General features: G+C 31.0%; 120 protein-coding genes, 2 tRNA genes, 1 pseudogene, 3 riboswitches and 1 other annotated feature (2 of these 127 only partly in view). Of the genes and pseudogenes, 28 read left to right on the top strand and 95 right to left on the bottom strand.

Annotated elements, in window-relative coordinates; translation table 11 throughout:
• The 3 genes from FDN13_RS04125 to FDN13_RS04135 form a co-directional block, all read right to left on the bottom strand.
• A protein-coding gene (locus tag FDN13_RS04125; RefSeq protein WP_138979040.1) for a MarR family winged helix-turn-helix transcriptional regulator crosses the window boundary here: on the bottom strand, positions 1-404 show its 5' portion. Its footprint begins 22 nt before the window's first position; only the first 404 of its 426 coding nucleotides appear in the window; it begins with the start codon at positions 402-404; its stop codon lies off the left edge, out of view.
• Between the two features lie 167 nt (positions 405-571).
• A complete protein-coding gene (locus FDN13_RS04130; protein WP_138979041.1) occupies positions 572-1,231 on the bottom strand; it encodes a single-stranded DNA-binding protein in 660 nt (219 codons plus the stop codon).
• Between the two features lie 92 nt (positions 1,232-1,323).
• A complete protein-coding gene (locus FDN13_RS04135; RefSeq protein WP_138979042.1) occupies positions 1,324-1,917 on the bottom strand; it encodes a Mur ligase family protein in 594 nt (197 codons plus the stop codon).
• Positions 1,918-2,092: 175 nt separating this feature from the next.
• On the opposite strand from FDN13_RS04135, the gene FDN13_RS04140 reads away from it, so the two are divergent.
• Entirely contained in the window at positions 2,093-2,335 is a 243-nt protein-coding gene (locus FDN13_RS04140; RefSeq protein WP_138979043.1) for an alpha/beta-type small acid-soluble spore protein, read from the top strand.
• Positions 2,336-2,421: 86 nt separating this feature from the next.
• Entirely contained in the window at positions 2,422-2,946 is a 525-nt protein-coding gene (locus FDN13_RS04145; protein ID WP_138979044.1) for a DUF4364 family protein, read from the top strand.
• A 46-nt stretch (positions 2,947-2,992) separates the two neighbouring features.
• On the opposite strand, the gene FDN13_RS04150 is transcribed toward FDN13_RS04145, so the two are convergent.
• The 8 genes from FDN13_RS04150 to FDN13_RS04185 all read right to left on the bottom strand — a co-directional run bounded on the left by FDN13_RS04150 (position 2,993) and on the right by FDN13_RS04185 (position 10,273).
• Complete coding sequence (locus FDN13_RS04150; protein ID WP_138979045.1) at positions 2,993-3,184, bottom strand: hypothetical protein; 192 nt, start codon at positions 3,182-3,184, stop codon at positions 2,993-2,995.
• Between the two features lie 157 nt (positions 3,185-3,341).
• Positions 3,342-4,634: a bifunctional folylpolyglutamate synthase/dihydrofolate synthase gene (locus FDN13_RS04155; RefSeq protein ID WP_138979046.1), complete on the bottom strand. Its 1,293-nt coding sequence runs from the start codon at positions 4,632-4,634 to the stop codon at positions 3,342-3,344.
• A gap of 85 nt (positions 4,635-4,719) precedes the next feature.
• Positions 4,720-7,371, bottom strand: a complete 2,652-nt coding sequence (locus FDN13_RS04160; protein WP_138979047.1) for a valine--tRNA ligase — start codon at positions 7,369-7,371, stop codon at positions 4,720-4,722.
• A gap of 11 nt (positions 7,372-7,382) precedes the next feature.
• Complete coding sequence (locus tag FDN13_RS04165) at positions 7,383-7,568, bottom strand: hypothetical protein (RefSeq protein ID WP_138979048.1); 186 nt, start codon at positions 7,566-7,568, stop codon at positions 7,383-7,385.
• A 47-nt stretch (positions 7,569-7,615) separates the two neighbouring features.
• Positions 7,616-7,819 (bottom strand) — a binding site (T-box leader).
• Positions 7,820-7,869: 50 nt separating this feature from the next.
• Positions 7,870-8,361, bottom strand: a complete 492-nt coding sequence (locus FDN13_RS04170) for a hypothetical protein (RefSeq protein WP_138979049.1) — start codon at positions 8,359-8,361, stop codon at positions 7,870-7,872.
• On the bottom strand, positions 8,362-8,661 hold the full coding sequence (locus FDN13_RS04175) for a hypothetical protein (RefSeq protein WP_138979050.1): 300 nt from the start codon (positions 8,659-8,661) through the stop codon (positions 8,362-8,364). It lies immediately after the preceding gene.
• Positions 8,637-9,188, bottom strand: a complete 552-nt coding sequence (locus tag FDN13_RS04180; protein ID WP_243120264.1) for an RNA polymerase sigma factor — start codon at positions 9,186-9,188, stop codon at positions 8,637-8,639. Before FDN13_RS04180 ends, FDN13_RS04175 begins: the two co-directional genes overlap by 25 nt.
• Positions 9,185-10,273, bottom strand: a complete 1,089-nt coding sequence (locus FDN13_RS04185) for a DUF4097 family beta strand repeat-containing protein (protein ID WP_138979051.1) — start codon at positions 10,271-10,273, stop codon at positions 9,185-9,187. The genes FDN13_RS04180 and FDN13_RS04185 overlap by 4 nt, the downstream gene beginning before the upstream one ends.
• A 190-nt stretch (positions 10,274-10,463) precedes the next feature.
• Here FDN13_RS04185 and FDN13_RS04190 point away from each other — a divergent pair, with 190 nt between their 5' ends.
• Together FDN13_RS04190 and FDN13_RS04195 are read left to right on the top strand one after the other, a co-directional pair.
• Positions 10,464-10,736, top strand: a complete 273-nt coding sequence (locus FDN13_RS04190) for a hypothetical protein (protein ID WP_138979052.1) — start codon at positions 10,464-10,466, stop codon at positions 10,734-10,736.
• A gap of 205 nt (positions 10,737-10,941) precedes the next feature.
• A complete protein-coding gene (locus FDN13_RS04195; RefSeq protein ID WP_138979053.1) occupies positions 10,942-11,265 on the top strand; it encodes a GGDEF domain-containing protein in 324 nt (107 codons plus the stop codon).
• A 35-nt stretch (positions 11,266-11,300) separates the two neighbouring features.
• Here the strand turns inward: FDN13_RS04195 and FDN13_RS04200 are convergent, their stop codons facing one another.
• The 4 genes from FDN13_RS04200 to FDN13_RS04215 form a co-directional block, all read right to left on the bottom strand.
• Entirely contained in the window at positions 11,301-11,681 is a 381-nt protein-coding gene (locus FDN13_RS04200) for a desulfoferrodoxin (RefSeq protein ID WP_138979054.1), read from the bottom strand.
• Positions 11,682-11,721: 40 nt separating this feature from the next.
• Positions 11,722-12,315: a rubrerythrin gene (gene rbr, locus FDN13_RS04205; protein WP_138979055.1), complete on the bottom strand. Its 594-nt coding sequence runs from the start codon at positions 12,313-12,315 to the stop codon at positions 11,722-11,724.
• 200 nt (positions 12,316-12,515) lie between these two features.
• Positions 12,516-13,106, bottom strand: coding sequence for an HD-GYP domain-containing protein (locus FDN13_RS04210; protein WP_138979056.1), 591 nt, complete (start codon positions 13,104-13,106; stop codon positions 12,516-12,518).
• A gap of 60 nt (positions 13,107-13,166) precedes the next feature.
• Positions 13,167-13,343: a Spo0E family sporulation regulatory protein-aspartic acid phosphatase gene (locus FDN13_RS04215; RefSeq protein ID WP_138979057.1), complete on the bottom strand. Its 177-nt coding sequence runs from the start codon at positions 13,341-13,343 to the stop codon at positions 13,167-13,169.
• Between the two features lie 285 nt (positions 13,344-13,628).
• On the opposite strand from FDN13_RS04215, the gene FDN13_RS04220 reads away from it, so the two are divergent.
• On the top strand, positions 13,629-14,228 hold the full coding sequence (locus tag FDN13_RS04220; RefSeq protein WP_138979058.1) for a tyrosine-type recombinase/integrase: 600 nt from the start codon (positions 13,629-13,631) through the stop codon (positions 14,226-14,228).
• Positions 14,229-14,303: 75 nt separating this feature from the next.
• On the opposite strand, the gene FDN13_RS04225 is transcribed toward FDN13_RS04220, so the two are convergent.
• The 8 genes from FDN13_RS04225 to FDN13_RS04260 all read right to left on the bottom strand — a co-directional run bounded on the left by FDN13_RS04225 (position 14,304) and on the right by FDN13_RS04260 (position 22,828).
• Positions 14,304-15,014: a radical SAM protein gene (locus tag FDN13_RS04225; RefSeq protein ID WP_138979059.1), complete on the bottom strand. Its 711-nt coding sequence runs from the start codon at positions 15,012-15,014 to the stop codon at positions 14,304-14,306.
• Positions 15,015-15,032: 18 nt separating this feature from the next.
• Complete coding sequence (locus tag FDN13_RS04230; RefSeq protein WP_138979060.1) at positions 15,033-15,737, bottom strand: B3/B4 domain-containing protein; 705 nt, start codon at positions 15,735-15,737, stop codon at positions 15,033-15,035.
• A 105-nt stretch (positions 15,738-15,842) separates the two neighbouring features.
• A riboswitch (guanidine-I (ykkC/yxkD leader) is annotated at positions 15,843-15,938 on the bottom strand.
• A 183-nt stretch (positions 15,939-16,121) separates the two neighbouring features.
• Positions 16,122-17,126 carry a glycoside hydrolase family 68 protein gene (locus tag FDN13_RS04235; protein WP_138979061.1) on the bottom strand — a complete coding sequence of 335 codons (1,005 nt, stop codon included), beginning with the start codon at positions 17,124-17,126 and terminating at the stop codon, positions 16,122-16,124.
• Positions 17,101-18,075: an aminoimidazole riboside kinase gene (locus tag FDN13_RS04240; RefSeq protein ID WP_138979062.1), complete on the bottom strand. Its 975-nt coding sequence runs from the start codon at positions 18,073-18,075 to the stop codon at positions 17,101-17,103. The genes FDN13_RS04235 and FDN13_RS04240 overlap by 26 nt, the downstream gene beginning before the upstream one ends.
• Positions 18,076-18,093: 18 nt before the next feature.
• Positions 18,094-19,464, bottom strand: coding sequence for a sucrose-specific PTS transporter subunit IIBC (locus tag FDN13_RS04245; protein ID WP_138979063.1), 1,371 nt, complete (start codon positions 19,462-19,464; stop codon positions 18,094-18,096).
• 188 nt (positions 19,465-19,652) lie between these two features.
• Positions 19,653-20,486 (bottom strand): PRD domain-containing protein, encoded by an 834-nt coding sequence (locus tag FDN13_RS04250; RefSeq protein ID WP_138979064.1) that lies wholly within the window; start codon positions 20,484-20,486, stop codon positions 19,653-19,655.
• Positions 20,487-20,962: 476 nt separating this feature from the next.
• Positions 20,963-21,418, bottom strand: coding sequence for an NUDIX domain-containing protein (locus FDN13_RS04255; RefSeq protein WP_138979065.1), 456 nt, complete (start codon positions 21,416-21,418; stop codon positions 20,963-20,965).
• A 225-nt stretch (positions 21,419-21,643) separates the two neighbouring features.
• Positions 21,644-22,828 (bottom strand): MFS transporter, encoded by a 1,185-nt coding sequence (locus FDN13_RS04260; RefSeq protein WP_138979066.1) that lies wholly within the window; start codon positions 22,826-22,828, stop codon positions 21,644-21,646.
• A 42-nt stretch (positions 22,829-22,870) separates the two neighbouring features.
• A riboswitch (Fluoride riboswitch) is annotated at positions 22,871-22,934 on the bottom strand.
• Between the two features lie 410 nt (positions 22,935-23,344).
• Between FDN13_RS04260 and FDN13_RS04265 the strand changes: the two genes are divergently transcribed.
• The 4 genes from FDN13_RS04265 (at position 23,345) to FDN13_RS04280 (ending at position 28,014) form a co-directional block, all read left to right on the top strand.
• Positions 23,345-25,057 carry an IS1634 family transposase gene (locus FDN13_RS04265; RefSeq protein WP_138979067.1) on the top strand — a complete coding sequence of 571 codons (1,713 nt, stop codon included), beginning with the start codon at positions 23,345-23,347 and terminating at the stop codon, positions 25,055-25,057.
• Positions 25,058-25,409: 352 nt separating this feature from the next.
• Positions 25,410-26,432 (top strand): ABC transporter substrate-binding protein, encoded by a 1,023-nt coding sequence (locus FDN13_RS04270; RefSeq protein WP_138979068.1) that lies wholly within the window; start codon positions 25,410-25,412, stop codon positions 26,430-26,432.
• A 48-nt stretch (positions 26,433-26,480) separates the two neighbouring features.
• Positions 26,481-27,218, top strand: a complete 738-nt coding sequence (locus FDN13_RS04275) for an ABC transporter ATP-binding protein (protein WP_371414841.1) — start codon at positions 26,481-26,483, stop codon at positions 27,216-27,218.
• A complete protein-coding gene (locus FDN13_RS04280) occupies positions 27,208-28,014 on the top strand; it encodes an ABC transporter permease (protein ID WP_138979070.1) in 807 nt (268 codons plus the stop codon). The genes FDN13_RS04275 and FDN13_RS04280 overlap by 11 nt, the downstream gene beginning before the upstream one ends.
• A 51-nt stretch (positions 28,015-28,065) precedes the next feature.
• On the opposite strand, the gene FDN13_RS04285 is transcribed toward FDN13_RS04280, so the two are convergent.
• From FDN13_RS04285 to FDN13_RS04340, 12 genes are all read right to left on the bottom strand, one after another.
• Positions 28,066-29,799, bottom strand: coding sequence for an aldehyde ferredoxin oxidoreductase N-terminal domain-containing protein (locus tag FDN13_RS04285; RefSeq protein ID WP_138979071.1), 1,734 nt, complete (start codon positions 29,797-29,799; stop codon positions 28,066-28,068).
• Positions 29,799-30,200, bottom strand: a complete 402-nt coding sequence (locus tag FDN13_RS04290) for a 4Fe-4S binding protein (RefSeq protein ID WP_138979072.1) — start codon at positions 30,198-30,200, stop codon at positions 29,799-29,801. The genes FDN13_RS04285 and FDN13_RS04290 overlap by 1 nt, the downstream gene beginning before the upstream one ends.
• Before the next feature lie 11 nt (positions 30,201-30,211).
• Complete coding sequence (clpB, locus tag FDN13_RS04295; protein ID WP_138979073.1) at positions 30,212-32,797, bottom strand: ATP-dependent chaperone ClpB; 2,586 nt, start codon at positions 32,795-32,797, stop codon at positions 30,212-30,214.
• A gap of 14 nt (positions 32,798-32,811) precedes the next feature.
• Entirely contained in the window at positions 32,812-33,462 is a 651-nt protein-coding gene (locus FDN13_RS04300) for a hypothetical protein (protein ID WP_138979074.1), read from the bottom strand.
• 106 nt (positions 33,463-33,568) lie between these two features.
• Positions 33,569-34,912, bottom strand: coding sequence for a helix-turn-helix domain-containing protein (locus FDN13_RS04305; RefSeq protein ID WP_138979075.1), 1,344 nt, complete (start codon positions 34,910-34,912; stop codon positions 33,569-33,571).
• A gap of 69 nt (positions 34,913-34,981) precedes the next feature.
• Positions 34,982-35,158: a YtxH domain-containing protein gene (locus FDN13_RS04310; protein ID WP_243120265.1), complete on the bottom strand. Its 177-nt coding sequence runs from the start codon at positions 35,156-35,158 to the stop codon at positions 34,982-34,984.
• A 70-nt stretch (positions 35,159-35,228) separates the two neighbouring features.
• The gene (locus FDN13_RS04315) at positions 35,229-35,789 is read right to left on the bottom strand and encodes a flavodoxin family protein (protein ID WP_138979077.1); all 561 of its coding nucleotides are present in this window, start codon (positions 35,787-35,789) and stop codon (positions 35,229-35,231) included.
• A 69-nt stretch (positions 35,790-35,858) separates the two neighbouring features.
• Positions 35,859-36,272: an NAD(P)H-dependent oxidoreductase gene (locus FDN13_RS04320; RefSeq protein WP_138979078.1), complete on the bottom strand. Its 414-nt coding sequence runs from the start codon at positions 36,270-36,272 to the stop codon at positions 35,859-35,861.
• Between the two features lie 69 nt (positions 36,273-36,341).
• Positions 36,342-36,743: a hypothetical protein gene (locus FDN13_RS04325; protein ID WP_138979079.1), complete on the bottom strand. Its 402-nt coding sequence runs from the start codon at positions 36,741-36,743 to the stop codon at positions 36,342-36,344.
• Between the two features lie 110 nt (positions 36,744-36,853).
• Positions 36,854-38,050 (bottom strand): MFS transporter, encoded by a 1,197-nt coding sequence (locus FDN13_RS04330; protein ID WP_138979080.1) that lies wholly within the window; start codon positions 38,048-38,050, stop codon positions 36,854-36,856.
• A 13-nt stretch (positions 38,051-38,063) separates the two neighbouring features.
• The gene (locus tag FDN13_RS04335; protein WP_138979081.1) at positions 38,064-38,588 is read right to left on the bottom strand and encodes a Chromate resistance protein ChrB; all 525 of its coding nucleotides are present in this window, start codon (positions 38,586-38,588) and stop codon (positions 38,064-38,066) included.
• Between the two features lie 141 nt (positions 38,589-38,729).
• Positions 38,730-39,905 (bottom strand): FprA family A-type flavoprotein, encoded by a 1,176-nt coding sequence (locus FDN13_RS04340; RefSeq protein WP_138979082.1) that lies wholly within the window; start codon positions 39,903-39,905, stop codon positions 38,730-38,732.
• 505 nt (positions 39,906-40,410) lie between these two features.
• On the opposite strand from FDN13_RS04340, the gene FDN13_RS04345 reads away from it, so the two are divergent.
• Positions 40,411-41,475 (top strand): hypothetical protein, encoded by a 1,065-nt coding sequence (locus FDN13_RS04345; protein ID WP_138979083.1) that lies wholly within the window; start codon positions 40,411-40,413, stop codon positions 41,473-41,475.
• Between the two features lie 20 nt (positions 41,476-41,495).
• On the opposite strand, the gene FDN13_RS04350 is transcribed toward FDN13_RS04345, so the two are convergent.
• The 14 genes from FDN13_RS04350 to FDN13_RS04415 all read right to left on the bottom strand — a co-directional run bounded on the left by FDN13_RS04350 (position 41,496) and on the right by FDN13_RS04415 (position 54,869).
• Positions 41,496-42,161, bottom strand: coding sequence for a GntR family transcriptional regulator (locus FDN13_RS04350; RefSeq protein WP_138979084.1), 666 nt, complete (start codon positions 42,159-42,161; stop codon positions 41,496-41,498).
• Positions 42,162-42,318: 157 nt separating this feature from the next.
• Positions 42,319-42,810, bottom strand: coding sequence for an ECF transporter S component (locus FDN13_RS04355; RefSeq protein WP_138979085.1), 492 nt, complete (start codon positions 42,808-42,810; stop codon positions 42,319-42,321).
• Positions 42,811-42,897: 87 nt separating this feature from the next.
• Positions 42,898-43,374, bottom strand: a complete 477-nt coding sequence (gene def / locus FDN13_RS04360; RefSeq protein WP_138979086.1) for a peptide deformylase — start codon at positions 43,372-43,374, stop codon at positions 42,898-42,900.
• A gap of 110 nt (positions 43,375-43,484) precedes the next feature.
• Positions 43,485-44,114, bottom strand: a complete 630-nt coding sequence (locus FDN13_RS04365; protein WP_168190072.1) for a V-type ATP synthase subunit D — start codon at positions 44,112-44,114, stop codon at positions 43,485-43,487.
• A gap of 2 nt (positions 44,115-44,116) precedes the next feature.
• A complete protein-coding gene (locus FDN13_RS04370; protein ID WP_138979088.1) occupies positions 44,117-45,499 on the bottom strand; it encodes a V-type ATP synthase subunit B in 1,383 nt (460 codons plus the stop codon).
• Entirely contained in the window at positions 45,492-47,264 is a 1,773-nt protein-coding gene (locus FDN13_RS04375) for a V-type ATP synthase subunit A (protein ID WP_138979089.1), read from the bottom strand. The genes FDN13_RS04370 and FDN13_RS04375 overlap by 8 nt, the downstream gene beginning before the upstream one ends.
• A gap of 4 nt (positions 47,265-47,268) precedes the next feature.
• Positions 47,269-47,598 carry a V-type ATP synthase subunit F gene (locus FDN13_RS04380; RefSeq protein WP_207670906.1) on the bottom strand — a complete coding sequence of 110 codons (330 nt, stop codon included), beginning with the start codon at positions 47,596-47,598 and terminating at the stop codon, positions 47,269-47,271.
• Complete coding sequence (locus FDN13_RS04385) at positions 47,585-48,574, bottom strand: V-type ATP synthase subunit C (RefSeq protein WP_138979090.1); 990 nt, start codon at positions 48,572-48,574, stop codon at positions 47,585-47,587. The genes FDN13_RS04380 and FDN13_RS04385 overlap by 14 nt, the downstream gene beginning before the upstream one ends.
• A gap of 86 nt (positions 48,575-48,660) precedes the next feature.
• Positions 48,661-49,263: a V-type ATP synthase subunit E gene (locus FDN13_RS04390; protein WP_138979091.1), complete on the bottom strand. Its 603-nt coding sequence runs from the start codon at positions 49,261-49,263 to the stop codon at positions 48,661-48,663.
• Positions 49,264-49,276: 13 nt separating this feature from the next.
• Positions 49,277-49,783 (bottom strand): V-type ATP synthase subunit K, encoded by a 507-nt coding sequence (locus tag FDN13_RS04395; protein ID WP_078696638.1) that lies wholly within the window; start codon positions 49,781-49,783, stop codon positions 49,277-49,279.
• 12 nt (positions 49,784-49,795) lie between these two features.
• Positions 49,796-51,730: a V-type ATP synthase subunit I gene (locus tag FDN13_RS04400; protein ID WP_138979092.1), complete on the bottom strand. Its 1,935-nt coding sequence runs from the start codon at positions 51,728-51,730 to the stop codon at positions 49,796-49,798.
• Complete coding sequence (locus FDN13_RS04405) at positions 51,717-52,043, bottom strand: ATPase (RefSeq protein ID WP_138979093.1); 327 nt, start codon at positions 52,041-52,043, stop codon at positions 51,717-51,719. Before FDN13_RS04405 ends, FDN13_RS04400 begins: the two co-directional genes overlap by 14 nt.
• A 213-nt stretch (positions 52,044-52,256) precedes the next feature.
• Positions 52,257-53,921, bottom strand: a complete 1,665-nt coding sequence (locus FDN13_RS04410; RefSeq protein ID WP_138979094.1) for a B12-binding domain-containing radical SAM protein — start codon at positions 53,919-53,921, stop codon at positions 52,257-52,259.
• A 195-nt stretch (positions 53,922-54,116) separates the two neighbouring features.
• The gene (locus tag FDN13_RS04415; protein ID WP_138979095.1) at positions 54,117-54,869 is read right to left on the bottom strand and encodes a zinc dependent phospholipase C family protein; all 753 of its coding nucleotides are present in this window, start codon (positions 54,867-54,869) and stop codon (positions 54,117-54,119) included.
• A gap of 343 nt (positions 54,870-55,212) precedes the next feature.
• On the opposite strand from FDN13_RS04415, the gene FDN13_RS04420 reads away from it, so the two are divergent.
• From FDN13_RS04420 to spoVB, 3 genes are all read left to right on the top strand, one after another.
• Positions 55,213-56,328 carry an aminopeptidase gene (locus tag FDN13_RS04420; RefSeq protein WP_138979096.1) on the top strand — a complete coding sequence of 372 codons (1,116 nt, stop codon included), beginning with the start codon at positions 55,213-55,215 and terminating at the stop codon, positions 56,326-56,328.
• A gap of 137 nt (positions 56,329-56,465) precedes the next feature.
• The gene (locus FDN13_RS04425; protein WP_243120266.1) at positions 56,466-57,950 is read left to right on the top strand and encodes an IS1182 family transposase; all 1,485 of its coding nucleotides are present in this window, start codon (positions 56,466-56,468) and stop codon (positions 57,948-57,950) included.
• Between the two features lie 62 nt (positions 57,951-58,012).
• Entirely contained in the window at positions 58,013-59,500 is a 1,488-nt protein-coding gene (gene spoVB / locus FDN13_RS04430) for a stage V sporulation protein B (RefSeq protein ID WP_138979097.1), read from the top strand.
• Positions 59,501-59,510: 10 nt separating this feature from the next.
• Here the strand turns inward: spoVB and FDN13_RS04435 are convergent, their stop codons facing one another.
• The 6 genes from FDN13_RS04435 to FDN13_RS04455 all read right to left on the bottom strand — a co-directional run bounded on the left by FDN13_RS04435 (position 59,511) and on the right by FDN13_RS04455 (position 65,871).
• The gene (locus tag FDN13_RS04435; RefSeq protein WP_138979098.1) at positions 59,511-60,419 is read right to left on the bottom strand and encodes an RluA family pseudouridine synthase; all 909 of its coding nucleotides are present in this window, start codon (positions 60,417-60,419) and stop codon (positions 59,511-59,513) included.
• Positions 60,420-60,434: 15 nt separating this feature from the next.
• Positions 60,435-61,490: a hypothetical protein gene (locus FDN13_RS04440; protein WP_138979099.1), complete on the bottom strand. Its 1,056-nt coding sequence runs from the start codon at positions 61,488-61,490 to the stop codon at positions 60,435-60,437.
• A gap of 152 nt (positions 61,491-61,642) precedes the next feature.
• Positions 61,643-63,433, bottom strand: a complete 1,791-nt coding sequence (locus tag FDN13_RS04445; RefSeq protein ID WP_138979100.1) for a 5'-nucleotidase C-terminal domain-containing protein — start codon at positions 63,431-63,433, stop codon at positions 61,643-61,645.
• Between the two features lie 138 nt (positions 63,434-63,571).
• A complete protein-coding gene (locus FDN13_RS04450) occupies positions 63,572-64,537 on the bottom strand; it encodes a pseudouridine synthase (protein ID WP_138979101.1) in 966 nt (321 codons plus the stop codon).
• A 92-nt stretch (positions 64,538-64,629) separates the two neighbouring features.
• On the bottom strand, positions 64,630-64,929 hold the full coding sequence (locus tag FDN13_RS14575) for a HesB-like protein (RefSeq protein ID WP_371414836.1): 300 nt from the start codon (positions 64,927-64,929) through the stop codon (positions 64,630-64,632).
• 114 nt (positions 64,930-65,043) lie between these two features.
• Entirely contained in the window at positions 65,044-65,871 is an 828-nt protein-coding gene (locus FDN13_RS04455; protein WP_138979102.1) for an Mrp/NBP35 family ATP-binding protein, read from the bottom strand.
• 239 nt (positions 65,872-66,110) lie between these two features.
• Between FDN13_RS04455 and FDN13_RS04460 the strand changes: the two genes are divergently transcribed.
• Positions 66,111-68,411, top strand: a complete 2,301-nt coding sequence (locus tag FDN13_RS04460) for a family 65 glycosyl hydrolase domain-containing protein (protein ID WP_138979103.1) — start codon at positions 66,111-66,113, stop codon at positions 68,409-68,411.
• 21 nt (positions 68,412-68,432) lie between these two features.
• A complete protein-coding gene (glgP, locus tag FDN13_RS04465; RefSeq protein WP_435369330.1) occupies positions 68,433-70,049 on the top strand; it encodes an alpha-glucan family phosphorylase in 1,617 nt (538 codons plus the stop codon).
• A gap of 125 nt (positions 70,050-70,174) precedes the next feature.
• On the opposite strand, the gene FDN13_RS04470 is transcribed toward glgP, so the two are convergent.
• The 6 genes from FDN13_RS04470 to FDN13_RS04495 form a co-directional block, all read right to left on the bottom strand.
• Positions 70,175-71,176 carry a LacI family DNA-binding transcriptional regulator gene (locus tag FDN13_RS04470; protein ID WP_138979105.1) on the bottom strand — a complete coding sequence of 334 codons (1,002 nt, stop codon included), beginning with the start codon at positions 71,174-71,176 and terminating at the stop codon, positions 70,175-70,177.
• A gap of 49 nt (positions 71,177-71,225) precedes the next feature.
• A complete protein-coding gene (locus FDN13_RS04475) occupies positions 71,226-72,077 on the bottom strand; it encodes a sugar ABC transporter permease (protein WP_138979106.1) in 852 nt (283 codons plus the stop codon).
• A 13-nt stretch (positions 72,078-72,090) separates the two neighbouring features.
• Positions 72,091-73,020 (bottom strand): carbohydrate ABC transporter permease, encoded by a 930-nt coding sequence (locus tag FDN13_RS04480; RefSeq protein WP_207670907.1) that lies wholly within the window; start codon positions 73,018-73,020, stop codon positions 72,091-72,093.
• A gap of 47 nt (positions 73,021-73,067) precedes the next feature.
• Positions 73,068-74,366, bottom strand: coding sequence for a sugar ABC transporter substrate-binding protein (locus FDN13_RS04485; RefSeq protein ID WP_138979107.1), 1,299 nt, complete (start codon positions 74,364-74,366; stop codon positions 73,068-73,070).
• 207 nt (positions 74,367-74,573) lie between these two features.
• Positions 74,574-75,314, bottom strand: coding sequence for an N-acetylmuramoyl-L-alanine amidase (locus FDN13_RS04490; RefSeq protein ID WP_138979108.1), 741 nt, complete (start codon positions 75,312-75,314; stop codon positions 74,574-74,576).
• 86 nt (positions 75,315-75,400) lie between these two features.
• Positions 75,401-75,670 carry a hypothetical protein gene (locus tag FDN13_RS04495; protein ID WP_138979109.1) on the bottom strand — a complete coding sequence of 90 codons (270 nt, stop codon included), beginning with the start codon at positions 75,668-75,670 and terminating at the stop codon, positions 75,401-75,403.
• Positions 75,671-76,202: 532 nt separating this feature from the next.
• Here FDN13_RS04495 and FDN13_RS04500 point away from each other — a divergent pair.
• Positions 76,203-77,111: a transposase gene (locus FDN13_RS04500; RefSeq protein WP_138979110.1), complete on the top strand. Its 909-nt coding sequence runs from the start codon at positions 76,203-76,205 to the stop codon at positions 77,109-77,111.
• A gap of 521 nt (positions 77,112-77,632) precedes the next feature.
• Here FDN13_RS04500 and FDN13_RS04505 read toward each other — a convergent pair.
• Positions 77,633-77,708, bottom strand: a tRNA-Pro gene (locus tag FDN13_RS04505).
• A 131-nt stretch (positions 77,709-77,839) separates the two neighbouring features.
• Between FDN13_RS04505 and FDN13_RS04510 the strand changes: the two genes are divergently transcribed.
• Positions 77,840-78,769 (top strand): 3'-5' exoribonuclease YhaM family protein, encoded by a 930-nt coding sequence (locus FDN13_RS04510; protein WP_168190073.1) that lies wholly within the window; start codon positions 77,840-77,842, stop codon positions 78,767-78,769.
• Between the two features lie 6 nt (positions 78,770-78,775).
• Here FDN13_RS04510 and FDN13_RS04515 read toward each other — a convergent pair whose 3' ends face one another.
• The 12 genes from FDN13_RS04515 to FDN13_RS04570 all read right to left on the bottom strand — a co-directional run bounded on the left by FDN13_RS04515 (position 78,776) and on the right by FDN13_RS04570 (position 89,467).
• Positions 78,776-79,411 carry a V-type ATP synthase subunit D gene (locus FDN13_RS04515; protein ID WP_138979112.1) on the bottom strand — a complete coding sequence of 212 codons (636 nt, stop codon included), beginning with the start codon at positions 79,409-79,411 and terminating at the stop codon, positions 78,776-78,778.
• Positions 79,412-79,415: 4 nt separating this feature from the next.
• Positions 79,416-80,786 (bottom strand): V-type ATP synthase subunit B, encoded by a 1,371-nt coding sequence (locus tag FDN13_RS04520; protein ID WP_138981020.1) that lies wholly within the window; start codon positions 80,784-80,786, stop codon positions 79,416-79,418.
• 10 nt (positions 80,787-80,796) lie between these two features.
• Positions 80,797-82,566, bottom strand: a complete 1,770-nt coding sequence (locus tag FDN13_RS04525) for a V-type ATP synthase subunit A (RefSeq protein WP_138979113.1) — start codon at positions 82,564-82,566, stop codon at positions 80,797-80,799.
• 11 nt (positions 82,567-82,577) lie between these two features.
• Positions 82,578-83,180 (bottom strand): V-type ATP synthase subunit E, encoded by a 603-nt coding sequence (locus FDN13_RS04530; protein ID WP_138979114.1) that lies wholly within the window; start codon positions 83,178-83,180, stop codon positions 82,578-82,580.
• A 9-nt stretch (positions 83,181-83,189) separates the two neighbouring features.
• Positions 83,190-83,498 carry a V-type ATP synthase subunit F gene (locus FDN13_RS04535; RefSeq protein ID WP_138979115.1) on the bottom strand — a complete coding sequence of 103 codons (309 nt, stop codon included), beginning with the start codon at positions 83,496-83,498 and terminating at the stop codon, positions 83,190-83,192.
• Positions 83,499-83,509: 11 nt separating this feature from the next.
• A complete protein-coding gene (locus FDN13_RS04540; protein WP_138979116.1) occupies positions 83,510-83,929 on the bottom strand; it encodes an ATP synthase subunit C in 420 nt (139 codons plus the stop codon).
• A gap of 12 nt (positions 83,930-83,941) precedes the next feature.
• Positions 83,942-85,972, bottom strand: coding sequence for a V-type ATP synthase subunit I (locus FDN13_RS04545; protein ID WP_138979117.1), 2,031 nt, complete (start codon positions 85,970-85,972; stop codon positions 83,942-83,944).
• Positions 85,973-86,001: 29 nt separating this feature from the next.
• Positions 86,002-86,961 carry a hypothetical protein gene (locus FDN13_RS04550; protein ID WP_138979118.1) on the bottom strand — a complete coding sequence of 320 codons (960 nt, stop codon included), beginning with the start codon at positions 86,959-86,961 and terminating at the stop codon, positions 86,002-86,004.
• A gap of 13 nt (positions 86,962-86,974) precedes the next feature.
• Positions 86,975-88,021 carry a V-type ATPase subunit gene (locus tag FDN13_RS04555; RefSeq protein ID WP_138979119.1) on the bottom strand — a complete coding sequence of 349 codons (1,047 nt, stop codon included), beginning with the start codon at positions 88,019-88,021 and terminating at the stop codon, positions 86,975-86,977.
• A 26-nt stretch (positions 88,022-88,047) separates the two neighbouring features.
• The gene (locus FDN13_RS04560; RefSeq protein ID WP_138979120.1) at positions 88,048-88,377 is read right to left on the bottom strand and encodes a hypothetical protein; all 330 of its coding nucleotides are present in this window, start codon (positions 88,375-88,377) and stop codon (positions 88,048-88,050) included.
• A 436-nt stretch (positions 88,378-88,813) separates the two neighbouring features.
• A complete protein-coding gene (locus FDN13_RS04565) occupies positions 88,814-89,116 on the bottom strand; it encodes a Dabb family protein (protein ID WP_138979121.1) in 303 nt (100 codons plus the stop codon).
• A gap of 54 nt (positions 89,117-89,170) precedes the next feature.
• Positions 89,171-89,467: a hypothetical protein gene (locus FDN13_RS04570; RefSeq protein ID WP_138979122.1), complete on the bottom strand. Its 297-nt coding sequence runs from the start codon at positions 89,465-89,467 to the stop codon at positions 89,171-89,173.
• A gap of 161 nt (positions 89,468-89,628) precedes the next feature.
• On the opposite strand from FDN13_RS04570, the gene FDN13_RS04575 reads away from it, so the two are divergent.
• Positions 89,629-90,048 carry a DUF3842 family protein gene (locus FDN13_RS04575; RefSeq protein WP_138979123.1) on the top strand — a complete coding sequence of 140 codons (420 nt, stop codon included), beginning with the start codon at positions 89,629-89,631 and terminating at the stop codon, positions 90,046-90,048.
• A gap of 16 nt (positions 90,049-90,064) precedes the next feature.
• Here FDN13_RS04575 and FDN13_RS04580 read toward each other — a convergent pair whose 3' ends face one another.
• From FDN13_RS04580 to FDN13_RS04665, 18 genes and pseudogenes are all read right to left on the bottom strand, one after another.
• Positions 90,065-91,525, bottom strand: coding sequence for an IS1182 family transposase (locus tag FDN13_RS04580; RefSeq protein WP_138979124.1), 1,461 nt, complete (start codon positions 91,523-91,525; stop codon positions 90,065-90,067).
• Positions 91,526-91,689: 164 nt separating this feature from the next.
• Positions 91,690-92,751, bottom strand: a complete 1,062-nt coding sequence (locus tag FDN13_RS04585) for an HD-GYP domain-containing protein (protein WP_138979125.1) — start codon at positions 92,749-92,751, stop codon at positions 91,690-91,692.
• 204 nt (positions 92,752-92,955) lie between these two features.
• Positions 92,956-93,029, bottom strand: a tRNA-Gly gene (locus FDN13_RS04590).
• A 74-nt stretch (positions 93,030-93,103) separates the two neighbouring features.
• Positions 93,104-95,797: an Ig-like domain-containing protein gene (locus FDN13_RS04595; protein WP_138979126.1), complete on the bottom strand. Its 2,694-nt coding sequence runs from the start codon at positions 95,795-95,797 to the stop codon at positions 93,104-93,106.
• 234 nt (positions 95,798-96,031) lie between these two features.
• A complete protein-coding gene (citG, locus tag FDN13_RS04600; protein ID WP_138979127.1) occupies positions 96,032-96,925 on the bottom strand; it encodes a triphosphoribosyl-dephospho-CoA synthase CitG in 894 nt (297 codons plus the stop codon).
• A gap of 4 nt (positions 96,926-96,929) precedes the next feature.
• Positions 96,930-97,436: a citrate lyase holo-[acyl-carrier protein] synthase gene (gene citX, locus FDN13_RS04605; protein ID WP_138979128.1), complete on the bottom strand. Its 507-nt coding sequence runs from the start codon at positions 97,434-97,436 to the stop codon at positions 96,930-96,932.
• The gene (citC, locus tag FDN13_RS04610) at positions 97,426-98,445 is read right to left on the bottom strand and encodes a [citrate (pro-3S)-lyase] ligase (protein WP_138979129.1); all 1,020 of its coding nucleotides are present in this window, start codon (positions 98,443-98,445) and stop codon (positions 97,426-97,428) included. The genes citX and citC overlap by 11 nt, the downstream gene beginning before the upstream one ends.
• A gap of 12 nt (positions 98,446-98,457) precedes the next feature.
• Positions 98,458-99,995: pseudogene (citF, locus tag FDN13_RS04615) on the bottom strand (citrate lyase subunit alpha).
• 4 nt (positions 99,996-99,999) lie between these two features.
• Positions 100,000-100,875: an HpcH/HpaI aldolase/citrate lyase family protein gene (locus tag FDN13_RS04620; protein ID WP_138979130.1), complete on the bottom strand. Its 876-nt coding sequence runs from the start codon at positions 100,873-100,875 to the stop codon at positions 100,000-100,002.
• A gap of 10 nt (positions 100,876-100,885) precedes the next feature.
• Positions 100,886-101,149 carry a citrate lyase acyl carrier protein gene (gene citD, locus FDN13_RS04625; RefSeq protein WP_138979131.1) on the bottom strand — a complete coding sequence of 88 codons (264 nt, stop codon included), beginning with the start codon at positions 101,147-101,149 and terminating at the stop codon, positions 100,886-100,888.
• 8 nt (positions 101,150-101,157) lie between these two features.
• On the bottom strand, positions 101,158-101,718 hold the full coding sequence (locus FDN13_RS04630; RefSeq protein WP_138979132.1) for a Fe-S-containing hydro-lyase: 561 nt from the start codon (positions 101,716-101,718) through the stop codon (positions 101,158-101,160).
• 11 nt (positions 101,719-101,729) lie between these two features.
• Entirely contained in the window at positions 101,730-102,572 is an 843-nt protein-coding gene (locus FDN13_RS04635; protein ID WP_138979133.1) for a fumarate hydratase, read from the bottom strand.
• Positions 102,573-102,617: 45 nt separating this feature from the next.
• Positions 102,618-103,886 (bottom strand): methylaspartate ammonia-lyase, encoded by a 1,269-nt coding sequence (locus FDN13_RS04640; RefSeq protein ID WP_138979134.1) that lies wholly within the window; start codon positions 103,884-103,886, stop codon positions 102,618-102,620.
• 12 nt (positions 103,887-103,898) lie between these two features.
• Entirely contained in the window at positions 103,899-105,350 is a 1,452-nt protein-coding gene (locus FDN13_RS04645) for a methylaspartate mutase subunit E (RefSeq protein ID WP_138979135.1), read from the bottom strand.
• 14 nt (positions 105,351-105,364) lie between these two features.
• Positions 105,365-106,753, bottom strand: coding sequence for a methylaspartate mutase accessory protein GlmL (gene glmL / locus FDN13_RS04650; protein ID WP_138979136.1), 1,389 nt, complete (start codon positions 106,751-106,753; stop codon positions 105,365-105,367).
• A gap of 12 nt (positions 106,754-106,765) precedes the next feature.
• Positions 106,766-107,179: a methylaspartate mutase subunit S gene (gene glmS, locus FDN13_RS04655; protein ID WP_138979137.1), complete on the bottom strand. Its 414-nt coding sequence runs from the start codon at positions 107,177-107,179 to the stop codon at positions 106,766-106,768.
• Between the two features lie 12 nt (positions 107,180-107,191).
• The gene (locus FDN13_RS04660) at positions 107,192-108,166 is read right to left on the bottom strand and encodes a GntR family transcriptional regulator (protein WP_138979138.1); all 975 of its coding nucleotides are present in this window, start codon (positions 108,164-108,166) and stop codon (positions 107,192-107,194) included.
• Positions 108,167-108,472: 306 nt separating this feature from the next.
• Entirely contained in the window at positions 108,473-109,099 is a 627-nt protein-coding gene (locus FDN13_RS04665; RefSeq protein ID WP_168190074.1) for a radical SAM protein, read from the bottom strand.
• Positions 109,100-109,206: 107 nt separating this feature from the next.
• Between FDN13_RS04665 and FDN13_RS04670 the strand changes: the two genes are divergently transcribed.
• Positions 109,207-109,383: a DUF1540 domain-containing protein gene (locus FDN13_RS04670; RefSeq protein WP_138979140.1), complete on the top strand. Its 177-nt coding sequence runs from the start codon at positions 109,207-109,209 to the stop codon at positions 109,381-109,383.
• 59 nt (positions 109,384-109,442) lie between these two features.
• Here FDN13_RS04670 and FDN13_RS04675 read toward each other — a convergent pair whose 3' ends face one another.
• Both FDN13_RS04675 and FDN13_RS04680 read right to left on the bottom strand, forming a co-directional pair.
• Complete coding sequence (locus FDN13_RS04675; RefSeq protein WP_138979141.1) at positions 109,443-110,216, bottom strand: hypothetical protein; 774 nt, start codon at positions 110,214-110,216, stop codon at positions 109,443-109,445.
• Between the two features lies 1 nt (position 110,217).
• Positions 110,218-110,337, bottom strand: a riboswitch (cyclic di-AMP (ydaO/yuaA leader).
• Between the two features lie 84 nt (positions 110,338-110,421).
• Positions 110,422-110,988 (bottom strand): TetR/AcrR family transcriptional regulator, encoded by a 567-nt coding sequence (locus FDN13_RS04680; RefSeq protein WP_138979142.1) that lies wholly within the window; start codon positions 110,986-110,988, stop codon positions 110,422-110,424.
• A 314-nt stretch (positions 110,989-111,302) separates the two neighbouring features.
• On the opposite strand from FDN13_RS04680, the gene FDN13_RS04685 reads away from it, so the two are divergent.
• The 9 genes from FDN13_RS04685 to FDN13_RS04725 all read left to right on the top strand — a co-directional run bounded on the left by FDN13_RS04685 (position 111,303) and on the right by FDN13_RS04725 (position 114,708).
• Complete coding sequence (locus tag FDN13_RS04685; protein WP_138979143.1) at positions 111,303-111,620, top strand: hypothetical protein; 318 nt, start codon at positions 111,303-111,305, stop codon at positions 111,618-111,620.
• Positions 111,621-111,647: 27 nt separating this feature from the next.
• A complete protein-coding gene (locus FDN13_RS04690) occupies positions 111,648-111,845 on the top strand; it encodes a hypothetical protein (RefSeq protein WP_138979144.1) in 198 nt (65 codons plus the stop codon).
• Between the two features lie 63 nt (positions 111,846-111,908).
• Entirely contained in the window at positions 111,909-112,169 is a 261-nt protein-coding gene (locus FDN13_RS04695; protein WP_138979145.1) for a hypothetical protein, read from the top strand.
• A 55-nt stretch (positions 112,170-112,224) separates the two neighbouring features.
• The gene (locus FDN13_RS04700) at positions 112,225-112,530 is read left to right on the top strand and encodes a hypothetical protein (protein ID WP_138979146.1); all 306 of its coding nucleotides are present in this window, start codon (positions 112,225-112,227) and stop codon (positions 112,528-112,530) included.
• Positions 112,531-112,564: 34 nt separating this feature from the next.
• The gene (locus tag FDN13_RS04705; RefSeq protein ID WP_138979147.1) at positions 112,565-112,801 is read left to right on the top strand and encodes a hypothetical protein; all 237 of its coding nucleotides are present in this window, start codon (positions 112,565-112,567) and stop codon (positions 112,799-112,801) included.
• A gap of 281 nt (positions 112,802-113,082) precedes the next feature.
• Positions 113,083-113,331 carry a hypothetical protein gene (locus tag FDN13_RS04710; RefSeq protein WP_243120267.1) on the top strand — a complete coding sequence of 83 codons (249 nt, stop codon included), beginning with the start codon at positions 113,083-113,085 and terminating at the stop codon, positions 113,329-113,331.
• 91 nt (positions 113,332-113,422) lie between these two features.
• Entirely contained in the window at positions 113,423-113,698 is a 276-nt protein-coding gene (locus FDN13_RS04715) for a hypothetical protein (RefSeq protein ID WP_138979148.1), read from the top strand.
• A gap of 121 nt (positions 113,699-113,819) precedes the next feature.
• Positions 113,820-114,200, top strand: coding sequence for a hypothetical protein (locus tag FDN13_RS04720; protein ID WP_138979149.1), 381 nt, complete (start codon positions 113,820-113,822; stop codon positions 114,198-114,200).
• Positions 114,201-114,228: 28 nt separating this feature from the next.
• Complete coding sequence (locus FDN13_RS04725; protein ID WP_138979150.1) at positions 114,229-114,708, top strand: hypothetical protein; 480 nt, start codon at positions 114,229-114,231, stop codon at positions 114,706-114,708.
• A 103-nt stretch (positions 114,709-114,811) separates the two neighbouring features.
• Here the strand turns inward: FDN13_RS04725 and FDN13_RS04730 are convergent, their stop codons facing one another.
• Positions 114,812-115,343: the 3' portion of a CPBP family intramembrane glutamic endopeptidase gene (locus tag FDN13_RS04730; protein WP_138979151.1), read on the bottom strand. The gene runs 203 nt beyond the window's last position; 532 of the gene's 735 nt are visible here — the last part of the coding sequence; its start codon lies beyond the right edge, outside the window — the gene reads right to left on this strand; it ends in the stop codon at positions 114,812-114,814.

The raw sequence follows: 115,343 nt of genomic DNA on the forward strand, positions 1-115,343 counted from the left end.
TTTTTCATTTCCTCAAATATATCATTTAATTTTTTTACGTCTGATTCATCAAAAATTTCTATTTTATTTAATATAACCTGTCTGCTATTTTTCTTATATTCTTCAATAAACTCTCTACCTTTTTCAGTTATCTTAAGTAAAATTACCCTTCTATCATTGGGATCAAATATTCTTTCAACAAATTTATCTTCAATAAGCTTATCCACCAATGATGTTAAATTGGACTTTGGAATCATCATTTTTTCACTATAATAACTCATTGGCCTTTCATTATGACTTTCCAATAAAAACAGAAGCCACATCTGTTGTTTTGGTATGCCTGGTCTTATTATATCCTTCATGAGCTTTTTATACAGCATAGGAACAAAGGTTAGTAAATTATCAACCAATTTTTCCCTATCCAAATTTGCACCTCCTTTTATGTTACAATATATAATAGTTACTTTTTATAACTATTATATATTGTAACATAACTATTTATATCTTCAATATATATTATAAACTTTTAATAAAAAATACTTTTCCAAGATATTATTAATAGATCTGAAAAAGGGATACCCTTTTCAGTGACCTATCTTGTCACATTTAAGGCATCCCCTTCACTTTCTTCATCTTTTACTATTTCCATCTTTGAAATTGATACTTCATAGGCTGTTCGTTTAATAATATTATCCTCTGAAAGTTTTTTCTCATACTCCCTACTTTGTATTCTTCCCCATAATTTAATATGTCCTCCAACCTGAAGAGTGCTTGAAAATTTTGCATTCCTTCCCCATGCAATTGCAGGTATATAGTCTGATTTATTATAGGGCCTATTAACTGCTATAAGAAGATCAGTTATTTCCCTTCCAAAGGGAGTTGTTCTATAAATAGGAGCCTTACAAATAAATCCATCAAGGAAGATCTGATTAGGGCTTTTAGAGATTTCTTCAACATTCCTTATATCCCTTGTAAATATAGTGAGTATAAGTCTGTTGGCTCCATCCAAAAACTTGTTATAAGACCTTAATTGCCCTTCAATACTAATTGTCTTACCTAAGGACATATCAACTGTAGGAATTAGTCTTTCCGAAACAGTTATGGGAAGAATATCTACAGCTTCACTTAATCTTGGAACCTCGAGGAAAAAATTGTAAAACTTTTCACCAAACATTTCATGGCTAAAGCTAAGGTTCGATGCCACCTTACCCTCAGCATATACTTTATTTGTTGCCATTAACTTGTCTTCCATTTACCCATCCCTCTCCCTTCGTACTTATAATAATAAACTCTAAAATATAAATATTAAATATACTAGTAAAATATGTATATTTTACAAAAATGTTATATTTTAAAACCTAAAATTAGAAAACATGTTAATGCAGCAAGATAATAATATATGTCATCTGATTTCCCTTTAACCATAAGTGGCTTTTCAAAGGGCTGTACAATTGTATTTGATAATGTAAATATTGACCTTTGCAGACAAAAACTAAAATTAAGCCCACTTATATCGTCTATACTTGATGCTGTCACAGTTGTTTTACCATTCAGACCATAAGTAATAACGTATATACTTTCACACTGAAAATCTATCTTCTGTATTGAATCAGAATTAAAAATTACATAGCCTTTCTGCCTTACATTATTAATTAGGTTTTGTATTTCACCAATAAGCTTTGGGCTTTCTTTTTCAAGAGAAGTTTGTATAAGCACATCAAACTTAATCCTTTCAAGCCTATTTTCAAGTATATCTTCTCTTGATATTTCAATAATTATATAATCAGGATTGTCATACAATATTTTAAAAAACTCACTACTGCTGTCCTGATTTGTACCTATTATTGCACACTTTTTATCACATTCTTTAATTTTTTCGTAAATTAAATCTGTTACAGAAGATTTCCCTTTGCTTCCGAAAACTCCTATTATAATCATAAAGATCACCTCAAAAGCTTATTTGATTTTATGGTTTACACATAAAAAAGATTTTATTCACATTATTCTATTTTTCCCATTAACTTACTCACATATATTTATAACAATTGTATAAATTAATAATACAAGACAAATAAATCCCCCATGGAAAATAAAATGCAAAGGAGGATAAGTTATGGCAGCAGGTCAAGAAAATTCAGGAAGAACCCAGCTTGTACCAGAGGTACATAAACTTCTTGACAATATGAAATATGAAATTGCACAGGAGTTTGCACTTCCCGTACATCAAGGTTCTGAAGACTACTGGGGAAACATTACTTCAAGGGATTGCGGAAGAGTCGGCGGCACAATGGTAAAGAGGTTGATTAACCTTGCCGAAAAAGAAATTTTAAATGGAAAAACACCTGAAAAAATTTAAAAACCCCTATTTAGGGGTTTTTATTGATATTTTTCTTAGGTTATTGTTATAATAATATAAATAAGAGGCTATATGGAGGTATGAAAATGTTTAAAGATTCTGCAGAGCTTGCGGAAAATAAATTATTAATTTTATATATTCTAAAGAAAATAGCTACTCCTATATCAAATTCGGATATTACCCATATCATACTTGAAAATAACCTCATTAATTATTTTGCACTTCAACAATATTTATCTGAACTTATACAAAGTGGCTTTATAAATGATGAAAAAGAGGACAAGCGCCACTCAATAACAATTGCAAGTAAAGGTCAAAAGGCTCTTGAATTATTTATAAACAGAATACCTGATAAAAAGAAGAAATTAATAGATGAATATATAGATTCTTACATAAAAGAATTAAAGAATGGAAAAGAAAGCTTTGCTGAATATTTACCTTACATGGATAATAAATATATTGTAAAATTAAAACTTAAAGAAGATGAAAACCTATTAATTGAACTTTTACTTCCAGCAGAATCAGATACTGAAGCCAACGAAATTTGCAAGAAATGGAAAGAAGATGCAAATGAAATATATAGGACAATAATTAATAAGCTAAAAAAATAATATAAAAGGTTCATCAATATTTTAATCCTTGGTGAACCTTTTAATATTATTTTAATATTTCCTTTGATAATTCTGCTTTTGTAAGCTCAATATTTATATCTTTAGCCATCTTTGTATATACATCACAAATTTCCTTCGCAAATTTAACCGTGCTCTTTGGAAGTCTATCCTCAAATTTAATAGCAAGATAATAAAAGCGCTGCGCCATCTTGACTTTCTTATAAATATCACTATACAAACCTTATCCTCCTGATAAGTGCTTATATAGTAGTATATTTAGCTAGAAATTAAAAAAACACTAATTTTAATAGTTTCTTAGTTATTATTTTGAAGAATAAAAGTCTATACTATACTTCTTAATTTGTAAAAATATGCTTTTAATCCTACAGCTAAAATTATAAGATTTTCTGCTTTAATATACTTCTTACTCTTCCTATCATATAAAGGGATCCGCAAAAAAGCAAAACCTCATCATTTTTTACAGAGCTTAATCCCTTCTCCACTGCATCTTCTATGCTCTTTGAAGATATGGCCTCTTTGCCTAACCCTTTTATTATATCTTCAAGCTCTGCTGCCGAAAGAGCCCTTGGGCTGTCTGGCTCTGTAGTTATGAAGCTATTGCATACCTCAAAAAGCTTTTCTAACATTTTTGTATATTCCTTATCCCTGAGCATTCCACAAACTGCAACTATTCTCTTCCCTTTAAAATAATATTTTAATGTTTCAGTAAGGCTCTCTATTCCTTGTATGTTATGCCCCCCATCAAGTACTATATATGGTGATTTTGAAATTACTTCAAATCTTCCTGGCCATTTTGCCTCCTCAAGACCTTTATATATAGAGCTGTTTTCTATTTCATAGCCTTGCATTCTTAATACTTCAATTGTATAAAGGGCCGTTATAGCATTCATGACTTGATGAGTACCGAGCATTCTTATTTTAATATCTTTATAGTTTTTCCACCAATAAACATCAAAGATAATTCCATCTATAGTATTGCTCTTAATATCATGTTTCATGTCATCAACCATAAAAATCCTTGAATTCCTATTTAAAGCAACATCAAGGAGTACCGATAAAGCTTCTTTATCCTGAGGATATATTACAACAGGCCTTCCCTCTTTTATTATACCTGCTTTTTCAAAGGCAATTTTAGATAGTGTATCTCCAAGTACATTCATATGATCATAGCTTATGCTTGTTATTACTGAAAGTATTGGATTTACTACGTTTGTAGCATCAAACCTTCCTCCAAGCCCAACCTCAAGCACAACGAAGTCAACATTTTTATCTTTAAAATATTTAAAAGCACAGGTCGTTATTATTTCAAACTCAGTAGGTCTCTCATATCCTTCCTCAATAATCCTTTCGACTAAAGGCTTTATCTTCTCTACTAAATCTGCTACTTCATCCTCTCCTATTTCTTTATCGTTTATCTTTATCCTCTCTGTAAATCTTTCCAAATAAGGAGATGTATATATTCCAACCTTATATCCCTGACATTTTAACATTGAGGATATGAAGGTTACTGTAGAACCTTTACCATTAGTACCTCCAACATGTATTACTTTAAGATAATCCTGTGGATTTCCTAAAAGCTCACAAAGCCTTTTTATCCTTTCAAGTCCAAGATTCATTGCAAATTTTCCTGTACTTTCTATATATGCTATTGCCTCGCTAAAGTTCATAATACACCTCATCTCACTAATGTCCACTTTATAAATAGCCCTAAACTGCAAATTATTCTTTGCAGTTTAGGGGCTTTAATAATTTTTATCTTAATGCATCAATTCTTTCAATTATTTTATTGAGCATATCCTGATATTTTGCCTGCTTTTCTTTCTCTTCCTCTATAACATGTTTTGGTGCCTTTGATATAAATCCTTCATTTGAAAGCTTTTTAACAACTCTTTCAACTTCTTTTTCGTATTTTTCTTTTTCCTTTAAAAGCCTTTCTATTTCCTTTTCTTTGTCAATTAAATCCTCAAGAGGAAGAAATATTTCAATACCCGGTACAACAGCAGATACTGCATCCTTTGGTACATCCTCTCTTTTTACAAAGGCTATTCCTGATGCAAAGGCAAGCTTCTCAAAATACATACTTCCTTCTTCAAGGGATGATTTAATCTCATCCTTTGAAGGTATAAGAAGAATTTTCGCCCTTCTATTGTTTGGAACGTTCATCTCTGTTCTTATATTTCTAACAGCCCTTATAACATCTATTACATACTGCATCATCTTTTCGTCTTTATCAAAACTTCTGTCCTTTGAATACTCAGGCCATCTTGAAATCGTAATTGAGCTTTCTTCTCCCTCAAGATGAGTATATATCTCTTCAGTAATAAAAGGCATAAAAGGATGTAAAAGCTTTAAACTGTCCCTTAAAACCTCGATTAAAGTCATCTGTGCAGCTGCTTTATCTTTTTCATCCTCTCCATAGAGCCTTGGCTTTACAAGTTCTATATACCAGTCACAAACTTCTGACCATATAAAATCATAAATCTTTTGTGCTGCAATTCCAAGTTCAAACTTGTTAAGGTTTTCAGTAACTTCCGCTATTATATTGTTAAGCCTTGAAAGTATCCACCTATCTGCTGAATTTCTAATTTCATCTATGCTTCCCTTATATTTATCTATAAGGCTTTCATCAAGATTCATAAATACAAATCTTGAAGCATTCCAAATCTTGTTTGCAAAGTTTCTTGATGCTTCAACTCTCTCCATATAAAATCTCATATCATTTCCCGGGGAATTTCCTGTAATAAGGGTAAATCTTAATGCATCAGCACCGTACTTTTCTATTATTTCAAGAGGGTCTATTCCATTACCAAGGGATTTTGACATCTTTCTTCCCTGAGAGTCTCTAACTATTCCATGAACAAAAACATATTTAAAAGGTATCTCCTTCATCTGATCAACTGCTGAGAATATCATCCTAGCAATCCAGAAGAATATAATATCATATCCTGTAACAAGAACGCTTGTTGGATAGAAATATTCAAGATCTTCAGTCTTATCGGGCCATCCTAAGGTTGAGAAAGGCCAAAGTGCAGAGCTGAACCAAGTATCGAGTACATTTTCATCCTGTTTTAGATTATTTGAGCCGCATTTTGTACATCCCTTTGGTTCATCGGTAGATACTATAATCTCACCGCAATCCTGACAATACCATACAGGTATTCTGTGACCCCACCACAGCTGTCTTGATATACACCAGTCCTGTATATTTTCCATCCAGTTAAAATAAATCTTTGCAAACCTTTCAGGAACGAATTGTATTTTTCCTTCCTTAACAACCTCTATTGCAGGCTCTGCCAAAGGCTTCATCTTAACAAACCATTGTTTTGATAAAAGAGGTTCAACTACTGTACCGCATCTGTCATGGCAGCCTACATTATGGTTTAAATCCTCTATTTTAACAAGAAGACCTAAAGATTTTAAATCTTCAACTATAGCTAATCTTGCCTCATATCTGTCCATTCCCTCATACTTTCCTGCGAGAGAACTCATAGTTCCATTTTCATTAATAACTACAACCTGCTCAAGATTATGACGAACTCCAACTTCAAAGTCGTTAGGATCATGGGCTGGAGTAATCTTAACTGCACCAGTTCCAAATTCCATCTCAACATATTCATCTGCAACTATAGGAATTTCTCTATTCATAAGAGGAAGTATTGCCGTCTTTCCTACAAGATGCTTATATCTTTCATCCTCAGGATGAACTGCAATAGCTGTATCTCCAAGCATTGTTTCAGGTCTTGTGGTTGCAACTATTATATACTCGTCGCTGTCTTTTACAGGATATTTAATATGCCAAAGATTTCCGTTTTTTTCACTGTACTCTATTTCAGCATCGGATAGAGCTGTCATACATCTTGGGCACCAGTTTATAATCCTTTTTCCCTGGTATATAAGACCTCTGTTATATAATCTTACAAATACTTCCCTTACAGCCCTGTTAAGTCCCTCATCCATTGTAAATCTTTCTCGGCTCCAGTCACAGGAAGCTCCCATCTTCATTAGCTGCTCCCTTATTCTTGCCCTATATTTATGTGTCCAATCCCAAACCTTTTCAAGGAATGCTTCCCTTCCTATTTCCTTTTTATATATTCCCTGCTTTAAAAGCTCGTTTTCAACCTTAACCTCCGTTGCTATGCTCGCATGGTCCTCTCCTGGAAGCCAAAGGGTAGGAAAGCCTTGCATTCTCTTCCATCTTATTAGCACATCCTGTATAGTATTATCAAGTGCATGACCCATGTGAAGCTGACCAGTTATATTCGGAGGAGGTATAACTATTGTAAATGGTTCCTTATTTTTATCAATCTTTGGAGTAAAATATCCCTTCTCAATCCATTTGTTATATAATCTTTCTTCAAAATCCTTAGGATTATAGGTTTTTGATAAATTCCTGCTATCTTCCATGTTAATTCCTCCTAAAATATTTTTAGTATTCTAAAAAAGCCTATACATGCAATTACAAGTCCTATAAGCTTTATTATTATTAGTTTAATATCATCTTCTTTGATTTTAAAAAGTTTTAATATATACTTTGCAGCATATACTATTATGCTTCCAAACAGTGCAAAAAACAGACTTACTCCATCAACATTTGAAAGCATATATATCACCTCCAAACTTAAAAAGGCATCAAAAAAGGTTCTTCGCACAAAAGGACGAAGAACCGCGGTACCACCTTTATTCCGGAATCCGGCACTCAAATCTGTAACGGGTAACCGTTCTGCATTACTAAATTTCGTGCAGAAAGCTCAAAAGCTACCTTCAGCAGCAATCTTCACAGGAGACCTTTCAGCCGCCGAGCCTCCCTCTCTTTGTGCATTAACTGCCTACTCCTCTTTTTCATAGCTTTTATATATTATTTTTTAATATTCTACACCAAATTTTTTTAAATTGTCAACATATTTATCGTTTGTTCTTAAACAAAAGATATACTCCTGCAAGAACAAATAAAACTGGGAAAAAGTATGTGCTTATATAGGATTTTATAAGGCTATATATCTCATATCCGTTAAAAAGCTTATCTATTATTGCCAAAGTACCTATTACAATTAATGCATAAGCAAAATATATTAAAAAGTTTCTGCTAATATTAGCTGAAAACTGCTGAGCATTTGGCATTTCAGTATATTTTTTAAATATAAAGTCAACATCGGGAACATATTCTCCCCTATCAAGCCTTCTTGCTATACTAAAGGTATCAAAGAAGGTATAAAACCAAAAGGGAAGTTTTATTATATCAGATAAATAGCCTATAGATAAAAGCCTGCAAACAGGTTCTATTAAAAGAAATAGCATTAGAGCTTGAACTCCCCTTTTTACAAGTCCAAGATACATATATCCAACCCCAGGAATAAGAGCAGATAGAAATGTTAAAAATCCATTCCTTCTTTCCATTTAAATCACCCCTTCAAATATTTTTATTATTGAATCAAAGTTATATCCTAAAGATATTGCATAACTTCTTAACCAAAATTCTAAATTATATATATTATATTGAAGGTTTGAAGCATAAGTTATTAGCAGCAAAAATCCCGCAGCAATAAAGCTTAAAGCAGGTATATAATTTGAAACTACATACCTTTGAGAATTTTTATTAATCTTATTTAGCAGTTTAACATTATAATCTTCCTTAACATCTATTCCTTCAAAACTTAATGCAATAAGTCTATCTAAATCATCCCATTCTTGCTGCATAGTATCTCTCCTCCCTTTTCAAGTTCTATTTTAAGTTTCTGTCTTGCCCTATAGATTCTGCCTTCAACATTTTTTTGCGTTATCCCAAGTATATCAGCTATCTCCTTTTGAGAAAGTCCAATATAATAATATAAAATTACTGTAATCTTTAAATCCTCTGGAAGAGATAATATACACTGCCTTATATAATTTTTTTCATCTAAATCTCTATAGTCATCGCTTTTATATCCTATAAAACCTGTTAAGAAATTTTTTATGCTCTTTTTTCTTTTATAGTCAAGGCATCTCGATACAGTTATTTTATAGATATATGTTGACAGGGAGCAATCTCCTCTGAAGCTTTTAATTGACTTATAAAGGGTTATAAAAACCTCCTGAGATATATCCTCTGCCTCTTGATATTCATTTGTATAGGTATAGCAAAGAGATATTATTTTCTTTTTATAAAGCTCTACAACTTCAATAAAAGCTTTTTCATCCCCTGATTTTAAACCCTCAATCAATTCCTTCTCATTCAATTTAATCACTCCAAAGCAGTAATGTTTATAGTTCCCCTCACTACATTTATATCAATACTTCCCAAGCCTGTTCCAATCGTTTTTACTATCTTAGAGTTTACTCTTTTTTCTTCATTTACTCTACAGGTTCCCTGTTCTATTTTTGCAAATATCTTTATATTTTTATTCTTTGTATTTAAATCAACTATTCCATTTTGAATATCAACTGAAACATTTTTACAAATTCTATTATCTATATTTACTCTGCCGTTTTGAGCATCTATATCTATATTTTCACAGTTTCCCTTTATATTAATATTGCAATTATTTCCTTCAATTCCTATACTGTTTACATTTTTAACACTAAAATTTAAATTCTGAGAATCTATTATAAGACTTTGAGCATTTTCTATGCTTCCATTTATATTAACACATTTTATATTTACATTTCCAAGAATTAATTCTTCATTTCCTTGTGTTTTTATATCGGAATTAGTACAATCTAAATCAACATCCATTTTATCAGGGAGGTAAATATAGGCTTCAACCCTTCTTATAAAAGGTTCTTCTATAGATACTTTGTATCCATCTTCAGCTTCCTTTACATCCATACTATAATCATTTATTGACTCATTTTTATTAACATATATCTTTGCATCAATTTTTATATTTTTATCAACAGATTTATTTATAATAACTTTAGCATTTTCCGCTGAAAAATATATTTTGTTTTTTCCTCCAAGTAAAACTTTATTAGATGATATAACTTTATAATTGTCACTATCCATCTTCTCTGCAAATTTAATAAAATCATCAAAGTTGAAGTTCTTTCCAAAATACCTTACATTACCGCTAAATCTATAAATAAAGCCTTGAACAGCATTAGTAATAAGAAAAACTATTATTACAGGTATGACAATATAATTAAACTGCAATTTTCCCTCAGTGCTTTTTTTTGAAGATAAAATCAGTATCTCTACTCCTAAAAGTATAAATATAGCAGGCCACCATTTAAAAATCTCTCTTCCAAGCTGAGGATTTGATTTGTTTATTATCATCCATACTCCTAGGAATATTAATCCTACAGATGAAGTTATAGTTCCAGCTTTCCTCATAAAAAAGCCTCCTTTTGATTTTTCATTTATATAGACACGTAAAACACTCCTTATCCCATAGAAATTTTTTATTTTTTATAAAATTATTTGTATGTTTCAAAAAGTTGATTCTGTCATCGAATGGCAGTGAGATGGTGGGCATGTTCCTTCTGAAGTACTCAGCAAATCCTTCTCACTCTATATTGACCAAATGTATGGTAAATACGTTGAAGGTGCAGTAGCAATCACAAATACAAAAGCATCACCTGAAACTAAAAATAGAACTGCTAACAAATCAACAGGAAAAAATATCAGTAGTTGGATTAATCATGATGATCTATCAAATTTTTCATTCATTCTTGCAAATGCATTTGCATATAGAACTGCTGGTCCATGTAAGGCAGCTCCCGACTTTGATGTAATTGACTACAGACAGGAAGATTATGTCTTTGGCGATAGAGAAACTGATGCCCGTCATCCTTAGAACCTGGATGATGGTTGTTATTAATTTATTTACATCCCACTTAGTCCATATAAAAATTTAAATTTTCACAAACTTATAATTTATCCTATTTCATTTAAATTTAATTAAGTTTTTAGGGAAAAATATTGAAGTATAAATAATATTTTTTGACATAAATAATTTTGGATACATAGATAAAAAATTTGGACATGCAATTTGAAATGAGATTTTAAAAGATGTAGCTAAGGTTCTTAAACATTATACACCAGATGGAACATTTCTTTGCAGATGCGGAGGAGACGAGTTTGTTCTTTTGACTAAAGAATCACCAGAAAATTGTAAAGAGATAGCTCATAATATTTTAATAAAAATAAAACAGCATAAATTTTATGATGATATACATATAAGTGTTTCAGCAGGAATTGCGGGAGGAATAAGAAAAAAATCAGAAAACGAAGATTTATCTAAAACAATTACAAGTCTTATTAATATTGCAAGTCTCGCATCAATAAAGCTAAAAAGGAAAATCATAGTTGAGGTGGATATTTGAATTAACTGCCCACCTCAATTATTTTTTTCTAAAATTTACTTTATTTCTGCCTTCCATAAACCATGAAGGTTACAGTAAGCATATACTTCAGCATTTTCCTTATCGCAGAATACAGCTTTAGGCTCATCTGTTGGAGAGAGTGAAATTCTTTCAGTACCATTATCACTAACAACAGCTATCCATTCTATATAATGTGCCTCTGTCATAGGGTGAGGAACAGACCCAACCTGAACGTTTATCCTTCCATTATCCTTTGTCAAAACAGGAATATGCTTTTCAAAGGAAGCCTCAGTAGTGTTTGCCTTCAGCTCTACCATAGGTTTGCCACAGCAAACAAGCTGTCCTCCTCCTCTCTTTATTAACCCTACCAGGTTTCCACATATCTCACATTTATAAAAATATACAGGTGCTTTCATCTTTTTATCCCCTTTCATTTTTTCTTTAACAATTTTATTATTAATAGTTCTCTACAAATAACTCAAAAAATGCCTGTGGATGAAGGCATGCTGGACATTTCTCTGGTGCTTCTATACCTTCATGTACATAGCCACAATTTCCACATTTCCATAAAACTTTATCATCCTTTTTAAATACTTTACCATTTTTTATGTTTTCTACAAGCTTATTAAATCTTGTTTCATGCCTTTTTTCAGCAGCAGCAATCATTTTAAAGGCTTCAGAAATTTCAGGGTAACCTTCTTCCTCGGCTATCTTTGCAAATTCTGGATAAAGCTCTGCCCACTCCTCATTTTCTCCACTTGCTGCTGCTTTTAGATTGTCAAGAGTACTTCCTTGTGCCACTGGATAAGCTGCATTTATTTCTATTGCTGCCGGGATTTCATCTTTAAGCCCCTCAAGTAAAAATTTATAAAACCTTTTAGCATGCTCCTTTTCGTTATCAGCTGTTTCTATAAATATATTTTTTATTTGTTTGTACCCTTCTTTGTCAGCTACCGATGCATAATAAGTATAACGGTTTCGTGCCTGTGACTCTCCAGCAAATGCCTTTAAAAGATTTTGAGCAGTTTTACTCCCTTTAAAACTCTTCATAAATTAATACCCTTTCTTTTTTCTATTTATTATACCATAAAATTCTAGTATTTTTCAAATTTTGTGATGTTTCTCAATCTATAAATAATTCACAATTTTACATTTAAAGCAAAAACTTTTGAAGTGGCCTTACTCACAGCTTTTATAAAAATTGTTCCCTTTATTCCCTCTCCTTAGGTAGAATTGATATTATATAAAAATCATAATACTTTCTCAATAAATATATCAACTATTTCAGGATCAAACTGAGTACCTTTATTATATATAAGCTCTTTTATTGCAACATGTTTTTTCATAGAATCCTTATAGGCCCTTACACTTATCATTGCATCATAAGAATCTGCTACAGCAATAATTCTTGATATAAGAGGTATTTCATAATTTTTTAATCCTTTTGGATAACCTAAACCATCAAATCGTTCATGATGGAATAAAACATATTGGGAAATTTCTTTTGTTTGATAGTATGAATTTAATATATCATATCCATACTCTGGATGTTTTTTCATTTCAATCCATTCCTTTTCATTTAATTTACCTGGCTTATTTAAAATATCTTTATCTATCTTTATTTTACCAATATCATGGAGTAATGCAGCTGCCTTTGTTATTTTTATATCCCTGTTTCTTAAATTCATTGATATTGCAATATCTTCACAGAGTTTACTTACTCTTATTGAATGTTTTGCTTCCCTTGGGTTGACTTTGCACAATTTATCAAAAATCAAATATAAAATATTATTTTCATTAGATGAGGATACAGATAACATTGCTTCGATGTTTTCTCTCATGACAAAAAGCCCTGGCGTATAAAGTTTTTTTATACGTCTTCCTCCTTCCTAAAAGTATTGTCATGGTTTTTGATCTAAAATTGTATATTTAGTTATTAGTATATCCATTTTTTTGCTTAGCTCGATTATATCCCTAATATCTTTTTCATCCTTATCAAGTAATACTAAACTAACCTTATTTAATTTAGATCTAATTTCATTTATTTCTCTTTTTAACACCTCAAGCTCTCTATTCATTGCTGCTATTATTACCCTCCTTTTTCCCCTTTTGACAATGAACCTTTTAAGTTGTATTATTAATTCAAACAGAATAAATATTTTGTCTAATAAATTATAACATATTATAGTTAATAATCCAAATTTTTATATATAATAATTTTGAATTTACATATATTAGAAAAAATTTTGACTTGATATGATACAAAATGTAATATATGGTAAATGAGAATAAAAAAATAATAATATTTTTAATATTATTTAGACAAAATATTTATAATGTATAATTTTAATGGAGGAGATAGAATGTCAAAAAGAAAGGAGAAAAAAATTAAATATCTTACACAAGAAGAAGCAAAAAATCTTTTTGACGCCATTAAAAAATCCAATAGCATTCATAAAATAAGAGATCTTGCAATATTCAGAGTAGCTTACAGATGTGGTTTAAGAGCTTCTGAAATTGCATTAATAAAATTAGAAGACTATAACCAAGCTAAAGGTGAATTATATTGCAAAAGACTAAAAGGAAGCTACAATAATACAATAAGGCTTGATATTAAAACAAAGAATATATTAGATACATATATTTTAGAAAACAAAATTACATCAAGTTCTGAATACATTTTTAAAAGTCAAAAAAATAAGCCTATTTCAAGGCAAACACTTGACTATTTAATGAAAAAATATTGTAAGCTTGCTAACATAGAGGATAAAAATAAGCATCACTTTCATGCACTAAAACATACAACAGCTGTTCATTTAGCAGAATCTGATATGGATATTAAAGAGCTTCAGTGGTGGCTTGGGCATAAGGCAGTTACAAATACAGAAATATATTTCCAATTTACAACAAAGCAACAGGAAAAGATGTACGCAAAACTCGAACAAAAAAGTGAGATGGTTTAAATATTATTAATACTTTACCAACTATATTAAAGGAATGGGAAATAATAGATGTTCCTATTCCTTTTTATAAGATTATTATTTTTTATTTAAGCATTGCTTAATATTCAGTAATGCATTTGAAATTTCTATAAATCTTTCATCAGTAATACCAAATTTTTTCTTAAATCTTTCATCCTCCATTCGTGCAACAATAATCTTATCGGGAGATATTTGATTAATAATATTTTTTATCTTATTAATTGAATCTTCATCATCGTTATACCCTTTAAGAATAGTAATTTCTAATATAAATTTCCCTTTGTATTGTTTATTAAATAAAGCCACGTTTGAAATATATTCTTTTAGTGTATATCCTTCAAGCGGTCTTTGGATTTTTTGAAAATCTTCTTCTGTTATTACTTTTATTTCTCCAACAACCTCATCACATTTATTAGCAATTTTTATATATTCATCTCTCCCTAGTAAATAACCATTAGATAATAGCCTTACATTTATTCCTTTGCTTTTTATTTTATCAATAATACTATCAATTTTGTTATTTACCAAAGCTTCTCCTTTTGAGTTAATAAAAACTAAATCTACATTATTATTTTCTATTTTAGTTTCTAATTCATTTATTGAACTGTCCATATCATCAAAGGCCTGTGGTTTATCTACCTTATTATGTGATCTTCCAATAGGACAAAATATGCAGTCAAAGTTACAATACTTTTCTGGAAGTATATTCACTTCCAGTACCCTTTTTCCATCTTCAATATAAATATCTTTATAACTGAAAATACCCATTATGTTATCCTCCTCAAACTATATTATTATTTCTCTATTGTTAATATCAAGAATTGAAATCTTACATGTTCCGCCTAAATTATCATTTACTGTTTTTGCTAAATCTTTCAAAGCATTTTCAAACTCTTCTGTTCTTTTTTCATCAACTAATTCAATGCATAAAAAAGCATTCTTTGTATTTTCTGTAAGCATAGTTCTTACAGATTCACGCCAATTCCAGCACCTACAAATTGCTCCCTCATTATCTTTATATACTATTTCACCTTCATAAGGTGGTTCACTTTTTTCTGTCCCTAATGTAACAAAATTTTCATTTCCAAGCGCTTTAGTTAACCTTATATCCCCAGCAAATGTATCAATATCCTCACCTCCGCAGGGCAATGCATATCTTAATGAAATACAGTTATAAATATCAACTAATGGATTAATTGTTCCTAAATGGTTCCCATTATGAACTCTCTTTAGTAATGCTTCAATAGATGACCTTGCGCCCTTCTTTGTTTTAAACTTTTGAAATGCCTCTCTCCATACTTTTATTACTTCGTTAGAACTGAATTCTTCATTTTGCAAGTATTTTAAGGCTTCCCTTTCTGCTTTTAAAAGCATTGATTTATATTTTTCTTCATCCTTTATAGAATTATCAATATCATGACAGATTACAACTCCTATTTTAGCCTTAGGAAATAGGCTCCAAAAATCATCTTCAATAACAAACTTCTTCATTTGAATCCTCCTTCATATTGATAAACTTTTTAAAAGCAATAGTAATAACATATTAATTATTTAAAGAAAATAAAAACAAAAAGCCGTGAGAAATATTATTAAAATATCTCCCAGGCTTTTATCCTTCCGTGTACACAGTTACCTGTGCGTTTTCTCTTGGACCAGCCAGTTGTAAACTGCGGAACCCTAGAAAACTAAAATATATAAACTTGTTATAATTTAAAAACTGCAACTTTTGAACACATTTTAGCAAAGTAATAGATTTAAGTCAATTTAATATTTTTATTCCTTCATTCATGTTTCTATACAACGAAAATATATATAACTATCAATATCATAACTATATAAAAAGATAAAATCAAAATGGTTATTGCCATACTTAAGTTAAAAATCTATTATTTTCATTCTTTCGCATTCATCATATATTATTTTATAAGGCTTTGATAATTTATAGGACATTTCATTTAATGTAAATCCTTCATCATCACCAACATACCAAGATAAAAATACATCCTCTCCCTTAGGAGATTTGATAATTCTTCCTGTATAAAGAAGGTCATCATTTCCACACAATACATTATCATCATCAATAGGTTTAAATTCTCCTAATAAACTATCAGAAACAAAATATAAAACTCCTGTTTGTGGCTGTCTAGGATATATTTTTTCTATATACTCTTTACTATACCATTCTCTTTTTACTGCAAAAATCATATACCATTTACCATTATGTTTATGAAGTGATGGAACCTCCATATCTGTAAATACGTGAGGCGATGTTGCTGGAGGCATTATTTCCCAATTCAATAAATCCCTTGACCTTGCCCTTCCTATACAACCTCTATAATTAGGATGTCCATTTTTATCCCTTGCAGTAAAAAATGCATAATACATTTTAGTATCTTCATCATATACAACAAATGGGTCTCTGCATCCCTCATGTTTATTATATGCCTCCTGTTGCTTTTCATAATATCTCTTATCTGCAACTATTATAGGATTACCACTATATTTTTCCCAATTAATCAAATCCTTTGAAGTTGCCACACCTATCCTTTGTGTATGTCCAACATAACCATCTTCTGCAATATCCTTTTTACACCTTGAAGTATAAAACATATAATAGGTATCATCTTTTTTTATTGTACATCCTGTCCAAATAGATACACTATCCCAATCTTCTTCTAAATCTGAAGCCTTTAACACCGTTCCTTTATACTCCCAATTAATTAAATCCTTAGATACAGCATACCCAACTGTTGAATTTCTATGTCTACTATGGGAATCATCATTTAATGGGGCTTCTAAATGAAACAAATGATAAATTCCATTTTCTTCATATATCCAAAAATCCCATAAAAACTTATCCTTTGGTGCATATAAATTCATAAAACTCACCTCTTTTTAGTACATCTAAAACCTCATCTAATGTAGGTAGAGCTGACATAGCTCCTTTTTTAGATACAGCATAAGAACCACATACATTTGCTATTTTACAAAAATATCTTATATCTTCAATATTTATATCTTCAAATCCTTTTTCACAACTACTCAAAGAATATAGCATACCTGCAACAAATGCATCACCTGCACCTGTTGTATCAACCACTTGTGTACTAAATCCACTTACTTTATCAATAATACCATTAAAACTAAATAAAACTCCATCCTTCCCTAGTGTAACAAGAACTAATTTAGTACCAAACTCAGCTAATCTTTTAAGTCCTTCTTCAATGTTATTACAACCTGTTAGAAATTTAACCTCATCATCTGATACCTTCAATATATCCACAAAAGGCAACATGGAAAATACAATTTCTTTTGCCTTTTCAACTGAAGGCCAAAGGTTTAATCTTAAATTTGGATCAAATGAAATTAGCATTCCCTTTTTCTTTGCAATATTAACTGCCTTTAATGTTGCCCATCTTGATATTTCATCAATCATAGAAATCGTCCCAAAGTGCAATATCCCATAGTCATTAAGCATTTCTTCCTTTATATCATCTTCTGATAATAATCTATCTGCACTTGGATTAACATAAAATTCAAAACTTCTCTCACCATTTTCATCTAGAGTAACAAGCACTATTCCAGTATGTGCTTCTTTTGTAAAGAGCATGTTTTCAGTTGAAACATTAAATCCTTCAAGCACATCTTTCAAGTATCTACCTAATGCATCATCTCCAACCTTGCCTAAAAATCCAGCCTTACCACCAAGTCTTGAAACCCCAGCTGCAACATTGGCTGGGGCACCTCCTGGATTTTTTTGATATGTCATATTTTTATCAAGGGGAATAAAATCTATTAAAACTTCACCTAAAGTCAATACACCCTTCATATATAAATTCACCTTCTTTTATATTTCTTGTTTTTCCTCAAATCCCATAATATATGTTGCTACAAATGCTCCAAAGAATGCAATAAACATACCAATAATGTAATTTAACATTGATGATGTCTGTACTATAGCTGTACCTGGTATTCCTGTAACTCCAACAGCAGTCATTGCAACTTTAGTAGCAACAACATAAGCACCACCTAATGCCCCACCTATTGCTGCCGCTATGAAAGGTTTGCCTAATCGCAAATTAACTCCAAATATAGCAGCTTCAGTTATACCAAGCAAACAAGAAGTTGCTGCTGGTAAGGATATTGATTTCATCTTTGCATTCTTTGTTTTAAAATAAACTGCAAATGCTGCTCCACCCTGTGCAACGTTAGCCATTGACCATATTGGAAGTAGTAAATTTGCTCCAACGTTCTTTATGAGTTCTGCTTCTATAGCATGGAAGCTATGATGTATTCCTGTTATAACTATTGTTGAGTATAGTCCTCCAAATATTAATCCTGCAAACATACCAATACTGTTATAAGTAAAGTTTAATACAAAGGAAATTCCTTCTCCAAGTAATCTTCCAAATGGTCCAATTACAGTTAATGAAATAAACCCTGTAATCATTATTGTTAAGAAAGGTGTTAATAATATATCTAAAACTTCTGGAACAATCTTTCTTATATTTCTTTCAACAATACCAAGTATCCATACTGCAATTAATATAGGTAATACTGTGCCTTGATATCCAACCATTGCCACATTAAGTCCAAATACATTTATTGTTTTTTCAATTCCTCCACCTAATGTCCAAGCATTTTGTAGTGATGGGTGAATAAGTATTCCACCTAAAGTAGCTGCTAAAAATGGATTTGCTCCAAACTCCTTAGCTGCACTAAATGCAACTAATATTGGCAAGAATACAAATGCTGCATTTGAAAACATATCTACCATTATGAATAATCCGCTTTCCGGATTTACTAAGTTAAATGTTTTAAACATTCCAAGTAATCCCATCAAAAGACCACTTGCAACTATTGCAGGAATTATAGGAACAAAGATATTTGATAATATTCTAGCTAATCTTTGAACTGGATTCATTTTTTGCATAGCATCTTTCTTTAAATCACTTGTTGATGCCTCTTTAATATCTGCGATTTTTACAAATTCCTTATAAACTTTGTTTACCAATCCTTGACCTATAATTATTTGAAACTGTCCTGTGTTTGAAAACACACCCTTTACATCTTCTAACTTTTCAAGTTCACTTATATTTGCCTTTGATTCATCCTTTAAAACCATTCTAAGTCTTGTTGCACAATGTGCTGCACCTATTATATTATCCTTTCCGCCTACAAGTTCAATAATTTTTGACGCTAATTCTCTATGTTCCATAATTTTACCTCCTTTTTACTTATTTAATCAATTTAATCCCGGGCATTAAATTGATTAATAAAAACAAAAAAACCCAAAGCACCAATAGCAATTAAAGCTACTGTTACTTTGGGTCTTGCCTGCATTACCAGTCACAATCCCTAAATATATGATTTTAATATCATAATACACAAAATTTTTTAAAATTGTCAAGCGGAATTTATAATTCTCTGTATGTGTAAAGATATATAAGCAAGTTCTTCATCTGGCATATAATATTCATATTCATTCTCTATATGTTTCTGAATATCTTTAGCAATACTATAGGCTTTTTTATATTTTGTTTTTATAATTTCAAAAAGTTCTGCATCTATATCACAAAATCTCTCTTTTTTTATCATCCTCTTTAATGCAAAATGAAAATGTGTTTTTAGTCTTTGATATGAAATAGAAGCCTCATCTATTTTTATATTTAATCGTGTTTCTATTATTTTAGTCATATCCTTTATCATCGTTGCTATATCCATAGCAATTGTTATATCTCTATAATTATTTTTTGCTGTATGAATATGAAGTGCTATAAAACCTATTTCATCATCTGGAATTTCTATGCTTAATTTTTGCTTTATATATTCCTTAGCCCATATACCAATCTTAAATTCATCAAAATATAACGACCTTATTTCTTCAAGCAATTTGTTTTGTATAATTATTCCCTTTTTAAATCTTTCAAATGCAAAGGCAAGGTGGTCTGTTAATGCAATGTATATATGAGGATTAAGTTCAACATTTAGTTTCTGCTCTGCATAATGAATTATATTTTCTGCAATATCAACATACTCTTGAGGAAAACTTTTTACTATTTCTTCAAATTTTTCATATTCACTCTTATCTTCCATAACAAAAATTTTTTCTATCTTTGTTTTATCAACAACATCATTTATCTTTTTTTGAAATCCTATTCCAACTCCAATAACTATTTTTTCAACACCTTTATCATTAACAATGAGGGTATTATTATTAAGTATCTTCTTAATTCTCATTTTATCCTCCTATATAATATATAATAATTATATTATAACACCCTAAATAGATAATTTTAAAAATCAAATTTAAATAATAAATAAATATAATTTTTTAATAATATTTATCATAACAATTTACAAAAATAACCTTTTTTATTAATATATTTTAAAGTTTTTTGTCTTAGCTTTACTCTTTGTTATTTACCAATTTCTTTAAATATACTATTAAAAGGCTATCAATCAATAATGCATAGTCATTTATATATATTTAGAAATAAAAATTCTGTTTTGATAAATACTTAACTTTTATTTTTCTTTATTTGGGCATATAAAAAAAGGCTATTCTACCTTATTAGCAAAATAACCATTATATCACTAATATATTTTATAAACAGGATATAAATAAATTATAAAAATTATTAACTCTATTGTTTATAAAAAGTATCTCTATGCAAAATCAGATGGAAATTGGAAATATCTAATAAATAACACCATCAACCCATATTTTCTTTCCATATATTACCTAAGTATCTTGAACTAATTTCTTTTCCAGATGCAATTTCAAGAATAGCATCAGCTATATCAGGAAAAAGTAAAATTTCTTTTATTTTTTCCAGTGGTACAAATTCAGGAAAATCCCATTTTTCATTTGGGAAACACCATGAAGGTTTTTTTACTTCTCCTGATTGTGGGATACCTCTAAAGAAAAAATTTATAATATGTTTTTCACCATCTGGCCAGAGGGTTTCTCCAGTAAAAAGAAGTTCGGTTACTTTAACTTTTAAAGAGGTTTCTTCCTCAACTTCTCTTTCTCCACATTCTTTTAAAGTTTCAATCTGTCTTAATTTGCCGCCCGGCAATACCCAATATCTCTTGCCATCTCGAAGATGGTTTATTAAAAGAATTTTATTATCTTGAATTACAATAACACCTACCCTGATATCAATCATAAAAACTACTCCTTTTTAAAGTTATTTAAATATTTATATAACTTTTTTATCTATCTTCATACTGAATCTCAAATAAGTACCGCAATATAAAAACTTACGGTACTTATTACATTAACACTTTCCTTATAATTCCAAAATCTTACTCTTTCATATATTTCCAAGTGCACTTATTATATAAACTTAATAGAAAGTTTCTTTCATTATCCATATCCTACATAACTCTGCTTAAGCAGCTTTTTCTATATTTGAAACGCTTATAGTTAAAAACGCAATAAAAGCACATGCAGCTCCGAAAAAGAATGTTGCTGAAGGAGAAACATTATCCCAAAGATAACCTGCAATAATATTTGCCGGCAATGTCATTATGCCTAATGAAGCATTGTATAGTCCATATGCAGTACCGCGCTTGTTATCAGGCACAATTCGAGCAACAAGTGATTTTGCAATTCCTTCAGTTGTCGCATAATAAAGACCATAAAATATATATATTATCCATATATGCCAAGGTCGGCTTGCAAATGCAAATCCTATATATGATAAAACATAAATAATCCATCCAATCTTCATTACTTTCACCCTTCCAATTCTATCTGAAAGGCTGCCTGCAGGAACTGATAACGAAGCATAAAAAAGATTAAATACCGCATAGACAATAGGTATTATTACAGGACTTATACCAACATCTTGGGCACGGAGTATTAAAAATGAGTCACTTGAATTACCCAATGTGAAAATAAGCATTATAATAAGAAATAAAAGAAATTTATCCTTCAATACACTAAAATCAAATTTTGACTGTTCCTTTGAAGCAGATGAAGCTTTTTCATTTACAAAAATGCCTATTAAAAGTATTGTTATAGCAGAGATAAGACCAGCAATATAAAATATTATTCTGTAACGCATATTTCCACTTGCAAAAAGGTAAAGTATCCCTGCTGTTACAAGTGGCCCGATTACAGAACCTAAAGTATCAAGCATACGCTGAAATCCAAAAGAGAATCCCACATGTCCTTCCTTAGCCGATTGGGCAACCAGTGCATCTCGAGGAGCATCCTTTGTTCCTTTTCCGATACCATCAATTAAACGCAAAATAAAAGCCTGCCATGCAAAAAACACAGTACCAAATAAAAAGCGGCTTATTGCAGAAAGTAAATAGCCTATAAAAACAATAATCTTTCGTTTTCCTAACTTATCAGAAATAATACCTGATACTATTTTAAAAACACTTACAATTGTTGTTAAACTTCCCTCTATAAGACCTATTGTCTCTTTACTTAAACCCAGAACAGTTGAATAGAAAATTGGAAGAATTGGCTGTATCATGTCCTGCCCAAAGCCACCAAAAAAAGCTACCCATCCTAACGTATAAACATTATTTCGCTCTTTTACAATGTCATTCTTTTTTCCCATAAAATCACCCTTCCAAAAAATATAAAAAGCCAATAACCCTACAGTAAAGTAGGAGTCATTAGCTTATTACCAAGCATTTTAGGTGAACTCCATCACCACAAAACTATTATATTTCATTTTTATATATTTTTTCAAGGCCGAATTAATCCTAAAATATAGATTAAATCTTTAAATATCTTAAAATAATATTATTTACTTTATTTAACATATTATTATTTTGCATAGACTCTATGGATCCTCATAAAATCATCCATATATTTATAATTAAAGCTATATCATATATCATTCAATAAGTACAAGTAACACTCCCTCCTTATAAAACATATTATAAATTGACAATCATTTATGGAGGTTTGTTATGAGAAAATATCGGGTCTTTGACAGTTGCAAGACAAAAAAAGTGCCTTAAAGCCTTGATATAGGCTTATTTTTTTGTCAAATTTTAAATTTTTATAGTGCACAATGTGTAACAATGTGTTATAATATAGATATAAATATATGAAGAGATGTGAAAAAATGAGATTACAAATTGTTAAATCAAAAAATGCAGCATCCTTATATGTAGTTAAATCTGTTTATGAAAAAGGCAAGCGTACATCAAAAGTAGTTGAGAAGCTTGGCACTTATGATGAACTTTTAAAAAAACTAAACGGACAAGACCCTATAGAATGGGGGAAGAGGTACGTTGAAGAGTTAAATAGAAAAGAAAAAGAAGAGAAAAGAGAAATATTAGTAAAATACTCGCCTGTTAAACAAATTAACAAAGACGAACAGCATACTTTTAATGGTAGTTACTTGTTTTTACAAAAAATATATAACGAGCTTGGGCTGCAAAATATCTGTAAAAATATTTCGGATAAACATAAATTTAATTTTAATCTAAATTCAATACTATCAAGATTAATTTATGCAAGAATTATTTATCCATCATCTAAGCTTGCTACATACGAACTATCAAAAAAATTTATTGAGCAGCCTGATTTTGAGCTTCAGCATATTTATAGAGCTTTAGAAGTAATTTCAGAAGAAACAGATTTTATTCAGTCAGAATTATATAAGAACAGTCTTAAAGTTTGCAATCGTAATAAAGGAGTTCTCTATTATGACTGCACCAACTATTTCTTTGAAATTGAACAGGAAGAAGGATTAAAACAGTATGGAGTATCGAAGGAACATAGACCCAATCCAATTGTTCAAATGGGACTTTTCATGGATGGAGACGGCATCCCCCTTGCATTTTGTATAAACAAAGGTAATACTAATGAACAAGTAACTTTAAAACCTTTAGAGCAAAAAATTATATCCGAATTTGGGCTTTCAAAATTTATCATTTGTACAGATGCAGGGCTTGCATCTACAGCAAACAGAAAATTTAATAATATACAAAATCGAGCTTTTATTACTACACAATCTATTAAAAAATTAAAATCACATTTAAAAGAATGGGCGTTAGACCCCAAAGGATGGCATCTTAGCGATTCAGACAAAGTATATAATTTAAACGAAATTGACGAAGAAACAGATATTAATAAAATTTTTTATAAGGAACGCTGGATAAAAGAAGACGGGCTTGAACAAAAACTTATTGTAACATTTTCCTTGAAATATAGAAACTATCAAAGAACTATAAGAGGTAACCAAATAGAGAGAGCTCAAGAGGTTATTGATACCAATCCTACAAAATTGAAGAAATGTAATGCTAATGATTACAAACGCTTTATTTCAAAGACTCACTGCACACCTGACGGTGAAGTAGCTGAAAAAGAATTATACAGCATTAATGCTGATTTAATAGCACAAGAGGCAATGTATGATGGTTTTTACGCAGTATGTACAAATATAAGTGATGATGCTGCCGCAATTATAAAAATTAATAGAAGGCGTTGGGAAATAGAAGAGTCCTTCCGTATTATGAAATCAGAGTTTAAGGCAAGACCAGTATATTTAAGAAGAGATGATAGAATAAAAGCGCATTTTACAACTTGTTTCATTTCCCTGATGATATATAGGCTATTAGAAAAAAAGCTTTCAGAAAAATATACGTGTAGCGATATTATATCAGGACTTAGAGAAATGAATTTTTATGAGATTAAGAATGAGGGCTATATTCCAATATATACAAGGACCGATTTTACAGATGATTTACATGACAAATTTGGCTTTAGAACGGATTATCAAATAATTAATATGAAACAAATGAAAAAAATTTTTAAAGACACGAAAAAATAAAAAACATTGTTCACTTTTTTGAAAAGTATAAAAGCCTGAGATCCCTTGATATTCAATGGTTCTACAGGCTTTTTGCTTCGCGCAACTGTCAAAGATGAGATTATATTTCATTTTTATATATTTTTTCAAGGCCGAATTAATCCTAAAATATAGATTAAATCTTTAAATATCTTAAAATAATATTATTTACTTTATTTAACATATTATTATTTTGCATAGACTCTATGGATCCTCATAAAATCATCCATATATTTATAATTAAAGCTATATCATATATCATTCAATAAGTACAAGTAACACTCCCTCCTTATAAAACATATTATAAATTGACAATCATTTATGGAGGTTTGTTATGAGAAAATATCTTAAACTTCTTTGCACAATTTTAGTATCTGTTCTAATCTTATCTTGTTTCTCGTCCTGCACTAAAAAGCAGAATACAGAATTAACAAAAGTAAGGCTCAATGAAGTTGTGCGTTCAGTTTTCTATGCACCTATGTACGTTGCAATAAACAAAGGCTTTTTCAAAGAGGAGGGGCTTGAGATTGAGCTTTCGACTGGGCAAGGGGCTGACAAAACAATGCAGCAGGTTCTCTCTAAAAATGCAGACATAGGCTTTTGCGGGCCAGAGCAGGTTATTTATCTTTATAATCAGGGAAGAGATGATTATGCTGTACTCTTTGCACAGCTGACTCAAAGAGATGGCTCTTTCCTCGTTAGCAGAAAGGATGAAAAGGATTTTAAATGGGAGAGCTTAAGGGGAAAGACAATAATAGGAGGCCGCCCTGGAGGAGTTCCTGAAATGAGCCTCGAGTATGTTTTAAGAAATCACGGCTTAACCATAGGAAAAGATGTAAATATAATCACAAACCTTGCATTTACAGCAACTGCAGGCGCATTTAAATCTGGAACCGGGGATTATGTTGCACTCTTTGAACCTACAGCAAGCATGCTCGTAAATGAAAAAGCCGGCTATATTGTTGCATCAGTAGGTAAGGCTTCTGGAGAAATGCCCTATACCTGCTTTTTCTCAACAAAATCCTATATGGAAAACAACCCTGATATAATTCAAAAATTCACAAATGCAATATACAAAGGTCAGCTTTATGTTCAATCCCACAGTTCAAAGGAAATTGCAAAAGATATTGTAAGCTTTTTCCCAGGTTCAGATACAGAGCTTTTAGCAGTAGTTGTTGAAAATTACAAATCCATAGATGCCCTTGCAAAGGATCCAATATTAAAAGAAGAGAGTCTCTCAAGGCTTATGGATATAATTCAATCCTATGACGCAAACCTCATTCCAACAAGACCTCCTTATGAAAAAATAGTAACTACAAAATTTGCAAATGAGGCAATAAAGAATATCAAAAAGTAGATTTTTGGGGGGATAATAGTGGCAAAGCTGATAATTGAAAACCTTTCAATGATATATCATACTATTGAAGCTGAGACAAAGGCAATAGATAATCTTTCATTAGAAGTATTAGACGGGGAATTTTTAAGCATAGTAGGCCCTTCAGGATGTGGAAAGTCAACTCTTCTCTCTGTAATTGCAGGTCTTTTACCTCCCTCATCTGGAAAAGTACTATTAGATAGTATGGAAATAACCAAACCCTGCAGCAAGGTAGGTTATATGCTTCAAAGGGACCATCTTTTTGAATGGAGAAATATATTCTCAAATATAACATTAGGCCTTGAAATACAGGGAAAATGCAACAAAGAATCCCTTTTAAAAATTGAAAGGATGCTTGAGAAATATGGATTATCAAGCTTTAAAAACTATTATCCCCATCAGCTCTCAGGTGGTATGAGACAAAGGGTTGCATTAATTAGAACCCTCGCAATAGATCCTGACATACTATTACTTGACGAACCCTTTGCAGCCCTCGACTATCAAACAAAGCTTGCAGTATCTGAGGAAGTTTATAAAATTATAAAGCAGGAAGGTAAAACTGCCCTTATGGTAACCCACGATATTTCTGAGGCTATAGCTTTGTCCGATAGAGTTGCTGTGCTTTCAAAACGGCCTGCAAAGCTTAAAAACATCTATGATATAAAATTATCTGTTGAAAACAGAACTCCTCTTAAATCAAGGGAAGCTCCAGAATTCAGGCATTATTTTAACGCTATTTGGAAGGAGCTTGATATCCATGTTGAATAATAATTTTTCAAAGGAGCATGAACTTTATCTTAAAGCTGTAAAGAGAAGAAAGATTGCTGTAATAATAGTTCAGATATTGATTCTTATAATATTTTTTCTTCAGTGGGAACTAACTGCAAGATACAAGATTGTTGATCCTTTTCTTGTAAGTCAGCCTTCAAGAATGATAAAGTTTATGGTAAAGCTCTACAGCGAAGGTATGCTCTTTAGACATATATGGGTAACCTGCTATGAAACCATAATAGGTTTTCTTCTTGGAACAATAGTTGGAACTTTAATTGCAATAATACTTTGGTGGTCTGACTTTATATGCAAAGTTCTGGACCCTTACCTTGTAGTTTTAAATGCCCTTCCTAAAATAGCCTTAGGACCTATTTTAATATTCTGGGTTGGAAACGGAAAGACTGCAATAATATTAATTGCCCTTACGATTTCTCTTATAGTTACTATAATCTCTGTCCTTACAGGGTTTAAAGAAGTAGATGAAGATAAAATAAAGCTTCTTAAAACCTTTGGGGCTTCAAAATCCCAAGTTTTAAGATATGTGGTTTTCCCATCGAGTATACCCACAATGATTTCTGCACTTAAAATAAACGTAGGGTTATCCTATGTCGGCGTCATCGTTGGAGAATTCTTAGTTGCAAAGGAAGGACTTGGATTTTTAATAGTTTTTGGAGGGCAGGTAGCTCAGCTCGACATGGTAATGCTTAGCATAATAATTCTTTCAATTTCAGCCTATATTATGTATGAAGCAGTAGCACTTCTTGAAAAGAAATTTACTGTTTGGAGAAGCTGAAAAGAGCCCGTAATCTATATTTTCTCCTAAAGATTACGGGCTTTAATTATTTTACAGAGCATCTACCATCTCTTTATACTTTTTAACCATTTCATGGGCCTTTGTGCTGTCAAGCTTACCGTTAAAACTTCTCGTTTTAAAGAATCTCTCTGGTATTTTTATTGAATCGAGGCTGTATCCAAGTTTTCTTTTTATATCATATTTTAATTTTAAAATTTCCCTGCCTGCTTTTGTCAGCTCTTCATTTGTAATTTTAATACCAATTGAATCGAGGGCTTCAAGTATTACCTCCCTTTTATATACTTTTCTTGCAAAGAGGCATACGACAAGGCTTGTTAATATATTTCTTTCTATCTCCTCTTCAAATATTTTTTGTACTATTTCCTCTTCTTTAACACCTGCTTGGTCTATAGAGTATCCTGCATTGTCAAGATGAGAATGCCTCGAACCTACCGAAAAACCAACTACGCTGCCATATCCTGTATGATATCCCGGCATCTCGTTTCCTCCAAGATGGCAGGCTATATCTTCTCCTCCATATATTTTAGAGGCATTATAAACTCCCTTACCAAGATTTTTATAGAACTCATTTTTCCCCGTTGCTATATAGTGAACTGCAGCCATATAGTTTGCTAAAACTCCAAACTCAAAGGGCATTAATGTGTCATCAAGAGTAATTATTCCTCTCTTATAGCACTCTGTAGCCCATCCGAGAACTACACCTGTTGATATAGCATCAAGGCCCTCTCTTTCAACTACATCGATAAGTTGAAGTATTTCATCAGGTGATTTAAGGCCTATAAAACTTCCAAGGGAGAATACAAGTTCATGGTCATAAGAAACGTTTACTGATTCATATTCATATCCTTCATCAAATTGTCTTCTGAATTGCCCTATATGTATGCAGCCTATTGGGCATCCTGCACAGGCAACTTTTCTTACGAGAGATTTTTTTGCAAAGCTCTCACCTGAAATATCCTCTGCGTAATCATACTTAGTAGTAGAAAGATTAAGACTTGGAAGGGCATTCATTTCACTAAGGGGAACAACATTTATAGACGTTCCCAGTTCATGATACTTCTCCATAGCATCGGTTTTTATTACTGTATCATATATTCTGTCATAAACCTGTCTGTATTTTTTTCTGTTTTCAGAAGGTATAGGTATAGAACTATCCCCAATAATAACAATTCCCTTTAAAAACTTTGAGCCAAAGACTGCTCCAAGCCCAAGCCTTCCAAAGTGCCTGTATGTATCAACATTGACATTTGCATAGCTGACAAGGTTTTCCCCTGCCCTGCCTATTCTCATAGAACTCCTGACGCCGCTTCCTGATGTATGCTGCCTTAAGATTTTTCCTGTATCTTCAACAGAAAGCCCCCACATAGCCCTCGCATCCTTAAAAGTTACCTTATCATCGATAACAAGATATATAGGATGCTTTGCCCTTCCTGTTATAACCATAGCATCTATATTGCTAAACCTCATAGCCATTGCAAGTCTTCCACCTGCATGGCTCTCTCCATATTCTTTTGTATGTGGGGAATAAAAGGCTGCAACAGCCTTAGTACAAACAGGCATAACAAAGGATAAAGGACCTATTGCAAAAACAATCGGCTGAGAAGAATCAAATACATCAAGCTCTGCTTTTAAATTCTCATCAAGGAGCTTTGCAGCAACGCCTGTTCCACCTATATATTTTAATAAATCCTGCCTTTTTTCATATTTAAATTCTTCTTTTTCAAGGTCTATATAAAGAACATTTAAATAATCTCTCCCCAGCATCAAAAGACCTCCTTTAAAGTTATACACCTGTGAGGACAGTATTTTGCACAGTATCCACAATGGCTGCAGATTATTGGATAGCCTTCGCTGTCCATCCTGATTGCACTTACAGAGCATGCTCTACTGCATGCCCCGCATTTTGTGCATTTTTCCTTATGAAATACTACCCCTCCACCCTCTCTTTTAGTCAGTGCTCCAAATTTGCATGCTTCCATACAGGCAGCATCATTGCAGCCTCTGCAGATATTTATTATAAACTCCCCTGATAAGCCTCCCTGTGTCTTTACATCTATTGCAGAATCAGCAGCAGAAAACTTTCCCCTAAGCCTTGCACAGGCCTGGCGGCAGGAAAGACATCCTATGCATCGCCTTCTATCTTCAACCTTAAGTACAGCTGGCATATTAATCCTCCTTAAACTTTATAAACAAGCCTATCACCTTCAGAATCTATAACAACCCTTTGACCTTCATATATTGTACCTTTTATTATTTCCTTTGCAATCATAGTTTCAATATTTTTTTGTATATATCTTTTTAGAGGTCTTGCACCAAATACTGCATCAAAACCTTCCTGAGATATAAGCTTTAATGCATTATCTGTTATGTCAAGTTCTATATATTTTTCTTTAAGCCTTGATGCTACATCCTCAATAAAAATTCTTGCAATTCTTTTAATTGAATCTTCATTAAGTGGCTTAAAGAGAACTATATCATCAACCCTGTTTAAAAACTCTGGTCTGAACTTAATCTTTAAAACTTCAAATACCTCCTTATATATATCATCCATATCTTTATTATTTTCTATTCCATTTTGAATTATGTCGCTTCCTATATTTGAAGTCATAATAATAATTGTATTTCTAAAATCTACAACCTTACCATGGCTGTCAGTAAGGCGTCCTTCATCGAGTATTTGAAGAAATATATCAAAAACATCTTCATGGGCCTTTTCTATTTCATCGAAGAGCACAACGCTATAGGGCTTTCTTCTTACAGCCTCTGTAAGCTGCCCTCCCTGATCATATCCTACATATCCTGGAGGTGCTCCTATAAGCCTTGATACAGAAAATTTCTCCATGTATTCTGACATATCGATTCTAATAACGTTCTCCTCGCTGTCAAACATGTTTTTTGCAAGTGTTTTTGCAAGCTCCGTCTTCCCAACTCCTGTTGGTCCTAAAAATATAAAGCTTCCAACAGGCCTTTTAGGATCTTTAATCCCTGCCCTTGCCCTTAGCACAGCATTTACAACAAGCTCAACAGCCTCATCCTGTCCTACAACTCTTTTTTTAATGTTTTCTTCAAGGCTTAAAAGCTTTTGCTTTTCACCTTCCACAAGCCTTGATACAGGAATACCAGTCCATCTTGAAAGTATTTGTGCTATTTCCTCCTCGGTTACTTCTTCCTTTAAAAGAAGTTCCTCATTTTTCTGCTTTTCCTCAAGCTCTTTAAGTTTTTCCTGAAGCTGAGGAAGCTTTCCGTATTTTATCTCTGCAAGCCTGTTTAAATCGTATTCCCTTTCAGCCTTTTCCATCTCTCCTTTTAATCTATCTATGTTCTCCTTTATCTCCCTTATGTTTTTTATTTCCCTTTTCTCATTCTGGTATTTTGCATTTAAATGGCTTTCTTTATCCTTTAAATTTGCAATTTCATTTTCTATAACTTTAAGCCTTTCTAAAGATATCTCATCATTTTCCTTTGAAAGGGCCTTCTTTTCTATTTCAAGCTGCATTATCCTTCTGTGAACCTCATCAAGTTCTGTTGGAAGGCTGTCTATCTCTGTTCTAACCATAGCCCCTGCCTCATCTATTAAATCTATAGCTTTATCTGGAAGATATCTGTCAGTTATATACCTGTGAGATAGTTTTGCAGCTGCAACTATAGCGCTGTCATGTATTCTAATGCCATGGTGTATCTCAAATCTCTCCTTAAGACCTCTAAGTATCGTAATTGTTTCATCTACATCTGGCTCATCTATGGTAACAGGCTGAAATCTTCTCTCAAGGGCCTTATCCTTTTCTATATATTCTCTGTATTCATCAAAGGTGGTAGCTCCAATGCAGTGAAGCTCTCCCCTTGCAAGCATAGGTTTTATTAAATTTCCTGCATCCATTGCCCCCTCTGCCTTGCCTGCACCGACGATTGTATGAATTTCATCTATAAAAAGTATTATTCTTCCTTCGCTTCTTTCTATCTCCTTTAATACTGCCTTAAGCCTTTCTTCAAACTCTCCTCTATATTTTGCCCCGGCAATTAAGGCTCCAAGGTCGAGGGAGAATATTATTTTATCCTTAAGGCCCTCTGGAACATCACCTTTTACAATTCTTTGTGCAAGTCCCTCAACTATTGCTGTTTTACCAACCCCAGGCTCACCTATAAGGCAGGGATTATTTTTAGTCTTTCTTGAAAGTATTCTTATAACCCTTCTTATCTCTTCATCCCTACCAATTACGGGATCAAGCTTATTAGACTTTGCTTCTAAGATTAGGTTTCTTCCATATTTTTTAAGGGCATCATAAGTTCCCTCAGGATCATTAGTTACAACCCTCTGGCCTCCTCTAACATCCTTTAGAGCTTTCATAAAATTATCCTTATTTATGCCGTGCTTTTTAATAATATCGCTTCCCGCATAATCTCCTTCTAAAAAGGCTAAAAATATGTGCTCAACGCTAATGTACTCATCATTTAATCTTTTAGCAATATCCTCTGATTTTATTAATACTTCCTCGAACCTTCTTGTTGCATATATACTGCTTGATGCGGCGCCCTCACCTAAAACCTTAGGCTGCCTTTCAAGATGATTTAAAACCTCCTTTGAAAGGAGGTTAGGATTTATTCCTATTTTTTCAATAAGTTGAGGAATAAGCCCTTCATCTTGAGTTAAAAGAGCATACAAAAGATGCAGAGTATCTACCTGCTGATGATTTAATCTTACGGCTGTCTGCTGTGATAAATTTAATGCCTCTTGAACCTTTAACGTCATTTTTTCTATGTCCATATAAAATCCTCCTGTCATGCAAGTTTTTTTTCTATTTCCATTATATTAATAAATGCTTCATATACAGTATTGGCAAAGTTTTTGTTTTGTTTTAAGCATTCATTTTTATTATAGGAAAATGCAATAATAAAATTGAATTCATATCTTCCCTCGCTAAAATTGTCTTCAATAAATTTCAAAATATTGCTATAATTCTTGTTATTTAATTCAAAGGAAGCCATCTTAACAGAGCTGATTTTTTTAGTTTTACTGATATATTCTACACAAAGCATCATATACTTATTCGACATAAAATATTCCCATATAACGCTTTTCTTGTTTTTTAAGATTTCAATTATATATTCACACTGCTCCTTTGTTTCGGATTTAAAAAAAAGCTCCACAGACAAATTATCGCTGCCAAGATGTATATTTACTTTAAATTTATTTTGACAGTTTTTGCATTCTGCAATTATTACATTGCTTCTTTTATTAAAATTTTGAAACTCTTTATCAAGTTCCAAAACTCCACCTGTCTTTTTGTGATATATTTTCTGAACCTCATAGCAAAGGCTTCTAAAATGCTGTTTTACTTCATTTCGAGCAGTTTCATATTCTTCTTTAGTCATTTTATCCTTCTTTTTAAAAAAGTCAAAATCCATTCCTAATAGACCATTAAATTCCACATAAATCCCTCCTCTTCTAAAATAAATGGTGTGAACCTCTATTTTGTATTAATTATACACAATACATACAAAAAAGGAAATTCACACCTCATTCATTTTATAAATTTTATTTATTTAATATTATTCCATAATCTTCATATATCTCTATTCCTTTATTAATATATAATAAAGACAGATCTTTTTCTTGTAATTCATTATAAAACCTTCCAAGTTTTATATAATAATCTGCAAGCTGTAATTTATTATCAAGTTTTTCGAGATATTTAATTAGTCCAAGCAAAATCTCTTCACTCTTTTTAAAATCCCCTTGTTTTTTATATATGTCAAACATGTATTCATAATATTTAATCCTATAATTAATCTGGTTATCGCCAAGTTTTTCAAAAAGATCATTTATTAATTCAGCAGCTTTATCATACTGATTAAGAGCCATATAATTATTACAGATTTTAAATACTGTATCTGCAATAGTACTATCATTTGATTCTATTTTTATTTTTAAAGCTTTATTGAGATGTTCAAAAGACTCTTCAAAGTTATTGCCCTTTGCAAAAATAACTCCAAGATTGGTCTCCATATTTGCAATTTCTTTTAAGTTTTCAATCTCATCAAAAACTTTTCTTGCCTTTTTTGCATAGTTCAAGGCTTCTTTAAGATTATTTTTTTCCTCATAAGCAATACTTAAAAGCATTAATGTATTTCCATATTCTTTTTTATCTTCTATTATTTTTAATTTACTTTCTGCAAGCATAGCAAAGTTTATTGCCTGTGATAAATTTTTAAGCTTGTAGTTACAAAGAGCAATATTATAATAAAGCTTTGCCTTTAAATATTCATTTATATAATCATATTCATTTAGCATAGCATCAGCCTGCATAAAATAATTTAGTGCACCCTTTATAAATTCCATTTTATAAGTTATTTCTCCAAGCAATATAAAGCTGCTTATAATATCATCGATATTACCTTCTTGCAAAAAATAGCTGTTAGCAGAAATACAAAATTTTTGTGCTTCTTCATATTCTCCATTTGAATACTTTATCTTAGCTAAAGCCATATCAAACTTACCTTTATAATAATTTAAATTATATTCTTTTGCATAATGATATCCCTTCTCTATTATTTCCTTAGCTTTTAAATAGTTTTCTGCATTTATTGCAGATAAAGCAATATCAATATAAAGTTCACATATTCTTGTAGCCTGCTTTTCTTCACTTTCCAGAAAGTATTCAATGTCAGTGTCAAGCCTTTGTGCAATATACTCTAATAGTTCAATACTCGGGTTTGATTTACCAGATTCAACCAAACTTATCTGACCAGGAGTTATTCTATCTCCCGCAAGCTCCTTTAGCGTCATATTTTTTTCTTTACGTTTAAATTTTATCTTTTCACCAAGTGATAGAATTTCCATATCATCATTCCTTTTGTTTATGTTAATATTATTATACAAAAAATTAAAAAAATAGGATAGTCAAAAAATCGTAACTATCCTATTTTTAGATTGAATAATTAAATTATATTACATTGTATAATCTCTTAAATCATTTAATAAAGCTTCCGCCCTGTGTATTATTCTGTTGCTTGCTCTGCTTACTTTTCTTCTTGTTCTCATATCCATTTGAGGCATCATCATAAGCCCAGCAGCAGCACCTAATATCATCCCAGCTGTAAGTCCAGTAACAAACCTTCCTCTCATAGTGTGCATCTCCTTTCATATTTATCTATGAATAGAGTATGCACTTTAAAAAAATATAAACATGTAAAATCTAACCTCTAACTGCAATTAATCCCTTATTATAAGCACTTTTTAAAACTTCTTCTCTTTTAATAACTTCTTTTTCATCTGTTCCAAGTACATATATAACATCTTTTAATGTTGCATTGCATGAGAGCATAAAAAACTTAGCAGTAAGGCTTATGCAATCTATCATTTTTATGTTATTGCCTCCTGCTGTAAAAATTAAGTATCCTCTTTTCTCATTGCTGTTTTCTTTTTTTAGAATATATTTTTTACTATAAAAACTTTGAAATCTATCTATAACCATTTTTAATTGAGAAGTTACAGTTGCAAAATATATTGGTGATGATAAAACAATGATATCACTCTCTTCAACTTTTGAGTACACAAACCTCATGTCATCATTTATAAAACATTCTCCATCTTTTTCACATTTTAAACAACCTATGCAAGGATGTATTTTTAATTTTGTAACATCTATAAATTCAACAATGCATTTAGCATCAATCAACCCATTTAAAAAACTTTGAGTTAAAACTTTAGTATTTCCATTCTCTCTTGGGCTTCCAAAGAGAATAACTGCCTTCATAAAGCACCTCCGGTATATCTATAGGCTAAATAAAAGCACCCAATGGGTGCTTTTATTTAGCCTCATATATCATAAATCAAGCTCCTCCATTATGTCATCAATATCAAATTCTATACCCTCTTTAGCAAATACAACTACAAATTCACACCTGCTGCTACTGTTTTTATCCATTTCATAAGCTACAAACTCTCCAATAAGTCCAAATTCTTCACATATTTCATCCACTATATCTCTTATATTATCTGTTGCTATATCCATAAGATATGGAAGATAGTACTCTTCATTCCATTCATCTTCTCCATTTTCATCATTATAATTTTCATTTGCATATTCCTTTGCTGCATCTATTTCTGCCTCATCATTTGTAACATCTATAAATTCAACAATGCATTTAGCATCAATCAACCCATTTAAAAAACTTTGAGTTAAAACTTTAGTATTTCCATTCTCTCTTGGGCTTCCAAAGAGAATAACTGCCTTCATAAAGCACCTCCGGTATATCTATAGGCTAAATAAAAGCACCCAATGGGTGCTTTTATTTAGCCTCATATATCATAAATCAAGCTCCTCCATTATGTCATCAATATCAAATTCTATACCCTCTTTAGCAAATACAACTACAAATTCACACCTGCTGCTACTGTTTTTATCCATTTCATAAGCTACAAACTCTCCAATAAGTCCAAATTCTTCACATATTTCATCCACTATATCTCTTATATTATCTGTTGCTATATCCATAAGATATGGAAGATAGTACTCTTCATTCCATTCATCTTCTCCATTTTCATCATTATAATTTTCATTTGCATATTCCTTTGCTGCATCTATTTCTGCCTCATCAAAGGTATAGAAAAAATTATAGACAAAAATATCTTTGTTGTATTCAATCTCATCTATTTCTTCAAGTCCTTCATTTTCGAGAAAATTTAAAATTTCTTTATGTTTTATCACACTAACACCTCACAAAATAATTTATTTATAAATTATTTTATCATATTAGTGTTAATTTTATTAGTGAATTTACTAAAAAAGTATAATAAATACACTTTTTAGTAATATCTTTATCGACTATACTGCTTTTTCCCAACAACTTGTCTTCTATAGAATATAAACATCATAATTGCTGCAACAAAGGACATCAAAGCTCCAAAATAAAAGGGTGCTGATGAGTTAACATTGTCGTAAAGTACACCTGCTATAAGGCTTGCAGGAAGAAGAGTAATTCCAAGAAGGGCATTGTATAATCCAAGGCCAGTTCCTCTTTTGTCTTTATCTATCAAATCAGAAACCAATGCCTTTTGTATACCGTCAGTTGCAGCACTATATATTCCATATAGAGCAAATAAAAGTAAAATTACTCCTTTTATGCTTGTCTTTCCAAAGAAGAAATAAATAATAGAATACAGCATATATCCAAATATAATTATTCTCTCTCTTCCTATTTTATCTGAAAGCATTCCCATAGGTATTGCAAAGAGCACTGATACTGAATTAAATATTAAATATACTAATGGAATGTATAATGCATTTATTCCAACGTCATTAGCTTTTACAAGCAAAAGAGTGTCTGTTGAATTACCAAGTGTAAATACAAATACTATGAATAAAAATATATAGTATTTTTTAGAAAAATCTTTTAATACTATTTTCCCCGGTAAATCTTCTTTATTCTTTTTTGCTTCTTTTACAAAGGATATTATAGTAATTACTCCTAAAACTGCAGGAATTGCCGCAAAAATAAAGACTCTCCTATAATCCTTTGGAAACTTTAATAGTATAATATAAGCTAAAAGAGGTCCTATTATCGCCCCGCAATTATCCATAGCCTTATGAAAGCCAAAATTTTTCCCTGAACTCTTAGATGATCCCGCAATCAGACTATCTCTTGGAGCTGTTCTAATTCCCTTTCCAACTCTTTCAGTAAATCTCATTATAAGAACATGCAATGGTGTTGCAGCAATGGCATAAAGAGGTGTTATTAATGCTGTTATACCATAGCCTATTATCATAAAGGGTTTGTTCTTCCCAATTTTATCGCTCCACCATCCTGATATTGCCTTTAGGACTGAAGCTGTGCTTTCTGCAATTCCTTCAATTAAAGAGAGCTCTGTTTTAGTAGCCCCTATCGAAAGTAAAAATAGAGGCATTACAGAATATATCATTTTTACAGAAGTATCTGTTAAAAAGCTTGTAAGTCCAGTGAAAAAAATATTCCTTTCAAGACCCATAACCTTTTTTTCTTTTAACTGAGTTTCCATTATACCCCTCCTATTAGTTGTAGGCTCTATAAACTTTGTCGCTAAAATCCTCGAATTCAGCTTTACACCTATTAATTTCATTTTGTGCATTCTCTGAAAGCTCTGATTTAAAATAATCTCTCCTTTTAATCTTTTCAAACCAGTCAATAAGCTTATTAATTTCCTCTTCGTTTTCCTCAAGCTCTGCAAATGTAAAATTCTTTATCTGAGTTTCTCTTATCATCTCCTCATGAAACTTTTCACAATACTCGATAAGTTCTCCATACTCCTTGTCTCTTTCTTCATTAAACTTTTTTATTATTTCATCTACACCTTCCATAAATTTGCCATAAACAATAAATATATTTCCTTCTTCTTTTTCAGTAAAATCCTTTATCTTTTCAAGTTCCTCTAAAATATTTGGAAATTCCGGTATTACCCATAGGGATTGATGTATATTAAGTGCACCTATTTTTTTAAGCTTTCGCCACATAGATACCCTTATTCTTGATGGTTCTGAGGGAAGGTTATATGAAATAAAATAAAAATTGTATTCCACTAAATTTCCTCCTTTGTAACAGCTGTTACATTTATTATATAACATTTTAATTAAAAGTCAAATAATAAGCCATGAAATAATTTCAAAAATAAACTCTATCATGCAGAATCTACTTTTGAATTATTCATGGCTTTAAAATAACTATATAGCTTCTCCAGCTCTTTTCCCTATATTTTTTGCCTTTTCTAAATCTTCTTTTGTGGGTTTAAATTGAACCTTAAATCCTTCTTCGAAAATTTTAAACTTAAGACCTTTTAATCTCTCCTCAATCATTGGAACTGCTTCTCCACTCCACCCGTATGAGCCAAACGCAAAGGCAAGTTTTCCTCTATTTATAATTGGTGAAGTTAATGACAATACATCCCAAACAGGCTTTAGTGCATCCTGATTTATAGTTGGAGAACCAAAAGCTATAAACTTAGAATCATCTATTATTTCAATTACCTTTTCAATGTCTAATTCACTAACATCTATTATTTTTACCTCTGCCCCTGCTTCTTTAAGTCCTTCTGCTATAGACTGTGCAAGCATCTTTGTATATCTATATGCTGAAACATAAAGAACAGCAGCATTTTTTCCCGCTGCAAGATTTAAAACAGGCTTGCTCCAATTTTCATAAAGCTCAACATATTTTAATGGATTATTTCTATGAATCGGTCCATGGCTTGGAGCAATAATATCTATCTTTAAAGGTTTTATCTTTTCAATTGCAGAAAGAACATGTTTTTTAAAGGGTCCCATAATTACGTCAAAGTAATATTTAAATTCCTCAGAAAAATCTCCAACTTCATCATTGAATATGCTGTTATCGCAGTAGTGGCATCCAAAGGCATCGCAGCTAAAAAGTATATTATCATATTCGCTGTATGTAAATATAGTATCAGGCCAATGTAAAAAAGGTGCAGATATAAACTTTAAGGTCCTTTTTCCTATGCAAAGTTCACCCTTTGCTTCCTCCCCCCTAAAGTCCTTATTTATTATCTGCCTTATATTTATTAGGGCAGACTTTGAAGCATAAACAACTGCATCAGTATATGTTTCAAGGATTCTTCCAAGGCAGCCACTGTGATCTGGTTCTGTATGATTTACAACAACATAATCTATTTGTCTATCTCCAATAATGGACTTTATATTTGAAATGAATTCATCAAAATATCCATCCTTAGCACAGTCAACAAGAACGATTTTTTCATCAACAATAAGATATGAATTGTATGTAGTTCCACTTTTCGTTTCCATTATTATATCAAAAACTCTAAGCTCTGGATTTTTAACTCCTACATAGTACACATCCTTTTTTAATTCTTTTACATTCATTTTATCACCTCAATCTATTTGTATTTTATAGGCTATTAACAATATTATTATAACCCATTATATATACAAATAAAGTATTTCTAAAGATAATATTTTTCCATAGCTTTCCCGAATCTGACGCCATACCCCTTAGAACTTTTGGCTGTTTGAGCGCAGCGAGTTCCAAAAGTTCTTGGGTTTTAAGGAAGTGAGGCTTAGAGCTTCAAAATGAGCGGTAAAGATTATCTGGGCAGCATTATAGTTTCTTTTCCTTCTGTCATTTAGAAACTATAATGCTGCTAAAGCCAATATAAAGCAAATTTTTGAAGCTCTTGCCGAATCTGACGTAAAAACCCTTAGAACTTTTGGCTGTTTGAGCGCAGCGAGTTCCAAAAGTTCTTGGGTTTTAAGGAAGTGAGGCTTAGAGCTTCAAAATGAGCGGTAAAGATTGGCTGGGCAGCATTATAGTTTCATTTTTTAATAATATTTCCCCTTCTTTAGAATAAAATTCTATGGAGGTGATATTTTGTTGATTTTGCTATCAATATTTTGGGGAATAATGCTATGTTTAATACTTTGTGCTCCTTACAGCTATTATTTTCTCTTTATTCCTATGTTATTATTTTCAGTTATATTTTTATTAATAAACAGAAAAAATTTTAAAAAAATAAAATATATAAATATTATAATATTTTTTGTATGCTTTCTATTTTCCTATCTTTCAGCAAGTTATATTATTTTTAAACCTGAAAGATTACAGACTCCCAAGATCAATATTGTTGACAGCAATAAGGAAGCTGTTATATTCTACTGCGAAGGCGAAATGGAAAAATATTCTCCATATTATTCTAATTACTTTTTTAAAAATGCTCCCTATATATTAAAACCTATATATGCATTTCAAATAAAACAAAAATACAAAATACTTAAAGTTAACCCAAAAATAAATGAACTTACAAAAGTTGCAGAGGATGTTAGAAGTTCACTTTTAAATTTCAGACCTTACTTTTTTTATATAGCATTTTCAGGTTACTACCCTGAAATTAACAATGCTATAAACTCTGCAATGCTTGATGGATGCGGCAGCATAACTATTATTAATTACTCTAAAAGCCGCATAATAGAAGATATCGTTAAAAATAAAATAGATTTAGAGTATCTATATAAAAAGGGAATAAAAATTAAATTTACTGAGCCGATTTATAATTCTATACTTTTTGTTGAATCTATAAGTTATAGAGTAAAAAATATGCCCATTAAATATGATGGCATAATCATAATTGATGAAGTTACAAATACGAGCAGCAGTATTAAAACTTCATTAATAAATTCTGGATATTCTGATGATAATATAACAATAGATTTAGATGTCGATTCTTCAATGAAAAAGTTAAAAAAATTAAATTCAAAAAATATATTATATATAAATCTTTTAGATGCGGGAAGTGGTATAAGAGGTGAAATAGATCTGCCAAACCAATTCAAAAAATATTCCACCGATATGACAATTACAGGCATGAACTCTTGGGGATATGATAAAAATCTTGTTAAAGCATGTATATATGAATTTTTAAGCTGCAGTTCAAAATAAAGAAACTGCAGCTTAAATTTTTATTTCTCTGCAAGTTTTTTTAATACATTTTTGCTTGAATTTTCTACATGTATCGTAAGATACTTAACCGCTGCCTCGGCATCCCTTGATTCAAAAGCCTTTAGAATATCATAATGTTCCTTTAAAGCTTGTTCTTTTCTACCTGGTGTTGTTAATGATTCATGTCTTGCCCATTTAACATAAAATTGAAAGTCTCTTAAAATATGTTGAAGTATATTACTATTAGTTGAAGTGAAAATTACATCATGAAATTTTGTATTAAGATCTGCTATTTGATCTATGTCATTTTTTTGTGTATAAAATTCCATAAGTTCATATAGTTCTTTCATTTGTTTTAATTTTTCATCGGTAATTTGCTCAATAGCCCATCTTGCAGCAAGGCCTTCAAGAACAATTCTTATCTTATATATATCTTCCATATCCTTTTTAGTTATGCCTTTAACAATAACTCCTTTATTGGGTATACTTTCAACAAGTCCTTCAAGTTCAAGCTGTCTTATTGCCTCTCTAACTGGAGTTCTGCTGACATGGAGCTCATTTGCAAGTTTAAGTTCAATAAGATTCTCTCCTGGTTTATATTTACCATCTAATATATTTTCTCTTAATATATTATATACTCTTCCTCTTAAAGAGTATTGATCTTCAAACATGTTATACTCTTTCATAAAATACCCCTAAAATACAACAGTATTGTTAGAATATTTTTTATAATTTTTCTATGCTATAAATACAACTATACATGTTAATTATATAATTGTTATAATTTCAAGTCAATTTTCTACTTAAACAAAAATACCAGAAAAAATTCTGGTATTTTTGTTATTATGCTGTTTTAACTACCTTCGCTTTCTTTAATGCTTCAGCTATAAATACAGCAATTACTGAATCAACTGTATGATGAATTGCTGTTCCAAGTGCAACAACGATAAATATCTTATATAGATTAAAACCATAAAAAGGAATTACCACTATAGCTTCAAGCAATGCATGAAAAGGCATTGAAATTGCAAGAGCTATCGAAAGATTATAGCCTTTTTTAATTGCTACTGCACCAACATAACCAACGACAGCGTGCATTAATGCTCTTGCTGCAACTATAGGGCCAAGTTTTATTAAAAATCCTATAGCTGATACCAACCCTACCATAACTGCTGCCATAGGACTTACAATCATTGCTAAAAAAAGAGGTACATGAGACATTATAGTTGCAGTAAAAGGTGGTATGCTAACCATTAGAAAACCTCCAAAGGCAAGAGGTATTAAAAGAGCCATTGCTGATAAAAGCGCACCTATTGTTAATTCTCTAATCTTCATTTTACAACCCCCAAAACAAATGTCTTTACATTAATATTATTGTAATGACATTTGTTTTGTCAAGCCTGTATTGATTGAAATTTTAAATTAACCTCTTACTTCATCATCTTTATAGATTTCATAAGCTCTATCTGTATACATTATTCCATCTAAATGATCAATTTCATGGCAAAAGACTCTACATAAAAGTTCTTCTGCCTTATAACTAACCTCCTGCCCCTTATCATTTATACCTTTTACAATAACTTTTGCAGGTCTTTCAACATATCCATAATATCCTGGATAACTTAAACAACTTTCTTCACTTTCTTGTTTTCCTGAAAAACTAACAATTCTTGGATTTATTAAAACTATCGGATCTGCTCCATTTCTTAAATCTATAAAAATTATTCTCTTATTAACCCCTATTTGAGGTGCAGCAAGTCCTATTCCATTATCTGTACTATATAATGTATCCTTTAAATCTTGAATTATATTTTTTATTTTATCATCAATTTTTGCAACGCTTGTGCTTTTGGCTTTAAGTGCTGGATGACCTTTTTTAACTATTTCTCTTACTGCCATTTTCATTCCTCCCAAAACTCAAAAATTAATTGAACTTTATCTATTATATCATATATTTTATTCGTAACATTTATTTTTAATCACTTAAAAAAGGCTGCGTTTTGCAGCCTTTATTTTTGTATCATAGTTTTTACCTTCATTAACCTTGTTAACGTTCCTCTTTCGTTTTCATCAAGCTTCATAGTAATATACTTTATTGTCTCTTGAAGCTGAGGAATCATAACATATTCAAGAGCATTAACCCTTCGTCTTGTCTTTTCAATCTCATCAGCCATAAGCTGACATGATTTTTCAACCTCAGCAAGTTCTAAAAGATGAGGCATTATATCATATAGCTTTTTTATTGCACTATCAAGTTCACCCGTTGTTGTAGCATATCCATAAGGATAGATGCTTGCTCCTTCTTTTCCTTCCCTTACAAATTCCATTACAGGTACATTAACGCTCATTATATTTTTCTTTGATATGTTAAGGCTTATTTTTTCTGTAGGCATTATAATTGCCTCTTCAAGGGACTCTGTAGACATTACGGCCTTAGCCATCATAAAATTCTTTAAGGATTCAGTAAGTTCTCTCTCGACATTTTGCCTTAATTCATTGTTCTTTTTTATAAGCTCAATAAATTTTTTCATAAGCTCATCTTGCTTATCCTTTAAGAGTTTATGTCCCCTTGATGCAACTTTTAGCCTCTTTTTTAGCCTTGTAAGCTCCATTCGGGTTGGATTAACATTTAGTTTCATTCCTATTCAACCCCTTTTTTGGGAAGGTACTTTTCTATATATTCATCTCTTATTCTCTTTAGCTCTGATTTTGGAAGTATAGATAGGAGCTCCCAGCCAATACTTAATGTTTCTTCTATGCTTCTGTTTTCATATTCACCTTGAGAAACATATCTCTTCTCAAACTCCTCAGCAAACTTTGCAAAGAGCTTATCTGTATCGGACAGTGCAGATTCTCCAAGTATTACTGCAAGTTCCTTTGCTTGTTTACCTTGAGCATAAGCTGAAAAGAGCTGGTTCATTGTATCTGCATGATCTTCTCTTGTTTTACCCTTACCAATACCTTTATCTTTAAGTCTTGAAAGGGATGGAAGAACATCAATCGGGGGCATTACTCCTTTTCTATAAAGTTCTCTGCTTAGTATTATCTGACCCTCTGTAATATATCCTGTAAGGTCAGGAATTGGATGAGTCTTATCATCTTCTGGCATTGTAAGTATTGGAATCTGGGTTATTGAACCTTCCCTTCCTTTTATTCTTCCTGCTCTTTCATATATAGTTGAAAGGTCTGTATAAAGATAACCTGGATATCCTCTTCTTCCAGGAACTTCTTTTCTTGCAGCAGAAACCTCTCTTAAAGCTTCTGCATAGTTAGTCATATCTGTCATAATAACAAGAACGTGCATTCCTTTTTCATAAGCAAGATATTCAGCACAGGTTAAAGCCATTCTTGGTGTTGCAATTCTTTCAATTGAAGGCTCATCAGCAAGATTTATAAATAGAACTGATCTATCTATAGCACCTGTTTTCTTAAAGTCAGATATAAAAAAGTCTGCTTCTTCAAAAGTAATACCCATTGCAGCAAATACAACTGCAAACTTACTATCAGCTGATAAGACTTTTGCCTGCCTTGCTATCTGTGCAGCAAGCCTTGCATGAGGAAGACCTGATCCTGAAAATATAGGAAGCTTTTGCCCTCTTACAAGAGTGTTAAGTCCATCTATTGCAGAAATACCCGTTTGAATAAATTCAGAAGGATAATCTCTTGCAACAGGGTTAATAGGCTCTCCAGATATATCCAGCCTTTTTTCAGGAATTATCTTTGGACCTCCATCTTTTGGCCTTCCAAGTCCATCGAATACTCTACCAAGCATATCCATTGAAACTCCAAGTTCCAATGTTCTTCCTAAAAATCTTACTTTACTATCCCTAAGATTAATTCCAGCAGAACTTTCAAAAAGCTGAACTAAAGCTTTATCCTCATTGATTTCAAGAACTCTTCCACGTCTTATCTCTCCTGTTTGAGTTTCTATCTCAACAAGTTCATCAAAGGCAACCTTTTCAACCTTATCAACAAGCATAAGTGGTCCTGCAACTTCTCTTATCGTTCTGTATTCTTTAAGCATTTACTGCACCTCCCTCATAAAGAGAGTTTATCTGTTGTTTTAGTTCATCAAATATTGCATCAATCTTTTCCATTTCAGTTTCAGGTATATATTTTGCCCTTGCTATTTTCTCTCTAACTGGGAGAACAGTTAATTTACTAAGGTAAACCCCATTATCAAGGGCGTTTTGTGCAAGATGATAAAAATCAAGTATAAGTTTTAACATCTTTGATTGTTTCTTTAATGATGTATAGGTATCAATTTCATGAAAGGCATTTTGATGCAAATAATCCTCTCTTAAGGATTTAGCAGCCTCAAGAGTTAACCTGTCTTTCTCAGATAGAGCATCAATACCAACAAGCCTTACTATTTCCTGAAGTTCATCTTCTTCCTGAAGTATCTTCATAGCTTCTTTTGTCATCTCTACCCATCCGCTTATTCCCATATTTTCAATATATGGTCCTATTTTATCAAGATAAAGTGAATAGCTCAAAAGCCAGTTAATAGCTGGGAAGTGTCTTCTATATGCAAGCTGAGAATCAAGTCCCCAGAACACCTTAACTATTTTTAATGTTGCCTGAGTTACAGGCTCTGATAAGTCTCCACCTGGAGGTGAAACAGCTCCTATAACTGTTAGGGCACCTATTCTTCCATCACTTCCAAGGCATTCAACTTTACCTGCTCTTTCATAAAAAGCTGCAGCCCTTGATGTAAGATACGCTGGATAACCTTCTTCTCCAGGCATTTCCTCAAGACGACCTGACATCTCACGAAGAGCCTCTGCCCATCTTGATGTTGAATCAGCCATTATAGCAACAGAATATCCCATATCCCTAAAATATTCTGCTATTGTAATTCCTGTATAAATTGAAGCTTCTCTTGCTGCAACAGGCATATTAGAAGTATTTGCTATAAGAACAGTTCTTTTCATAAGAGGCTCGCCTGTTTTAGGGTCTTTTAGTTCAGGGAATTCCATAAGAACATCTGTCATCTCATTTCCACGTTCCCCACATCCAATATAAACAACAACCTCTGCATCTGCCCACTTTGCAAGCTGATGCTGCACAACTGTCTTACCACTACCAAAAGGTCCTGGTACACATGCTGTTCCACCCTTGGCAACTGGAAAGAATGTATCAATTATTCTTTGCCCTGTAATCATTGGTTCTTCTGGAGCAATCTTGTTCTTATAAGGTCTTCCACGCCTTACAGGCCATTTTTGCATCATAGTAAGGTTATGTTTATTACCATTCTTGTCTTTTACTACTGCAACAGTATCTAAAACTGTAAAGTTTCCTTCTTTTATATCCTCAATCTGACCTTCGATACCATAAGGAACCATTATTCTATGTTCAATTAGAGTTGTTTCCTGAACAATACCTATGATATCTCCTGGTACAACATTATCACCAACTTTTTTCATTGGTTTGAAATTCCATTTTTTCTCCCTATTTAACGATGGTACATCTACACCTCTTGCAATAAAATCTCCTGCAATATTTCTAACAGCATCGAGAGGGCGCTGTATTCCATCAAACATTGCTTCTATAAGGCCAGGTCCAAGCTCAACACTAAGGGGCTCTCCAACTGATTCAACTGACTCTCCAGGGGCTAATCCTGAAGTTTCCTCATATACCTGAATAGAGGCTCTATCTCCTCTCATTTCGATTATCTCACCAATTAACCTTTTCTGACCTACTCTTACAACGTCAAACATTTTTGCATTTTCCATTCCCTCTGCAATAACAAGAGGACCTGAAATTTTTACTATTCTTCCGTTACTCAAGCTATCAACCCTCTTTCTTTGATAAAATATCTACTCCGACAGCTTTTTCTACATTTTCTTTAATATTAGCCATACCAATTCCAAGACTTCCATTGCTTCCTGGTATCAGAATAATTGCCGGAAGCATTTGATTTTTATATCTACTAATAGTTTCTTCTATGTCCTTTGCAACAGTTTCGGTCACAAAAATTATTCCATAGCCGTCTCTTGCCATAGCGTCTACTGCCTTCATAGCTTCCTCTGGGCTTTCTACTGCTTTTACAGTAAGCCCAAGTGCAAGAAAGGCTATAACTGCGTCTTTTTCTCCTACTACTCCTATTTTATACATAAACATCACGCAGCCTTTCCCTTATAATATCAGGGCTTACTTCATTCTTTTTTCCTGTTAATATAATCCTGATAATCTTTATTTCATTTTCCCTTGCTAAAATGTACGCAATTAATGGGTCTGGTCCAAAACTTACAAGCTTTGCTTTTTTTAGATAGTCAATTATAAAGTTATCACCATATTTCTCAATACTTCCAAGATCACCTTTTTTGATATATTCTCCTATTCCTTCCTTTATCCATTTAAAGTGATCTGTATGTATTATTTTATTTGTAAAGCTTTCAAGTGAATCAGTAACATTATTAATAAATAAATCCTTATCAAGTCTTCCTCCGGGTAAAAATACTTTTTGCATAAATTCGCGGCCACGTTCTTGAATATTTACCCTTATAAAAGATTTTATATTTATTATGTCTATCATAAGTCTAACAATATCTAATAGATACTCCATTTTGCTGTTTTCTGCTATTTCAAGCATATAGGCATATATTCCTTTATCTATTGTTATGTCAATTTCCTGTGGATCCTGATGGTTTTTATAATTTTCAAAGGCTTTTTCAACGTAGCTTCTTAGTGTTTTAGGTAAATCTCTAAAGTTTTCTTCTTTTATCATAATAACAAGCTTATCAAGAGGAATTGTACCTGCATCTACAGTAAGATAAAGAGTATCAATTCCTGAAAGTTTACCCTTTATAAGGCTTTTTATATTGTGTCCGTCATAGCGAAGGGCTAAAATGTCAACAACTTCTTTTATAGGAGATATTTTGTACATTTCCCTATAAAGATCAGCAGTTGCTTTTTTTAGTCCCTCTTCATAGCTTGGTATTAAAAGATAGCTTCCATATTGAGTATCTTGAAGAAACCTTAAGCAGTCATTAAAATCCCTCGCCTCAACCATCGCTTCGATTTTAGCCTTGTCAATCATTTTTGTTTCTAAAGATCTTATTCTTGCAATACTCTGTGCAAAAATAGTATTATCCATATCTTGCCCTCCCTTTCTAAGTTCGGAGGTAAATCTCAGAGCCAATCGGCATCTGTTTCCCTTATTCCTTCCGTAATTTTGTAATATTATTTGCTAAATAAGAGAGTTGCAATTTCACCCTCAAGGTTTTCTCTAAATGCCCTTATTTGGGAATCTATTGAGCAATTAATCTCAAGTCCACCTTTTTTAAGTATGAAACCAGATAATATGTTTCTAACTTCACTGCTCAATTTAAGGTTTCCATTTTTACCTTGCCTTTTCAATTCTGCATTTACTTCATCGATAATATTTGTATTTATTCTTTCTTTATCCTTGCTTGAGAAAATAACTTCTTCATCTCCAGTTTCAACATTATTTATTAAAAGTTTTTTTATAAAGTTTGCATATTCATCATTATTCATTGAAGATACTCTTTCAATTACAAGGCTAAACACCTTATCAATTACCTGCTGTTTTGCTGAGAGAATCAAATTTCTTGCATCAAGCTGAGCTCTTGCAATAAGTCTATCTTTTTTTTCCCTTCCATCCTTCTCTGCCCTTTGCTTTATATCTTCAAGAATCTCATCAGCCTTTAATTTCGCAGCATTTATAACCTCATCAGCCTTTGATTTTGCATCGTTTTCTATCTCAGCTGCTCTTTTTCTGTCATCCTCTAAAAGTCTGTTTTTTAAATTATCAACTCCGGCCATTTGTGCCACTCCCTCATATCTTTATATTAACTATCATAAGTATTGATGTAATAAGTGCAACAACGGCATAGGTTTCAACCATAACTGCATAGATAACACCATTGAAGAACTTTTCAGGTCTCTTTGCAAGAATCTGAATACCTGCTGCTGCTGTCTTACCCTGTGATATTGCTGAGCTATATCCAACAAAGGCTATTGGAAGAGCAGCCATCAAAAGCAAGAACCCTTGACTTAAGGATAACTGTGCAAGATTTCCTGATAAAAGCCCTATTCTTGAGAGAATTATTAGAGCTGTTATAAAGCCATAGAATCCTTGGGTACCTGGAATAACCTGAAGGATAAGAGTTTTACCGAATTTTTCTGGTTCTTCAGTAACAAGACCTGCTGCAGCTTGACCTACTATTCCAACTCCTCTTGCTGAACCTATTCCGGCAAGAAGTGCAGCAAGTGCAGCTCCAAGAAGTGCAAGTATTGGTCCTCCAAACTGTTTTAAGAAAGCAACAAATGTAGTAAAATCCATAAATATTCCTCCTTATCTTTCTGTATTTACCTTTATAAATTTTGTTTTTATTTTTAAAGGCTCGAAGGCTTTGCCTCCTCCTTCATAAAACTTACCAAAGAATTCAAGGTATTGTAATCTGCACGTATGAACAAAGGTCCCAAGTGCACCAATTAAAAAATTAAATGTGTGGCCTGCAACAAATATTATTGGTCCAAATATATAGGCTATTGCTCCTTTTCCAAGAAGACCTACTAAAAGGTTAAAGGACCAGCCTATAAGTCCCGATGCAAGACCTAATGCTAAAAGTCTTGAGTAGGAAAGTGCATCTCCAAGATAGGATGTTACTCCATAAAGGGAATATAATCCTCCAAAGAACTTTCCAACTATTGACTCGTTTTCTCTTCCCTGTGTAAAGAGTATTATAAGGGCTCCAGCTATTGCCGTTATCTTTGCAATACCAACTCCTCCAACTCCTGCAAGGGAACCTAAAAGCATCCATATTAGGCCTGAAAGGAATATATACCAGGAAAAAACATCCATAAATGCATCTAATACTTTGCCCGATTTTATAAGACTATATGCTTTTACTCCAAGGCCTACATAAAGATGAACTATACCAAAGGCTATTGAAACTTTAAGCACATCCATAGGATTATCTACAGGATTTAGCCAAATAGGTTTAAATGTTATTATACCTCCAAAAAAGCTTCCATACAAAATTCCAAAGATTATAGTAGGTATACTGCAATATACAAGCAGCTTTATTATTTTTTTACTTTCTCCTTCTAAATCCATCTTTTTTAACATGAAAAGTCCAACTGCAAGCATAAGTATTCCATAACCTAAATCAGCCATCATCATTCCAAAGAACAGAAGGAAAAATGGCGTTAATACAGGCGTTGGATCTACCTCTGAAGGAAGCGGAAGTGCATACATTGAAGTTATAACTTCAAAGGGTTCCACTATCTGATTATTTTTCAGAAGTACTGGAGGTATATCATTTTCAGTTGGCTCCTCAAAAGATATATAAGCATCAGAAAAATTCTTAGATAAACTATTTATAATAGTATCCTCTTTAAACTCTGGTATCCATCCTTGAAGTATAAAGGTCTTTTGTGTTTTTATTAGGTTTGATACAGATCTTTCAAGTTCAAGCTTTGATGATAAATAGTCAAATACCTTTTCTATATCTTCTATTTTTTCACAAAGCTCTAAAGCTCTATCATTAAGAACTTTTAAATCATTATCGAGCTTCTCTAACTCTTCTTTAAAAGCTTTTATTTGCTTTTCTGGAGCCAATGTTAATTCAAAATTAATCTTTGTAAACCCATATTTTTTAAGTATATCGGATATTTTATTAGAATCCTCTCTATGACATAAAATAAAAACATTTACGTCTTGCTGTTTTTCTGATATCTTCTCAATATATACGTCATGAAAGGAAGAATTTAATTCTTCTATTATTTTATCCTCATACTTTTTAGTAATAGTACCTATAAAATAAGAAACGTTTTTTAACTTTAAAAGCTCATTATTAGAAATATCAAGATTAGACCAATTACTGTATTGTTCAATTTGAATGACTAATTTATTTTTCCTGTTTTTAATACTGTTTACATCATCGTCTATTTTCTTACATTCAGAATATATACTTTGCCAATCTACAGTTTCTCCTATTTTATCGAACTCTTCTTTAGTAATAACAGGCTTTTTAGCAAACATACTACCTTTTTCAAGGTTATGTTGCTTTAAAAATTCATAACAAAACTTAATCTTGTTATAGTCTATTTCTGTTTGAGATACAGTCTTATTTTCTTTAAAATAACCGATGCCCTCTACTTCTTCAGACAAATTCTTTAAATCAATTATCTGAACACAACCATTTGATTGTAATAGATCTAATATTTCATCTCTTTGGCTTTGATGAGCAACCACGGTTATTTTCTTCATCTTAACTATTGCCATGGCTATTCACTATCCTCTCAATAACCAAATTTACAGCCTTATTTAACCTATCCTTTGAAATTTCATTTAACTCTTTTATCACTTTATCGTTTTCATTTAAAATAGCCTGAACATCTTTTTGAGCATCTTTTTCATATTTTTGTATTACAGAATTATAATAATTCTCTGCTTCTGATTTTGCCCTATCTATAATTTGCTTAGCTTCTTCCTTTGCTCTTTTTTGAATTTCAAGGGCATTATTTTGAGCTTCCTTAATTAGCCTATCTCCCTCCTCTTCAATTTGTGTTATTTGTTTAACAATTTCAAAGGCCAAACTATCACCACCTTTGTACATTAAATAATTATGTATTTAAATAAAAATACAAATGCATAAATCTATTATACAACAGTTTTTTTAAAAAACTAAACTGTTTTTCATTTAAAAATCTGAAAATTTGATGATATTTAAAACAATTCATTTTATTTCTTTATTTTATTAATAATTTCTTCGTTTTTCAATAGATTTTATAATAAGTTTTGTTATTTTTTATATATAAAAATATTCTCCTTTTTCAATGTTAAAGATTACATAGGTATCTTGCTTTTCTAATGTTATACCTCCATTTTTCTGAATAATTTTATAACTTACTGGCAAACATAAAATTTTTCTAAAATCATTTAATCCAAAATTCATGTATATTATTTCACTATTTTGTATAATTATTTCTTTCTTATTTTCAATATCTCTAACTACTAAAAACTCAGGTATATAGGGCTTTTTAGAAGTTATAACATAATCATGCAGTAGTAAATTTTTTATCAAATCTTTATCAATCTTTTTTAATAAAAACTCATACATAAAGGAGAATTTATCCTTTAAATTGAAATTTTTAGAAAAAAAATCTCTCCTTTCTAATTCACAACTTAACTCATAGAAAAAATCAAATTCTGATTTTATTGTATCTAATACATATCCCATAGTTAGCTTAAAATTACCACTATTATAATATATTTCGAATACTTTTTCTATTTTATTTAGTCTTTCCATATCTATAAAGCTCATATCTTTAGTTGATAGAACTTGATAGGGAGGAAAACTTAAATACCTTATATCATATTTTTCAACTTCCTTTTCTATTGGTGAACCTTTTAAAATTTTTAAAAATCCAAGCTGAAGCACATCTGGCCGTATTTTCATACACATATCAAAGGATTTTTTTAAAGAGTGAATATCCTCTCCAGGAAGTCCCGCAATTAAATCAAGATGACAATGAATATTATTATGTTCTTTAATCCTTTTAACGTTTGCTTTTACAGCTTCAAAATCCATAATTCTATTTATATTTTTTAATATATCAGGGTTCGTAGTTTGTACTCCAATCTCAAACTGAAAAAGTTTTTGTGGAGCCATCTTTAATATTTCAAAGCACTCATCATCTAAAAGGTCTGCTGATATTTCAAAATGGAAAGTCGTTGTATTAGCATTTTCAATTAAAAAATTCCATATCTCTTTTGCATAATACTTATTTGCATTAAAAGTTCTATCAACAAACTTAACAAGCTTTACTTTATTATCTATAAAATACTTAAGCTCATTTTTGACCCTATTTATATCAAAAAATCTGACACCTTTTATTGTTGATGAAAGACAATAACTACAGTTAAAAGGACAACCACGGGATGCTTCATAATAAACTATTTTATCTGGTATCTCATCTTCATAAGGAAAGGGTAATATATTCAAATCTTTTATTAGCTCTCTTGATTTATTCCTTATTATTTTATCCTCATATTTAAATACAATTCCATCTACATGATAAAAACTTTGATTATTATATAATGCATTTAAAAGCTCTTTAAATGTTACCTCGCCCTCTCCTTCAATTAAAAAATCTATAAAATTATTTCTTTTTAAAAATTCTTCACCATTATAAGATACCTCTGGTCCCCCTAAAATTATTTTTATATTTTTTCTTACACTTTTTATTATGCTACATACTTTTAGTGTCTCTTCAATATTCCATATATAGCAAGAGAATCCTATAACATCAGGTTCCATTTTTAAAATATTCATAGATATATCTAAAAGATTTTCGTTTATTGTAGCTTCAAAAAGCTTAATATTATATTCTTTGCAATAGCTTTTTATATATCTTATTGCAAGGTTTGAATGTATGTATTTTGAATTAAGAGCTGCTAATACTATATTCATTCCTCATCCTCCAGCATCTTTTTATAAGTACTATCTATTATAAAACATTATAATTATATATTCATATAAATTAAGATTAAATTTTATAAATAAGCCCATAAACCTGCATAACCAATATAATATTACTAATTATATGCAGATTTATGGGGATTTCTATTTTTTAAAAAATAAGTACTTTTTATCAACCTAATAATTTTATAATATCTTTAAGCTATACTTTCTATGCTTTTTATTATTTTTAATTGGTGCTATTTTTTTAATATCCCTATAAAATTTCATAAAAAGACCTGCTGTTGTTTTTTGTGCCATAGTAAGAATTATAGAAGTTATTTTATAATATCTTTGATTTCTATCTTTAATACTATGATACCTTTTATAAGTATCCGTTGCTGTTTTTACATTTAGCTTTACATATTCTCCTATTGTATTAAAATATATACCTCCATTGCTAATTTTAAAATTTTCATGTTCATTATAAGTTCTAACAACCCATTGCTCATACTGTCTATGCTCATTTAAAAGATTTATGTTTACATGTTGTGGTACAGTTAAATCCTGTATGAGATGACATGATGCACCAAGGTAAAACATAGCCTTTTTAATATCTCCTTTTTTATACATATTTATAGCATGAGAATAATATCGTCTACACTCTAAAAGCGCATTGCTGCAGCCATACATTCCTTTATTTATTTCAGGATTATAAAAATGATTACTGCTTTTAAAATCCTGATCTGCCCATACAACTCCTGCATTGATATCATTAATATATTTATTAACAAGATTATAAGCTTTTTTATGTTTATCATTTTTTAATATTTCAACAGCCTGATTATTAATAAATTTGTGTACTTTACATTCAGTTTTTATTATCTTCTTTTTTATTGGATTAACTGCTTTTAAAACGTTTTTAAATATAAATGAATAAGTATTTTCTACAACTCCCATATAGTACACCAGACTTTAATCTTTATATTTAACCATTTTTATTATTTCACTTTCTCTAAAAAATATGAAAAATGTCCCCATTTAGGGACATCCATTAATGAAATAATATGTTTATAAACCTTACGTAACCTGCCTTTAACCACACAAATAATATTGTATTTAAAATGAAGTAAAATGTAAATAGAAAAATTTTTATTTTTAATTAATATATAGAACTTTTCTATATATTAAATTTTAACCAGAAAATAACAATATTATACATGATTATTTTGCTTATTTTTGTTGTAAATTATTATATATGTTATAATAATTAGGTAAATTATATTATAAGGAGGTAACCTTAATGGTAGATCCAAGAATAAAAGTGCTTGCAAAAAACCTTATCAATTATTCCTGCGAGCTAAAAAAAGGTGAAAAAGTTCTAATTGAGTCAATTGGTCTTGAAACTCCACTTGTAAATGAACTTATTAAAGAAGCATATAACGTTGGTGCATTACCTTTTGTTACAATTAAAGATAAATCCGTAGATAGAGCTTTATTAATGAATATTACAGAAGATCATGCTAAGCAAATTGCAAAATACGAAGCTTTAAGAATGAATGAAATGGATGCTTATATAGGAATACGTTCTGGCAGTAATACCTCTGAGCTATCAGACGTCCCCGGAGATAAAATGGAAATATATTTCAAATATATTTGGAATGAAGTACATAGCAAAATAAGAGTTCCTAAAACTAAATGGGTTGTTTTAAGATATCCATCTCCTTCAATGGCTCAAATGGCAAACTTAAGCACAGAAGCATTTGAAGACTTTTATTTCAATGTATGTAATCTTGATTACTCAAAGATGTCAAAGGCAATGGATTCACTTGTTAATTTAATGGAAAAAACAGACAAAGTAAGAATTACAGGTCCTAATACTGACCTTACATTTTCAATTAAGGGTCTTCCAGCTATTAAATGCGATGGAAAGCTTAATATACCAGATGGAGAAGTCTATTCTGCACCTGTTAAAAATTCTGTGAATGGCTATATTACATATAATACACCTGCTGAATATCAAGGCTTTACCTTTGAAAACATAAGGCTTGAATTTAAGGATGGCAAAATTATAAAGGCAACTGCTAATGATACTGAAAGGATAAATAAAATATTCGATACTGATGAAGGAGCAAGATACGTTGGAGAATTTGCAATAGGTGTTAATCCATATATATTAAAGCCCATGAAGGATACTTTGTTTGATGAGAAAATTTCTGGCTCAATTCACTTTACACCAGGTTCATCCTACGATGACTGTTTTAACGGAAACAAATCTGCAATACATTGGGATCTTGTTTATATACAAACCCCTGAATATGGCGGAGGAGAAATTTATTTCGACGATGTTCTTATAAGAAAAGACGGAAGGTTTGTAATTCCGGAACTTGAATGTTTAAATCCTGAAAACTTAAAATAAAAATGCCCGCAAAAGCGGGCATTTCAGACTGAAGACAAAGTATAAAATTTTTTTAAGAGAATCCTCAAAAGCAAAAAGGATTCTCTTAATTTATGTCGAATATATATAGTAAAGTATTAAATATGGTGGTGTTTAAAATGCTAACTAAAGAAAAAAATGAAAAACGTACACAAATAGAAATATGCTCAATTGATCAATTAGTACCAGAAAATCATCTGGTAAGAAAACTTGAGGCTGCTATTAATTTTGATTTCATATATGATCTTGTATCAGATAAATATTCTAAGGATATTGGTAGGCCAAGCATCGATCCAGTTGTATTATTTAAAATTGTATTTATTCAATATGTATTCGGGATTAAATCAATGCGCCAGACGATATCAGAAATTCAAACAAATATTGCATACCGTTGGTTTATAGGATATGGACTTTATGACCCAATTCCTCATTTCACTACGTTTGGCAAAAACTATGTAAGAAGATTTAAGAATACAGATATTTTTGAAAAAATATTTGTTAGAATATTAGAGGAAGCAGTGAATGCGGGATTAATCAAGTCAGACGCTGTATTTATTGATGCAACCCACGTAAAGGCAAATGCTAATAAGAAAAAATATGATAAGGTAAAACTCGAAAAAGAAGCCCGTGTATATCAAGAGCTTTTGGACAAAGAGATAAACGAAGATAGAGAGTTACATGGTAAAAAGCCATTAGATATGAGTAAAAAAAAACTAGAAGTTAAAGAAACAAAAATTAGCAAGACTGATCCAGATAGCGGAGTATTAAGAAAGAATGAAAAAGAGAAATGTTTTGCATATTCATTTCATGCTGCATGTGATAGGAATGGTTTTATACTTGGAATAACTGCTACAGCTGCTAATGTCCATGATAACACCATGTTTGATACAATATTAGAGCAAGTAAAAAAGAATGTTGGAAAGCCTGAATATATTGTAGTAGACGCAGGGTATAAAACACCCTATATATGCAAAACAATAATAGATCAAGGAATTAGACCTGTAATGCCATATACACGCCCAATGACTAAGGAAGGATTCTTTAAAAAATATGAATATGTCTATGATGAATATTATGACTGTTATATATGTCCTAACAATCAAATATTAAACTATAGGACAACTAATAGAGAAGGATATAGAGAATATGCATCAGATTCTAAAACATGTAAGGATTGCCCATATCGAAATAAATGTACAAACAGTAAAGACTATACAAAGGTAATAAACCGACATATATGGGCTGATTATGTTGAAGAAGCCGAGCATCTAAGATATACAACTCTTAATAAAGAAATATATGAAAAAAGGAAAGAAACGATAGAAAGAGTTTTTGCAGATATGAAGGAAAAGCATGGCATGCGCTTTACGACCCTAAGAGGATTAAAAAAAGTAACAGCGCAGGCGATGCTTGTTGCTGCTTGTATGAATTTAAAAAAGATGGCAAACTGGCTATGGAGGTCTGGGAAAACCGGACCTAATAAAGCTTTTTTGCTTAGAAAATTATATATCTTACATTTGAAAACAGCTCTTCCTTTATGGAGAGCTGTTTTTGTCTACAATCTGAAATGCCCGCAAAAGCGGGCATTTTTATTTATTATATAAAGTCATAGCATAAGGATTAAAGCCATATTTATAAAAAAGAGCAATATTTAAAAGGTATTAATATGAGGTATTCATCCTTTGCTGGAAAAACTTTGATATTAATAATTTCAAATATTATAACTGGAACCTTAGCCTTTATATTTTCTATAATTTTGTCAAAAAAAATTGGTTCAGAAGGAATGGGACTTTATCAACTTATAATGCCTATATATTCACTTTTTTTATGTATAACAGGTGGAGGAATAACAGTTTCAATTTCAAAGATTGCAGCAGAAAAAAAAGCCACAAATAATCTTAAAGAATTATATAGAACAATAAAAGTTATAGTAATTTTTGAACTTGTATGGTCAACACTTATTACTTCGGTTGTAGTAATGCTATGTAAAGTAATATCAAAAAACTTTTTATTTGATGAAAGAACAATGTATGGTATACTTGCTTTCTGCCCTGCACTTATAATAGTATCAATATCCTCAATATACAAAGGAGCTTATTATGGAATTCAAAAAGTAATAGAACCAGCCTTGATTGATATAATTGAAAAGATAATTAGAATAACAATGGTTTATTTTTTCTTAAACCTTGCAAAAAATATGAGCCTTGAAGTTAAAACAGCAGCTTCTGTCATCTCATTAAGCTGTGGCGAACTTGTAAGCCTTATTTTATTCCTTTTATGCTTTAAAGTTTATTCAAGAAATAACCCTGAGTATGGGAAATGCGATAATGACTTTCAATTATTGTTTAATGTCTTAAGGCTTTCTCTACCGCTTGCATTAAACGGAATACTTGGTACCATATTTACAGCTATTATAGCAGTACTTATACCAAAAAGACTTCAGATAGCAGGGTTTTTATATGAAGAGGCATTGTCTTTATTTGGTAAACTTGAAGGAATGGCCCTTACTATTGCATTTTATCCTTCTATTGTTATAAATTCCTTATGTGTTCTACTTGTTCCTTCAATTTCAGAAGCAATTGCTTTTAAAAAAGAAAGATCTATAACGAGAAAAATGAACTTATCTTTAAAGGTTACATCATTAATTGCATTTTCATCAGCAGCTATATTCTTTTCAATTCCTATAAGAATTGGAACTTTCTTTTATAATGATGAAATTGTAGGCTATCTTCTTAAAATGCTTTCATTAGGACTCCCTCTTGTTTATATTGAAATTACTCTTTGTGCACTTCTTAATGGTATGGGAAAGCAGGGAGCCCTCCTTATAAATTCAATAATAATTGCAATTTTTGAACTTATAACTCTCTATGTATTTATTGGCATTCCAAATATTAATATAAAAGGATATGGCATAGACTTTTTCTGTTATCCTATAATTGGTATATTATTAAATCTTAAGGAAATAAAAAAATCCTTTGAGTATACTTTTGATATTATTGGAATATTAATTTTACCATTTTTATGTTCAATATTACTTTATTTTATAATAACTTTACTATACACAAATATAAGCAGTACCCCTATATTAATATTGATATCCTATATAACTTATGGAATAATATATTATCCTATATATAAACTTACAAATATTTAATTAGGCTTCCTCATGTATTTTGAGAAAGCCCATTATTAACCATACTTAAAAGCATATTTATATCACTTGGTATCTCTGCTTTTATTTCGATACATCTGTTTTCTCTTATAGTATTAAACTTAAGTATATAAGCATGAAGTGCCTGCCTACCAATGAGGTTACTTTCCCTTCCATATAGAGTATCACCTATTAAAGGATGTCCAATATGGCTAAAATGGACCCTAATTTGGTGGGTTTTACCTGTTTCAAGCTCTATAAGTACGCTTGACATATCATCATTTGAACTTAAAACTTCATAATGGGTTATAGCCCTTTGTCCTTTTTCGACAACAGCTCTTTTAACTGAATCTGGGAATTCTCTATCTATAGGAAGGTCAATAGTCCCCTTACCTTCTATTCTACCTTCAACTACTGCTATATAATATTTTTTTATTTCATTTTTTTCAAGTTTTTTAGCCATAGCTTGATGTGCAAATTGGGATTTTGCAATAATTACAAGGCCTGAAGTATCTCTATCAAGCCTATTTACAAGCCTTACAATTGAATTTTGATTGGTTTTTCTAAAATAATTCACAACAGCATTAGCAAGAGTACCATAAGGATGTCCCTTTGTTGGATGTACAACCATAAAAGGAGGTTTATTTACGATTAAAAGATCATCATCTTCATAGCAAATTTGAAGGGGTATATCTTGAGGTTCTATATCCTGAGTTTCTGTTGTTTCAAGGCTTATAAGTAATTTATCTCCATATTTTAATATACTATTACTTTTACCTTGATTACCATTTATAAAAATATACCCTCCTCTAATAAGCTTTCTTGTAAGCCTTGTTGACATCTTAAGATCATGCTTTAAAAAATTTATAAGTTTAACCCCTTCTTTATCTTGATTTATTGTATATTCAAGAGTATTTTTCATATATCTTCTCCTTTGTCAATTTGTATGTTCATACCTAATCAAGTTACCCTCTGCCATACTTTCTGCCATTTTAAACAATTGATCAATTATCTTAACATCACCATTTAAAATTATAAGTACATCATTCTGTTCCCACTGAATAGTAGCTGTTTCATTTTTCAAATCAACTCTACAGGGTATATCACCTATTTTCCCATTAGGAGAAAGATTCAATATACCTTTACTTTCATTTAAATATATTCTATATCCTCTATCAAAATATATACAATAAAAAGATGGAGATTTAACTGGAGGAACTATTCCGATTTCCCAAGGAATAATTCCTGTAGGAAGCTTTTTAGGAAGTATAATATTAAAATTCAAATACTTTTGTGCTTCATCATAGCTTTCAACAGTTTTTGATAATACTCCATCAATTATTATATCAGATGATGGTAAAGATGCAATTTCAAATAAAGTATAATTTATTGCTTCATTAACCTTAACATAGCTATAGGTTGTTCTTGATATTACTACATTATCTACAAAGTATTCTTCAATAAAGGGGAGTGTTATTTCATTAATATCTCCTATCCAAAATTTTTGCATATAATTATGATTATCAAGTTCCCATTTAACCCCAATAACCTTCAATAATCTGTTATCTTTAACTTCATATCCAAAAAACTCATAGTTTTTATTTTTTATTATATCTCTTATTTTTTTTTCTGTCTCTATAACGTTAGGGCCCTCTATTGGAAAACATTCTTTAACTTTTATTTTACCATCATAAAGTATGAATTTATTTCCATTATATATTTCAATAGTCTTTTTATCCTCCAAATTTTCTATTCTCAGCTTATCTGGAAAAATATATGATATTTCATAATTAGAAGTTTTAATGCTATTATTAATACCCAATATCTCTTTCTTTTCCCTATAAATAATTGATTTAATATTTATATTAACTTGTATTGATAAATTATTAAAAACTATGCTATTAGATAGCTCTTTGCTTCTTTCATTCCAATAGTAAAGTGATATAATACCAATAACAATTATAAACAATAATTGTTTAATTTTATATGTCACATACAATCAACTCCATATCCTTTTATATATTTATATTCAAGGAAAATATATATTTACTACACATTAAACAAAATAATCTTATATTAAACCTAATAATATCCTAAAAATATTTAGTAAATAATTTTAGCCAGGCATTAACCTGGCTCAAATTATTATTTTGTATATTTTTTATAGATATATCCTTGTAAACCATTATAGTTTATTCTATACCAATTCCCAACTTCTCCTTCAACAACAACTACCGTACCATTTTTATAAACTCCAAGTATCTTTGATGATACGCTTGCGGCAGCTCTAATCCTAAGCCCTTTTAAGGCAACAACTTTAACAGTTTTAACTGGTTTTTCTACAATTTCAGGAGTTATATCTTCTCCTGGAATCAAATATTCAACATATTCAGGTTTTAATACTTTACCCTCTGATGTTATTTTCTTAATATTATTTACAAGTGCATCTCTTATTGGTAATCCTGTATCTAATACATTAACAGCACCTTTAAAATCATATCCATCTCCACCATTTGCCATAAAATCATTTGTTACTACTGAATATAATTTATCATCCTCTACCTTTTTACCATCAAGAAGTCTCATTGATGTAATTCTATTCCCAGCTTCTGCTTTTGGATTATAATATACTTTAACTCCTGATAATTGTATCCAACCTACGTTTTTATTATCTATACCATTTTCAATAACTTTTTTGAGATCTGATCCCTTAAGTTGCATTTTCACAAGAGTATTATCAAAAGACATTACTTCATAAAGTTTACCCATTGTAATATCTCCCTTAGGAATTGATGTTCTAAGCCCTCCACCGTTAGTTACAGCAATCTGAGTACCTGCCTCTTTTCTCATAACATCACATGTCCATTCTCCAAGAAGCGATACACCTAAATTTTTGTCATGAGAAAGTTCTACTTCTGCTTTTCCAATAACCTCATCAAGCATTGGTTTTAATTTTTCATTCCATTTGTTATATATGCTTTTTACTTCCTCATCCTCTTTAAGATTATCTACTCTTTTATATAACTCATCAACTGATGGCTTTATACTTATCAACCTACCATCTTTATCTAGTTGTATTGCAAGCTTTGCAAGTGAACGTCCATTATAATAACCTTCAACAATAGGAATGTTATTAACATTTCCACAAACAGAAAGATGTGTATGCCCAGCTATAATTGCATCAATATTTGTTACTTGCTTTGCAAGCTCTGCTGCTTCACCAGTTATTTCACCTGTCTTGCTATCCTGTGATGCACCAAGATGTGTCAATGCTATTACGTAGTCTGCCATATTGTTGCTTTTTAAATATTCTGCCCAATATTTTGCTGATGTTATTGGATCTTTAAAATCTAAATCTTTAACATTTTCTGGTTTAGTTTTATATAAAGTTTCTAATGTTGTAAGTCCAATAAATGCAACTTTTTTCCCTCCAACTTCTGCAATTTTATATGGTTTTGCCCAACTAACTATCTTTCCTGTTTTTTTATCGTATATATTCGATGCAAGAAAATCAAAATTCCCTGAATTTGACCAGTTCTGAATTTTATCAACTCCCCAATCAAATTCGTGATTCCCTATTGCTGAGGCAAAAAGCCCAATTGATTTTAAAAATTCAGAAACTGGCTCTCCATAAGTTAAATTAGACATAGCACTTCCTTGATAATTGTCTCCAGCTGATACTACTATTGTATCTGGATTCTCTGCCTTAATCCTATTTATTTCTCCTGCAAGTTTTGCAACACCAATATTTTTCCCTTCTTGCTTTAAAGAACCATGAAAATCAGTAAAGGAAATGATATTAATCTCCTTTACAACTTCATTATTTTGATTTTCATCTGCCCTTACCTTTAAAGTATTAATAGGTAAAACTGTAGTTGCTAATAGAAAAAAAACAATAAAAATACTTGAGATTTTTTTAAATTTGTATTTTTTCATAATAACCCCCCTTAGTTTTTATATATTGTATTAATTCTTAAAATATTTTTTATTTCCTTCATAAATCGTTAGATTTATTTTGACAAAAAATTCAAAATGCTATGAGTTTATTCATAGCATTTTGAATTTTTATTAGTATTAAATAACTTTAAATATATCCTTTTTTATCTTTTTAAACAAAGCTGGATAGTGCATTGTAATTGTTTTATTTTCAAGATATTTAAGGCTATTGGGGCAGTTTACAAATATCAACTTATAAGCTATAAGGAGTTGATTTGAAAGACCATACTTATTAAAAAAGAAACTATTTAATTTTTTATCTCCATACTTAGGATCACCTAATATAGGATTCCCAAGCCATGATAGATGTGCTCTTATTTGATGGCTTCTACCAGTAATCAGGTCTATATCAATATGTGAAAATTGTCCAACGCTTTCTATATTAATAATTTTAGTTTCAATTTTTTTTGAGTTTTTAATATAATCCCTGCTTATTACAGATTTGTTTGTTTTATTATCTTTTAATATGTATGCACTATAGGTATCATCTTTTATTTTTCCTTTTACAATTGCAGTATAGTATTTTTTAACATTTCCATCTCTAATCATTTCATTTATTGCCTTCAAAGTTTCATAGTTTTTTGCAAATATAACAAGTCCAGATGTATTTCTATCAAGTCTATTACAAGGCGAAGGTGAAAAAGTAACTTCTTTATTTGGGTTATATTCCCCTTTATCATAAAGATAAGCTAAAACCATATCAGTTAAAGTTATATCTTCTCCTTCATCAGGATGAACAAGAGTATCTGTTCCCTTTATAACAACCAATAAATTCTCATCTTCATAAGCCGTATCTATGCTATAATCTATATTTAAAAATTTTAATTTTTTATTTTCTTTTTTAGCTTCAACTTCAAAATTAAACCTAATAATATCTCCTTCTGATAATAAGTATTTCTCACTTGATTTATTTCCATTTACAGTTATTTCTTTTTTTCTAATGGCTTTGTAAATTGTTCCAAGTGGCATATCCTTTAAGTATTTTCTTAAAAACCTATCAAGCCTTTGTCCTGCTTCATTTGCTTTAATAACTATCTCATTCATACGCATCCCTCTTTTATTTTTATTTTTCTTTATAATGATATATTCAATAAAAAATATAGTCAATAAAAACAAAGGCCTGCTTAAAAACAGGCCTATCTGCACGTATTAGTACTATAAAGTTGTTCAACTGAGAAACCTTTACCAAAGAAGGAATTTCTATAGTCAATTACAAAACCTTTAGTATACATAGCTATATCTTTGTCTAATAATACTTTTATTCCATTTACCTCATATACTTCATCATCATTTTTCTGCTCATCCAGAGCTATTCCAAGCCTTGGACCACCTCATCCAATACCTGCGATATATATCCTTACACCATAATTTGAACTTTTTTGTTTAAGTTTATCTTTTAACACTTTAGCTGCTGAATCTGTTATTCTAATCTCCATATCCATACCTCCATTTCTATACCCCGTATAGGTATATTATAGTATATCTAAAACGAAGTTTCAAGTCATAGATAGAAGATTAGCAACATTCATCAGCCTAGTATTAGTTTTCCCTTATTTATTAATCTTATTTATTATTTCGTCCACAATTCCTTTAAAATCCTCCTTCAGTTTCCCAAAAAGTTCAACTCTTCCCTCATCAGAGAGCTCCATTAAATCTTTATCAAGTGGTAATTCTCCTAAAAGGTCTATTCCTAATTTTTCAGAAGCCTTCTTTGCAGCATTTTCTCCAAATATCTCTATTTTTTTATTGCATTCAGGACAAATTATATAGCTCATATTCTCTATAACTCCTAAAACGCTTACATCCATTTTTTTAGCCATATCAATTGCCTTTGAAACTATCATTGATACAAGGTTTTGAGGAGTTGAAACCATTAAAATACCAGTAACAGGTATTGATTGCATCACCGTTAAAGGTACGTCACCTGTTCCAGGAGGCATATCAACTATTAAGTAATCTAAATCACCCCATATTACATCTGTCCAGAACTGTTTAACAGCACCAGCAATAAGAGGCCCTCTCCAAAGCACAGCCTGTTCTTCATAATCTGTAAGAAGATTCATAGACATTACATAAACCCCTGTAACACTTTCAGCTGGAAATATCCCTTCCTCCGTTATTTCCACACCTTTTTTAGTTATTCCAAAGAGCCTTGGAATACTTGGACCTGTTATATCTGCATCAAGTATTCCAACTCTAAAACCTCTATCTTTAAGTTCACAGGCAATCAAAGAGGATATCGTTGATTTACCTACACCTCCTTTTCCACTCATTACAGCAATTACATTTTTTACTTGATTTAATGGGTTGTTTTCAATCATACAATTATCTTGTTTATTACACTTTGAGTTTGATGGGCAACTCTTACAATCTGCCAATTATCTCATCTCCTTTGTTTTTAAAAATTCAATTTTATTATATATAATATTTATTCTATTGGAAACTGTAATAAAATAATAATATTTTGCTTATTTTCAATTGACTTGAATACTTCACAAATGGTATATTATATATAGATTTATAAAATAATTCCAATTTATAAGTTTTTGTTTATTGGAATTTATTTTTTACATCTTATGCAAACGATTGCATATAAATTATAGGATGTGGTGATATTATGGAAAAATATTTTTTAGTTGATGAATGGAATGTTATTGAAGAAGGATTTAAGCCCGAAAAGAACCGATTATCTGAAAGTATAATGAGCCTTGGAAACGGTTATATGGGCATTAGGGGAAACTTTACTGAATTTTATTCTGGAGATTCATTAAAAGGAACCTATATTGCTGGGGTTTATTATCCTGATAAAACCCGTGTAGGATGGTGGAAGATAGGGTATCCAGAATACTATGCTAAAGTTATTAATGCTCCAGATTTTACATCCATTGACGTTTTTATTGATGGCGAAAGATTAGATCTTGCAAAGGTCAATTTTAAAACATTTAAAAGACAGCTTAATATGAAGGAAGGTTATGTTGATATCAACTTTATTATAGCAGATAAAAAAGGACATGAAACAGAAATTAAAACAAGGAGATTCATTAGCCTATCTAAAGGAGAGATCGCAGCTATATCCTATACGATTATTCCTTTAAATTATGACGGTGAAATAGAATTAATACCTTTGATTAATGGTGATATTTCTAATGAAGATTCAAATTACGGTGAAAAATTCTGGGATGAAATTAACAAAAATGTAGACGGATATTATGGATATCTTACTGTAAAAACAAAAAAGCTTGATTTTCATGTTACTGTTTCAATGAAATATAATGTAACAATCAATGGGAAAATAGCTAATAATAACATATATTCAATTATAAAAGAAAAATATGTTGCAAGCAGCTTTAAAACTTATTGCAAAAAAGGAGAAATAATTAATCTAAATAAATATATAGCTATTACTTCAAACAGATATTATAACAATGATGAGTTAATTCCAAAGGGCAAAGAAATAGTAGAAGAAGCATTTTTAAAAGGATTTGATAAATTATTTAGTGAACATTCTAAAGCTTGGGAAAAGCAATGGGAAGAAAGCGATATAGTGATAACTGGAGATGCTGAATCACAGCAAGCAATCAGGTTTAACATATTTCATTTGAATCAGACATATAATGGTAAAGACCCAAGGCTTAATATAGGTCCTAAAGGATTTACAGGAGAAAAATACGGAGGAAGTACTTATTGGGATACTGAAGCCTTCTGTTTCCCATTCTATTTGTGTACACATGATAAAAATGTTGCAAGAAATCTTCTCTTATACAGATATAATCATCTTGAAAAAGCAAAAGAAAATGCTAAAAAATTAGGACTAAAAGGAGCCCTTTATCCTATGGTTACAATGAACGGAGAAGAATGCCATAATGAATGGGAAATAACCTTTGAAGAAATACACAGAAATGCTGCAATATCTTATGCTATATATAATTACGTAAGATATACAAAGGATGAAAGCTATCTTGCTGACTATGGTTTTGAAGTTTTAGTTGAGACTAGCCGCTTTTGGGAATCAAGAGTTAATTATAATGCTACAAAGGATAAATATATGATACTTGGAGTTACAGGACCTAATGAATATGAAAATAATGTAAACAACAACTGGTATACAAATACCATGGCATCATGGAACCTTTCTTATACAATGGAAGTTGCAAAACTTTTAAAAGAAAAGTATCCTGAAAAATATAATAATCTTGTAAATAAACTCCAACTTAAAGAATGTGAGTTTGAAAAATGGCAAGATATTGTAAATAAAATGTATTATCCCTATGTTGAATCTTTACAGGTTTTTGAACAGCAAGATGGATATATGGATAAAGAACAGAAACTCGTTAGTGAACTCTCTCCAGATGATCTTCCATTGAATCAAAAATGGTCATGGGATAGAATATTAAGATCTTGTTTCATAAAACAAGCCGATGTAATACAAGGACTTTATTTTTTAAATGAAAGATATGATATAGATACTATAAAGAGAAATTTCGATTTTTATGAACCAAAAACAGTACATGAATCTTCTTTATCCGCTTGTATACACTCTGTCATAGCAAGCCAAATAGGATATCATGATAAAGCTTATGAATTATTTTTAAGAAGTTCAAGGCTTGATCTTGATAACTATAACAATGATACAAATGATGGTCTTCACATTACAAGTATGGCTGGTACTTGGCTTGCTATAACTCAAGGCTTTGGAGGAATGAAAGTAATTAACGATAAGTTATGTTTTAAACCTTATCTTCCTTCAAAATGGAAAGCCTATTCATTTAAAATATTGTTTAGAGATCATCTTTTGAAAATAAATATAAACTCTAATAATGTAATAATAACACAAGAAAAGGGGTCAGAATTAATTATTAAAGTTTATGATAAGGAATACACTATTTTAAAAGATAGTACAGTTATTGTTGAAAAATAGATATTGATGGAGGGATATATCTTGAATTTGAATGCTCTACCTAAAGTTGCATATTTTTCAATGGAATATGGTCTTGATGCATCCATGAAAACCTATGCTGGAGGACTTGGTATATTAGCTGGAGATTATATAAAAGCAGCTAAAGACTATAATTTTCCAATAATTCCAATAGGTATTAAATGGAAGCAAGGCTATACTGATCAGATGATTGATAAAAATGGTAAACCTTATGACTCTTACCATAACTATGAATATAACTTTTTAGAGGATACAAATATAAAAATTACTGTAAAAATAAGAAAAAGAGATGTAGTTTGCAAAGTATGGAAAGTTGATAAATTTGGCAACGTACCTTTATATCTTCTTGATACTGACTTACCTGAAAACGAAGATAAATGGATAACAGGACAGCTCTACGGATGGTTCAAGGAAGAAAGAATTGCTCAGGAGATGGTACTTGGAATTGGAGGAATAAAGGCTTTAAGAGCACTTGGAATTGATGTTGATGTATATCATTTTAATGAAGGGCATGCTGTATTTGCTGCATTAGAACTTATAAGAGAAAAGATGGATAAAGGTCTATCCTTTGAAGATGCTCTAAAACAAACAAGGGAAGAAGTAGTTTTCACAACCCACACACCAATAGTTGAAGGAAATGAATCCCATACATTAGATTGCATTATGTACATGGGAGCAAATAATGGACTTTCATTAGAACAAATGGTTCAATTAGGTGGAGATCCTTTTAATATGACAGTAGCTGCCCTTAGAACCTCAAGAATTTCAAATGCCGTTTCTAAGCTCCATGAAATAACTGCAAATAAGATGTGGAAAGACATACAGGATAAATCACCAATAATAGGTATTACAAATGCAATACACATACCCACATGGGTCGATGAAGATATTTTAAAGGCTTCTGAAGGAAATGGGGATATATGGGAATGCCATATAAAAAACAAAAAAGCTTTAATAGATTTCATTTATGAAAGAAATGGGGTAAAACTTGATCCATATATCCTTTTAATTGGTTTTTCAAGGCGTGCAGCACCTTATAAACGAAGCAACTTAATATTTTCTGATCTTAATGTGATAGAGCCTTTATTAAAAGAAAAGAAAATCCAAATGGTTTATGCAGGTAAAGCTCATCCTCTTGATGATACAGGTAAAAAAATCATCGAAAACATAGTTTCAATCTCAAAAAAATATCCTGAATCAGTAGTATTTCTTGAAAACTATGACATGTCTATTGGCAAAATGCTTACAAGAGGTTCAGATGTATGGCTTAATAACCCAAGAAGGCCAAAAGAAGCAAGTGGAACATCAGGAATGAAGGCAGCAATGAATGGTGTTTTAAATTTGAGCACACTTGATGGATGGTGGCCTGAAGCATGTCAGCATGGTATAAACGGCTGGCAATTTGGAGACGGTTTTGAAAGTGAAAATGATGAGGAACTTGATAAAAATGACCTTATCAAATTATATAATGTGCTACTAAACGATGTTATACCAACGTATTATAACAACAAAAGTAAATGGATTGAAATGATGAAGAATAGCATCTTAAGTACTAAAGACTATTTTTCAATGAAGAGAATGATTGAAGAATATTATCAAAAGATGTATACAAAATATTAGTATGTATGCCAGAAATAGCATAATTAACTATTTCTGGCTTTTATAATATTATATCGTCAGCTACAATAAAAATTTGTAATAGCGGCTGAAGGAAATAAAAAAACAAAACAGACACTTCTTAGTGCCTATTTTGTTGATTCTCTTTCTATAAATTTTGTTTCAACTATATAATGATTAGTTGAAATAAGCTCATTTTCAAGTTTACCTATAAGAAGCTTTGCTGCACAATATCCAAGCTCCTCTGCATTTATATCTACTGATGAAAGAGGCGGATTTTGATATACAGATAAAGGAGTATTATTAAAACCTGCAATAGCAATCTTTTTATCTGTTAATTCACTAATCGCCCTTAACGCCCCAAAGGCAAGTAAGTCATCAGTTGTAGCAACTGCAGTTGGAATTTTATATTTTAAAATTTGACTCATTGCATTATATCCGCAAACCTCATTAAAATTAGTCTCCTGCACTATCATATTATCATCTACAAAAATCCCATGAACTTCAAGAGCTTTTTTGTATCCTTCAAGTCTATCCTTGGACATATTAAATTCCTTAGGCCCACCAATAAAAGCTATATCCTTATGGCCTTTTTGTATAAACATATCAACAACATTATACATAGCTTTAAAATTATCATTATCAACCCACAGAACATTATTTATATCTTCTGGTCTTCCAACAACTACAAAAGGATATTTGTTTTTCTTTAAAAATTCTATGCATTTGTCATCCTTCTTTGATGTAAGTAAAATAAAGCCATCTACAAGCTTACTGTTTGAATAATTTTTTAAAAACTTAAGTTCCTCATCTTCTTGTTTGCTATAACTATACATTATATAATATCCACGCTTTTGAGCATAAATACTCATCCCTGTCATTACTTGAATGAAAAAAGGATTTTTAAATAGGTCTTCAGATGTGTTTGGTATTATAAGTCCAAGTATCTTTGTGGATTTGTTTGCAAGACTTCTTGCTATAATGTTTGGATGATAATTGAGCTCTTTTATTGCCTGCTCAACTCTTAATTTAGTTTCTTTGCTTATTCTTGGGCTATCAGCAATTACTCTTGATACAGTAGATGGAGAAACTTTTGCAATTTTTGCTACATCCTTAATTGTAGCAGTCACCAAAACCAACTCCCACCATATTTCATTTTTATCCTATTCTTACTGTATTTTAACCTTTTACACTTCCAAGTGTCAATCCTCCAACAAGATATTTTGACAAGCATATAAATATTATCATTACAGGAATTGCAGTAATAAGTGCTGCTGCAGAATAAATACCCCAATCAGTTGTAAATTGTCCCATCATATTTGTAAGACCAATAGGAAGGGTTAGTTTTTGTGAAGATGTTATAATAACCCTTGCTACTATATATTCTGACCATGCACCCATAAAGGAAAATAATGCACTTAAGGCTATAGCTGGTGCTGCAAGAGGTAGCGTTATTAAATAAAATGATTTTGTTATATTTGCACCATCAACATAAGCACTTTCTTCAAGGGATTTAGGAATAGTATCAAAATATCCTTTTAAAATCCAAATATTAAAAGGTATTGTTGTAGAAGTATATACTATCACAAGTCCAATAAAACTATTTGAAAGTCCATAGTGAATTAACATTATATACAAAGGTAGTAATGTCATAGTTGCTGGGAACATTTGTGTTACAAGAAGCATGCTAAGCCCCATCTTCTTACCAAAAAAATCAAATCTTGAAAAAGCATAACCTGCTGTTACAGACAAAATCACACCGAAAATAGCTGTAAGACTTGATATTATAAGGCTATTTACAAGCCACTTTAAAAGGTCATATTTTACAAAAGCATTTATATAATTCTTGAAAGTAGCATTATCGGGTATAATCTTTAGAGAAGTTGAAAAAAGACTGCTTGAAGATCTCAATGATATAGATAAAATATTTAAGGCTGGATATACAGAGATGGCACAGAATATTCCAAGTGTAATATATATAAGTATTATTTTAATAATAGAATCTCCTCTTTCAAATTTCTCGCTTCTCATAATACATTTCCTCCTAATTCTCAAGCTTTTGAGATTTTATAAATATAGAACTAAAGGATAGAAGTATTAGGAATATTATAACTGAAAGTGCTGCTGAATACCCATATCTAAAGTAGGAGAATGCCTTTTTATATACTAGAGACACAAGTATCTGTGCTTCCTCTGTTTCAGCTCCATAAGTTATTACATAAATAACACTTATCATATTAAAAGTCCATACAGTACCAAGTACTACAGCTGGTGTTATTACAGGTTTTAATAAAGGTAAAGTTATATTCTTAAACTTCTGCCATCCTGATGCCCCGTCTGTATCTGCTGCTTCATAATATTCTTGTGGTATGCTCTGAAGCCCTCCAAGACATGTCATCATCATAAATGGGACACCAAGCCATATATTAGTAATTATTGCTGCAATAAAAGACCATTTAGAATCCGAGAGCCATGGAATTGCAGCTCCTGAACCAAAAATTTTAGTAAGCAATATGTTTACGGCTCCATATTCAATATTAAACATTCCTCTCCATGTAATAGCTCCAATATACTGGGGTATTGCCCAAGGAATAATTAAAAGTACTCTAATAATACTTTTACCTGGTAGCTTTCTATTTAACAATATAGCAAGAAATAATCCAAAGATAACATGAAAAAAAACGTTTACAATCGTCCAAACAATTGTCCTAATAAGAGTTCTATAAAATAGGGGATCGCTTAAAATCAATTTATAATTTTCTAATCCAATATAAGGGTATTTCCCACTTTTAAGGTTTAGTAAGGTAACATTTCTAAAGGATATCCAAAGCTCATAAAAAAGAGGATAAAGTACAATAAAACATAGTACTATTATTGAAGGAAGCAAAAATAAAAACGGTGTCCACCTGCTTTGAGCCATATTTCTACTATGGCCAATTTTTTGTTTTTTAGCTTTCAAAGTTTGTAATTCCATTTTTAGCCTCCTTTCTTAAAAAGGGGGATATTATATCCCCCTTTGTATTAAAACCCTAATGCTTTTATTCCTTCTTCAGCCTTTTGTTGCATCTTCTTTGGGGCGTCCTCTGGTTTTATCTTTCCTGCAAAGAGTTCTTGTTGAACAGGCTTCATAGCATCCCATACCGCTCTCATTTGAGTTATAATTGGCATTGGAATACATTTTTCAAGCTGAGCTTTTTGAGCAGCTATCATTGGATCGCTTGTAATCTTAGAATCTTGAAGAGCTTCAATATTAGTTGGAAGCTGTTTATGAGCATCAACCATCTTAAGCTGAGCATCTTTACTATTTACAAATTCAAGGAATTTTTTAACAGCAGCCTTCTTATCTGGATCAGTAACTGATGCCGATATACAATATCCTTTTACTGCTGAATAAGGAGCAGGATATCTACCATTTATAGATGGTATTGGGCATATACCAAGATCCATACCTGCTTTAACATAAGTACCAAATTCCCATGGACCATTTATTAAGAAAGCAACTTTTCCTTCTTTAAAAAGATTACTTGCTACATCATAATCTGCTTCTTTTGGTATTATTTTATCATTTTGCAGTTTTACAAGGAATTTAGCCCATTCAAGCATAGCCGGTGTATCAAGAGTAGCCTTTGGTGATTGAGAATTAACATCATCAAATACTTGTCCTCCAAATGCCCCAAGGAATGGAACTGTAAAGAATGGCTCAACCTTGTTAAATGCAAGCCCATACTGAACCTTCTTTTCACTTTGAAGTTTTTTAGATATTGAAATTAATTCTTCAAAAGTTTTTGGAGCTTCAGGAACTAACTTTTTATTATAAAGAAGGCAAAGTTCATTACCATTTCTATCTGGAATCATATACTGCTTCCCATAATATTTAGCAGCTGCAAGGGCAACTTGATCAAAATTCTTAAAGAAATCTTCTCCCATAATATCCTCAGTAGGCTGAACAAGATTACCTGGAACAAACACACCAAGGTTATCATTAGGACCTAAAACTATGTCTGGACCGGTTGTCCCAAGAGAAGCCGATGTAAAATTCTTTCTTAAATCCTCTGTTTCAAAATGAGTTCTTTTTATTGTTATATTAGGATTCTGGCTTTGGAATTCTGCTATAAGATTATCAAGTACTTGTCTGGCATTGGCTTCATCCTGTTCCCAAAAGGCAATTTCAACTTTCTTTTGCTCTTGTACCTGTTGCTGCTCGGACTGTTGTTGTTGAGCATTTTCATTAGAAGCTTGTTTCTTTTCACATGCCGAAAGCACACTTATCAGCATTAACATTATACAAAGTAATGATAATGCTTTTTTAATGCTTTTCATGAGATACCCCCCTTATATTTTAAAATTTTTATCGATTACATTAACATTTGTGCAATCGATTGCATTAATTAATTTTATTATATACTGCTTTTTGGGAATTGTCAAACTATATTAAATTTTACAAATTGCAATATATTTGTATTATTCTACAAAATGTTTATGCAAACGATATTACATTATTACAAAAAAAGTAGAAACCCAAAGGTTTCATACTAATTTTATATATTCTTTACTAACCCATTGAGGTATATCTTTATTTACAAGATACCATCCGTTTTTTTCTTCGTATATTTTTACTTTAGTATCCTTTTTAAGTTTACCGTTAATTTTAGCAGTTATATATGGTTGGTCTCTACAATTTAATATATTGGCTATAACAATCCCCATTTTTTCTGATTCACTCTTATTATCAGTAGAATTATTTTCTATATGATTTTGTATTAGCTTATTAACTGCATTTTTAAACTTTAACCATTCATTTTCATCAACCAGCATTTTAGGACAATCTTTACCTGTTATGTCATAGTGTCTATATAGATCATTAATTGTAAGGTTGTATTTTTTTAAAAGATTACTAACAAGCTCTACAGTATTTTGATAGGTCTTACCCCAATTACCATCACTATTTACACACATTTCAATACCAATTGTAAAATAGTTCGGACCGTATCTGCCTTCACTTAATTTTTCACCGGCACTTCTATATTTATCTGCCCCAACATGCCATGCAACTTCATCTTCAGGTATACATTGAACTATTTGATGATCATCAACTATAAAATGAGCAGATGCAAGTCTATCTGTTGAATTAAAATAATTTCTATTTGCAACAGCATCTGCCCCTTTACCTGTATTAGCAGTCCAATGAACAACTATAGCTTTAAGTTTTTTTAGCTTAATTTTGGGTCTATTTTTATTAGTTAGAAACATCTGTTTAATTTGAAGCATCCCAACCCCTCCACTATTTTTATAATATAATATATAAATTATAGAAGGGGTTTGTTCTTTATATTTTTTGCCTACTATATAATATTTTAACTGGCTATACTATTTTCATAACTCATCTTCGTCATCAATTTTTCTTTGTCAATAAAATATTCACATGAACAACTATCATAAGAATACACTATACCTATTTTCAATATACCCTCTATTATTAAATCAAAAATACAATCATTTAGTTCAATAATAAGGTTATTCATATTATTTCTTCTTTGAAAATATCTTAAAATTTCATCATAACCTATCTTATTCTTATCTTTCACATAATCTAAAATTTTTAAAATAATATATGTGCGTTCCATAACTTATTCCCTCTTATGTTAAATTTGTTTAAATACTCTCAACATTTTCCATTCTACTCCATTCTATGATATATTTCAAAGAAAAAAATACTATTTTTTGCGACATTTTGTGATTTTTTATTATATTGTTGTTTTTTGTTAATTATAGTTTAGCTATTTTGCATTTCTGGAAATAGCATTTAGGGCTGCATTTTTGCATTTTAGTGGTATTTGGGGACGGTTAGTGTGAAAATGTCCATTTACAAAAAAGGAAAAAAGTTCAAGACAAGGGACGGTTACTTATTTCATACACAATATCTGCAAAATCAGGGGGACATGTATAAAATATTATGTCTATTATTTAATATAATAAGTAACCGTCCCTTCTGTTACCTTTGAAAAAACACAAACTTTTTCATTCCGTCGTTGTGGCTATTTTTAGTCATGACCTGTTACTCATTTAAGGTACATTTACACCAATTCTATGAATAAACAAACCTCCAACTTGGAAAAATAATACTAAAAATATATTCCAAGTTGGAGGTGTTTTTTTATGCCAAGAATGGCAAGGCAAAAAAGCTATGACTCTATTTATCATGTTATGGTAAAAAGCATATCCGAAGTTCTCCTCTATAAAGACGATAAGGATAAAATAAAATACCTTGACTACATGAAAAAAGCCCAAGAACAGTTCGAATTTAGAGTTTATTCCTATTGCCTTATGGATAATCATGCTCATTTTATTATAGATGCAAACGGTGCAGATATCTCAAAAATAATGCACTTTGTAAACTATAAATATGCCATGTATTTTAATAAAAGGTATGAAAGAAGTGGCCATCTCTTTCAAGACAGGTTCAAAAGCTTAATCGTAAAGGATGATAGATACCTCTTTGCCTTAACAGCCTACGTTCACTTTAACGCAACAGACCTAAAAGGCTACGATAAAAATCCACAGGATTATCGCTTTTCATCTTTAGGCATATTCTTAGGGCAAAAGACAGATGAATTTGAGCTTATAGATGACAAATTTATATTATCCATGTTTAGCCTAAAAGAAGCTACAGCAAGGGCTATATACAAAGACTTTGTATTTAAAGTAAAAAGTATTGTTGATGCGCAAAGGGAAGAGTTTAAGAAAGAAGGAACAGAGTATAGGAGCATGAGAACAATCCTTGTAAGGGATCTATCCCCTGATAAAATAATAGAATTAATATCACAAAAATTCAACGTAGATAAGCTAATGCTAAGGATAAAGCGGGCAAAGGAGGCAAAGGAAGCGAAGGCAATACTATGCTTTGTGTTAAGAAAGTTTTGTGATTTAAGATGTGCCGATATATGCAGGATACTTGGGAATATGGGGCAATCTAACGTTTCAAAGCTATGTTCCCTTGGGAGGGAGCTTGTAAAGGAAGAGAAATATAAAAATATAGTGGATGATATATTAAGACAAGAGGCATAGCTGTTTTTATATAGAATACAGGTTAAGTATGTTAAGCTTTTGGTATAAGTTAATAAAATATTCATGCAAATTGTAAGGAAAGTTTAAAGTTTTTATACAGTAAGTAAAAATAAGAGTAGAATATGGACAAGCTATTTTAGAAAGTATTATATAAAGAATCCATATTAATAAAATAACTATAACACCGTCATCCTTCTATTCAATAATAAGTTTCTACAAAAGTTTTTTCTTAATTTATATTAATTAAGTTGTTTATATATATATATATATATTAACTCTAATAATTAACAGGTCATGACTAAAAGTAGCCACAACGAATGCATGAAAAAGTTTGTGGTTTGTCAAAGATGACAGTAACATGAGTAACATGAGGGACGGTTACTTATTATATTAAATAAACATAATATTTTATGGATTGCCCCCTAATTTTGCAGACATTGTGTATGAAATAAGTAACCGTCCCTGGAAACATTTCAGCAAAAATACTAAAGCCTGTAACTCTTGATGTTACAGGCTTTTATTGGTCTGGGTGACTGGACTTGAACCAGCGACCTCTTGAACCCCATTCAAGCGCGCTACCATCTGCGCCACACCCAGTCAATATTACATTATAATTATACTACTTTTTTTAAAAAAAGCAATATTGACTATAAAAATTATGTTAATATTAATTAGTTGTATATGTACTTAAACTATAAAATATGTATAATATAAAAAGAGGTGATTTTATGCTATGCTTAAATCCTAACGATAAAATTGAATGTCAACCTTTTATTGTAAGAAAAATTTACAAAAAAGTAAGTCAAAATAAAAAAGAATACTATCATCTTCAAATAAGCCACGGAATTAAGAATTATGACGCCAAGATTTGGAATTTTAAAGATGAAATATCTGTGAATATAACTCCAGGATGCTTTGCAAATGTATGGGGAACAGTTAAAGATTTTAAAGGTAATCTACAAATACATATTGATAAAATATTGAAAATTGAAAACCCTGATGAAGATCTAATACAACAAATAACCCCAACTTGTAATACAGATCCTTTAAAGCTTGAGATAGAAATAAACAAACTAATATCATCAGTAAAACATCCAAAATTAAATTCTTTATTAAATTCAATATTTAACTTACCTGAAATAATAAATAATTTTTATTTGAAAGCAGCTGGTGCTGAAATACACCATGCTTATATTGGAGGCCTTGCGGAACATACTATTGAAGTTACAAAAATAGTAATATTTCTCTGCAATATATATAATTACATAAATCGTGATTTGGCAGTTACTGCTTCTCTACTACATGATATAGGAAAAGTTATTGAGTTATCAAATTTTCCTGAGAATAAATATACCGATGCAGGCAGAATGCTTGGTCATATATATTTAGGTACTGATTTGATAAGTGCTGAAGCTAATAAGATTGCAGATTTTCCTAATGATCTTCTGCTGGACTTAAAACATTGTATATTAGCCCATCATGGTACACTTGAGATGGGATCCCCCGTAGTTCCAATGACAATTGAAGCTATAGCTTTACATAATGCGGATAAAATGAGTGCTGAAATAAATGGATTTAATCTTGCAATACAGAGAGATACCAACACAGGAAACTGGACAGAATTTAATAACATATATAAAAGATATATAAAAAAGTAAAAACCTCTAAAAGGCTTTTACTTTTTTCTTTATTCTTTTCTTTTTTACAACCTTTAACCTGAAAAAATCTTCTCTATCCTTTTCTTCAAGAGCATCTTGTATATATTTTACTATATCAGTATATTTTGGTATTTGTATGTTTTCAAGTGCATTAGCTCTTTTCTGAGTCTTTTTTATTTCTACTGCCAGTTTGTATACAGAATTTTCAACCTCAGTAAGCTCTAAAATAAGCCATTTTATTTCCTGAAACTTTTTAAAAGCAACATCTATTGACACATTCGTTTGATAAAAACTATAAACTGGCTGTACATCCTTCTTTTTATATTTTATCTTAGGTATTTCTACACCCATAACACTTTTATATAGTATTTCAAATTCACTATCTTCAGGAGTAGAATCTCCAATATCTTCAACATCTGCAATTCCCATAGTAAGATTAGCCATTCTTAAAGCCTCATAAGCTTCCTCAAATGTTACTTTAACCTTTGACTGTATTTCCTTTGCTCTATCTATAAGGCTCATCATTTCCCTTATAAGTACATTTCTCTTTTGATCTAATAACTCATATCCTTTTTTAGAAAACTCTAAAGTTGCCTTTGCACTCATAAGATTAGACTTTGTTGGGGCGATATTTATATCCATTCAATCACCCCCTGTAATATGCATCTATCGTTTTGGGATCAATTCTATCAAGTTCAGTTTTAGGAAGTATTGAAAGTATGTCCCATGCTATTTCAAGAGTTTCCTCAATGCTCCTATTCTCTTCAAAATCCTGTTTCAAAAATCTTTCCTCAAAGGCCCTTCCAAACTCAAGATATTTCTTATCTATATCAGAAAGTTCATCTTCTCCAATAACTTGAGATAATGCGATAACTTCCTGAACCCTTGAATATGATGAAAAAATCTGACTTGAAACTGATGGATGGTCTTCTCTTGTATATCCTTCCCCGATTCCATCCTTCATAAGTCTTGAAAGTGATGGAAGTATGTTTATTGGAGGATAAATATTCCTTTGAAAAATTTCTCTGCTTAATACTATCTGGCCCTCTGTAATATATCCTGTTAAATCAGGAATTGGGTGGGTTATATCATCATTAGGCATAGTAAGAATTGGTATCTGAGTTATGGAACCAGAAGATCCTTCCATCATTCCTGCCCTTTCATACAAACTTGCAAGATCCGAATAAAGATATCCTGGATAACCCTTTCTTCCTGGAACTTCTTCCCTTGCTGAAGATATTTCTCTTAAGGCTTCACAATAACTTGTGATATCTGTCATTATAACAAGTATGTGCATATTATGGTTAAAAGCAAGATATTCAGCAGCAGTTAAAGCACATCTTGGGGTTATAATTCTTTCAACAATAGGATCATCAGCAAGATTTAAAAACATTACAACCCTTTCTAACACTCCAGATTCCTCAAATGCTTTTAAAAAATAATGAGCATCGTCATGCTTTACACCCATTGCAGCAAATACTACAGCAAAATCCTGACCTTCTTTCTCGGATATTTTAGCCTGTCTTACAATCTGTGCTGCAATTTGATTATGTGGTAGTCCATTACCTGAAAATATAGGAAGTTTTTGACCTCTAATCAACGTTGTAAGCCCATCAATAGCTGAAATTCCCGTCTGTATAAAGTTCCTTGGATATTTTCTTGCAACAGGATTTATAGGACGCCCATTTACATTAATTTTGGTTCCACCAAATATTTCTCCTCCATCGTCAATAGGCTCACCAATACCATTAAAAACTCTGCCTAAAATATCTTTAGATAGTGTAATTTCAAGTGGTTTACCTGTAAACCTTACTGAAACATCTTTAACAGACATACCAGATGTTGTTTCAAAAACCTGTACTATCGCCTTATCTTTATAAAGTTGAACAACCTTCCCATGCTTTGTACCACTACTTGTCTTTATTTCAACTATTTCATCGTAAGCAGCATTTTCTACACCAGATAAAACAATAAGAGGACCTTCTATTTTATCAAGCTGTATATATTCCTTAATAATGTTCATAAAATCACCCCTCATAAGCTTCGATAAGGCTATTAAAGTATTCTGTTATTTCCTTTTCTAATATATCAAAATCATCTTTGTAATCATTTGGGATAGAATATTTCATCTTTAAAATTTTATTATAAACATCACTATTTTTTATCTTTGATACAGGTATTCCTTTTTTTATTGCTTCAATTGCGTTTTCATAAAAAAACTTTATAACTTTCAACATTCTATACTGTTTATTAAGTGGAACATAAGTATCATCCTTATGATATGCATTTTGCTGAAGATAGCCTATTTTTATAAGTTTTGCAACTTCAAGTATAAGCCTTTGCTCATCAGGCAGAACATCTTCTCCTACAAGTTTTACTATTTCAAGAAGTTTACTTTCCTCTTGAAGAACTCTTAGCATCTGACCCCTAAGGTTCATCATATCATAAGAAACATTATCCCTATACCATTCATCAAGTGATGCCAGATATCCACTGTAACTTGAAAGCCAATTAATAGCTGGATAATGCCTTGCATAGGCAAGTTTTTTATCAAGACCTAAAAATGCACCAACAAACCTTTTAGTATTTTGAGTTACTGGCTCAGAGAAATCCCCACCAGCAGGGGATACTGCACCAATTATTGTAACTGATGCCTCATTTCCTCCAAGCGTTTCTACATAACCTGCTCTTTCATAAAATTCAGCAAGTCTTGAAGGAAGATATGCAGGATAACCTTCCTCAGCAGGCATTTCCTCAAGACGACCTGATATTTCACGTAGAGCCTCTGCCCATCTTGATGTAGAATCAGCCATAATTGCAACATTATATCCCATATCCCTAAAATATTCAGCAATAGTGATACCTGTATAAATAGATGCTTCTCTTGCAGCAACCGGCATGTTTGAAGTATTAGCAATAAGTATTGTTCTATTCATTAAAGGAAGATTGGAATTAGGGTCAATAAGCTTGGGGAAATCCTCTAAAACCTCAGTCATTTCATTTCCTCTTTCCCCACAGCCTATATATACAATAATATCTGCATCGCTCCATTTTGCCAGCTGATGCTGAGTCATAGTTTTTCCAGTTCCAAAGCCTCCAGGTATTGCTGCAGTACCTCCCTTTGCAACAGGGAAAAATGTATCAATAACTCTTTGTCCTGTTATAAGAGGCTTTTGAATAGGCATCCTTTCTTTAACAGGTCTTGGGATTCTAACTGGCCATTCCTGATACATCTTTATATCATGTATTTTTTTACCGTCATCTATCTTTAAAAGGACTTCTTCCATATCATAACAGCCTGATTCTATAGCATAAACTATTTTCCCACTAATGTCTGGAGGAATCATAAGCTTATGAACAATCAAAGGTGTTTCCTGAACAGTTCCAAAAATACTTCCTTCGTTTATAATGTCTCCTTCTTTTACCTTAATGGAAACCTCCCATTTCTTAGTTAAATCAATTGACGCAAGTCCAATACCTTCACTTATAAAACCTCCTGATTTCTCATATATAAAACTAAGAGGCCTTTGTATGCCATCAAATATGTTGCCAATAATTCCGGGACCTAACTTTACAGAAAGAGGCTTACCTGTAGATTCTATTTTTTCTCCTACTCTAAGTCCTGTAGTTTCTTCATAAACCTGTACAGTCCCTATATCACCATCAATAGATATAACTTCTCCTATAAGTCTTTTTTCTCCTACTGTAACCATTTCTCTCATTTTAAACATTTCCATATTATCAGCCTTTATAACAGGTCCATTAATATATGTTATAGTACCTTGAATTTTGTCCATATAACCACCACCTATTGTAATACCTCAAAGAGCTTTTCACCAATTATTTCCCTTGAATTAATTACTCTGCTTGCCATAGACATATCAATTCTCATATTACCTTCTTTATAGTTGATTATAAAACCACCTGTTATATTATCATCTAATAAGAATTCTACTTTCTTATCACCACAGATATTTATTATATCCTGTTTAAACCTTTCAATATCCTTTGATGTTAATATAACTTCAATATTTTTTGCATCTTTTAATTCTTCTAAGACTCCTTTAAAGTCTCTTAAAAACATATTCTTATATTCATCAGAATCTGTAAATTTTATGCAATATTCCATAACATTTTTAATTAATTCGTCAAAAATCTCTTTTCTTTTTTCAAGTATTATCTTTTTTTCTTCAACCTTTGCTTTAGATATTATCTGTAGCTTTTGTTTCATTATATTTTTTTCACTTTCATCTCTTAGCTGCTTTGCTTCTTTTTCAAATTCTTCTTTCTTTTGAGCAATCAAATTACCATATTCTAAATTAAACTTTTTTAATAAATTCTCATTTTCCTTTTCTATTCTGTCATATATTAGCTTAGTAAAGAGATTTAGTTTTTCTTCAATGGTTATCATATAATCACCTCATATCCTAATACCTATAGAATCTCTTACATAACCAGTTATATAATCTTCACTCTTTATACTTCCATGTCTATCAGGTATTTCAACTATCAAAGGGGACTTCATTTTTTGTTTTATATTGTTTATTTTATCCCTCATTTTTTCTGCTAATTTTTCTGTAATTATTATAATTAATATATTCTTATCCTTTATAAGGTTATCTAAGAGCTTTTCAGCTTCTTTTTTTTCATTTACGATTGTGCCTTTTATCCCTGCAAGCCTCATTCCAACAAGAGTATCCCTGTTGTCACTAATAAGATATATATTCATAGAATCACTTCCTATAATCTTCCTAAGATCATTATGGATATTATAAGTCCATATATTGCAATACCTTCTGCAAGACCAACAAAAATAAGTGTCTTACCAAGTATCTTTGGATCCTCAGATACAGCACCTAATGCTGATGATCCAACAGCTGCAACTGCAATACCAGCTCCAACTGCTGCAAGGCCTGTTGAAAGTGCAGCTGCAATAAATCCAAGGCCTGATGAACTACTCATAACTCCTTCAGCATAAGCTACCTTTGGTATTGATGTTACAATAATCCCAGTCAAAACAGGTATAAGTGAGCAAAGATTAATTTTTAATGCTCTTTTTACTACCTTTTTATTTGCCTTAACACCTTTATGAAAATCTATAATTCCTTTTGTTATAGTTACGATTACAATTAAAGTTGCGATTAATACAAAATAATACATTTTTTCATCCTCCTATTCAATGTTTAGTATTAGTTGTTTTTTACTAAGTCTATTTATACGTTTTTTAGCATTATCTATAGATGCTGTTAAATAGCAGGGATTATATTCATAGCCTGTACCTGAAAAATACTTGCTGAAAAGCTCATAATATTCAAGCCTTAATCCTTGAATGAACACTATAAGGCCTTCAAGTCCAATAATTATAACATTACCAAGTATCATAGTAGCTGTACTTTCAATGTTATTAGCCATCATTTTAGAAAGAGTTGCAAAAGCAATAAAAAGCCCAACATGGTTAATTGCAAATGCACCAACCCTTATAAAGGATAATGTATTGCTAAGTAAACTAAGAAGAGTTTCAAGTATTCCAAATCCACCTTCAATGTAATAATCATATACAGATTCACTATATAAAGGTCTAACACCTTTTATCAAATTTGATAGAGGCTCTTTAAGAACCATTATAATAATCAATGTTATTAAAATAATAGTAATAGCTCCTGAAGGAATAAATGTATCTTTATTTAACACCTTAGCTACAATATAATAAAGCAATAGCCAATAAAAAGAAAGCCCTGCTACACCATTTCTGCTAAATATTCCATTTTCAATGTCCCGCCTTTTATATGAATTAATAAGATTATATAAATAACCAATCGAAAGAAGTATTACTCCAAATACTATTGCTGCTATAAGCATTACATTTATTTCTTCCATAGGTCTTACAACTAATTCCTTTATTATATTTTCATATCCAAATACACTTCCATATATAAAACCAAATATAGTAGAACTTATACCTAATCTTGCAAGGACTCCACCAAGATTAGGCCTCCTTTTAAACCGATTTAAAATTTCTCCTATTAAAAATAGAACCAAACCTTGTCCAACATCACCAAACATTGCTCCAAATAAAAGCATATAGCTAATACCAACAAAAGCTGTAGGATCAAGTTCATTATATGAAGGTATACCATACATTTTAACAATTGATTCGAAAGGAGTTAACATATAGCCATTTCTAAGGCATGTTGGAGGGTTTAACCCTTCCCTTAAATCTTTAGCTTCTTTAAAAACTATAATTAGATTTTTATGTTCTGCTTCTAAACTCTTTAATAAATTCTTTTTCCTAAATGATGGTATCCAACCTGTCAAATAAAAAAACTCATCTGTACATGCTATAAAACTTTTAAGTTCTTCTATTTTAAATTCCATCATTAACCTTGAATAATATCTTTCTACATTTTTTAAATTATCATTTTTTATGTCTAAAAGTTGTTCTTTTATAGATTTTATTTCATCTTTAATTTGATTTTTCCTATCTTTTAGCTTTTCAAGCCACTTTGAAGGAGTACCAATGAATCTCATGTTGATTTTAAATTCATCAAAACTTAAAGACATTAAAACTCTATCAACTTCTATCTCAAAGGGTGATGGTATAAAGGCCATTAAAACAGCAATATCTGCATCACTATATACTTTAAAAATAATAGCTGATATATTTTCATAATTCTTTTTTAATTTATCAACATTGTACTTTGGAATAACACCAATTTTCATCTTTATATATTTCATATCAAGTATTTCATCAAGATTAATATTTATATTCTTTATATACTTTAAATACCGTTCAAGTCGCTCTATATCATCGTTTTCTTCATTAAGCTTAATAACCTTTTCATGTTTTTCCTTTACAAGCTCATATAATTTATTTATTTCATCAATATCATTTTTAAATTCATATTTTTCCTTTAAATATTTATAGCTAATTCTTTTTTTCATTCCAAATATATCGAAAAGGCCATCAACTTTACGTTGAATCTCTTGAATATTTTTCTGGCTGTTATATTGTTTTATATAGTTAAAGTCAACAAGAGCATCAACATTGTCTTGAGCCCTTAATATTGGAAAGTTGTTTTGATTAATTTCATTTATTGCATTTATCATGTGTACAGAAGATGAAAGCACTATCTTTCTCGCTATATTATCAACTTCATTCATTTGACCTATTATATTTATCATTTCCATTTTTTCTACAGCCATTTTACCACCCCAAAAATTTGAACTTAAATTCAATTATTACAATAATTAACTATGAGCCTTTCATTAAAAGGTTCCAGCAAACTTTCAACTGCCTTTTTCTTTCCCTTAGAAATACTTGCAGCAATTATAAAAAAATTGTTTATCATTATTACATTTGATTTAATTTTCTCCATTTGCATCTCTATATTTAAATGCAATTTGTACTTAATTATATCTTTATATAGCTTCTCTTTAATCACCAATAATTCATCATTCAAAGACATTATGTTGTTATTTAATATTTCTATTCTATTTTTTAAAGCTTCTAAGTATTCTTTAAAGCACTTAGCAGAGCCCATTTCAAATTTATATTCCTCAAAGTTTAGCGAATTTAATACTCTATTTACTTCTAATTCCATAACCTCTGGAATTAAAATAAATAAAAAAGCTTCATCCTTATTTTCATAGACCTTAAATATTATTGCTGCAATATTTTCATAATTTTTCTTCATCTTATCCATACTATACTTTATTAGTTTACCTGCTTTAAACCTTATATAATTCATATTTATTAAGGAGTCAATATTTTCACTAACATCTTTACTAACAGTCAAATACTCTTTAAGCTTTTTTAAATCCTCTAATTCATTTTTAAGCTTTAAAAGAGCATTATTTTTATCTAATATTTCTCTATAAATTTCATTTATTTTTTCTATATCTTTATTAAAATCATACTCTTCTACTTTTTGATTCTTTGGGAGAACTAATTTCATGTCTAATATTTTTATAATCGCATCAAGTTTTCGCTTAGTATCTTCAATAAGATTATTGTTATTGGTATAAATTTTGATTATATCTTTGGCTTCTTTTAAAATATCTACTCTTTTTTCTATTTCCTTTCTCGCATCAATAAACTGTACATATTCACTTTTAACTAAATTTCTAAGCACTCTGTCACTATCATCCTGATATCCAATTATGTTAACAGTTTGCCTTTTATTAAATATCACCTTATCACCTCAATTATATTGCCTTAATCAAATATTTCTTTGTTTCATCAAAGTCCATGGCATATCTAACATTTTCAATCATAGAAATAATATCTCTTATCTCAAACTCTATTAACTGCATATAGGCAAGTACTACTGATAAATCCTGCTTAAATCTTCTTTTGGCAAATTTAGTTCTAAAATACATATATCTGTTTATTCTTCTTTCCATAAAGATTTCCTGACTTTCATCTTCTTTAAACATGAATGAATAAGGTGTTTTCTTAACTTTGCTTATAAAGTCCTCTATATTTTTTGAATAGCAAAATTCCTTAATCTTTAAATAGTTAAATCTATATCCCCTGTTTATTGTATAATTAAATAATTCCTCTGGTAATAAATTATAGTATTTTTTCCCTCTATATATCCATTGAAGATTGAGCATATCAATATATGATCCATAGAGCTCAAAAAAAGCCTTTTGATCCTGTTTATCAAGTTTTTTTACGCTTCCTTCCAAAACACTAAAAAATGCCCTGTCTAGTGCCATTTCAAATCTAAAAAGGCTTTCGTCTTCATTACCATCAATGAGATTTTTAAGAAATGGCTCATATACAGTTCCTTCTAAAGCATGAATTATTTCTACAACACTTTTGGCTTTAACAATAGATTCAACATCCATATTTCTATATTTACCGGCAAAAACCATATTTTCTCTGAGATTTGAATAGGACTTATCTATTTGTACTAACCTTGCAGCCTTTTTTAAATCATATATTTCATATTTCATATAAAAACACTTGAAAAAATTTCTATAATTCCCATTAAAGTAATGAATTAGCTTATCCATGTGGTTTATAAGTCCCTGCTTTAAATGTCTTTCAAGCTCATCTCTATGAATATAAGCTAAATCTATTCCTTTAAAAAATTCCCCATAAGCAGTATTGTCTCTTAAATAAGCAGCTATTTCACTTGTTGACTTTAAATTTATTATTTTTTTATAATCCTCAGTTTTAAGAAGTTTTCCTGACATACTTTGTATTTTTGTATTTACTGCAGAAAATCTAACAACATTATTCATAAAATCACCTGTCTTTGGCTACTTTATTATGCTGACTGCATAAATATATGATTAAATATTTCCTTTACCAATTCACATTTTTGCTTTTCAAATTTTCTTTGCATTTCTTCACAAATTTTATAAGACTGTGCCTTTATTGCTTCTGCATCAACTAAAGCTTTTTCTTCTTCTTCTTTCTCCTTATTTTTGATTTTCTTAAGCTCACTCTCTACAATCTGAACCCTTAAATGCTCAATTTCTTCCTTTACTTTCTTTTTTCTCTCTTCAAGCTCTTTATCAAAATTTCTTTTAAGTTCTGCTGCATTTTTATCGATATGAATTATATTCTTTATAACTTCTTCCATTGATACATCCATAACAACTTCACCTCCAAAAATCATATTACATATTTTATTACTCTAAAATTATTATTACAAATAAAAGAATCCAAAAATTTCTTTATAAATTATTAAAAACAATTATATTACCTTATTTCATTTAAAAAAAATATATATACATTCAAAAATCTCTAATTATCGTTCAAATTGTAATATTTACATAAAATTGAACTTTAATTAACATAAATTTAAACTTTTTTATAAGAAATTGTAATAAATTTTATATATAAATAATATAGAGATATTCTACAAAATATAAGGATATAGGAAAGGTGAAAAAGTATGAAAAATAAAAATGTTCATAAAATAACAAAGGAAGTCATAGAACAGTGCCTTGAAGAAGCTATTGAAAAAATAGAATTTAAGAAAAAAATAAGCCCTGTTAACAATAAATAACAGGACTTATTTTTGTATATTAAGCTGTATAATCAACTACTATCCTATCTTCCCTTACCTTAGCAATAAATTCAGCCACCTTAACATGTTCAGGATGATTTTGATATTTTTCTAAATCTTCAATGTTTTCAAATTCAGAATAAAGCACAAGGTCAAAGGCTGCATTAGAAGTGTTGATATTAATCCCAACCTCTATATGTTTTATTTCCTTTATAACATCTTTTAACCTTTCAAGATTTTCCTTTATAATCTTTGCATTTTTTTCTTTATTGTTTCCTTCTGCTTCATCTTTAAGCTTCCAAGCAACTACATGCTTAACCATAAAAACACCTCCATTTTTAATTCTAACCTCTAATAACAATCATTGCAATATACATTATTTTGATTCTTTTTTTTGGTTTTGATAAATTTTATCTATACTTCCAAACAAGTCATGTAAAAAATTGGAGCCTCTGCTAACTATAAGCCCTGTAAGAATATAGCCAAAATATTCTACACTAAAATTTATAGCAAATAACTTAAAAAAGTCTACTTTAGCTAAAATACAAATAAAAATACCTATTATTATTGTTCCTATCCTATCTGTATTTAGCCCTTTTTCCTTTTTAATAAGTTTTATCGTCTCCCATATAGACTCTGTAAAAAGTGCTACTATTAATAATTTATCCACCAAAATCATTCCTTCATTCTTATTTATAGTAAAATATATTCTTTGATTTTAAATTTTATTTTAATAATCATTTTTTTCTGCATTTATTAATAACTAATTGACTAAATATTATTAGTTTGTTAATTTATACTTAACAAAACTCATTAATTTTGTAGGAGGATAATATGAGAATTGCAGTAATAGATGGTCAAGGTGGTGGAATGGGAAAAACTATAATAGAAAAGCTAAGAAAATCAATCGGTGAAGGCATTGAAATACTTGCATTAGGTACAAATGCATTTGCAACTGCTAATATGGTCAAAGCAGGTGCAAACGAAGGTGCAAGTGGTGAAAGTGCAATATGCTATTGCTGTAAAACTATAAAACTTGATTGTATAATAGGTCCTATCGGAATAATATGCCCAAACAGTATGTTAGGTGAAATAACGCCAACCATGGCAGAATGTATATTTAGTACAGAATGCAGAAAATATCTTATCCCTGTAAATAAACATGGACTTTACATACCTGGAGTTAAAGATATGCAAATTAACGATTTCATAGAAGAAATAGTAAAAGAAATAAACTCAAGCAAAAACACCTAAAATATAAGCTTTATTCTTATATTTTAGGTGTCAGATTGTAGACAAAAACAGCTCTCCATAAAGGAAGAGCTGTTTTCAAATGTAAGATATATAATTTTCTAAGCAAAAAAGCTTTATTAGGTCCGGTTTTCCCAGACCTCCATAGCCAGTTTGCCATCTTTTTTAAATTCATACAAGCAGCAACAAGCATCGCCTGCGCTGTTACTTTTTTTAATCCTCTTAGGGTCGTAAAGCGCATGCCATGCTTTTCCTTCATATCTGCAAAAACTCTTTCTATCGTTTCTTTCCTTTTTTCATATATTTCTTTATTAAGAGTTGTATATCTTAGATGCTCGGCTTCTTCAACATAATCAGCCCATATATGTCGGTTTATTACCTTTGTATAGTCTTTACTGTTTGTACATTTATTTCGATATGGGCAATCCTTACATGTTTTAGAATCTGATGCATATTCTCTATATCCTTCTCTATTAGTTGTCCTATAGTTTAATATTTGATTGTTAGGACATATATAACAGTCATAATATTCATCATAGACATATTCATATTTTTTAAAGAATCCTTCCTTAGTCATTGGGCGTGTATATGGCATTACAGGTCTAATTCCTTGATCTATTATTGTTTTGCATATATAGGGTGTTTTATACCCTGCGTCTACTACAATATATTCAGGCTTTCCAACATTCTTTTTTACTTGCTCTAATATTGTATCAAACATGGTGTTATCATGGACATTAGCAGCTGTAGCAGTTATTCCAAGTATAAAACCATTCCTATCACATGCAGCATGAAATGAATATGCAAAACATTTCTCTTTTTCATTCTTTCTTAATACTCCGCTATCTGGATCAGTCTTGCTAATTTTTGTTTCTTTAACTTCTAGTTTTTTTTTACTCATATCTAATGGCTTTTTACCATGTAACTCTCTATCTTCGTTTATCTCTTTGTCCAAAAGCTCTTGATATACACGGGCTTCTTTTTCGAGTTTTACCTTATCATATTTTTTCTTATTAGCATTTGCCTTTACGTGGGTTGCATCAATAAATACAGCGTCTGACTTGATTAATCCCGCATTCACTGCTTCCTCTAATATTCTAACAAATATTTTTTCAAAAATATCTGTATTCTTAAATCTTCTTACATAGTTTTTGCCAAACGTAGTGAAATGAGGAATTGGGTCATAAAGTCCATATCCTATAAACCAACGGTATGCAATATTTGTTTGAATTTCTGATATCGTCTGGCGCATTGATTTAATCCCGAATACATATTGAATAAATACAATTTTAAATAATACAACTGGATCGATGCTTGGCCTACCAATATCCTTAGAATATTTATCTGATACAAGATCATATATGAAATCAAAATTAATAGCAGCCTCAAGTTTTCTTACCAGATGATTTTCTGGTACTAATTGATCAATTGAGCATATTTCTATTTGTGTACGTTTTTCATTTTTTTCTTTAGTTAGCATTTTAAACACCACCATATTTAATACTTTACTATATATATTCGACATAAATTAAGAGAATCCTTTTTGCTTTTGAGGATTCTCTTAAAAAAATTTTATACTTTGTCTTCAGTCTGACACCTAAAATATAAGCTTTATTCTTATATTTTAGGTGTTTTATTTACAAACTATATAATTACTGATTCAATTGAAATATCAATAACATCAACAAGATTTATTTCAAAGGGACTTATTTTATTGTGGCTTTTATCATAAATTATCCTTACTATAGGCCTATCCGGGAAACCTTTATTATGTCCTACAACAAAACCCTCAAGTCCATTAGTAAGTTTAACGCATGCTCCTAGAGGATATAAAGAAAAGTTGTTACGAAAAATATTAACAAGATCCATGTCAAAAAAAGTTCCACCATTAGCAAGTATAAATTCATAAGCTTCATTAGCTAAAAAGCCTTTTCTATACACTCTATCACTAACTATAGCATCATACACATCACTAATACATGCAATCCTTGCATATTTTGATATTTTATCACCCTTAAGCCTATATGGATAACCATTTCCATCAATTCTTTCATGATGCTCAAGAACTATACTTTTTCCTCTTGCATTTATATAATCTAAATTTTTTATCATTTCATATCCAAGTTCTGGATGAGTCTTCATAATATCATATTCTTTGTCGGTAAGTTTTCCATTTTTATTTAATATCTCTATAGGTATCCTCGTTTTACCTATATCGTGAAGTAATGCTCCTGCTCCAAGATCCATAAGCATAGGCTTTGAATAAGACATTTGAACTCCATAAAACAATGAAAGTACACAAGTATTTAAAGAATGGACGTATGTATAATTATCAAAAGTTTTTAATTCAAGAAGATATATAGAACTTATATCTTTATTTTCAAGAAGATATTCAACTATATTAGTAATAGCATTTATAGTGTTTTTTACGTCAACACAACCTGTATTTTGTATCTTTGAAAAAACACCCGATATAGATTTTACAGCCTCCATTTTAACTTCTAAAAACTGAGGATCCTCAGGCTTTATATCATCAAGCATCCCATCTTCTATATAAACATATACTATACCTAAGTCTATCAGTTTATTTATATATTTCCTATTAAGAGCAACTCCCTCTTTTAAAAGTAAACATCCATCTACTCCAAATACACTTTGAGCGAGGACATCTCCTTCCTTTGCTCTTTGTAAACTAATTAACCTCATTTTTGCACCCCTCTAATAAAGTTTAACAATTATACCCTTATTTTACGTTTTTTTTACTCATTTTTCAAGTATAACTAAAAATTTTGCAATAATCGACTTTTTAGTAAATAATATTTTGATAAAAAAGTAAGGCACCCTTAACGGGTGCCAACAGTTTTTCTTATAGATATTATATTTTTATTAATCATAAAGCAAAAAATAAAATGGAGCAGGTGACGGGAATCGAACCCGCGTAGCTGGCTTGGGAAGCCAGAACTCTACCATTGAGTTACACCTGCATTACATAAAATATTATAATACAAATTTTAAAAAAATCAATAGCAACAATAATAATATTAGTTTAGTTTTATTTTTATTTCTTCCATAAATATTTTTCATTTGCCTGTATTTCAAGATTGTAAGTTTTATTCAACAAGTTACCTTTTGTATCTGATAATGCTTGAGAAGGAATGTATACATAGAACTTTTCATTCTTTTTAATTTGAATGTTAGGTACTATAACAAGCATGTTGTTAACAATTCCTTTAACATACTTTACAGCTTTGCCTTTAGAATCCTTTAAGGTTATAGAATCAAAGTTTTTACCAGATTTTATATTATCGCTAAAAGTAACAACAATATATTTAAAATCTGAAGTAATATTTATTGCCTTTTGAACAACTTTATCCTTATCACTTTTTACCTTAAAGCTTAATTTATAATCATCTGCCATTACCTTTCCATTTTGATCCTTAACAGATGTATATGGAATAGATACAGTATACTCACCTTCAGGAGTAAGTTTTTGCATAGGATTTATTGTAATAGTATCTTTTTCAATATTTACAACCGAAATTACTATTTTTCCTTCTTTATCAATCAAATTTATATTGTTAAAATCACTTCCTGCTGCAATATCTCTATTAAACGTTATTGTTATAGGTTTTGAAGGATCATACTCTTTCTCTTTGTTTTTTGGATAAGTACTTTTAACAGTTACAGCATTATTTTTAGGTTCGGTAGTAAATTTTATTGGAGGTATTCCTAAAAAGGCATTTCTTCTACTATCAACCAATGACCAATAAGGTACTTCTATGGAATAACTGCTATTATACTTTAACTCCAATTCTGGTTTAATATTAACCCTATTATTATCAATAGTAACAATTGATTTAACAATATTTCCCTTGCTATCTTTAATAGCTATATTATCAAAAAATTCACCTTTTAAAACAGAATCGTTAAATTCAAATGTGAAGGTACTATCTATAGGAACATTCTTATCATTTTCTTTAACATTACATGATAAAAGATTTAATAAGATTTTATCAAAACCAGTTGTAAAGCTAAATGTATATTCATTGCATGAATTCCCTGCTAAATCGTTAACAGCACCACGTGGTATCTTTACAGTATAAGTCATATAGTATGTCATTGAAACATTATTAATAGGTTTAATATTAAGAAGATCATCTTTTATATCAATTGAAATAGGTATATCATTCCCCTTTTCATCTTTTAATGTAATATAATTAAAATTCTCTCCTTTTTGTATGTTTTCCTTAAATAAAATACCAATTATAGAGTTTGTAGAAACATTGCTTTGCCCATTTGATGGATTAGTTGCTTTAACATCAGGTGGAAATTTTTCAAGGCTTGTTTTAAATTTAAATATATAATCATATTTTAAAGGATCTCCTGATAGATTTTTCACAGCTCCTTTTGGAATTTGAAAATAATATTCTGTATTATATTCAAGATTATTTTTAGGTTTTAAGCCAATAGCATCCCATCCAATCAAAGGTATAAATGGTATATTGTTGCCTTTTTCATCTTTTAAAGTAATATTTTTAAATGTATCCCCAATTTGAATTGCTTCATTGAAATAAACTGATATTTTATCATCAGGCATGAAATCATTTGAGGCATATTTAGGATTAGTCTCAATGATTTTTGGCATTCCTACCTCAGGTTCAGTTGTAAATGAAAAAGTATATGTTTTATTAAATACATTGCCTCTTATATCTTTAATTGAGCCTGATACTACTTCAACAGTATATTTTGTATTATATGCAAGATGAAGATCTTTTGAAGGTTTTGCATATATCATGGAACCACTTATATAAGCATCAACATAAGTTTCTTTATTTCCTGATTTTAGCCTTATTATTGTCTTTTTATTTGTCAAATCTACAGGGAGAATATTTTTGTTAAAACCTATTGTTATATTTGAATCTACTGGCACATACATCATATCATTAGATGGAATTGTGTACTTAACTACGGGAGGTTCTTTTTCTGATTCTGTTTTAAATTTGTATGTTACGTAATATGCAGCCTTATTTCCAGCTATATCTGCAACAGCTTCTGATGGAATAGTAAAATGATAATATGTATCAAAATTAAGGCGTTTACGAGGTTTTATAGTAATAGTATCATCTTTGATAAAAGTATCTATTGGAATCTCTTCACTGGAATTATTAACAAGATTTATATCTTTAAAATATAATGATTCCTTAATCATTTCATCATATTTTATTGTTATTAATGTATCTACATCAACATCATCAGAGCTATTTTCAGGATACACCTCGTTAATAAATGGAGCTATCCTATCTACATCAGTAGTGAACCAAAAAGAATAAGCTTCATTAATATAATTATTATATAATCCTTTCACAGCCCCTTCAGGTATTGTAATAGTATAACTGACATCATAATTTAAAGTACTATTGTGATATATAAATAGAGTATCATTGTTTATTGCTTTACTAATAGATACAGTATTTCCAACTTTATCTTTAAGCGTTATTTTATTAAAATTTTCCCCTTGCTTAATATATTCACTAAATTTAACAGCTATTATAACCTTTGGAGAGACATTGCTTTCTTTATTCTTTGGAGTTGTTGATACAACGGTTACTTTTTTATTATTTGTTGATGCTAACAATACGCTATTATTAGCAGGAAATGAAAGTGCTATACACTTTAAATTAGTTATTTCAAACAATATGGATATTAAAATAACGAAGACCAAAATTTTAGTTCTAAAAATGTTCTTATACATTTTACCCTCCAAACCTATTTTATAAGTAATCAATGCAAAATCATTTTAAAATCTTTAGATATCTCTTTTTTATTTTCGATATCAAATTACATATACTTAATAGCATCAATATTAAAACATAGTTTATTTTAATTTAAAAATAAAAGCATGTACATTAATTAGACAAAAATGCACATACTCTTGTTCCATAAAAAATACTTAAATAATATCCCAATCTATCTCAAATATTTATAATCAATTATTTTTACATTGCTCTTCCTTCTCAAGTTCATATATAAATAAAGTAACAGCTAAAATATCGGCTGCCCCTCCTGGGCTTATATTTTCCCTTACAAATACATCCTCCATATACTTAATATAATCTCTTCCATCCTTTGTCATCATTCCACCAAGCCTTATAGCCTCTTTAGCTAGATTTTTCATTCTTTCAAGGCCACTAATCCCGCACCTATTTATAACTGTAGTATCCTCTATAGCAGTCATTATATTTATAAGGCTGTGGCTTAGTGCATCCTTTATATGAAGATTTTGTTTTAATGCATCTTCAAGAGCTGGAAGTCCATACTCTAAAACCGTTGGAATTCCTCTTTCTACTTCCCCTCTTATTCCAAGTATTCCATATTTTAAAAATATACTCTCTCCACTAGTAAGCTTTTTCGATTTATCAATATTAAAAAGCTCATTTTTTACTATATCTTTGCTTATATAGGAACATTCCCTTGATATATTGAATCTATTTATTTTAATTGCTTTTTTTACACATACCCCAGCTGAAGCACATATTATTCCAATTAAAAATAGAAGCCCCTTTTGAGTGTTAACCCCGCCTGTTGCTTTGAACATATTATTTTCGGCATTAGCTCCTATTTTTCTAAGCCTTTTTAAAATATCACTATCATAATCAATGCCTATTTGAACAAACAAGGGAAGATAGTATGCTATAGAAGATGTACTCTTTAAAAAAGTAAAAAAATCCATATCATCATGGGCTCCCTTTGATACAGGAGATACAAGCCCAGGGGATGGGCTTATGCTAACTTCATAAAGCATGCTGCAAAGGGCAATCTCTCCAATCCTTATAGCTTTTTCAGACACTTTTAAAAAATTTTCGCTACAATCTATATACATATCTTCACCCTTTATACTCTAAAATAAGATTATTTACAACTTCTAATATTTCATTTAAGCTATGCTTTCTATTTGCAATACAAATTCTTGCTTCATCACCACAAAGAATGCATCTTCTTCTTTTAAATCCAAGTTGTTCTCTATCTATAGGAATCCCATTCAAATCATAAACATCTATATCAAACAATCTTCCTAAGGAATGACTTTCCTCTATTTCAATTGAAATTTTTTTTGCTTCTCTTAAAGGAATGTCTAAAACATTTATTAGAGCCTTTCCATCATATCCCTCTAATATCTTTTCAAATTTTATATATCCCTTAAACCTTTCTTTTAAAATATCATATAGGACATAAAATGCTTTATTAGCTTCAAAAGTATTCTTATTATTTGAAGGATAATTTATCTTCCCACAAAGAACTGTTAATTTGTATTCATTTAAGGTTTTACATAAGAATTCATATCTTTTTTCTCTATCATCTAATATTAACTGGCTAATTTTTTTATCTACCATTTTTAATCCTCTCAATTATGGGTTTTGCATCATCAGATATAAGGTAATTATAAGTAACATCAGGAACTAAATCCCTAATGCTTTCAATTTTTTCTTCCTTAATTAAACCTCTAACCATTGAAGCACTTATCGCCCTTTCATCTTTTGAAAGCCTTTTAACAAGCTCAAGTGTTATATTAAAATTAGGTAAAACTTCCATTAATGCTTCATTATATTTTGATGTAACTTTGCAATAGGGTTCAGTCCCTACATATCTTTTTACTATATTAAACTGAGGTGCTATATACTTTCCAAATATACCTGCATCAAGTTTTGTATATGCACTAAGTCTTTCATCAAAATGCTTTATAAAATAAGTCGGAAAAGTTGCAGAGGATATTATATAGTTTCCTCCCGGTATCACTACTACATTTTTCAAATCAGAAACTCCTTCTTTAACAAGGTTGTATCTTATATTAAAGGGAAACACCGATTTTTCTTCTTCAACAATAAAAACAACAACCTTTTCATTTTCATTTGATGCCTTTTCTATTAAAAACCTATGCCCTAAAGTAAAGGGATTACAGTTCATAACTATAGCTGCCTTTTTCTCATTCCCTAGTCCACTATTTAAAAACATATCCACAGTATATTTTTTTACATCAAAGGTTCCTCCTTCAAGAAGTGCAACCTCATCTACTGAATGTACTATCCTATATCCCATAGTTTTAAATATTTGTGCATTTAAAGGTTTTGTGAATATAAAACTTCCATATATTCCTCTGTCAAACATTTCATTAGTAATGTGAGTTATCAATTTTAAAGATATACCTTCACCTTTTAACTTCTCCTTTACAGCAAAACACTTTATAACTTTTCCTGAAAAAGAACAAGTTCCAACTATTTCACCCTTTAATCGCGCTATGGCAGTATATTCTGCATCGTCATATTCAAGTCCTTCTTCCCTTAAAAGTATCTTTACTTTTTCAATATCATCATTATCTGCTTTTTCTATAGAAATATCATACATATTAACACCTGCTTATTCAACCTGCCTTATAATATCTATAACAGTTCCATCCCTATATTCAACAACACCTACTATTTTACCTTTATTTTCATACTTTTCTGGAATACCTGTAATTTTCACTGCTAAATCGTAAAGTTCCTCTATAGTCATCAATGGTAAATCAGAATTCTTTAATCTTTCAATAAGATCTTTCCTTTTTGGATTTATAGCAATACCTCTTTCTGTTACAAGGGCATCAATAGTCTCTCCTGGGGTTGTAACTGTAGTTACTTTATCAACAACTATTGGAAGCCTTCCTTTAATAAGCTGAGTTGTTACAATAGATAGTTTAGCCCCTGCAGCAGTATCGCTGTGCCCTCCTGAGCCTCCCATTATAAATCCATTTGATCCTGTTGTAACATTAACATTAAAATCCTTATCTATCTCCGTTGCTCCAAGAATCATAACATCAAGCATATTTACAACAGCACCTTTATTGTGGGGATTTCCATACATAGATGCGGACATACCCTGATGATTTTTGTTGTTCTTATATGACTCTACAGCCTTTAAATCAAAACACTGAACATCAAATAAGCATTTAAATAAACCTTCCTCAAGCATCTCAACAATATATCCAGTAATTCCCCTGCTGCAAAGCTTCCCTTTATATTTTTTTTCTTCATAATATCCTTTACATAAGCTGCAACTGCAAGGGTCGTTCCACCAGCTCCTGTCTGAAAGGAAAATCCATCCTTTAAAAGCCCACTATACTCTATAAGCTTTGATGTCATCTTTGCAATTTTTAAACCTAAAGGGTCCTTAGTAATCTTTGTAGTACCAGATACTATTCCATTAGGATCACCTATTTCACAAACCTTAACAACAAAATCAACATATTCCTGACTAATTTCAATTGGACATAAAGGATAAGGCACTATATTATCAGTTATTGCAACAACCCTGTCTGCATACATAGCATCGGGTATTGCATATCCTAATGATCCACAGGCTGACTTTCCATCTACACCATTTATATTACCGTAAAAATCACAGGATGGCGCTGCAATAAACGCAATATCTATATGAAGATCGCCTGATTCTATTGCCCTTGCTCTTCCTCCATGGGTATGCATTACAACAGGGTATTTTAAATATCCTAATGATACTGCCTCTGCCACAGGACCAGACATATAATTTGTATATATACCAGTTACAACTCCTTTTTTAATAAGATCAACTAAAGGTTCATGTATAGGAAATATAGAACTTGCTGCAACCTTAATATCCTTTATTCCAAGCCTTTCAACTTCCTTCATTACCATATTTAGAACATAATCCCCATTTCTTAAATGATGGTGAAAGGATAAAGTCATCCCGTCCCTTATACCACACAGCTTTAAAACTTGTTCTATTGAATCTACTACTTTATTCTCACCCTTGCCTTTGCACTTTATAACATTTCCTTTCTTTACTGCTTCATTTATATTTGCAAAGGCACCTTTAAAAGGCTTTACCTTTCCATATCCCTCTATATATTCAGGTATATCCCTGTTTACTGCATTTATCATAATATCACCCCTTATATAGACCTGAAAGCTTTGCCTTATCAAGTATGTTTTGAGCTCTTGCAATTATCGGAGCATCTACCATTTTCCCATCTAATGAGAATACACCTTTGCCTTCTTTTTTTGCCTCATCCTTAGCCTTCATTATCCTTATTGCATAGTTTATTTCATCTAAGCTTGGGGCAAAAACTTCATGAATAGTGTCTATCTGCCTTGGGTTTATTGCAGCTTTTCCCGTCATACCTATTGATTTTGCCCTATTTATATCCTTTATAAAACTCTCTTCATCATTTAAATCTGTAAAAGGGGTATCTATAGCATCAACTCTGAAGGCTCTACATGCCGATGCAACCTTACATCTTGCATAAAAAATTTCATCACCTTCTTTAGTCCTTTTAATTCCAAGGTCTGCCGTTAAATCCTCAGCTCCAATAAGAACTCCCTCTACTCTTTCTGATGATTTTATTATGTTATATACATTTTCAAGCCCATAGGCTGTCTCTATCAAAGGGAAGAGCTTTATGCTTTGCCTTTTCATTCCTTCAAATTCCTCTATCCTATTTAATATATCATCGCATGCCTTAATATCTTCTTCCGTTGATTTTGGAATTAAAAGCCCATGAGGCCTTACCTTTGAAATCTCTTTAATATCATCATATCCAAAATCCGTTGAAAGTGGATTTATCCTAACAACAACTTCAGTATCATAAAAATCTAAAAATTTTAAAGCATTCCTAACAAGAATTCTTGCAGAATCCTTTTCACTAATGCTTACAGCATCCTCTAAGTCTAATATTATGCTGTCTGCTCCAAGTACTCCTGCATTTTGTATCATCCCAGGGTTGTTTCCAGGAATAAACAGCATACTCCTTCTAAGTTTCATGCTATCCCTCCTAAAGTGCCCTTCTAATTGCAGTTTCAATTCTTGATTTTATTGTATAGTCCAGGGCACCTCTATCCTTGGCTGTAATTATAACGCTCTTTACACCAAGTTCCTTTAAGGTATCCATTATAACCTTTTCTATTTGTTTTCCAAACTGTTTTTTAACTATACTTTCAAGATTTATTTCAATTGTTCTCTTATCATTGGGCTGAACCATTACATATATATCATTTGATTCAAAAGTTCCTGCCTTTGCACTTTTTTTTATCTCCATAATATCACCTACTTGTTAATTGAACTTAAATATTCCCTTTGGCCTATTTCATAATAATTATTTCCCTCACTGTCTATAACAACAATTAAGGGCAAATCCTCAACATAAAGCCTTCTTACAGCTTCTGCTCCTAAATCCTCATAGGCTATAAGTTCTGATGATTTAACACACTTTGCAGTAAGAGCTGCTGCACCGCCTATTGCAGCAAAATAAACGCCATTATATTTTTTAATAGCATTTATTACCTCATCGTTTCTTGACCCCTTTCCTATCATGCCCTTAAGTCCAATCTCCAAAAGCTTTGGCGCATAAGGATCCATCCTGTAGCTTGTAGTTGGCCCTGCTGAACCTATTGGCATCCCCTCTCTTGCCGGTGTTGGTCCTACATAATAAATTACCTGTCCCTTTATATCAAAGGGCAGATCCTTACCATCATTTAAAAGTTCAATAAACCTTTTATGGGCTGCATCCCTTGCAGTATATATATATCCTGTTAAAAGTACGCTATCCCCTGCCTTCAATTCCTTTACTGCATCATCAGTAAGGGGAGTTGTAATCCTCTTTTTCATAATAACCCTCCTTATAAAACAGCCTCTGCATGCCTTGTGGCATGGCAGTTTATATTAACTGCAACAGGAAGCCCTGCAATGTGTGTTGCATAAGTTTCAACATTAACTGAAAGAGCAGTAGTCCTTCCTCCAAACCCTTGAGGCCCAATACCAAGGGAATTTATTTTCTCTAAAAGTTCTTCTTCAAGCTTTGCATAGTATGGATTAGAGTTTCTAACATCGACAGGTCTTAAAAGAGCTTTTTTAGCAAGAAATGCTGCTTTCTCAAAGGTTCCCCCTATTCCAATTCCAACTACTATTGGAGGGCAGGGATTAGGTCCTGCCTCCTTTACAACCTTTAAAACAAAATCTTTAACACCTTCTATACCATCAGCAGGTTTTAGCATTTTAAGCTGACTCATATTTTCGCTTCCAAAGCCCTTTGGAGCAACTATTATCTTTAGTTTATCCCCAGGTACTATACTGTAATGGATTATCGCTGGAGTATTATCCTTCGTATTTATCCTCTCTATAGGATCCCCTACCACAGATTTTCTTAAATATCCTTCACTATATCCCTGTCTTACTCCTTCATTTACAGCATCCTCAATGCTTCCTCCTGTTATATGTACATCTTGACCTATTTCAAGAAAAACAATAGCCATACCCGTATCCTGACACATAGGCATATTTTCATTTTTTGCAATATCAGCGTTTTCAAGTATTATATCAAGTATATTCTGTGCAACTGGAAATATTTCTTTATCCTTTGAGTCTTTAAGCCTTTCTCTGATATCATCATTTAAATAGTAATTTGAATCAATACATAGCCTTTTTACAGTTTCAACTATCTTTGAAACATGAATTTCTCTCATAATACCCTCCAATAAATTAGAATATAGGCATGCAGCCTTGCATGCCTAAGATTTATTTAATGCATTGTTTATCCTCTCCCTATTTTTTGCAAGAGTCAAAACCCTTTGCATTTCATTATAAACTATCATAAATCCTTCATCAACACCCATTCCTGGTTTTGCAAGACACTGGTCAGCGCCACAGGCTATTGCTATATTCGTGCAAACCTGAGCTGAGCGGTCCGTTTCATTACAGGTTCCCCCACAGTAAGCACCAATGCCGTGTTTTTTACAATACAATATAGCTTCAACTATATTATTTACTCCTCCAAGATCAGGAGTTTTAATCTGTATCATATCCGCTGCCTGCTCATCTGTAAAGTATTTTATATCCTCCCAAGTGTTGCACCATTCATCTGCAACAATTTCAACACCAATACCCTTTTCTTTTAGTGCCTTTCTAAGCTTTTTAAGCTCCATCATCTGTCCTTCCCTGTTTTCCACATCCATAGGCCCTTCTATCCTAAGCTTTAATGGATAGGCTGCCCTTTCAAGTTCTGAAATGTAGTCTACCATCTTTTCAATATCATTGTTAAAAGCTATTCCAATAGTTCCGTATACATCAATATGCAAAATAGGGTTATAGTCCTCTGATGTTCTAAGGTGCATTATTCTATCCCTCAGCCACACAACATACTCCCTTAAAAGCTCTCCTCTCTCTCCAAGCTTTTCCTTCACATTGTTTATAAGGCCGTGTGGCAAAACATCAGCTCCCTTTATAATCATCTTGTCAACATTATTATACCTGTCGTCTCCTGATTGAGTAAATATTGGAACTTCCTTGAACTCAATCCCTGTATTGTATTCATACCTTATAACCTCAGCCATTGTAAGCTTTTTAGACTTTGCAACACCATCTAGTATTGCCTGGGTAATACCATATCTTATTGCTGTATGAAGTCTTTTACCATCAACAAGCATTGTATCTATTTCTTCTGCTAAATCTTTAAAGCTTTTAAGCTCTCTTCCTATAAGCATTGGAGCTATATGTTTTTCTATTATTGGAATAAAATCCTTTGCAAGAAATAGCGGATCCCTTCCTCCTGCTCCAGAATACTGAACTGCTGCACAATCTCCATAAGCAATTTGACCATCCTCAAGGATTAACATTACAGATATCGACTCTCCAGCAACCCTTATTTTTTTAAATCCTTCAGTCACAGGCTCTCCAATATAGGTAAATCCATCATGAACTGCTCCTTTTTTTATAGCTCTTTGATCATCGAAGAAAAAACCCGTTCTTCCTGCACTGCATAAAACATCTACTACTTTCATTTTAAATCCTCCTTATTTTTCAGGTCTTCCAATAAGAACTCCCCTACCTACTGCAAAAATATCATCAACTACCATCTGAAAGCTTACATCTCTTCCTTCATATTTTGCCCTATCCTCAAGAAGCTTTCTATTATAGTCTTTTATTTCTTTGTTCAATGGAACATTCCCAAACTCTAAATATCTTACTGCACCATTATTATCTCTTGCTGGAAGCATCTTGCCTGCATTATATTTGCTTGGAGCAAAGGGAATGTCTAAAACTCCAGCTTCAAATGCCTTTACTGTTCCAACTGCAATGTCTCCCCTACCAAGTTTTAAAACTTCATCTATTATGCATTTAGTTTCTGATTTAATAAGCTCTATCTCATCCTTTAACTCCTTTGATAGTGGAAGGCGCTGGCCTCTTAAAAGGTTTAACGTCTGCTTTGTAGCCTTAATTCCTGCTGCATTTGCCTCCTTTGTAGGTATACCAACCGCTTCGTGGGGTGTTTTAACTATAACCTTTGTAGCACCAGCAAGAGCTGCTGCTGCTGAACCAGTGCATATTACTCCAAAGGCTTTAGATTCATCTTGAGGAAATCCTCCCATCCACTGATGGAAAACCGTTGTAAGCTCTACATCATATCCATATTCTTTAAAATATTCTTCTGCCTGCTCAACTAAAGCCCTTATTGCTGCAACATCCTGAATTAAATTTCCACACTGCCCATATCCCAATGTCAAATTTTTAACGCCCTGCTCTGCTGCAAGAAGGCCCTCTATTATTGCAACTGCATTTGACATGCTTGGTGGAACCAATGTTCCTGTTAAAGGTCCAAAGGGTTCCCTATTTAAAGAAATTCCCATCTCTTCATAAATTCCAACAAGTCTATCACAGTACTGCCAATCAATTAAAGATTTTTCTATACTTACACTCTTTGCATAAGGAATATTATAGGATATACCTCCACCTTCATTAGATGTCCATCCAGATGCATGTATTATTTCTGATAAGAGCCTTGCATCAGGCGTTCCATGTCTTGCTTGAAGTGGAAGATTTACTGCCTCATATACTCTTCTGCATTCTTTAAGTCCATAGTTTACAGCGGGAAAACCATTCAGCATTGAACGTCCTGCCTTTTTACTCTCTTCTATTCCAACCTCACACTCATTATATCTGTTCTGCCTTGTATAGCTGTCTATTGTTGATGGTAGAAGGTCCGCTTCCCCTTCATCCTGTAGATACTTTAAAAGGTTTATATGATCTTCAACAATAGCAACTCCAGCCCTTGGCTGTGCAAGAGTTATTCCTTCTTCTTTAGCTTTTTTAAGTTTTGAGCAAAAATTCTTATGTTCAGGAACCTTCCTAAGATATTCAGCAGCCTCCTTTAAGTTAACATCTTTACCTGTTGGCCACTGATTTAAAACTTCACTTCTAACTTTAAAGAATTCTTCTTCACTCCATTTTTTATTTCTAAGCTCCATAATTTATCCTCCCACTACATTTTAACCATATACTTTTTCATTATTCTCACAGCTTTGTCAGGATATTTTTCTGAAAGAAGTCCCATAGCTGATAAAATATATGTCCTATCAATTAATATTTCAGGATTTAAAGGCTTTAAGAAATTTGGAGATTCCATACTAAAAATTCCTGCACTTAATATCTTTTTAGGATTGCTGCTGTGAACTAAAACTCCTCCGGTTCCAATTAAATATCTAATATTCAAAAGGTCTTTTCCTACTTGAGAGTATATAATTCCCATTGGTGTATAAACGCTCTCTATAACTCCAACATGCCTTTCCATAGCCATTTCAGTTGCAACCATTCCAAGAGCCTCATCAAATTCAATTTCATTTATAGTTTTTGGAACTACATTTACATTTCTCTGCAAAAATTTACATCTTTCTTCAACATCAAATTGAGTGCCCGGTACAAATTTTTTAATCCTTCTTGTTCCTGCTGCCTCAAATAGTGACACAGCACTTACTCTCATGCCAAGATCCCCCTCAACAGTTCGCTTAGCATAGGGCTCCTGAAGACCTCTTAATGTAACTCCTGGTTTTGAAGGCTCACCCTTTGCAATTGAATGAACATCGGTAGTTGCTCCACCTATATCTATTACAATAAGCTCTCCTATTCCTTCTTCTTTATCGGTACCATCAGCTAATATCCTCGCTGCCTTTAATACAGCAGCAGGAGTTGGCATTAATATTCCATTAATAAAGATTTCAGCCTTTTTCATTCCTTTGGCTTCAATTATTTTCTCCATGAATATTTCCCTTATTACTTCTCTTGCAGGCTCAACATTAATCGCATTAAGGCGGGGCATTACGTTTTCAGTTGCTTTATAATATATTCCTTCTGCTTTAAATATATCTTCAATCTCATCCCTTGCGTTTTTGTTTCCTGCAACAACAACTGGAACGTTTTTTATGTGTTTTGCTATAAGATTTGCATTGTGTATTATACAATCCTTATTTCCGCCATCAGTTCCTCCAGCAAGAAGAATAATATCAGGCTTTTTTGATATTATTTCTTCAATTTCCCCCTTTGAAAGCTCATAGCTGTAAACTCCAAGTATTCTTGCTCCTGCTCCAAGAGCTGCCCTTTTTGCTGCCTCAGCAGTAAGTTCTGGAACAAGCCCTATTGCAATCATCTTAAGCCCCCCAGCAGCACTGCTGCATGCAAGCTTTTCTATAAAGTTAATATCTTTATCCTTTATATTTTCCATAAGCTTATTAAAAGCATTATTAAAACCTATCATTATATCATCTTCAACAGTTGTTAAATCTTTAGATGTTCCTATTATTTCTTCATTTTCTATATCAACAGCAGTGAGCTTTGTATAGGTGCTACCAAAATCTATTAAAAGTATTGCATCCATATTATCAACCTCTCAACTTTCAATACCAAGATCATGTTTCAAATCTTCAATTGCAGACTGTGGAGATGTTCCTGGTGGATAAACTCTATTAAATCCCATATCCTTAAACCTTTGCTCTACAGATTTCCAGTCCTGTTTACCAACAACAAGGTTGCCTCCAACATAAAGTATTATATCCTTAAGCCCTGCTTCATCACATTTTTCCCTAAGTCCCCTACAGTCAATCTCTCCATGACCATAGAGTGATGATACAAGTATAGCACTGGCATTTGTTTCAATTGCAGCATTTATAAAATCTTCCTGTGGGCTTAAAACGCCTATGTTAATAACATTAAATCCCGCCTGAGAAAAAGCATGCTCTAAAATTTTATTTCCAACTGCGTGACAATCAGCACCTATAACTCCAAGTACAATGGTCTTATTCATACATAAACCTCCTTAACCATTATATTTGCTTTTTATTTCTATCATTTTAGCAATAACAGCCTTAACCGAATCATGATCAAGATTATAATCGAACCTTATAACTTCCTTTTTCCCCTTTGAAAGCCTTAAAACTTCGCTCTTTCTTCCTGGAGATACTATTAATACATCACTATTATCGATTACATTTTGAATATCCTCTTGTTTTCTGCTTATAGTGGCCTCAATTAGAATGTTTTCAAGGCCTGCAGATTTTAAAGCATTTTCAACTTTAAAGTGGAACTCTCTTGACAAACATACAAGTCCAAATTTAGTTTCTTTTGGATATCTCGCAATTTTAACAATAGTTTCAAGAGAAGGGTTTATTGCAATCCCAAATACATCTTTATTAAAATTTGATATAAGGTTCCTTACTTCATTTACATGATTAAAAGTTGTAATAACAAGTTGTGACTGCTCCATTACCTTTTTTGTTTTGTCTGCCATGTTGCTTAGCTCTGATATAGTAAGTGGAATTACATTAAAATTAATTGCCTCAGAAAGCTGCATTGAAAAGTCCTTTGCCTGTTCTATGTTACATTCTATAAAAACAGCATTTATCTTTTTAATAAATTCTTCCTTTTCTTTTATCCTTTCCTGAACAAGTGCAAAAAACTCCTTTGTACTAAACCCCATTTCAATAGCTTCTTCAATTGCAAGATCAATAAATTTTAATATCTTATCCTTTATATCATGTTGTTTCCAAGTCTTTGCCTCCTCTGCAACAAAGGTACCGCGCCCCTGATAAGAAACTAATACTCCTTCCTGTTCTAAAAGGTTATAGGCAGCACTAACTGTATTCCTACTTGTATTAATAAGTTTTGCAAGTTCCCTTTCAGTAGGCATTTTTTCTCCTATCTTTAAGTTACCATTTTTAATCTCTTCCATTATTTGCGATTTAATTTGTATGTATATCGGTATTCCGCTTTTCTTGTCTATGTATATATTCATAACCCACCTCAATAGTCCAATTTGGGATTGGCTTAATCCAATTTTATTTTACATTATTATTAAATTTTAAACTAATCACATAGATATTAAATATCATTAAAATGTTCTATTGTTTTCAATATATCCTATCTATATAGATAAAATACGGTTTTTCCTTAATATATCTATCGTTTAAGCATAAAAAAAAGAGCTTTTGGCTCTTATGATTTTTTTATACAAAAGTACTTGTATACATACATGAAAGGATTATATTGTCCAATTGTATACACTAATCCATTAATCCAATTTCAATTACAAAAATTCACGTTAAATGTTTTCTCTATCTTTATACATAATAACCTTTTCCTTTGTGTTTGTCTTAAACTTTAATAATGCATTCTGTTCATTAGTATTTACACACTCGAATATATATCCTATGTTTTTATAGCTTTCTCTAATTTTTTTTATAAATTCAAATGTTAAAATATCTGCCTTAACACTTATATCCTTCGTCAGAAAAACTGATTTTAATGTTACATTTAATCCATTTTTAAGGGCCTTTTCAATAGCACCTTTAATTGTTGAAATATCAGTAAATGCAGAATGAAAATAATCATATTCTATTATAATCCCATAAAGGCCTATTTCTTTTAATTCATTTAAAGAATATAAATAGGTTTCAATATCCCCCCAAAATCCATTAGTAATTATATATTTTTTTGCATCTATATTTTTTATTTTCTTTAAATATTTATAAATCATTCCTATATAAAGAAAAGGTTCTCCTCCTTCAATTATTATGTAATCTCTATATCCATCTTCATATAGTTTTACTATTTTGTTTCTAAAGTTATTTACCTCCATTATTCCTTTTCTGTAAGGACCACACTTATATCTGCAATTTCCACACATAAAATTACAATTATATGTAACTATAATTCTTATGCCACTCATGCCAACACCTCTTCCATATTTTAACATATTTTATATATACTCTCAACACAAATCTAAGGAATATAAAATTTAGAAATAGACAAAATATAGATTAAGGAGGTATTGATATGATCGAAAATTTAAGATGCAGTGTAGCAAATTGTGTATATAACAGCAATAACCTTTGTACTGCCAACCACGTTGATATATATCCAATAGGCAACGGTATTGCAAACAGTAGTGAAGGAACGGGCTGTAAAACTTTCAAGCCCAAATCTGAGTATCCTTTTCTTGTATATAAATAATAAATATCTTATATAAAAACGAAAATAGCTGATGAAAAATCATCAGCTATTTTGATAATCTATTTTCTTTTCGCTGCCCATGCTATTGCTGCCTGATGTCTTGGATCTTTTTTCCCATCTTTATGTCTTGTACTATTTAAGAAATGTACATCAAAATGTCCGTCCATTCCATTCCCTTTAACAACATCAAGGTTTTCTCCTCTGCTATATCCTCCTGAACGCCTACTTACAGTTTGATATGCAGGTGCTGAATCAACTCCAGCATGTGGCATTGCACTCATAGACGCAATCAGTTTTCTTCCTCTTACGCTTATTATAACAGGTCTCACATCCCAACTAAAGCCCTTCCAGATACTTTTTATTATCTGTGTATCCTTTGATGTAAGAGCCTCACAATCTGCATGGTTTGTACCCATAGTTCTTTTTATTTTAAAAGTTTTCCCGGTTTTAATATCCGTAACCTGTGCAATATCCCCTATCCTAAAGACATACCTTGCAGATTTCCACCAATCAAGAACTTCACCTTTAGTAACAGGCTTTGAAGAATTAGATGATACTTTTGTTTTAGTAGTCGTTGTTGTTTTATTCTGCGAAGTTTTCACTTGTGAAGTATTTGTTTTCTCTTGTTTAGTTTTCTCAGCATCTGTTTTGTTTTCTGCTACAGCTTTTGATACTGATGCACGCCTTTCTATTTCAATAGGCTCACTTTTAGCAGTACTAATTGCAGCTACATTTCCTTCTATAGAAGTTTTTTTATCAAAGCTGTATGCAGAAAGCGTACTAATTATTAGCCCAAACAGTATGCCAAGAAAAATTGGTAAATTTCTTTTCATAATAACACCTCTCTTAAGCCTACGAGGTTAGTTGACGGGTTCGGGAAGAGAGAGTCCCTACCTTTCGGATTCACCCCAAAATTGATCCCCCGCTGCATAAAGCATTCGGCTATTGTTTAATAACTTGTCTACTATATTATACATAAAGCAATTATAAATTGGAACAGGTTTTTTTTGTTATATTATATCATATTATGTAGTATTTTTATCTTTGAATCATACCATTCATAGCAAAATCTACAAATGAATGTATAACAGTATCAATGTCATTATCACTATGTAAAAGACTATATACTATTATTGATGCCATCATTCCAAAAAAATTGTATGGAATAAGCTCAGTCCTTTCTTTATCTATATGCCCTTCTTCAGCTGCTTCCTTTATGTATTCACCTATTATTTTAAAATACTTTGATAATGCTTCCCTAAGTTGGTTTTGTCTTTCTTCATCTCCCCACATTTGACTGAACATAGTTTTAAAAAATTCAAAGTAATCCGTTACAAGTACAAGTTGAATTTTACATATAGCCTCAAGTTTTTCACGTGGATTTGAAATATACTGTGTTCTATTTTTTATTTCATCTACAATTAATTTTATCTCTTCATCAATTATAAACTTAAAAATATCTTCTTTGCTTTTAAAATGATAATATAAAGTTCCTTTTGCTACTCCGGCAATTTCAGCTATCTCATCCATAGTAGATTTATGAAATCCTTTACGTGAAAAAGCTTTTATAGCAGCATCAAATATTAGTTTTTTAGTTTTATTCATCTGTACCACCCCTGCATTAATATAATTTGATTATTACACAAAAATTAAATTTATACAATCCAATATAATTTAATTTTAATCACTCTAAAAAGCAAGTTAATCTATCAAATTGTCGACAAACCCTTATTGTGTTAGGAACTTTGCAAAAGCAAACTTTTTCAACAGCCTAATCTATATCTTTATAGAAAATATATATTCGTGAGAAATCCAATTTTTTTTATTTCCTTGTCACCTTTTTATACCAAATTCATACACTATTATTAGAAAAGATAACATTATTCGACAGAAAAATATCTGAAAAGGGGGCTGTGGTCTTGGATAACTTAGGTAGTTTTTTTAAAGAAAACAATTTAAATACAAATACTATTATTATTGTTTTAATAGTTTTAATCATCATATTTGGTTATGGAAATACAAGTGTATGTGGTTTCAATTTTGGATGTTTTAATCCTGCAAATATTTCACCTACAGGAGTTAGCCCTGAAAGCATAGATAAAAGCTGCTGCTGTAATAAAGGATATTATACACCAGGATACTACAAAGGTGGAAACTCGTTTATATGGATACTAATAATAGCTTTTTTCCTCTTATGTTTATGCAAAAAAGATAAAAGAGATCACTGCTGTGACTAATTTAATCTAATCAATAAGGAGGGATAAATGATGTCTCAATCAGGTTGTGGTTACAGATGTTGCCCACCTAATCCTTGCAATCCATGCAGTCCTATGTTTAATCCTTGTTCAGTAGGATGTAATACTTTTGGAATAGGTAGCAATTGGTGGATATGGATTTTAGTAATTCTCTTCTTCCTTTGCTTGTATAATAAACCAGATCATCGTGACTATTGTGATGATTAATTTAAACTTAAATAAATTATTCGGGGGATTTTCCCCCTACATAAAAAAGATGAGGTGAGATGTATGATGGAAAGTGAAATACATCAATTTTTAAAGCTAATATCAAACATTAATATAAATCCTTACGCTAACAATTTAAAATTAAAGCAGGACGATGAAAGAATAAAAATATTAAATACACTTAAGGATTTTTTACCCGATGATAAAAAGTTTATTATTGATGATATTATAAATACATTTAGTTCCATAGGTGAAACTAATAGCTTAAAATCTGCTTCAGACAATACAGAAACTTTTAATCAAAGTGAAAATTCCCAATCGTAAAATCAAAAATCTACATTCAGATATAAAATAAGTGGTTATAAAGCGAGGTGGCAATATGGATTTTGGTAATATTTTAGGAAGGAACTTTGGTAAAGGCAATAACTGGCTGTTAATACTTCTTCTCCTTTTAATAGTAATACCATCCCTTAGTGGCTCTGGTGCAAATCCTTCTGGAGGAAACCTTGTATATTTTAGTCCTAATGTTGCAGGAGCAGGTACTGATGGCTGTAATCAATTTGGATTCTTTAACAAGTACTCCTCCCAAAGTGGCTTAGGTGGAAATGTTCTCTTCATTATACTGATACTTGCTCTTTTGCTTCTTCTTGGTCAACGCAGTAGCAATGAAGAAGATAGTGTTTGATAGAGCTAACGTCGACTGAAAGTGAGGAGATAAAATGTCAAGAAGATATAATAAATGCTGCTGTAAGTATAAAAAAACCTTAGATTTATGTCCCTATGATAATGGATATTTTAACATGTATTATCTATGTATCTTAATTCTTATCATATTGCAGTTTGGAAGAAAAAATTGTAGCAAGGATAAACAGTTAATTGATAACAGCATTTTATTTATTATAACCTTATTCTTACTTGTAAACTGTAGCTGTAGAGATGCTTATTGTAAATGTTAATAGCTTGTAGTTTCCTGTAATTTGTTTATCATTAAAATTAAAATCTTATGTAATAGCATACTGCTCCAAATGTCTTTTCACTTATAATCTTCATTCTATAGTACAGAAGTTTTTGATAAAGAAGAATATATACTATAATTGATTAATCAACAATGGAATTCTCTTTATAATTACTCCCTTCCTTATGTTGTATATGAGATGAATCCTAATTAAACACAAAAGTAAAAAATTTAGGTTAAAAATAAAAATCAGTTTCATTAAGAAGAAAAGGAGGTTTTAAAATGTCAAAGAAACATTCAAAATGCTGCTATCCTGTTTATCAGCCATATTCTGGAGGTATGAACTGCAAATGTAACTTCGGTAATCCATGGACATTAATAATTCTTATTTTAATAGTATTAAAATTTTCATCTGGAAAAGATCATGGATGGGGCGGAGGGATGATTGATAATAGTATACTCTTTATAATTGCTTTATTCCTTCTTGTATACTGTGGATGTGGTAAAGGTTTAATGAAGTACGACTGCTAATGTAAGGGGATAATCTTCCCCTTACCAAAAAATCTACATTATATTTTTAATATAAAAATATAACAATTAAGAAGTAAAGGGGGATTTTAAAATGTCAAAGAAACATTATTCTTGTTGTGAACCAGTTTATTCTTATCCAGTTGCAGGCGGTGGAATGGGTTGTGGATGCAACTATAGCAATCCATGGACTTTAATTATCCTTATACTTGTTGTACTTCAGTTCTCAAAGAAAAAATTCCATGACTGCGACGACGATGATGACGATGGCTTATTTGGAGGATTAATCGATAATGGCATACTCTTTATAATAGCTCTCTTCCTTCTTGTATACTGTGGGTGTGGCAAAGGCTTAATGGGAGGATGCTAATAAAAAAATTAAAGGAGGATTGTTCCTCCTTTAATTTTTTTGTAACAGTTTTTTTTAGTTTGAATACATTATTATTAGAACCTATTGCATATTATTTTAAACAATTTCAAAGAGGGATAATATGGATTTTAATGACTTATTTAAAAATTTAAATATAGAAGAGGATTATGTTGATATAATCCTATTAATACTTATAATAGCTACAATCAACAGCTTAAGTAACAACACACATACCTATCCATTCTATACTCCTTGCTATTTTTATGAGTGCTGTAAAAAAAGAAAAAAGCACCATAAGCATAGTATCGAAAATACTAAAGCCGAAGTTTTAGATAACAATAGCAATACTGGTAATTTTGAAAATACTTTCGGTTTTTTTAATACCTATTCTTCAAGCTCTCAAAATAATCTATTATTTGTAATTTTAATTGTAGCTCTATTGTTCCTTATTGAAAAGCTAAACATCAATAACGATCAAAATATAGAAAGCAGTGAAGTATAAATGTTGTAATCTTGAAAGGAGTGAAAAAATGGGTCATCATCATAAAGATAAAAAAGATAAATCTAATCAATACGATCAATATAATCAATATCCAAATGCAAACCAATCTCCTAATATTCCCACGAACTTTGATATATCATCATTACTTGGAATGTTAAATAATATAGACATAAACCAACTTTCTTCTATGCTTTCACAGCTTACAGGAAAAAATAGCAATGATATAAAGGATTCTATGGAAAGCCTCTCTAAAGGTAATAACCAAGCAATTGCTGATATGCTCAAAAATGTAGATGTTAATCAAATTTCATCTATGTTATCAAGCATGGGTATCAATCCTCAGGATTTCTCATTTCCTTCTAATAAAAAAGGAGACATTAGAGTAGAGGTACTAAATTCCCTAAAACCTTTTCTACCTGAAGATAAATGTAAGATGATAGATGATATAATAAACTTTTTAAGGCTAAAAGGAGTTCTTGACAAAGCAGTACCAAAAAAGAAACGATAAAAAGTTTCATTGAAACTATTAAAAAAAAGCCTATATTATGCTTATCAAAACCTAATTTAGCATAATATAGGCTTTTCTTTAGGTTAAAATTTACATAAACTATTTATGTCATCACAGTTGGAATATTAAATATCTTAATTAACAATATTAGAAGAACTGAGATGAAGTTAAAAATAAAATGATTTACAACTGCAGCTCTATATCCATATTTTTCATAAAGATAGCAGTTATAAATACCTATCCCAAAAAATGATACAAATCCAGCTAAGTTATAGTGAATAAGAGCAAATAAAAAGCTCGTTAATGCTGCTGAAAGTTGTTTCCCAATTTTTTTTGAAAGCCCTCTATATAAAATATGCCTGAAAGTAAATTCCTCAACAATAGGTGCAAAAACAACAGTCATGGCAAACAAAAATATTACTTTAATCCATCCTGCATTTAAAAATATTTCATATATATCCTGAGCCTTTACTTTAATACCAACATATTCCAATAAAGATGCATAAAAAACATTTATAATATAAATTATAAATCTAAAAAAAAGACAATATAATATTATTTCTGTTTTCTTTTCTTTTATGGGTCTTAAATAATAAAGTACTTCAAAATTATCTTTCATCTTAATGGCAAAATAA

The organism is Caloramator sp. E03 (genome assembly GCF_006016075.1).
GTDB lineage: Bacteria > Bacillota > Clostridia > Clostridiales > Caloramatoraceae > Caloramator_B.

Coding starts and splice junctions, on each gene's coding strand:
- FDN13_RS04130 (WP_138979041.1), bottom strand. CDS start 1,231: ATGGAAGACAAGTTAATGGCAACAAATAAAGTATATGCTGAGGGTAAG.
- FDN13_RS04135 (WP_138979042.1), bottom strand. CDS start 1,917: ATGATTATAATAGGAGTTTTCGGAAGCAAAGGGAAATCTTCTGTAACA.
- FDN13_RS04140 (WP_138979043.1), top strand. CDS start 2,093: ATGGCAGCAGGTCAAGAAAATTCAGGAAGAACCCAGCTTGTACCAGAG.
- FDN13_RS04145 (WP_138979044.1), top strand. CDS start 2,422: ATGTTTAAAGATTCTGCAGAGCTTGCGGAAAATAAATTATTAATTTTA.
- FDN13_RS04155 (WP_138979046.1), bottom strand. CDS start 4,634: ATGAACTTTAGCGAGGCAATAGCATATATAGAAAGTACAGGAAAATTT.
- FDN13_RS04160 (WP_138979047.1), bottom strand. CDS start 7,371: ATGGAAGATAGCAGGAATTTATCAAAAACCTATAATCCTAAGGATTTT.
- FDN13_RS04165 (WP_138979048.1), bottom strand. CDS start 7,568: ATGCTTTCAAATGTTGATGGAGTAAGTCTGTTTTTTGCACTGTTTGGA.
- FDN13_RS04170 (WP_138979049.1), bottom strand. CDS start 8,361: ATGGAAAGAAGGAATGGATTTTTAACATTTCTATCTGCTCTTATTCCT.
- FDN13_RS04175 (WP_138979050.1), bottom strand. CDS start 8,661: ATGCAGCAAGAATGGGATGATTTAGATAGACTTATTGCATTAAGTTTT.
- FDN13_RS04185 (WP_138979051.1), bottom strand. CDS start 10,273: ATGAGGAAAGCTGGAACTATAACTTCATCTGTAGGATTAATATTCCTA.
- FDN13_RS04190 (WP_138979052.1), top strand. CDS start 10,464: ATGTATGGTAAATACGTTGAAGGTGCAGTAGCAATCACAAATACAAAA.
- FDN13_RS04200 (WP_138979054.1), bottom strand. CDS start 11,681: ATGAAAGCACCTGTATATTTTTATAAATGTGAGATATGTGGAAACCTG.
- rbr (WP_138979055.1), bottom strand. CDS start 12,315: ATGAAGAGTTTTAAAGGGAGTAAAACTGCTCAAAATCTTTTAAAGGCA.
- FDN13_RS04210 (WP_138979056.1), bottom strand. CDS start 13,106: ATGAGAGAAAACATCGAAGCAATGTTATCTGTATCCTCATCTAATGAA.
- FDN13_RS04215 (WP_138979057.1), bottom strand. CDS start 13,343: ATGAATAGAGAGCTTGAGGTGTTAAAAAGAGAAATAAATGAAATTAGA.
- FDN13_RS04220 (WP_138979058.1), top strand. CDS start 13,629: ATGTCAAAAAGAAAGGAGAAAAAAATTAAATATCTTACACAAGAAGAA.
- FDN13_RS04225 (WP_138979059.1), bottom strand. CDS start 15,014: ATGGGTATTTTCAGTTATAAAGATATTTATATTGAAGATGGAAAAAGG.
- FDN13_RS04230 (WP_138979060.1), bottom strand. CDS start 15,737: ATGAAGAAGTTTGTTATTGAAGATGATTTTTGGAGCCTATTTCCTAAG.
- FDN13_RS04235 (WP_138979061.1), bottom strand. CDS start 17,126: ATGAATTTATATGCACCAAAGGATAAGTTTTTATGGGATTTTTGGATA.
- FDN13_RS04240 (WP_138979062.1), bottom strand. CDS start 18,075: ATGAAGGGTGTATTGACTTTAGGTGAAGTTTTAATAGATTTTATTCCC.
- FDN13_RS04245 (WP_138979063.1), bottom strand. CDS start 19,464: ATGGAACATAGAGAATTAGCGTCAAAAATTATTGAACTTGTAGGCGGA.
- FDN13_RS04250 (WP_138979064.1), bottom strand. CDS start 20,486: ATGAGAATTAAGAAGATACTTAATAATAATACCCTCATTGTTAATGAT.
- FDN13_RS04255 (WP_138979065.1), bottom strand. CDS start 21,418: ATGATTGATATCAGGGTAGGTGTTATTGTAATTCAAGATAATAAAATT.
- FDN13_RS04260 (WP_138979066.1), bottom strand. CDS start 22,828: ATGGGAAAAAAGAATGACATTGTAAAAGAGCGAAATAATGTTTATACG.
- FDN13_RS04265 (WP_138979067.1), top strand. CDS start 23,345: ATGAGATTACAAATTGTTAAATCAAAAAATGCAGCATCCTTATATGTA.
- FDN13_RS04270 (WP_138979068.1), top strand. CDS start 25,410: ATGAGAAAATATCTTAAACTTCTTTGCACAATTTTAGTATCTGTTCTA.
- FDN13_RS04275 (WP_371414841.1), top strand. CDS start 26,481: ATGATATATCATACTATTGAAGCTGAGACAAAGGCAATAGATAATCTT.
- FDN13_RS04280 (WP_138979070.1), top strand. CDS start 27,208: ATGTTGAATAATAATTTTTCAAAGGAGCATGAACTTTATCTTAAAGCT.
- FDN13_RS04285 (WP_138979071.1), bottom strand. CDS start 29,799: ATGCTGGGGAGAGATTATTTAAATGTTCTTTATATAGACCTTGAAAAA.
- FDN13_RS04290 (WP_138979072.1), bottom strand. CDS start 30,200: ATGCCAGCTGTACTTAAGGTTGAAGATAGAAGGCGATGCATAGGATGT.
- clpB (WP_138979073.1), bottom strand. CDS start 32,797: ATGGACATAGAAAAAATGACGTTAAAGGTTCAAGAGGCATTAAATTTA.
- FDN13_RS04310 (WP_243120265.1), bottom strand. CDS start 35,158: ATGAGAGGAAGGTTTGTTACTGGACTTACAGCTGGGATGATATTAGGT.
- FDN13_RS04315 (WP_138979077.1), bottom strand. CDS start 35,789: ATGAAGGCAGTTATTCTCTTTGGAAGCCCAAGAGAGAATGGAAATACT.
- FDN13_RS04320 (WP_138979078.1), bottom strand. CDS start 36,272: ATGAAGGCAGTTATTCTCTTTGGAAGCCCAAGAGAGAATGGAAATACT.
- FDN13_RS04330 (WP_138979080.1), bottom strand. CDS start 38,050: ATGGAAACTCAGTTAAAAGAAAAAAAGGTTATGGGTCTTGAAAGGAAT.
- FDN13_RS04340 (WP_138979082.1), bottom strand. CDS start 39,905: ATGAATGTAAAAGAATTAAAAAAGGATGTGTACTATGTAGGAGTTAAA.
- FDN13_RS04350 (WP_138979084.1), bottom strand. CDS start 42,161: ATGAAAGAGTATAACATGTTTGAAGATCAATACTCTTTAAGAGGAAGA.
- FDN13_RS04355 (WP_138979085.1), bottom strand. CDS start 42,810: ATGAAGATTAGAGAATTAACAATAGGTGCGCTTTTATCAGCAATGGCT.
- def (WP_138979086.1), bottom strand. CDS start 43,374: ATGGCAGTAAGAGAAATAGTTAAAAAAGGTCATCCAGCACTTAAAGCC.
- FDN13_RS04365 (WP_168190072.1), bottom strand. CDS start 44,114: ATGAAACTAAATGTTAATCCAACCCGAATGGAGCTTACAAGGCTAAAA.
- FDN13_RS04370 (WP_138979088.1), bottom strand. CDS start 45,499: ATGCTTAAAGAATACAGAACGATAAGAGAAGTTGCAGGACCACTTATG.
- FDN13_RS04380 (WP_207670906.1), bottom strand. CDS start 47,598: ATGTTTATGTATAAAATAGGAGTAGTAGGAGAAAAAGACGCAGTTATA.
- FDN13_RS04385 (WP_138979090.1), bottom strand. CDS start 48,574: ATGGATAATACTATTTTTGCACAGAGTATTGCAAGAATAAGATCTTTA.
- FDN13_RS04390 (WP_138979091.1), bottom strand. CDS start 49,263: ATGGCCGGAGTTGATAATTTAAAAAACAGACTTTTAGAGGATGACAGA.
- FDN13_RS04395 (WP_078696638.1), bottom strand. CDS start 49,783: ATGGATTTTACTACATTTGTTGCTTTCTTAAAACAGTTTGGAGGACCA.
- FDN13_RS04400 (WP_138979092.1), bottom strand. CDS start 51,730: ATGGCAATAGTTAAGATGAAGAAAATAACCGTGGTTGCTCATCAAAGC.
- FDN13_RS04410 (WP_138979094.1), bottom strand. CDS start 53,921: ATGAATATAGTATTAGCAGCTCTTAATTCAAAATACATACATTCAAAC.
- FDN13_RS04415 (WP_138979095.1), bottom strand. CDS start 54,869: ATGGGAGTTGTAGAAAATACTTATTCATTTATATTTAAAAACGTTTTA.
- FDN13_RS04420 (WP_138979096.1), top strand. CDS start 55,213: ATGGTAGATCCAAGAATAAAAGTGCTTGCAAAAAACCTTATCAATTAT.
- FDN13_RS04425 (WP_243120266.1), top strand. CDS start 56,466: ATGCTAACTAAAGAAAAAAATGAAAAACGTACACAAATAGAAATATGC.
- spoVB (WP_138979097.1), top strand. CDS start 58,013: ATGAGGTATTCATCCTTTGCTGGAAAAACTTTGATATTAATAATTTCA.
- FDN13_RS04435 (WP_138979098.1), bottom strand. CDS start 60,419: ATGAAAAATACTCTTGAATATACAATAAATCAAGATAAAGAAGGGGTT.
- FDN13_RS04445 (WP_138979100.1), bottom strand. CDS start 63,433: ATGAAAAAATACAAATTTAAAAAAATCTCAAGTATTTTTATTGTTTTT.
- FDN13_RS04450 (WP_138979101.1), bottom strand. CDS start 64,537: ATGAATGAGATAGTTATTAAAGCAAATGAAGCAGGACAAAGGCTTGAT.
- FDN13_RS04460 (WP_138979103.1), top strand. CDS start 66,111: ATGGAAAAATATTTTTTAGTTGATGAATGGAATGTTATTGAAGAAGGA.
- FDN13_RS04475 (WP_138979106.1), bottom strand. CDS start 72,077: ATGAGAAGCGAGAAATTTGAAAGAGGAGATTCTATTATTAAAATAATA.
- FDN13_RS04480 (WP_207670907.1), bottom strand. CDS start 73,020: ATGGAATTACAAACTTTGAAAGCTAAAAAACAAAAAATTGGCCATAGT.
- FDN13_RS04485 (WP_138979107.1), bottom strand. CDS start 74,366: ATGAAAAGCATTAAAAAAGCATTATCATTACTTTGTATAATGTTAATG.
- FDN13_RS04490 (WP_138979108.1), bottom strand. CDS start 75,314: ATGCTTCAAATTAAACAGATGTTTCTAACTAATAAAAATAGACCCAAA.
- FDN13_RS04495 (WP_138979109.1), bottom strand. CDS start 75,670: ATGGAACGCACATATATTATTTTAAAAATTTTAGATTATGTGAAAGAT.
- FDN13_RS04500 (WP_138979110.1), top strand. CDS start 76,203: ATGCCAAGAATGGCAAGGCAAAAAAGCTATGACTCTATTTATCATGTT.
- FDN13_RS04510 (WP_168190073.1), top strand. CDS start 77,840: ATGCTATGCTTAAATCCTAACGATAAAATTGAATGTCAACCTTTTATT.
- FDN13_RS04515 (WP_138979112.1), bottom strand. CDS start 79,411: ATGGATATAAATATCGCCCCAACAAAGTCTAATCTTATGAGTGCAAAG.
- FDN13_RS04525 (WP_138979113.1), bottom strand. CDS start 82,566: ATGGACAAAATTCAAGGTACTATAACATATATTAATGGACCTGTTATA.
- FDN13_RS04530 (WP_138979114.1), bottom strand. CDS start 83,180: ATGATAACCATTGAAGAAAAACTAAATCTCTTTACTAAGCTAATATAT.
- FDN13_RS04535 (WP_138979115.1), bottom strand. CDS start 83,498: ATGAATATATATCTTATTAGTGACAACAGGGATACTCTTGTTGGAATG.
- FDN13_RS04540 (WP_138979116.1), bottom strand. CDS start 83,929: ATGTATTATTTTGTATTAATCGCAACTTTAATTGTAATCGTAACTATA.
- FDN13_RS04545 (WP_138979117.1), bottom strand. CDS start 85,972: ATGGCTGTAGAAAAAATGGAAATGATAAATATAATAGGTCAAATGAAT.
- FDN13_RS04555 (WP_138979119.1), bottom strand. CDS start 88,021: ATGAATAATGTTGTTAGATTTTCTGCAGTAAATACAAAAATACAAAGT.
- FDN13_RS04560 (WP_138979120.1), bottom strand. CDS start 88,377: ATGGATGTATCAATGGAAGAAGTTATAAAGAATATAATTCATATCGAT.
- FDN13_RS04565 (WP_138979121.1), bottom strand. CDS start 89,116: ATGGTTAAGCATGTAGTTGCTTGGAAGCTTAAAGATGAAGCAGAAGGA.
- FDN13_RS04575 (WP_138979123.1), top strand. CDS start 89,629: ATGAGAATTGCAGTAATAGATGGTCAAGGTGGTGGAATGGGAAAAACT.
- FDN13_RS04580 (WP_138979124.1), bottom strand. CDS start 91,525: ATGCTAACTAAAGAAAAAAATGAAAAACGTACACAAATAGAAATATGC.
- FDN13_RS04585 (WP_138979125.1), bottom strand. CDS start 92,751: ATGAGGTTAATTAGTTTACAAAGAGCAAAGGAAGGAGATGTCCTCGCT.
- FDN13_RS04595 (WP_138979126.1), bottom strand. CDS start 95,797: ATGTATAAGAACATTTTTAGAACTAAAATTTTGGTCTTCGTTATTTTA.
- citG (WP_138979127.1), bottom strand. CDS start 96,925: ATGTATATAGATTGTAGCGAAAATTTTTTAAAAGTGTCTGAAAAAGCT.
- citX (WP_138979128.1), bottom strand. CDS start 97,436: ATGGTAGATAAAAAAATTAGCCAGTTAATATTAGATGATAGAGAAAAA.
- citC (WP_138979129.1), bottom strand. CDS start 98,445: ATGTATGATATTTCTATAGAAAAAGCAGATAATGATGATATTGAAAAA.
- FDN13_RS04620 (WP_138979130.1), bottom strand. CDS start 100,875: ATGAAACTTAGAAGGAGTATGCTGTTTATTCCTGGAAACAACCCTGGG.
- citD (WP_138979131.1), bottom strand. CDS start 101,149: ATGGAGATAAAAAAAAGTGCAAAGGCAGGAACTTTTGAATCAAATGAT.
- FDN13_RS04630 (WP_138979132.1), bottom strand. CDS start 101,718: ATGAAAAAGAGGATTACAACTCCCCTTACTGATGATGCAGTAAAGGAA.
- FDN13_RS04635 (WP_138979133.1), bottom strand. CDS start 102,572: ATGAGAGAAATTCATGTTTCAAAGATAGTTGAAACTGTAAAAAGGCTA.
- FDN13_RS04640 (WP_138979134.1), bottom strand. CDS start 103,886: ATGAAAGTAGTAGATGTTTTATGCAGTGCAGGAAGAACGGGTTTTTTC.
- FDN13_RS04645 (WP_138979135.1), bottom strand. CDS start 105,350: ATGGAGCTTAGAAATAAAAAATGGAGTGAAGAAGAATTCTTTAAAGTT.
- glmL (WP_138979136.1), bottom strand. CDS start 106,753: ATGGATGCAATACTTTTAATAGATTTTGGTAGCACCTATACAAAGCTC.
- glmS (WP_138979137.1), bottom strand. CDS start 107,179: ATGAATAAGACCATTGTACTTGGAGTTATAGGTGCTGATTGTCACGCA.
- FDN13_RS04660 (WP_138979138.1), bottom strand. CDS start 108,166: ATGAATATATACATAGACAAGAAAAGCGGAATACCGATATACATACAA.
- FDN13_RS04665 (WP_168190074.1), bottom strand. CDS start 109,099: ATGAGTGGCATAAGAATTATAGTTACATATAATTGTAATTTTATGTGT.
- FDN13_RS04670 (WP_138979140.1), top strand. CDS start 109,207: ATGATCGAAAATTTAAGATGCAGTGTAGCAAATTGTGTATATAACAGC.
- FDN13_RS04675 (WP_138979141.1), bottom strand. CDS start 110,216: ATGAAAAGAAATTTACCAATTTTTCTTGGCATACTGTTTGGGCTAATA.
- FDN13_RS04680 (WP_138979142.1), bottom strand. CDS start 110,988: ATGAATAAAACTAAAAAACTAATATTTGATGCTGCTATAAAAGCTTTT.
- FDN13_RS04690 (WP_138979144.1), top strand. CDS start 111,648: ATGATGTCTCAATCAGGTTGTGGTTACAGATGTTGCCCACCTAATCCT.
- FDN13_RS04695 (WP_138979145.1), top strand. CDS start 111,909: ATGATGGAAAGTGAAATACATCAATTTTTAAAGCTAATATCAAACATT.
- FDN13_RS04700 (WP_138979146.1), top strand. CDS start 112,225: ATGGATTTTGGTAATATTTTAGGAAGGAACTTTGGTAAAGGCAATAAC.
- FDN13_RS04705 (WP_138979147.1), top strand. CDS start 112,565: ATGTCAAGAAGATATAATAAATGCTGCTGTAAGTATAAAAAAACCTTA.
- FDN13_RS04710 (WP_243120267.1), top strand. CDS start 113,083: ATGTCAAAGAAACATTCAAAATGCTGCTATCCTGTTTATCAGCCATAT.
- FDN13_RS04715 (WP_138979148.1), top strand. CDS start 113,423: ATGTCAAAGAAACATTATTCTTGTTGTGAACCAGTTTATTCTTATCCA.
- FDN13_RS04720 (WP_138979149.1), top strand. CDS start 113,820: ATGGATTTTAATGACTTATTTAAAAATTTAAATATAGAAGAGGATTAT.
- FDN13_RS04725 (WP_138979150.1), top strand. CDS start 114,229: ATGGGTCATCATCATAAAGATAAAAAAGATAAATCTAATCAATACGAT.